Origin of the sequence: Fictibacillus sp. 23RED33 (assembly GCF_015903925.1) — a bacterium.
GTDB lineage: Bacteria > Bacillota > Bacilli > Bacillales > Fictibacillaceae > Fictibacillus > Fictibacillus phosphorivorans.
The window spans coordinates 1-115343 of the sequence record NZ_JACZDX010000008.1 but is presented as its reverse complement, the minus strand read 5'-3'; the positions used below and the strand labels follow the sequence as shown (position 1 = coordinate 115343).

The following is a 115343-nucleotide window of genomic DNA, read 5'->3' as shown; positions in this document are numbered from 1 at the left end:
TCAATGCATCGAGTTGTAACGATAATGACTGATCTTGTGTACTGACACGTGCATATCCAAATTTCAACAAGAATCCCCCCTTTTTTAATATCCTAACTTACCAAAAAGGGGTTTGTAATAGATATATTGGTATTTAGATTTTGGTTATATTTTTGGTTATGTATTTTAAGTAGTTTTTGAGGTTTTAGAGAAGTTCTCTGTTTTTAACCAAAAACGGTGGTTTTTGAAAGGGGATAGTAAATTCGCATTTTTTATTTGGTAATTTATGGAGTGAAACGATGTTCATGAAAAAAGAAGACTTATAAAAAGTCTCCTTTTCTAAATTACGTATTTGCCTGCATTCTTTTTTCCTCGAGTCCAATCCAAAACTTCCATCCGTTATTAGATTGACCGGAGCATAAGCCTGCTGGTTTACTAGGACTCGTAAACTCAATATCATGTAATAATTGGGCTGAACTAGCACTAATCATTTTAGCTTGTTCGGAATCAATAAAATTTTGGAAGTGTCGCATATAGCGATCATAAAAACGCCCTCCATCACTCCAAGTTTTTGAAGTGGAAATAGGTTGTTTTATTACCGAACCTTTTCGTAAGATGAACTTACCATCCTGTAAATAGATACTAGCTTTATAAGGATGAGGAGCATTAAAGTATTCAACATTTTCAGTTGCTCCTATTTCATTTGGTTGAAAAGATATCCCGAGTGCTTCTAATAAAAATTCGATTTGCAGAGCAAAAGCTCTCAATGTGGACCGATTAAATACATTCAGATTTGGTTCAATTTGCCGAAGATCACGATTTTCTAGGTTGTATTGTGTTTTTGCGAATTCTTGTATGAAGTGATACTCCAGAAAATCAATGCTTAGTTTATCAAAACTATTGTTGTCGGTGACGAATAGAATTCCAAACTTCCAAAACTCTTTTTCGCGTAAGTGTGATTTGATCCGTGTAACACCGTTAACTGACTGTCCAATATATACGCTAGGTTCCTCCAGGTCCGAAAATAAAAAGTAAACAGCATAGTTATTAGCGTAATCTAAATTCTCTACCTTCTGGAGCTGACTTTTCGTGAAGTAAAACCCTCGAATCTGACTAGTTGGATCTTGAATAATTTTTAAAGATGATGCGTGTACTGATACAGGAAAATACAACATAACAGTACTGTCATTTTTCATAAAATATTCCCCTTAAAATGAAACTCAGTTACTCTGTAATTTATGTCCACTACTTGGTGTCTTAACCATACCAGACATGCTTCTAAATCTTTTTTGCAATTCACATTGCTTTAATTCTTTTTTCAATATGATTGATTTCTTCATCAGATAATCCATATTTTTTATACAATTGTTGATCAACTTCTTGACTTGAAACAAGCCAATTAATATCCGAATTATTAGAGAAATCCTGTAAAGGAACAAATTTGAATGTTTTAGAAGTTGCATCTTGACTCCCTTTTGCTAAACCATGAAGATATCTAGTAAATTTAGTAGTAAAGTACTTTGAAAGATTATTACACGAAGCCTCGTCTAATTCTAAATCTGCTCCTACTACAAGATATGATTCTGTGCAAATTGTTTTTGGTGTTCCAGTAAATGTGTTCAAATTATCGTCATTTAATTCAGTGCCAATGTTATTCGCTCGAGGAGTAAAAACTTTCCAACTATCAATCCATTCAGGGCGAACTGTAACTTCCTCTCTTTCAAGATAACCGATTGTTTTCCCTTTTCCATAACAGATGATTGGATTAGATAACCCTAAATTTGTACGTCGGAAGTTCTTGTCTTTTACAAAATATCCTCTAAAGCCAAATGGTCTAAGTGGTGAAATATAGTTAAGCATGATATCTGTATTTTGAGCAAATACTTTAGAAAGAATAGGAACTGCTTTTCCATTTCGAACAAAAATGTCAGTGCCTTCAATTTTCATTGGTCTAATGATATCATCAATGACCACATTTTTTTCGTGGGTAACAACTCGTGTGAGATTTTGGCTATTATCATAATTTTTATCCCACAAGAAGTAACATACCCCGCCACGAATATTAGTATTAGGGAATATATCCTCAGGAGTTAACCAGTCGTGAAGCTCTCGTAGATGAATATCATTTAGCATTTCATCGCGAAAATCATCTAACCCTTTCCCTCCTGCATACCAACGGGTTGGCATAATGAATGATACTAATTCTGGATTAAGTTCTTTTGCTAAGCGTACAAAATGATGATAAATTGGGCTAGCACTTGCTTGCGCTCCGCCGTCCATTTCTTGATATGGGGGATTACCAATAATTACATCAAACTTCAAATTCTCATCTCCAAAAACTTCTTGTAATTTCTTTTTAGAATTATTATTTTTGGCATATTCGGTTAGATCACATTCAACAATATTATCACTAGAAATATTGTTGAAATCGCCAAAAATATAATTCTTTACAATATTATAAATGATGTTACTTGGCGCACATGCATATACCTGATTTTCGAGGATCCATTTAATACGTTCATTGTAACTTGGAATTTGTTCTTTCAAACCTTCATTTAAGCGTTTAACAATTTCCGTGATATAAAGCCCACTTTTCGTATATAAATCAACAAACTTAACATTATAGTTACTAAAGATATTTGGATTGTTTTCTTCAACTAAATCAAGCATCAAATTCACTACTCTTCGAGGAGTGAAAATTTGGTTTGTTTGCTGTGGTGGAATGTAATCGTAAATATCTTCAGTAAGCGTTTCGTCAAAATAGTTTGATAATCTTTTCTTTGTATTGAAGAATTCTTTGATACTAGCGTCGAACACTACTTCATTGAATAGACCTGAAACTTTACGGTTATTTCCTTCTTCGTCTACATAGTCAAACCCGTCACGTAATTTCCTGAACTCATCAATTGTAATACTGGTTAATTCTTCAAATGTTGCTTCATCGATGTTCTCTTCAAAACTAGCCAAATTCGTACTATCATCACCATAAGCCATAAGAAAAGCAGGTATAGTTCTAGCAAATCCTCGCAAATGATCTCGAACATCATCTTCCGTGGTCTTCTTCTTCTTCTCTTCCACTTTGACAATTTCTTTTTCGACTGCAGTTTCAACCGTTTCACTTACTTCTGTATTAAGTTTTTCAGTAAACGTTTGATTTACTTCTACCTTTTTCTGTTCAAATTTTGTGTTTAGTTCTTCTACTTTAACTTCGTCATGAGCGATTTGGGCGTTTTGAATTTGTTTGGTAAAATCCTGTTCGATTTCTTGAATTTGATTATGATATGTTTCCACATTTTTCTGAACCACGTTTTTGATTGCTGAAGACACTTCATTTTTTGCCTTATCCGTTTGAGTATTATTCAGGTTGAATGTTTCTTTCAACTTGCTAAACCCTTTGTCTAGGGTGTCTTTGATCTCATTTGTAATCGTGGTAACTTCAGGTGTTTTAGGGATGTCAGGAGTTTCTATAACCTTATAAATAGCGTCTCCAAAAATATCTTTCGTATGGTTAATAACAATATCTGTAGGGACATCAACGTTTCCATTTTCATCAAGCATTGGTTTTGTTACGTTTACTTCTCTACGATCTGCTAGACGCTTATTTTTTTCAGGCTTAATCTTGTCTAGGATTTCCTTGAATGGTGAATTTCCACCAAATATACCTGAGATATTCGCAAATAAAAGGTTACTCATAAACCCACGTTTTACAACCTCTGTTGAGGTGATATTTGTTGGAATAGTTAATACCTCTGTTGCATCCAACTCGTGCATGTTACCTTCCTCATCTTCCCCGATAACCGGAAAGAAGTTCAATAGCTTTTTAATCTTCTTTTTACGTTCCCCACTTGTCTTTGAGCTGCCACTTGATAAGTTATTAGCAAATTCGTCAAAAAGTAATAATGTGCGTTCTGGCGCAAAATCGAAGATATAGGCGTTTTCTTTCCTGTACAGCTTACCGTCCCTAACCTCCTCATATGGATTTTGGGCACGGAACGAGGCTTGGAAGTATAAACTAGGCGACTTTATGTTGTTAAGCATAAGCACTGCAGACCATTCAGGAATAGTAACACCTGTAGTTAGTTGTCCAACAGATAAAGTTATGGTTTTTTTATATTCAGATATTGTCTTTCTAACCTTATCAAAACTCTTCTCATTTTTTTTGTAGTTTTGTCCTTCTTCTTCAATGTTCGGGATATTATCAACGCTTATTCCGTCACCAGCCGCAAGTACAATCTGATATTCTCCAAAAATAGGGTGAGATTTCAACAACATTTCAAGGGCTTTAGCGGAGTTAACCCTTGGTAATAGCCAAAAAGTATGGTTTAATTCATCTCTGAGTTCGTCTGTTGCGAAAGGAAATTTACCTGAAGACAAATTATCAAGGAATTTTTTTACGCTTGCTTCATATTCAAACTTTCCGTCTTCACGCACCCTGAAGAATTCATTTAAGTCGAAAGCAAAGTCAACATTACTTTCATCGTCTAAAGTTAAACCTTTAGACACTCGGTCTTCTATCATCTTGCTCATTTGATAAGTAAATAAACTAAGTGTTGGTAGGTTTTCGTAAGGATTGCTTCCAGTTGTGTAGTCCCAATTTATTTTTTCTTCTTGTTCATTGACATATGACCAATTGAAAATCTGATTTTCATTAAACTTGTTGTTTGCCAAAGCTTTAAAAGGAGTACCTGATAAGTGCAGAGTGAAGTTCCGTTTGATTCTATCAAACGCCACGTCCGTTTTTATGGTATCCACTCCTTCGTGTGCTTCATCAATGACTAGTAGATCCCAATTCAATCCACCAACCCAATCAAGTTTTTCATAGTTACCCCCTGCAAATTTCGCACCTTTCAAGTCTTGGAGTGAAATGAAGGTGATTTGGGAAGGGTTTTTATGTTCAGTAGAGTTTAGAAAATCAATGTAATCTTTACGAGATAACGCCTTATTTTTTAATGAATCCGTTTCAGAAACAAATTTCATTCCAGTTTCTTGCCAAGAAATGAACTTCTTGAAATCATCAAACCATGAGTTCGCTATGGCTGGCCTGTTGGTTACAATTAGTATATTAGCTGCGTTAATTTTTCTAACAAAGTCATATGTAGTCAACGTTTTGCCAAATCGAGGTTTTGCATTCCAAAGAAATTCTTTTGGTTCCTGTTTACTATTGTAATAATCAAGAGTGAGCTGAACTGCTTTATTTTGTTCATTACGTAGTGTGTATGTCAAATTATTATTATCAATTTGAATCTCATCATAATCACGATTTATATACTTGTCAGTTAGAATTTCTGCCAATTCAGGTGTTCCATTAAAAAAGAACCATTCATCTGCATGCCTATTAAAATCTTTTTTCTGAATCCCATTCTGTTGGAGGAAACGGTGAAGTGACTTATCATGAAACCATGTGCCATCAGACTTCTTTGCTATCTTTTCAAAAAGAATATTTGGATTAAGGCCTGCTGTTCCAATCTGTTCAAAAATCCTTTTTCTGACTTGTCTATTGGTATCACCTATTTTTATGTAACCTTCTCGTGAAGGAATTTCCGGCAAAGTGTAAGCATAAATTTTCAAGTCTAATTCTTCATAAGGTCTAATAACTGTTTTATCCATTTATTTCCTCCATAACTTCCTTGTAGACATCCGTTATCTTTACAGGAATGTATCTCATTCTTTTTGCTTCTATTACAGGAATTTCTTCATTGTTAAATAGGTCAAAAAAATCTAGTTGTTTCACTTTTTCTGAATGGATAGAGGGCTCTCCATCTGCTTTTTTTACACCCTCAATAATATCCTCGAGCGTATACTCAGTACGTTGGACTTTAATGGTCTTAGTGTTGGTACGAAGGTTTACAGGTTGCCATTCACTAAACACGATAGGATTACCACTAGCAGATGATTTAGTTAGAAAGTTCCCTTGTGCAATATTTTTAGAAATAATTAATTTTGCACTGTCTAAAACCTTATTCTTCATTTTTGCACCGTGTACTATGGCTTGTTGTTGATATGCTTCATAATAGACCTGATGCATATTCATAACGCATTTTTGAGCGTTATCTTCAAGCAATTCGACGCCATATAACGTTGACAACGCTAAAAGTGAATAGTTCTCATACTGAGTTAAATCATTACCGTAATTCTTTAATACCATCTTCATTTTTTTATTCAAAACCTCGACTAGAAACGCTCCTTCTCCTGCACCAGGCTCTAGAAATGTAGAGGTTAAGTTTTGGCATGCTTGACGTATATGAGGCAAGTCAAGCATCTTTTTTACGATCCTTTTTGGGGTGAACACCTCTCCATGATTTTGAACACGCTTTTTACTTTTAATTATTTTTTCATTTACTGATTCGAAAGTACCACTCATTTTATCTTCCCACCCATAAAAATTTTAACGCAAAATAACAATTTATCCATTTTAATGTAAACCTAGAATCTATTATACAGGCTTGCTATATCTTTGAGTTGATTTATTATAAAGTATTTATGCACCTGAATGTCAATTGGGTTTGTTTATTTCTTGTATCAGAATTTGGTTCGTATGTACTACCTTATTCTGAATTGTCGGGGTATCTGTTTGTTACATTAATAACAGTAATAATCGGCTTGCTTCAGAGATCGACCCTTCGCAAGCCGATTGCATTCTGACTGCGTCTTTCATGCAATACGGCATTTATCTGTTGCTTCCTGCAGGTCAGCAACTCATAAAATGCCTTTTTTATAACGGCTTCGGGCATCGAATCCTTGCCGTTAGGCGGCGGCATTCCTTTCGGTCTGCTTTTCGCCGCCAGTGGGTGCGGTTCTTCTCCTTCCTTCGTTCTCTTTAGTGTAACAACTTCGCTTATGACAGCCGGAAGGGCGGGCGTTCGGGGAAAGAAATCGGCAAAGCCAAGTTGGCTAAACCAGCGTAACCTTGCAAAGTACGCAAGCTAACGCTGGCTAAGTCATTGGGCTTCACTCGTTTTCTAACGAAAAAGTCCGTAAATCATGGCCTTTTCCTACCCCTCTCTGGCAAGTTCGCTTCTTCGTGAGCGAACCCTTCCCCCTGTTTGCGCGAATTGTTCAGGTTTCCTCAAACGCGGAAGGGAGAGAGTTAAATGGAAACAATCTATGAAGTAGTGAGGATCAAACAGGTAATCAAGGAAGTGGAGGCAAGCGAAAAGTTCGTTATTCGTTCGCCACAGGATGCTGCGGATGTTGCAGCTCAATTTATTGGAGATGATGATCGTGAGGTGTTCTTCGTGATGTGTCTTAACACGAAGAATCAAGTGGTTGCGGTGCATCGCTGCCATGTGGGAGGATTAAACGCCAGCATCGTTATGCCAAGAGAGGTATTCAAGTCCGCAATCCTAAATAACAGTGCATCGATCATTGTGAGCCATCAGCATCCAAGTCAAGATGTCACTCCATCTCGAGAGGACATCGAGGTGACATCAAGGCTTGTAGAATGCGGAAAGATCCTAGGGATTGATGTGCTAGATCATCTCATCATCAACACGAAAGCTAAATACTACAGTTTGAAAGAGAATGCTAGATTGTAAGAGAGAGGGAGGAAACCCTCCCTTTTTTTGCTCGTTTCTGCCATTTATATTGAAATTTCTTTGTATACAATGTATACAAAATTCTGTATACTTTGTATACAAAGTATACAGGAGGGTGAAACATGAAAAATGCAACTCGTCGAATTGTTGAGAAGTTTCCTAAGCTTGAGGGTAAACTACATGCCTATAAGAACATACTGCTGGTCGATGAAGCGCTGAAGGAAGTAGATTATGTTCAGGCAACGTTTTTACAGTTAGCGTGGTTTTTTGAAGACCCGGAAAAGGAGTCGTTTGATCTTGGTTTGCTGTATCGTCACCTTGATAATGACTGGCTAGAATTTGCCCTGGAGTTGATGACGGAATATTTCAGGAAGGATACGTATTTGATTCAGAAACCAACGTATTCTTTGATTCGTGATGGATCTCACTATAAAAGCATGAGTCAGTTTGCGGACTACTTAAGTGAACAAGGGCTGCGGTACGATCGACAGAAGTTGAATTTATATTTTGAACGCGGGAAAGTACCGCATCCCGATCTTGTTGTAGGCGGAATGAAGTATTGGTCCGATGGGACGGTTCAGACATATGCAGAACAAGAGATAAATCGAATGGGATCCATCCAACAGGAGGCAAGAAAATGACACTTGTTCAATACAATCAACGCTATGAGGAGATTATGCATACAGACTGGCCCCGAGATAAAAAGGACAAAAAATTGGCTGAGCTCATGACAGAAATGGAGCAGGTGTACCAGATTCCCATGTTAAGGAATGAAGATTGGGAAAAAGAGAACAAACGAGTGATCGCTCTGTATAGAAAGTCCTTTTAAAAAAATAAATCGATCTCCGGAGTGCTTAGAAGATCGAATGTTTATCAGCAGGCGGTATCACGCCTGTTTTTTCTTTTTGTTTTTGAGGGGGATGCCCCTCTTTATGCTTTGTTCAATCGCTTTTTTTGCTAGTACCTGCGCTTCTTCTTTCGACATTTTCATTTACTTTTCCCCTTTGCTAGTACTCTTATTAAAAGTATGGCCGGGTTTTTGAAAATCTAAACATATCTATCCCCCATCTCCCATATATATAAAACAAAGTCTAGGACACTCTGACACTGTCCTAAGTGAAAATGCGGAAAAGAGGGGTAGGAATGGAGAGAGAAGAGGCCGTTATGACGAAGAACAGGAAGAAAAGATCAGATGCAAAACGCGACATCAAGCCGACAATTTCTAGCAATCTTAAAGATTGTATATATAGCTTGTCTTATATTACACATACACCTGTAAAGGACGTAGCCGTTCTTTTATGTGAAAAGGGATTAAGGTCAAGAAAAGTCATTGAACACCTATCGCAGCACTTCAGAAGAGATTACCAATTCATGAGTACGGTGTTTATAGGGGAATGGGGAAGAGAATCCTTGCAGCGGAAATGCCAACCAGGAAAAAACGAACGGATCACTGCTCGCTTCTCCCAAACGTCTTATGAGGATATATACGTTTTATCTTCTGCTCTAGATGTCACGCCGTCCAAAGCAACAGCTTTGTTGTTGGATGCCAGTATACGCAATGTGAACTTGTTGAATGCTTTTGTGAAAGTATCCCTTCAGGAACATTTGGACGAGGCAAGAATGAAGGAGCTTAAACATGTGCTGAAATACATCAATAAAAATAATCCTTACAGCGAGGAGATATCTTGGTTTACCTTGATGGATATGATTTTTCAAGATATGAAAGAAAAAGCAGGTGATGTGAAAGGGATGGTTTCCGACTGGTTAGAGAAATACAAGTGATTGCAAACGTTCAACGATTCGTAGGAGCTGCATTGAAGGATCGTTTAGATTAATTCAGATATCTGAGGACTTATAAACTGGTGATTAGAGAGAAGGATGAATCCTTCTCTTTTTTTTGCTTTAAGCAAAAAGATTTGTTGTCATGACTGTATTCGCCTTTAGGCGGAAATTTGTCTTGAGAAAAGGATTTTGAACGATTTAAAACCTTTTTCTTGAGCGGCTGCACGACAACCTGTAAAAAAGCAAAGAACGCTTTTTAACAGGCTGTAACGTGTCGCTGACGGCACTAAATGGCTCGATAACCACAGCTTGTACGTCTCATACTTCGCCTACAATCTGTAGGTTCCTGATCCATTTGCCATTCTGGCCGTACCGCACGAGCCGATAATCTTTAACGAATAAAATCAAAAGCGGAAAGCAGCCCTACGGCTGCTATTGAATAAGATTTTGCCCTTTGCCTTCCGAATCGTACAATTACACAATCCGAGCTAACCTTCCCGCAAGTCGAGCCTCCTAGGCTTTGCCCTCAATCTGCGGGAAGCTAAGTCGGATAGAAACAAGTCAAGGGGCACAAAACTTTTTTATTAAATGCGCTTCGCAACATAAAAAACTTTTCCGCTAAAAGCTCCCTTGACTCCTTCTCTATGCTCATTGTTCGTTTCTCCTGTCAAAGGGGCAAAATCCTTCCCTTTGGGGAAAGCTTCCGCTTCGGAAGTCAAACATCAAAAGGAGGAAAAGCGAAATGAAAAAAAGCGTGTATGAAATCGTTACAGAGAAGGTCATGGAAGAGCTAGAAAAGGGAGTTGTACCTTGGCGCAAGCCTTGGATTAACGGGGGTGCGGTCAATTGGAAAACGCAAAAGGCGTATAGAGGAATCAATGTTTTTCTTCTAGAATCCGGAGAATATGCGACATATAAGCAAATTCAAGAAGCTGGTGGAAAGGTAAGAAAAGGCGAGAAGTCACATATCGTGGTCTTTTGGAAGTGGTTAGAGAAAGAAGATGAGGAAAGTGGGAAAGTCGAAAGAATACCTTACCTTCGGTACTACCGAGTATTTGAGATCAATTCCCAGGTGGACGGGTTGGAAAGTAAACGAAAAGAAACGTCATTCGATCATGATCCAATTGGTAAAGCTGAAGAAATTTATAAAGACTATATCAACGCTCCCGATTATACATTCTACTCAGGTAAAGCCGTTTACTATCCAACGCTAGATAAAATTAATTGCCCGCCATTAAAGGATTTTCCAAAAGTCGAAGAATACTACAGTACCTTGTTTCATGAAATGGTCCACAGCACAGGGCATAAAAATCGGCTAGCTCGTTCAGGAGTGACTACTCAAGACGTAGCATTCGGGGATGACGTTTATTCCAAGGAAGAATTAGTGGCGGAAATGGGGGCCGCAATGCTTTGCGGTGTTGCGGGTATTGACAACAACACCATTAGTAATAGCGCCAGCTATATCCATTCATGGCTAAGGTCATTGAAAGAAGACAGTCGTCTCGTGGTTCAAGCAGCTGCACAAGCCCAAAAAGCAGCTGATTACATTCTAGGAGAAGAAGAAACTGAAGGCGAGTAAAAAGCAGTAACTTATACCATCACAAGCACAAAGGATCGGTCATCTTCCTGTCGATCAAGGAAGATGACCTTTTTTAAAAAAATCAAGCTTCTGTTATTTAATTCCTAGTAATTCCTAGAATGGCCAACTGGGAATTAAAACGGAAAAAGGAGGAAAGACGATGATCGTAAGAAAAGAAGGACATTTTTTAATTCGTAAGGATGGAAGTAGTTAAATATCGTGTATACCGAAAAAGAACAAGGGTAGGATTGTTTCTTCATTTAAGTCGAGCAACTAACTATCTTGAAATGAGATTACGAAGAGAACGTGAGGAGTATCCTAATAAATTGTTAAAATAGTGCCTAAATGGTGTAATTTAGTTAGAACGTTCAGGAACAGGCATATTTCAATGGCATAAGTCATAAATGGATGCTTATACATTCAAAACATTGAAGGGGGTAAAGCTGATATGAAAAATCAAAGTGTTATTACTTGTCCTTATTGTGGTAGCGAACTGGTGCAGCAGCAACGGGAATACTATTGTGATTTTTGTGTAATGAACGTTCCAGAGACGCTTGTGCAACGCAATCATGAAAGGATTTCAGTTCGTGTCAGAGATTTTGCGCTAGAAGTCCATCTTGAGAGGACAACGCCTGAATTAATGATGCTATCGACCTTCGAGTTGCTTAGGTTATTGAAATATGCACGAGCTGAAAGAACATCTTTTTATCGTTATCTAAACACCTTTTATAAGGCTCGCAAGCACGGTAATACGGATGAGTTTAAAGAGTCTGAAGAATACAGTGGAACGGAATATGAAAAAATTACGCGTAAAATGTTTGTTCTAGAAAACATTATTCGTCAGCGGTTGGGGTATGTTCCGCATCGAATCACGGAAGGGTATTTGGCAAAATACGTAGACTACATGAAAAAGGATAAGCATAAACCAATGGTAATCCGCCAGCAGAGAAATGAAGAAAAGAAAGCGTGATGTTTTTTCTTCAAAACCTGGGGGGAATTAGGTAAAGTACTCATAAATACTCTTTGTGCTTGAGTATTGTATGTTACTGAATAGCTCCGGTTGATCCCCGGAGTTATTTGATTGCATTAATTGTGTTTAAATGGTCAAAATCAGGTGTCAAACATGCAGTTTATTAGAATAAGAAACAAATTAATTTGATCAGTAACGGGTGAATGACAATAAAAAAACGACCAGATTCTTCTGTTCGTTTACTTTGAGCTTTCTTTAGCAAATGCCCCCAATCGTGCAATAACTTACTTTAAAAATCGTCCATATTCCAGTTCCATTTTGCATTGATAATTTCTAAAAATTCTTCGATTTGTTCTTTTGATAAATCTTTTTCCCCAGTTAACTTATTAGCGTAAGATTGTAAAATCCAAGTTTCACCATAAGGTTTATCAGGTGCTTTCCACCTCACACCAAACCTATAATCATTTCCATCAATTTTTACTTCAACTGATAATATATCTATATGAAGAATAAAATCTCTCATTTCCATTACTCTCAAGCCTCCTTGTTAATTATCGTGCTTGTTTATTTAATAAATTCCTTAAAAAGTACGTTAATCCTTCATGGATTAACGTCCCTATAATCGAACAGTGTGATGCATTATAGTTCTGTTAAATAAGGGCTTGTTTCAATACAAAAATTATCAAGCCACAAACTACCGTTACTCCTACGAATGTCCCGAAAATAAATACGGGTGAGACTGATCTTCTGAACTCCACTTCTTTGGGAAGATTATTTACACTCTCCCACGCACTATCTATATCTGGGACATATCTTTTGGTCTTTATGTATCCAACTACCAACGTAATTAGAAAATAAATCAAATGAACAATAACAGAGCCTATAATTGCTTGAATTATTGTACTCAATCCTTCACACCACCAATATAGAATTATATTTAGTAAAAGCTGTATTTCTATAAAAATTTATTCCATTAAACTTCCGATTGCTGAATAACTGATATTTCCATTTTAACATAGTTGTCCCATCTACCATTTTTAGCTCTTTTGCCAAAAATGGATATTGAAAGTATTGATTCACACACCATTCAACGCGCTTCTTCTTTCGTCATTTTCATACTCGCCTCCCCTTCCGGTAACCCGAGTATGGACAACGGTAAAACATATCTTTTCCCCATCCAAAATATAATACATAGAAATAAATCTAGGACACTGTCCTAAACAAAAGTAGAACCCAATAGGTAAAAATTAAGGGGAAAGAGGCATTGGAAACCAAAACGAGAAAGATTCGCTCTGACAAAAAACGAGACGGTCAAACCGACACTATCAAGTCATCTCAAAGATTGTATTTTTCGCGTATCCTACATACGCCGGTAAAAGATGTGGACGAAACATTATGTGAAAAAGGACTGCAATTGAGAAACGTGCTGGAATATTTATCTCAATTCTTTCAAAGAGACTTGCAGTTTGTTAAGACCGTTTTATATGGGCGATTGGGAATCATTATAAAAGAAAGTACAATCAGGGAAAATGAGAGGATCACTATTCGATTTACAAAAGCATCCTATTCACTGTCTCGTGCATTGGACGCGACTCCCTCGAAAGCGACAGCTTTATTAGATGGATAAATATAAATAATGATTTTTAGTTAGAAAAGGATAACCTTTTCATTAGAAAATTTTGACGTGAAACCCACTCTATTAAATGTTTTCTATATTTCTAAGTCCCTGATAATTTATAAGTAACGGCTTTTTTCTTTTAAATAACCAACAGAGACATGAATTTAAAATGAACCTACTATTTTACTAAAATAGTAGGTTCATTGAGCAAAAGTGTAAAACCTTCAAGCTATACTTACATATAAGTAGCGACATTGGCTGCTCGTTTTTTGTTTTAAATGTTTTTTTTTGTTTTATGAGTTTACCGACATCATCAAAGAAAATTCTTAAATTTTACAGCCTTAATTCAACGTCCTTACATCATTGGAATACTCCTGGTGAAGTGTTTACATCATCCTCGTAGTTACAATCCTTTTCCATCGAATCTAGATAATGCTTCCATGTATCAGTTAATACTGTTTTATAATTGATAATAAAATTTTCTATAAATTGAATTTGCAATAAGGTGTTTTGTGAGTAGAATTGCGGGGAGTTTTTAAGCATGTATTTCAATATATGCCAATTACCCGTAGTCAACCGTTTAGGATTATCAGTTTCCAAAATAGTTATTTCATATAAATAATCTCTAACTTCTTCTTTAATAGTATTTAAACTACATACCTTATTCAGCATTGGACCAACATTCAGTTCAATTCCTTTATTAATGTACTGAAGGGGAACATCTGAATGAATGTCATATCGTTTAAGTTCAAACTGATTGAGATTAAGATGGTTACGCAACTCAGAAGGTCTCGTAACGTATTTTTTTAAAGTATTAAGCATTCGATATTTTACCACCCAAGGTGTTCTTAATTGTGTGAATAGCTCTCTCGAAGAAGAGAGTAATTGGGTCTTTTCGTCATAAAGCATTAAATTACAGATTTGACATTGGTTTTCATTTTCATAATAGAATGCTTGATAAGGTAAGTATCCATCAATTAAATTGTACCCGTCACCATTTTGTTTTGGTGATACTGTAAGCCTTGAATTGAGAAAATCATTTGCTTTATAATATTTTAAATTTTTCTTTAAAGTAAACTCTGAAGGTTTGTAATAATAAAACAAGTCAATATCTTTTAAAGGGAGTAATATCCTAATCATAGATGTCATCGCCTCCTAACTCTCTTTAACGTATGTGTTAGGTTAAATGTCCTATGACTATTTAGAAAGTGTGAATTTCCGACAAGTGTTCTATAAACTAACTTTCGCTTATAACATGCTAATTTCATGCAATTGAAATGCTTTGAAGTGTTTGAAAGATGGAAAGAGTGCCTCATTTGGTCACGAACGGATGCCGAACGATTTAAATTTATATCTGAGATAAAGAGTGTCCGGAAGCATAATTCAGGAGTTGTTCAAGAGAATAGAATGTTAAGATGAAAGAAAATAAGCCCCCCTGGGGAAGAGGCTGAAGCTACCTACTAAATAAATGTTAAAGGCTGCAAATTTTTCTTATCAGGTCTTTTCTAATGTAACGTTAACTCTAGCCATACACTTTGATAACGATTTAAATAGGCAACCTATAATTGGTAGAGTATACTAATTAAAGCAGAAGAAAATAGGGGGATATTATGAAGAAAGAAATAGAGCTTCTTGGAGAAATTATTTTAAATCGTAAACATGAGATAGCAGAGCAGGTGCATTCGGACAGGATGGCTGAGGTAGTTTTGACAGAACAAGAGAGGAGAGAGTTTGAGTTGATAGAGCCCAAAATCATGGAACTTCGGGCTTCGTTCATCACTCTATTTGGAGAAGCGTTAGTTGATTTTCATAGGGAAGAATCAATTGAGAAAATCGCCCGATGGGGAAGAGAGACTGGGGAATACCTGTTCCAATTAGGTGCACCTCTTGATGAAGCGTTAAAAGATACTAGCTTTTACAGAGAATACATATGGAGAGCGATTAAAGAAGAAGTGATTAAGAAAAATATGTCTACTTCAACGATCTTTGTAGTTATTGATACGCTCGATCCTCTTCTAGACCATGCCGTTTATTGTTTTAGTTTAAACTATGTCCAGTCTTATCAAAAAGTCCTTGAACAGGCAAAGTCTGCGTTCTTAGAACTATCCATTCCTGTAGTGCCATTAACGCAAGGGACGGGAGTGTTACCACTGATTGGGAACATCGATACTGAGCGAGCTAAGCTGTTGATGGAAGAGACGATGAACCAAGCTATCAAATTAAATCTACAGAATCTAATCATTGACGTATCCGGAGTGATGTTTGTTGATTCGATGGTGGCTGATCAGCTGTTTAAAGTCGTAGAAGGGCTATCTTTACTAGGGGTAAAGACGGTAATGACTGGTATTCGTCCAGAGGTCGCACAAACCATGGTTGCATTGGGTCTGAACATGCATAAATTGAATATAAAAGGTAATCTCCACCAAGCATTCAATGAAATACAAATGCATAGATAAAAGCATCTGACCTGAATTAATAATCCGAAGCTCATAAGAACACCTCTTCAGACTTACGAAGAGGTGTTTATTTGATCTATTCGTTAATTGCTGCCATTCTTCCGAAGTTACTCATCTTTAGTATTTCTTTTCGCTCTACAAAAAGCTTAATATAAGTTTGTTCAATAAGTTCCATAATAAAAGCGTTAATCCTTCTTTGGATCAACGCACCCGATTGTTTAATAGTAATACTTAGTTGGCAAAGTATGATCTTATCTAGAGTTCTCGAAAAAGTTTCCTTTGTTTCATATAATCAACAGCCTTTGTTTTATTCTTTTGCTTCAAAATATGTTCTTCTTCGTTTTTTTCTCTATAATAAACATTGAATTTATCTTTAGAATGGATATCTTCCGATATAGCAATTTTAACTGCACAATGTGGCTCTTTGGTATGAGTGCAATTAGTAAACTTACAGCTTCTAGATAAATCTATTATGTCTTCAAATACAAAATCAAATTTATTTTCATTCATTTTACAAACCTCACTCGATCTAATTAAGTTATGTCTTCTGTTATTCCACAATCCTGCACGTTTGTTCAATAAGTTCCATAATAAAAGCGTTAATCCTTCTTTGGATCAACGCACCCGATAGTTGAAGAAAAAACTTATAAATTGAATAAGTATAATTTATGGTGCTTATGATATAAGAAAGAACAAAATAAGGAGGTGACTACACTGTCCAAGATTTTCAAATCGTTTACCCTATTGTTAAGTCTATTTCTTTTATCATCTTGTAACTTGATTGATTTAATGAATGTTAAAGGTGAAAAAATTTGGGTTACGGGACATCAAAATGAAAATAAAACGCTTAAGATAAACTCAGTAACAAAAAATGATAAGCAGCTAGAAATATACTCAATTATAGATGTATATAATAAACAGGGCATTTTTGAGTACACCTATATATTCCAAATGCAAGGAGAAAAAGAAAAAGGGATTACTATAAATAGTGACAAACCACTTACTATTCTTACTAAAAGAATCGGCTTAAATGACAACACTAAACTAAAATTGAATCAGAATGAAAGAAAACAAGTGAAGAAGTATGTCTTTTCAAAAATGAAATTACTGCAATGATTTATTTTCCCATAAATTACTCCTTATTCCAAAATCCTGCACGTTTGTTGAATATGTCCAATAAAAAAAGGATGCTTTTCCTTCCTAAAGAACAAGCCCGAAAGTATACAGTTACTTGAATAAAGATTTTAGTCCTTCAGAAACAATTACTACATCCTGAATTTCATATTTATCGTTAGGAGTTAAGTTAAGTAGAACCATTTTTCCATTATCAAACTCTAACAGCTGATATGTTTTATAAGTTGTACCCGCACTCATTAAGTCATTGATCTTTTTAAAATCTTCATCCTTCATTTGTTTCTTTCGGCCTTCGGCCAAAAGAGTTCTAACAAGATCGTAATTTTTAACACTAACTGCTTGTTTGAATGCTAATCCTACATCAACAGCCTCTTTTTTAGTTACTTCATTATAAATATTAATCCCTAACACGAGATTTAGACACACAGATAAAACAATTACAATGCTTTTGAGATTCATATTTCCACCCCTTTAATTAAAGGTATTTAAACCCTAAACTTATAATTACTATTCGTGTTCGAATCCTTTTTTACTGTAATTGCCCCGTTACAAGACAACAATAATCGAAACTAATACTGCTTTGTTTTTTGGGGACAATACCTTTGAGGTGGTTGAGGTGATTAAAAAGGCATTAGTATCTATTCTTTTCTTCCAACTAATTTCAACAAACGCTATTGCTCAAACGAATCAAAATCAGCAAATACAAATATTCGATTTAAATAAAGGCAAGGTTATAAAAGTTGTACCGATGAAAACGGATTTACAACAAGAAGCAGAAAAGTTTATTGAAGGCATAACAGGCGTATATGTTAAATATAATCCTATTCCCAAGAAAGGATACGTGATTAGGATGCCACTTGAACCTACTATTAGGGTTGAAAATCAATGGCTTGAAGACCTTGTTGATGAGGTATCAATTCTATATTCGGATCAAGAAAAGCCGTACATTATGGTATTTGACGAAGAAAATAAAACGTATTTCTTTACGTTCGAAGGGAATACAGATCATTTATTGCGTTTATTGAAATTTAATCCTCAGGTCAAACATGAATATTTTAAATAGGTTTGTGTTAAGTCAACCTTAAGATATTTTAAGCATACCAGTTTTTTTTAACTAATACCTAGCGTCTTATAAAAGCCTTCATTTCCAGTGGTGGAGATCTCAATACATGAGAAATATCTACATCGTAACCGCCTGCGTTAAAAATTCATCGGTTCGGAATAAAAAGAAGCATGTTGACATCTTCTAGTAATAGAGGTGATCAACGTTTTTTTTATGAACTAGAAAGAAGCTCAACCTGTTTATTTCATTCCTTTGAGCGAACACCCACAGCATAAGTGAAATACTGCTCATTACAAGTAATGCTATTGGCAACAAGAAAAACCAGTCAGGATGATAATGATGGACGATGGTGTAGTGGCCAACACTAAATCTTTCCGTTACATAAAAAAGCTCAGTGATGAGGTTTCTTTTTTGTGTTACCCACTCATCTTCTTTAAAGAAGTAAAAGGATTCTGAAGTGTGAAATTTCTCGTTCATCGCACTTACCATTCCTTTAATTTCAGCCAAGTCTCCGTCAGAAGGTTTACTCACTTCAAGGCGTTCCAGAAAATGATTCCTATCTAATTGGTATTTATCACTCATTGAATCAGCAACACGCAAGCTTATTATGCTTGTAACTAATAAGAATAAGGAGCACCAAAACAATTTTGTTTTCAATTTGCATCTCCCCTTTCATCGTTTTTTCTATTTGTACTTCTCTTTGTACTCGATCATTTCCTTCTGTTACCTATACACAATCATTATGTAAGGATAGGACTAGTTCTCTTTTTTTTCATATAGTAGAGTAAAAAAACTAGTTGTTAGGAGGGTTTTATATGAATCATCGGTTAAATCGAATCATTCTCTTAATGACCGTCATGTTTCTTTTCTCAGTGTACCTGTGGAGTTATGCACCCTCCGAATCTGCTCCTATTTATCTGTTGACTGAAGAAAAGTAAGAATTCATAGAAAAGCATGAGTTACGTAGTGCGATAATTGTTATTAAAGATATCTACCTTACAGATAGTATTAGCAATCATAGACCTAGAAGTTATGTATAATCGACTATTCCTAACTTATTAAAGTGAGTGATAAAAATTGGTGGATGACTAGCGTTAAGAGCGTGAATATGTATAGTATAGTGTATTGATATTGATATTGATATTTATATTTATATTTATATTTATATTGATATTGATATTCTTTTATTATATAGCACTGTTAACATATATGTTGAATTATGTTCATTTAAATATTAAGTCCTTTTATTGAATTGACATTCTAAGAGATCGGAAAAAAAAAGAAATGAGAAAAGGGGAAACTTAAGGCGAAGAGGAAAAAGAAATGAAGGTCCTTTACGGGTTCTGATATGTAAATGTGTTTGACGTATCAAATACGGATGGTGAAGAGCTTACCTCCCCCCGATGTAACAACATTGACGGGGATTGCTGCAGGAATGGAAATGTTTTGTTCTTGAAAATATCATCATTCGTGAACGTATGGGATATTATCCTAAAAAGTTAACGGAATCCTATTTTCAAACCATGGTAGAACGAACAGAAGAATCTACTAAGAAAAATATGATAATTCAGCAACCTAAACCATCAGAATTCAATTCAGAATAGTAATAAATTATAAATTATTTAATGACATATGCTTATATGTTGTTGATGTTGAATTCTCATTCTGTTGGGTACTTGCTATTCTTTAGTAGAGTGTTTTGATTTTATCAATGCGTAATAAAATCGTATAGAAGTAGCAAAGGATTTTTTGCGTTCTTCTGTAAAAATCATTTAGCCTTTATTAAAAAGGAGACACAGTTTTGCGCCATTAGAAAGTACACTTATTTGAGCGATGTGTTTTAACAACATTTTATTTTTTCTATACTAAATGATCGCCTGTGGTTGATATATACTCTTTTATCTTCTTTTGATCATACTATATCCTCCTAGGAGACTAAATACTAAAAACAGCGTCACCCGTTGTCGGAATAAAGTGACTTCTGTCTATTAATTTATAAGAATCAACTTTTGAGAAACCGTCTGGTGAAAGTGTCGTCTAATAATGTATAGAAAAGGAGGGACGACGATTTTGATTAATAAAAAGAAACATCCAGCTGAAGAAAATCAGACCACATCAGAATTTGCAGATCAAGATGAACTTTCTCTTCTGATGAGAGAATACGGACAAAGAGTATTATGGCTTTCTTACTCCTATGTTAAAGACAAAAATTTGGCGGAGGATATTACCCAAGATGTGTTTCTAAACTGTTATGAAAAACTAGGAACGTTTCGTGAAGAATCATCAATCAAAACATGGATCTATCGAATCACGACGAACCGGTGTAAAGATGTGATGAAATCAAGAGTATATAAATATAAGAAAGTAACCCAGTCCTTATTCGATCAATTTGTTTCGAAAGATGATACACCAGAAGTCGTTCTAATGAGAAAGGCGGAAGAAAAAGAGCTTTCATTAGCCGTTCTTGCATTACCTCTAAAATACAGAGAGGTCATCTTTCTATATTATTTTGAGAACTTAAAAGTTGATGAAATTAGCAAGTTATTATCAATAAATGCCAACACGGTAAAAACAAGACTGTTCCGAGGCAGAGAGCTTATCAAGCAGATGTATGAAAGAGGTGAGGAGAATGGAAGATAAATTGAAAAAGCTGAGAGGAAGTATGAAAGCTTCTATTCTTAATGACATCACATTTGATGAGACTTTAGAGCAAAAGATACACGACCGTTTAAAAAAGCGAACCATTAAAAAGAAAAACCAATTCCTCTATACAATGAGTGCAGCTGTTTTACTTTTTGCTTTATTTATCGGTTCAGCCTTCGTTTCACCTGCAATGGCAAAAGTGGCATCTAAACTTCCTTACTTAGGACAGTTCTTTGAAACAAAAGACATCGTTATGGTCATGCATGAAGACTTCGTAGATAAAGGGTATAAGGTCGCGAGTGTAGGTGTTTCATATCAAGGAAAGAAAGAAGTATTGATCGTGATAGATGGGTCTTCTTCCTATTTTGACAAGGTAAAAGGTGGTGTGGAATCAACAGCATCAGAGCTTTTGAAGAGTAGAGATTATGATGCTTATTCGGTTGTGGTATCAAAATATGAAAATGATAAGGATGAAACAACTCCAGAACAGGAAGAGAGATTCAAGAAAGAAAGTGAGCTGTTTACAGCTCTTGATGGTGTATATAAAAAATACCAACTGACGGGGCTTAGTCTTAACTCTGTTAAAAAAGTGGTAGAAGTCGAGATACCTGATACAAATACAAAAATGTCTGAAATTGAGCAACAAGTTCAAAGTGTGATAAGAACAAAGACAAATAAGATATACACTGTAAAATTCAAAAAAGTAAATATGAAAAAAAGAGACCAAGATAGAAGATGGGCAGAAATTCTAGGCTTGGTCGGAGATGAGTTGATGGGGAAAAAAGTGTATAAGGTTACCGGATTAGGGTACTCCGTATATCCATCGCCAGAGATTATCTTCAAGACTTCTTTAAAAGAATCTGTTCCTGAAGCGGAAAATCATGCAAAAGAACTGGAGAAAGTTATTGAAGAGTTTCTGAAAACAGAAAAAATGCAAGCAAAAGTAAAAGGAGATTCATACAAGATAACCATTCGAAGTGAAGACTATAAGAAAATTAATTAGTTTTGAAATGGAGTTTAATTGTTACACAATATTATTCAATTGAGATTTTAATTTAGCAGCATCATTCTTTTGGAAAGATGTTAATAAAGCCATCAAAGACATCATTAACATATATGTTAATGATGTCTTTGATGTATAATTTATTGTTTTATAAAAACATAAAATTACCATGTGACCGAGTTCAGAGGGAACTTATTAAAAAGAGCTTTGATTTAAAACAGAGTCTCTAAAATAGTAAGATTCATTCAGTTACAGTAAATTAAATACCCCCTACTTATTTAATGGGAATTCAGCAACTTCTTTAAGACCATCGAAAATAATAACCGTACTGTCCGTAGCATATTCTCTTACTTTTTTTAAGTCAGTATTTTTTTTAATTTCGTATTCTACACTAAATAACACCTTTTTTTGCGTCCTTAGATCACCATTAGAAGATCCTCCAACTGGATTCAACTTAAATGTTGAAGATCTCGGGAATCTGCTCATTACTGAAGATAGTTTTTTTCCCGGAATAACTGCAATCTCCATGGAAGGCTGAGGATAGTAATGTCCACGGAATTCTGGATGTTTTAAACCTTTGGATGGAGTGTTATTAGTGATTAGAAAATCATACCTTAACACGTTGGGGATACTTAAAACATTGATTTCAGACTTTAAGATCTTATACTTATTTTCAGATGCATCTACTTTTATCCAAGTAGTATGAACAACAATAGTAATTATACATATAAAAAAAATCAGTTTTTTCATAGGTCCTCCTAAAATGAATAATCGTTATAGAATAACCTAGTTAAGTTTCTCTTATGCATCTTATGGAAGTTTATTTCTAATGGTTTTCATTGTGAAATCATTGTATCCGGCTCTTTCCACCAAACATAGCTGCCATAAAAAAATAACCACCCTGCTGGCCGCTGGTGATAGGTTACTGTTTCGTATCTTCTATTTATTTAAACCACCGCATTATTTACACAAGAGTCGTAATAAGGGTATCGGTAGGTGGCCTATGCTCTCTTTTATACTGTTCTATCTAATTCAATTATAAACCATTTTTCTATTTAAAGAATGTTTATTTTGGATAGAATCTGGTTGAAAAAATCCTTTCTTCTAATGTTATTATATCTTCTCTTTCCTTCATGATATTTTCAGTCTTTTTCTTAAGCCATATGACTTTTTCTATACCTAATTCTGACAAGTTTATGCTTACACTTCTCCGATCAAGCGGGTTGTACTTTCTTTGTATTAATTCTTTCTTTATTAGTTTAACACTGAGAGCAGATATAGATGGTTGCCTGACATTCATTTTTAGTGCTATTTCAGTAACAGTCATGTTTTTATAAGTTAACACCGGTTTACCTAATACATCTTCTTCTACAAAGTTAGAATAGTTCAACCCACTTTATTGATTCCTTTGTGGTTCAATTTAAAGATATAAGTAATGCGTTTACATATATCGAATAACAAATTGATACGCCTATAATGCCTATGTTAAAAAGATGTCTTATATTCACGACAACCAGCACTATCAGTCAAATAAGTTAATTAGGAATTTTTCAGGAAGGTCATTGTTCTCTTCGTTTCTAACAAGAAATCGAATCATTTAACCCAAGGGCACAAAACATCTCAACAGATTGGAACAAAATATCCTTCGTCAACAAAATTACAGGAGCCCTCTCTCAATACTCTTCAGCACTTACAGAAATCACTTATTTTTTTTGTAATACATTCCATAAAACTTGGAATACTTGAACTATATGAGTATGGCTTAACCGAGTTTAATTTCACCCTTTATAAAAATGATTATGATGCACAAACTCGTTAAAAGTCGTACCAAATAGATATCTTTGTGTGTGAAGGCTTGAACAAATTCATATAAACTTCTAAGGAGACCAAACATCATGAAAAAGTCAATATATTATAGTTTAACCATAATCGTGGCATTGTTGTTAAATGGATGTGGTTTACAAAACAATCCTAATCAGGAGGGTAAACATCCTTTAAAACAAACAAATAGTTCTGAACCTCTTCATGTAAAACAAGAAAGTAGAACTGACCCTATAAAAGAACAAATAAAACACATGACGTTAGAAGAAAAAATAGGTCAAATGATTGTTAGTGGTATTGAAGGAACTTCAATGACAACCAATACAAAAGAACTTGTTAACAAGTACAAAGTTGGTGGTGTAATTCTATTTCGTCCTAATGTTAGTAGTGCAAACCAATTGGTTACATTTACAAATGATCTTAAGAGGCAAAATAAATCAAACAAAGTGCCGTTGTTTGTTTCTGTGGATCAAGAGGGAGGCAGAGTGAATCGGATGCCCCTATCTGTAATCAATACTCCTAAAGGAAGAGAAATAGGAAGAATAAACAGAGAAAAGTATAGCTATGGTATTGGCAATGTTATTGCCAAAGAGCTTAGATTGTTCGGATTCAATGTGGATTTTGCACCGGTTTTGGATATTCAAAGTAACAAATACAATACAGTAATAGGCGACCGTTCATTTGGTTCCGATTCTTCTATTGTTTCACGCCTAGGAATTAGTATGATGAAGGGTATTCACGACGGAAATGTAATACCTGTTGTAAAACATTTTCCAGGACATGGCGACACTTCAACGGATTCTCATTTAGATTTACCTGTAGTCAAACATGATATGTCAAGACTCAAGAAAGTCGAGTTAGTGCCTTTCAATAAGGCGATTCAAAACAATGCTGATATGATTATGGTTGCACATATACTTGTCAAGAATCTCGATAAGAACTATCCTGCTTCAATGTCCAAAGCAGTTATGAGTGATCTACTAAGAAAACAAATGGGGTACAAAGGAATCGTTATAAGTGATGATATGACAATGGGTGCGATTATGAAGCATTACTCGTTAAAAAAGGCTGTGGTCCGGTCTGTTCAGTCAGGTAACGATATTATCTTAATCGGTCATGGGAAACAAAACACAATAACAGCAATTAACGCACTAAAACAAGCTGTAGGAAATCACCAACTTTCAGAAAATACAATTGATCAAAGTGTTTACCGGATACTATCTTTAAAAAATAAATATAAGTTACAAGATAAAAGTACCCCTTTTGTTGATGTCCCAAGACTAAACGCAAATATAAGAGCTGCCATAAAATAAATTTGCACCGTAAAAAGAGGAAACCCTTTAACTTTAGTTTACCCACAATAGTTATACTTGCTGTCTAATAATAAATTAGATGGCATTTTTCATTTATAACCTCGTCTCTTCATGAGGTATCGTAAACCGTAAAAAATACGCATTAAGTTCATTCCCCCTGCTACCCCTAACATCAACCCATTTTTTGCAAATCAATGAAGGATCATTTACCACTGTAGAAAAAACACATACATTTTGAATATAAATATGTGTTATTGGAAACAATTGAAACCATTAGATTAGTTATATGAGGGATGAGTGTGACTCAAAAGTTAAATGAAATAAAAAACTCTTTTATAAATACGGACGATTTTTTTGAAATCAAACTGGAAATTGAAGGTGTTCAGTTAATTTTTCTAGGGCTTCGAAGCTTAATTGATGTTGGGAAAACGACCATCGATTTTAAGAGCCAATTTCTAACACAAGGACTATGCAGAGACGATTTTATTAAGAGCTTAAAAGACAGTGCTACTTTGGAAAATTCAGAAAGTAACTATGCTTCAAAGGTTTTGGGTGGTAAGCTCATTGTTTGGTTTATGTTAGACAAAGAATACGTAATCGTTACAGAGTCATCACCAAAAACATTAACCAGAAATATTGAACAGCCCACGAATGAAAATGTTCTTCAAGGAACACTATCCTCTTTCATTGAGGATATCAATATAAATATAGGATTGATCCGTAAACAGATTGTTACGGAAGATTTACATGTTCGGAGCTTTACTGTAGGGAAGAAGCAGAGCAGAATGATCTCACTGCTATATGTTAATGGACAGGTATCAAACGATTTGCTTCACAGAGCAATAGACCAAATAAATAAAAATAAAGAACGTATAGTTCAAAACATGCAAGATGTAAACAGGATAATAAGTATCTCACCATGGAGTCTAGTGACACAATATAAAACCACAGAAGTAACACATGAAGCAGCAAAAGCGATATCGCAAGGAAAGCTTGTTTTATTTGTGGATCAAATACCTTTTGCATTTATTCTACCTAGTGTGTTATGGGATATGTTTGCAAATGAAAATGATAATAACTATACATATCCCTTGATGATCGCCATCAGATCGCTTCGTGTCATTGGCTTTTTGTTAACTCTGATCGTACCTGGCTTGTATGTAGCCCTTGTTTCTGTTAATCCCGAGGTGCTCAGAATAGAACTCGCATTATCAATAGCTCAAAGCAGAGAAGGAGTACCTTACCCCGCAATAGTAGAATTAATTATTATGCTTGTTATTTTAGAGTTAATCATTGAAGCAAGTGTAAGATTGCCAAAAAGTGTTGGGCCAACCATAACAATGGTTGGGGGTATTATTCTGGGACAAGCTGCCGTAGAAGCACAATTGGTGAGTAATTTACTGATTATCATTCTAGCTGCTACGACTATTGCAAACTCTACAATCATCGGATTTCAAAATTCTCTTTCTATTCGGCTATTTAAATATATGATCATCATACTCGCTTCAATATTCGGGGTGTTAGGGATAATGGCTGGGCTTTTTCTCGTATGTCTATACTTTTCCAGCATTTCCACGCTGGGTATTCCATTTGTTAACACAAACTTATCGAAAGAGAGATATGTTGAAAATGAATAAAAGTTTAAATATTGTTTTAACATTCATTTTAACTCATTTAGGTCTCATCTACTTCTTATACCCAGGGAACATTATTGCGAGTACGAGTGAAGCTCATTGGATTCCAATTGCAATTGGGCTAGTAGTACATTTGACACTTATGATCATATTCTTTAAAGGACTCAGTTTTTTCCCCCAAAAAAACTTGATTGACATCTTACGTTTAGCTGGAAAAAGAGTTGCTTTTATCATATTAAGCACTGTCATCATATCAATTATCTGTGCAATCATTGTTGCTTTGGTTTCAGGAACCGAGGTCGTAACGATTGTTCTTCTTTCCAATACTCCCCAATGGACGGTAGCACTATTACTACTTTCTTTATCGAGCTATTTATCATTCTTTTCATATGAAGCTATCTTTCGCACAGGGTTTTTGGTTGCTCTTCTTTTCTTACCGCTCATCCTGATTATTACTTTTGTTTCGTTTCAAAACGCAGATTGGTATTATCTGTTTCCACTTGTTAATAAGGATTTTACTTTTTTTTCAAAAAACACTTATTTAAGTAGTTTTTATCCTGTTTTTGGTGGTTTCTTATACTTAGGCTTTATACAATCCCATATTTATTATGATAAGAGAAAAATTATCTATGCAACACTCATTATTGCACCGTTTTTCTTTATTGCAGTTTATGGACCATTGTTAACATTTGGGCAAGCGACTGCGTCTCGGTATCTATATCCCTTCATTGCAACTACAGATACAGTAAATTTGAACTGGCTCGTATTTGACAGGGTTACTATTTTTTTCCTAGCCTGTCTTTTTGTTTTTCTCATGCTTTTTATTTCAATAGGGATTCGAATGATTATCCAAGTCACAAGCCATTATTTACCTAGATTTCCCACATTGTATACCATTTTTATTATTAATGTCGTAATCCATCTATCGTGTACTTTTTTTAGAGATTGGAATAACGTGATTCATTTTTATAATTGGGCTTCTTACTTAGGTCTTTTAGTGGTTGTTACAGTCACTACCTTTATTTACTTTATAGGAATAAATAATAGGAGATACAGCCATGACGAAGTTTAAGAAAAAGTTAATTATTCTTTTATTGTTACTACCATGTCTGAGTGGTTGCTGGGATAATAAGGATATCAACCATAGAATTATGCCATTGGTTTTGGGAGTTTCGAGAGAGGGGCAGGAGCTTAAAGTCATCTTACAAATTCCTAAACCCGCTAAAGACGTTACTGAGACTTCTTTGGTGATTGGAAGAGGTGAAACTGTTAACCAAGCAGTTGAAAACATTAGTCAAAACATGGAGAGCGAGATAGACTTACTGCATGTGAAAGTTATACTCGTTGAAAAGCAATTGGCAGAAGAGGGGTTAAAGGATTTAATCGGAGGGTTTATTAGGTCACGAGATATCTCTCCTAAATCCATTATTGCTATAACTGAAACAAAAATAGAAGATATCTTTGAAAAAGTAAAAGATGATAATACGACAGAAGGGTCACTCTTACTTGATCATTTTGAAAAAAATTCAGGTTGGAATCCTCAGATAGCTTTAACAAGAATATGGGAAGTATATAGAAGTATCCATTCCTACACGAGAGATGTAGCTATTCCCCTTATTAAAGTTGGAAAGTCAACGTTTATTGAACAAATAGGGTCTGCAGTTATAAAAAATGGAAAGATGGTAGGGAAGATAAGTCCAGAGCAAACATTAATATTTAATGTGATTAAAGGGGAGAGCGCACGAGGGAAAATAGAAGTTTTTAATGAGGGAAGCGTCCTTATATTGCAAAGCCATACAAAACACAAGAGTCAATTTTCAAACGGAGTTCCTTCTTTGCGCTATACGATAAACCTGGATGTGATGATATTAGAAACTAAAAATAATCCAACAACAAAAGATATCGAAAAAGGAGTAGAGATCCTTGTTACCAACGGCTTTGATACCATGTTCAAAAAGTTAAAAAATGAAAGAGCAGACATAATAGGATTTGGTCAATATTTTCGTTACCATATCCCTAGAGAAGAACTCAAGCAGTGGCGATCAAAGTACTTTACTGATTTACAAGTAAGCTTTAATGTAAAAGTAAATATATCAAATAAAGGATATCTGAAATTCCCTTCTAATTAATTTAATTGAAAGAAGTTTACTCTGTATGGGAGGACTATTAAAGGACTTTTAAGGTCCTTTTTAATTTGTATATCATTGAATAATTTTAGCTCATTTCAATAATATGTTAATTGATTTAAAAATTACTGGCATTTACATCGCTTAATATCCAGCATTCAATTATGATTCCAGGTACCCAAAAGTATCCATTAGACATAACAGTTTTTGTAAATTATGATAAAAACGTAATTTACTTTACTATGTTAAGTAAATTCGCATACCATATAAAGGGGTCATAATTATGAAAGGAAAACGTTTATATTTTTTATTAGCTTTCTCCTTACTCATTAATTGTATTTTTGTTCCTTCAGTAGTTAATGCCACAGATTCAGAACATGTTAGTAAGAATCGACTAATTTTAATTAATACTTCTACAAATGACTTATTCTTTCTAAATGGGAGTGTGGTAAAACACTTTAAAGTAGCGACTGGTTCTTATAAAACTCCTACTCCTGTAGGTTCGTTTAGAATAGTAAATAAATTTAAAAACAGGCCATATTACAAATTAAACATTCCTGGAGGTTCTCCAAACAATCCATTAGGTAACCGTTGGTTAGGTCTTGATGTTGGGGGTACCAATGGAACAACTTATGCCATTCACGGGAACAACAATGAAAGTCAAATCGGAAAAAGTGTATCTCATGGCTGTATCCGAATGCATAATCAAGATATTCAGTGGCTTTATGATCATGTTGAAGAAGATATGAACGTAGTCATAAACCGTTCAACTTCTAAAATTAAACTATTAGCTAAAGAAAACGGTTATCAGCTGGATACTGAAAAGCATCATTCAATTAAAGCAATACCAACTCCTCTTCCAAATCTAGAAATGTATACGGGACACTTAATTGTTATTAATAAATACACACATTCTATAGCCTATTTTAATGAGTCACGACTATCACATATTGATTACGGATTAGAGGCCAATCAAATACCCGATGGTAGATATATTACTCACTTAAAAAATCATAGAGAATATGAGCTTACAGGATTTGTTCACAGTAACCTGGAAATTTACCACTCAACCGTAGGGTCTATCAATACCCCACTTTTAAATGGAAATTACGAAGGTTCACCCGTAATCGTAGTTAACAGAAATGATCCATACAAATTAATTACGAAAAATTATCACTATAATATGTTGATTTTTTGAGATTTTAGCTGTTGCAGATCCCTGCAGCAGCTTCTTTAAATTCCCAAAAAAAAAATGAAAAAAAGTAGCTAGATCCTATACGTTTTACTTGTATTATTTAATATGTACAAGCACTTTCACATTCATCGCATAAAATATGAAAGTCGAAGGTTTACCTTCGATATCTTAAGGGGGGCTATTTATGCGTTGGAATGAAGAAAATTCTTCTAAAAACCATTGTTGCGGTTGCCATATTAAAGATAATCGTAAGCATGATGATTGTGGCTGTAACAAAAAAGACGATACTAAACATCACAAAAGCGACTGCTATGAAAAAAGAAATAAGTGTGACAAGTGTAGTTGGAAGAAGCATCGAAATGATAATGAATGGCGAAGACGTTGCAGAAATAGGTTAGAAAGAGTTCAAGTAATTTCAAAAGTTAACAATTGTGATTCAAAACATAAAAATGGCTCTGGTCATGAACAAGAAGACTGTAACCACAAAAAGAGAAAGAAAAGATGAGCTGCTGGTATAAATGAAGAATTTTCAGAAAATATAAAGCCATGAAGGTACCTATTTAGGTACCTTCATGGCTTTATTTAATAGAAAACTGTGCTCTGACGCACTTGACCTTATTCCTTTCAACAATAAAAGTTATTAGTCTTTAAATGAAAGGTGTAAGTACGCGATACTCGTAAACATGTTTGTCATTGCAAGAACCGTTCTGCAAAGGATGTAACTTGAGGTTTTAAAATTAAAAATAACCGCCACAAGTTAGGCTCCTAACCAGATTTCTCTCATAAATAGCCGCTGTTATTTATTTAAGACCCTCTGCAATTTAACTACATAAATCATCAGTATACATAGAGGCATGTTTTCATCTAACTTACAAATAAAGAGGAGATTATAGACAGCTCCTTGGTTATTTAAGTATAAAAGACTGGTTTGTCTGTTTCTAATGCTGTAGTTTGAAAAGTATATTTGTCTTCAACGAATATTTGGTGCCAGATCATGAAGGTCAGTATGGTCCATAGCTTCCGGCTGTTATCACGCCAGCCTTCCTGATGTTCTCGTAATAGATTAAGTACTATACTCTTATTAAATAAATAATCAGTTTCGCTTTTCTCAATTAATTCAGATGCCCAAACTAACCACTCATTACGTAGCCAATGACGTATGGGTACCGGAAAGCCTAGCTTTCTATTGTAGAGCACAGAGTTTGGTACGATACCTTCCATCGCCTTACGCAGCGCATACTTAGTTGTTTTTGCCGTAACAGTCTGTGAAGGATGTAAACGAGAAGCCACATTAAATACTTCTTTGTCTAGAAAAGGTACGCGGAGCTCTAGAGAGTGGGCCATCGTCATTTTATCTGCCTTGACTAGGATATCTCCCCGCAACCATGTGTGCATGTCGATGTATTGCATTTTATGAACATCATCATAATGCTGTGAATTTTCATAAATAGACTTCGTCACATTCTGAAACGACCACTCCTGGTTATAATCATTGAGAATTTTTTCCTTTTCATTTTCAAGAAAAATCTTTGCATTCCCTATATATCGCTCTTCAATATCCATCGCTCCTCTCTCGAGAAAACTTTTACCTTTCATTGCATGAGGAAGAACGCTCGCAATTCTTGGAAGTACTTTTCTGAAAGTAGGAGGAAGAGAACGAAAATACCTTAATGAGCGAGGTTCATTATATATTGTATAGCCACCAAACAGCTCGTCCGCTCCTTCCCCCGATAGAACAACAGTCACATGCTTTCTTGCTTCTCTTGCCAAAAAATAGAGAGGAACAGCTGCAGGATCAGCGACAGGTTCATCCAAATGCCATATAATCTTTGGAAGTTCCTGAAGAAATTCCTCCGGTTGAATGACGTAGTGTATATTTTCTACATTTAATTCTGCTGCGGTAGTTTTGGCAACATTGATCTCACTAAATCCTTCTCTTTCAAATCCAACAGTAAAGGTTTTGAGTGCATCGTGATGCTCTTTTGCAAGAGCAACGATGCTTGAGGAATCGATACCGCCTGACAAAAATGCTCCGACTGGAACATCACTTCTCATATGGAAACCCACCGACTCTCTCAAGACGTTACGTATTTCTTCAATAGAGGTGTTTAGATCTTGAAGTCTTGGTTTAAAATGCGGCTTCCAATACGAATTGATCTCTAGTTTCTGACCAATTTTTTTCTTAAAATAATGTCCCGGTTCTAAGCGCTTGATCTTTTCAGAGAGCGTATGGGGTTCCGGTACAAACTGAAACGTAAGGTAATGGTGCACACTTTCATGGTCGAGCTTTCCGCCATCAGATGCCAATAGAATGCTCTTTTTTTCAGAGGCACAGTAGAAATGGTCGTGATCATCTAGGTAGAAAAAGGGTTTAATACCAAAATGGTCCCTTGCTCCGAAGAGTTCTTGTTCCTTTTTATCCCAGATAACAAAACTATACATTCCTCTTAGGTCATCCAAAGCCTGTTCACGTTTATAACTGTAAAGAGCGATGAGCACTTCAGTATCTGACTCTGTTTGGAAGGTATAGCCTAAGGCTTGCAATTGTTTTCTGATTTCAAAGAAGTTGTATATTTCTCCATTAAAAACTATCCAATACCGGTCATCTTCATAACCAAAGGGTTGTTTTCCACTTTCAATATCAATGATGCTCAGTCTTCTGAAACCTAATAGCACATGATTATCGATATAGTAGCCTGTATCATCGGGACCTCGATGCGAGATAATATTTGTCATCTCCTTGAATACTTCAATATTTTGTTCAAAAGTGTTCAGTGGAGAATGACTGAAGACACTAATAAATCCGCACATTTTATCACACTTTCCTTATGATTAAGATAATTCTGCTATATTGCATATAACATAATACCTATATACACCAATTTTTATTGTATTTAGGAGTCTAAATCCCTAATAAGTATAAAAATTTCGAAAATTTTAGTCAACTGGAAATGTTGTCCTTATACTAATGGCTATTATTCTGTTAAGAGGCAAGGCATTTTAGAGGGGAGAAGATATCTATTTGAATTTTCAATTAACATTTTTTTCATGAACATAACTATGGTTGAATCGTAATTTTAAGTTATTTTGTAATTCTTATAAGTATCTCTTAAGTTAGTAATATTCAAAGTACTTAGGAATGAAATTAAAAACATCGAATTAGTTATTGTTTTTATTTTGATATTTTTCCGCAAGTAGTAGGAGCTTATCCTCAAATTTGAGCAGAAAGAGGGCATATGCAAACATAAAAAGCATTTTACTCCACATTTGAATACCAGTTTCATATAAATGGAGTAGGGGATTCATTAATTTTAATCCATTAATAATACCAATTATTATCGAGCAAATTATATTAAATTTTATTGTTAATTTAAGTAATTGAATAATGGTTATCTTCTCCTTGTAGCATAGGACAAAATTTTTCTTATTTTGTATGCATGTTTTTATCATTAATTTCCATTTCGGAAGAATTATATTCGTTCATAGTAGTGAGGATAGTTGTATTAAATGCTAAAGTGTCATTTTGTTTGGCTAGTTCTATTTCTCAAATCTTTAGGGAGCGTTGTTATATGCCGCTCATCGACTTAAACAACGGTCCGCCACTACAAGAGTTTATAGTACTGGATTTACATCACAATGATTTATGAGATGGTGCACTCTACCTGGCTGAATGTTAGTGTAACGAAAAACGATTGTCACTAAACACTTCGCTTTCGTTGATGAAAACTATTCAAAAGAGGAGATTGTTGTTGAGATTGGAGCGGCAATATGCGTAGTACATGGTTTTTATAGCACGATTTTAATCTCAGAGATTTATTTTGAGAGTTGGCTAAGACAACCACTTTGCCGTCCATACTGCATCACAAGCACAGTAAAGGGTCATTATAATATTGGAACGGAGATAGAGAAAGTGAATAAAGCTTTTACAGATTTTTTTACGCATAGGTAAAAATGTTGTTTGTTCTTCGAGCCTGCAAAAGGAGATAAATAGAGATGCTCTTTAAAAATTAGGTGAAGGCAATAGTTTAGTTAAAGATTATTCATGTTATACTTTTGTATAAGAAATTGTTTATTGAAATTGACTTATGCTGTATTATGGTTTCCTTGGAGGTGTTGATTGTGGAACGGAAAATAGAGCAACAAGTTATTACTTTTTTAAGGGAAAAGCTAGATCCTTATCTAATTGTTGTATTCGGTTCCACGGCTAAAGGTACGGAGCGAGTAGACAGTGATCTTGATCTTGCGTATTTAAGCAATCATAAATTAGAGAAGTACGATCGGTTCATGGTAAGCCAAGAACTCGCAGCTTTGGTTAATAAAGATGTTGACTTAGTGGATTTGAATCAAGTCTCTACGGTTTTCGCAGCTCAAATTATACAATCAGGTAAAACCATACTATGCATAGATGATAAACGTAGGATGGAATACGAGATGAAGACGTTAAAAATGTATGCGAAACTAAACGAAGAACGAGAAATCGTGATGAAAAGAATTGAAGAGAGTGGATCTATCTATGAAAAATGATGTGATTTTGAATAAGATTAGCATCATCGAACGATGTTTAAAACGAATCAATGAAGAGTATGATAACAATCCATTGAATTTAGAGAATTTTACGAAACAAGATTCAATCATCTTAAATATCCAACGAGCTTGTGAAGCGGCGATTGATTTGGGCATGCATGTGGTCGCAGAGAAGAAACTAGGTATTCCACAAACAAGTCGCGAGACGTTTGATCTTCTTCAAAAGAATAACATCATTACAATGGATTTATGTAAAGGACTAAAGGCTATGGTTGGTTTTCGCAATATCGCTGTTCATGACTATCAGGAAGTGAATCTTGAAATTGTCCAGAAAATCATTGAGAAGCATTTGATTGACTTTATGCTGTATACAGAACAAATTCTTTCCTACAAGCATGTTTAGTGTGTGACTAACTTGAAAATGACTTAAATAAATTATATAATAATTATGATAGAACTTGCATTTGCACATACTATAAAAAGAACCCTGATGCGACAACATCAGAGTTCAGCAGTTACACCGCAAGAAGAGCGGTGGCTCATATCGACTATATATTAAAAAAGTAACCTACCCTTCTAATTTTCGTCTGGCCAGACGCAGGGTGGTTACTTTTTTGTGTTGGTGATGATTATTACAACTAATGTTGCGAATGCGATCATTAAAGTTAATGTCTCGTAAGTTGTCATCATCGGCTACACCCCCTTTCTATCGGGGATGCCACCGCCACCCTGCTTATGTAACTGTATGATTATTATAACACAATATGTTCTTTTAGTTAGGGATTGGTTCAGTTCGAGGTTGAACCCAAAAGCCCATTCTGTGTTTTATTTTGTATAGAGCGAAACGCAAGGTGAAGACTTGAATACGTTGAAATATTCCTGAAGTTTATTCCTAACTGAACGATAGTTTGAGCTATTTCTGCCCGTATACCTGATAAACATACCGTTATTCCTACCAGGTTCAATGCTTCAATTACTTTAAAGATTTGATCTGCCACCATCGTATCAATGATAGGAACACCGGATAAATCAATGATTACGTGCTCAAGTCCATATTTAATACTTTGCTGCAAAGATTTTTCCATTAACTCATGAGCTCTTTTCGTATCTAAGTCACCAACGAGTGGGATGACACCAATCGTTTCAGTAATCTTAATTACAGGTATGGATAGTTCTAAGGAAGTTGCTTCAGCAGCTCCTATTCGTATAGCATACATCTCAGCATACGACATACTTAACCAATGAACAGCTCGGTCCACTACTGAATCAAATCTAGTTATGACTTCGTAAAAAAATTCAATTGAAAAATCTTGTGCTATAGCCTCATTTTTAATCATTTCCCCAATAGTATTTCTATAAAAACGCACCTCTTCGATTGCGATGTCGAGAGGAATAGAAAGCTCAACTAGTAAGTTTACAGTATCGTTTCCCCACTCTTTTAAGTTTTCGTAAGAAACGTCCAAATCATCTGAAATAGCTTCAGCATAGATTTTTATGAGTTTGATGCGCCACGAGAGAAGTTTTTCATTATTTGTATCAGTATAAACATTTGCATCAGCAGAAAATCGCTGATCCGCTAGTTGTTCTATTTGATGAAGAACGCCTTCACTAATTTGCTTTGTTAGTTTATTCTGTAAAGATGTGTTCAAGTTTTTTATATCCCCCTCGGTTAGATTATACGCCTATTTATTTTATCACAGATTAGTAATTAAACTGTTCATTAATCAAGAGATGAATATGTTTTAGTTATATATTTGAGGTTAGGCTTCTTCTAAGGCATTATCTGTATACATATCCTTATAGGGGAGGGATTATAGAGATGAGGGAGTATAGAGAAGAACTGAAATATCCAGAAGACATGCTTTTAATCATTAGAAACGGTCTAATAAATCAGGCAAACAACCCTAAGACAATATTAATCGTTGGTTCGGGAATGACGGGTTTAGTTGCAGGTTCCCTATTAAAACATGCGGGTCATAATGTGATTATTCTTGAAGCCGATCAAAGGATAGGTGGAAGAATATATACGGTTAGACAGCCGTTTACCTCAGGCAATTATATGGATTTCGGAGCGATGAGAATTCCTAACAACCATTTGTTGGTTATGGAGTATATACGATTATTTAATCTCACTTATAACTCTTTTTTAAACTCGACACCTGATGATCTTATCTTTGTAAATAACATCCTGACGAGTAGAAAAGCTTACGATGATGATCCGAGAATTTTGCGTTTTCCAGTAGAAGATAGCGAAAAAGATAAAACAGCAACTGAGCTTTTTATTGAAGCAACAAAACCATTTATTGATTTGTATAAAAGTAGTTCCCCCGAAGAGAAAAAGTTGCTGGAAAGAAAATACGAAACGTATAGCATTGATGAATTTTTGCAGAACAATCCTTTTGGTAGGCCACTATCTCAAAATGCGATCAGAAGCATAGCTGTCATGTTAGGGATTGAAGGTTTCCCTCAATTTTCTGCAGTCGATATACTCACGGATATTGCATATCCTATCTTTAGCAACGAGGTAGAATTTAATGAAATACAAGGTGGGAACGATAGACTTCCCTATGCATTTCTCCCATATCTTAATCAAGAGATCAGATTAAACCAAAGGGTAGAGACCATCCATCAATCAGAGTATGGAGTTACGATACAAACTAGAGATCCGAACACCAATCGTTCTTTTCAATATTATGGAGATTACGCACTTGTTACAGTTCCGTTTTCGGTACTACAGACCATTGATCTTAAACCTTATGATTCTATCTCTTTTAAAAAATGGCAAGTTATTCGAGAACTGGTTAATGTACCTGCTGTTAAAATTGGCATAGAGTTCCGAACGAAATTTTGGGAAGTAAACAAAGTAGGGAATAATGTATCTGACCTAACAAGTAGATTTACATATGTTCCGAGTCATGATGTGGGTAAAGCAGGTCCTGGCGTACTGGTGGCTAGTTATTCATGGGGGCAAGACGCACTTCTTTGGAGTTCTATGCCGCCAAAAGAAAAGACGCGAATCCTACTAAAGGATCTTGCAAAAATCTATGGTGATGTTGTGTATACTGAGTATATTCAGGACGTTTCGTTTGATTGGAGTTTAAATCCCTACTCTGCTGGATGTTTTACACTTTTCACGCCGGGTCAAGATCAAAAATTTGCGGAGATCATGCGTCAACCCGAAGGGAGAATTCATTTTGGAGGTGAACACACCTCTTCTTTTCACGGTTGGATTGAGGGTGCTGTGGAATCGGGTATTCGTACAGCTTATGAAATTAATAATCGATGACGATAATGTGATCATTGAAAGAGGCAGGGATTTATCCCTGCCTCTTACTATTTGCTAACCACAGGGTTACGGTCACATATTATTGAATTCGGTACTAAGAAGTGGACGGTGCAAATTTAGGTTATCACTCACCATGGTACACAAATTAAAACCTGTATATTTTTAACTTTTGTGTTGAAACTAAATGCAGAGGTGAGGTTGTGTTTAAAAAGAGAAGGACCACGAAAGTTGACCCTAACGATTCCATCCGTTCAGTTGAAAATGAATCGTGCGATGATATTCCAGTTGAAGCTGCGCAATTATTATCATTAGTGCAAAAGAAACTACACCACACATCAGATCTCAAAGTGATAACACTATTAAATATAACGTTGTTCTACATAGAGAACCAAGTAGATGATCATGAATTTAATCGAAACATAATAGGTAGGTTAAAAAGAGAAGAGTATTCCACATCAAAACAAATCATTCATGACATAGCCGTTCATGATGTAGAAAAATCACCCGACTTTGAACATGCTATTATCATGGTGCTTAAAGGGAGTGTTGGAATCCATGTGCAGGGTGCTAAAGAAATAATTCTTGCAAAAATACCTCTGAATAACCACCGTTCCCTTAGTAAACCTGAAAACGAATCTCAAGTTATAGGTCCTCAAGTAGGTTTTAATGAAAGCCTTTCAACAAACGTTTCTATGATTAGAAGGACACTGGTAACTCCCGATTTAAAAAATGAGTTATTCATTATTGGCAAAAGAACGCATACTGCCGTTTCAGTTCTATATATAGAAGGACTTGCTTCAAAAGATCATGTATCAAGATTAAATGAAAAAATATCATCCATTCAACTCGATGGCTTACTTGATAGTGCAGTTTTAAATCAGTTAATAAACGATAACGCTCTTTCAATTTTCCCTCAAATGCTATTAACTGAAAGACCAGATCGTATATGTGATGGCCTTCTAAATGGTAAAATCGCCGTCTTAGTAGATGGGAGTACAATGGCAATTCTTTGTCCACTGTCTTTTATTGAGTTTTTTGAGAGTCGTGAAGATTATAACGTTCGTTGGCCGATCGCAACGTTCATACGGTTGTTACGTTTTATCGCTATGCTTCTATCCGTATTTTTTACGGCACTATATGTCGCAGCTCTCACTTTTCATTATGAAGTCATTCCACAAGCTTTATTAGTTCCTCTAGGAGAATCAAGGTCTAGGGTTCCTTTCCCACCATTATTTGAAGCTTTGTTGCTTGAATTTATAATCGAACTTCTTAGAGAAGCAGGTGCTAGATTACCTACCAAAGTGGGACAGACCATGGGTATCGTTGGCGGTATTGTAATTGGTACAGCAGCTGTTCAAGCCGGTTTTACGAGTAATATCCTGATAATTATCGTTGCATTAGGTGCTCTAGCATCATTTACAACTCCAAGTTATACGATGGGTAGTCTTATCCGAATCATACGCTTTCCAATTCTATTCTTAGCAGGATTTTGGGGTTTTTATGGTATCATGTTTAGTTTTTGCATCATTTTAATTCATTTGTTAAGACTATCAACTCTTGGAAGTCCGTATATGGCGCCTTTCTATCCTCCCCGATTTAGAGATTGGGCTGACAGTATCGTGCGGCTACCATTTACAAACACGTTTAAGAGACCAACTTTATCAAGACCACAGGACAAAACAAAATACAAACCGGATGAAGTAAATTAAAGGTGGGTTGAGTTATGGAAGTACTTCAAAGAATAAAACCAAACAATATGGTCAATGCGTTTATGGTGTTCTTTGTTGTCCATGCTACCCAGATTGGAGTAGGCCTTCAAGGTTTTCAGCGTATCATCTACCAAGATGCACAACAAGATGCATGGATTTCCGTATTAATATCTGGTTTTGGTACCAATATTCTTGTTTATGTGATAATCAAAACCTTAGAGCTGTATGATTCTTCAGATATTTATGGTATACATCATGATGTATACGGAGTACTACTAGGTAAGCTGTTTAACGTTGTTTATATCTTTTACTCACTTCTTAGTTTTTTTGTGGTGCTACGAAACTACATAGAGGTCATCCAGGCCTGGATCTTTCCTGAGTTGCCGCTATGGTTTCTATCTTTTTCCATGCTCTTGCTTGTGATCTATGGAATCACTTCTGGTGTACGAAGTATTATCGGTATCTCCTTCTTTAGTGTAACTCTTTCGCTTTGGCTACTCCTCTTCTTAATGTATCCCTTGCAGTATGCAAGATGGGATCAAATGCTGCCTTTATTAGAGGCAGATATCGCATCCCTATTAAAAGGGGCTTTTAATATGACATTCACGGTGTTGGGGTTTGAAATTCTATACACCATCTATCCTTTCTTAAAAGAAAAGGAAAAAGTACAAAGGTTTGCTCAATATGGGTTACTATTTACTACATTAATTTATACAACCCTTATGATTGTAGCAATTGTTTATTTTAGCGGGACACAACTAGAGAGAACTGTCTGGGCAACATTATCCTTGTTTAAAGTTGTACACCTGCCTTTTATTGAGCGTTTTGAGTACGTGGCGATCACATTTTGGATGTTAATCATTCTACCTAATCTCATCTTCTATATGTGGTCTGCATGCCAAGGAATCAAACGGATGTTTCAAATAAAAGAGGAAAAAAGCATTTGGTTATTATCTGTAATTGTTATGATTGGAGTGCAACTTATCGTTACGCGAAATCAAGTGAACATGCTTAACGATTACTTTGCAAAATGCGCTTTTTATGTTGTATTTTGTTATCCGTTTTTATTATATGGTATTGCTTGGGTTAAGAAAAAAATTAGTTCAAGGAGCAAGTCATGAAATTGAAACGTTCTATACCTCTAATCATTACATTAATTTGTACTTTATTACTTACTAGTTGTTCAGATAAGAAGATACTTGAAGACATAGGATTAATTACTACTGTGGGATATGACTTAGTTGGTAAGAAAAAAATAAGTTCTACCATGGTGATCTTACAGATTGATCCTGAAGCAGCTAGAAATATTGACGTCATATCAAGTGAAGCTCTTACTAGTAAAGGCGGAAGGATAAACGGAAATTTAGAAACCTCAAAAGTTTTAGAATCTGGACAGCTTCGTGTCGCTTTGTATAACGATAAAATTGCAAAAAGGGGAATTAGACCATATGCAGATACACTTGCTAGAGATCCTTCTATTAGTGATCTTACTTATCTTGCAATAGTGGAAGGTTCCACGAAATCTCTTTTGGAACACCAATATGAAAATATGCCTGATGTTGGACAGCATTTATATAATCAAATTCAGCAATTAACAGATAAGGAGCAAATTTCTAACGCCACACTTCAAGAAGTACAACAAAGTTATTACTCGGATGGTATTGATCCTATTTTACCTCTGGTTAAACGTGAGGGCGAGCATATTCGTATTTCTGGCAATGCTATCATGAGAAACGATAAGATGGTTGGTAAATTAACAGCAGAAGAGAGTTTTTTTGTGAAGTTAATACGAGACGAGTATCGTGCTGGCAGTATTGAATTAACTTTTGAAATGAAAGATGAAAAACAAAAAAAACATAAAATAACAACTGTTATTGATACGATCAAAAGTTCACGAAAACTTAATCTTGTTGAGAAGAATGATCCTAGGTTCTATCTTGACCTTAAAATACAAGGCCGGTTATTGGAATTACAGGGTGAAATAGATCTGATTAATCCACAAAATGTAGAAGCTTTAGAGAAAGCGATTAGTCAAAAGATGAAGAAAGAAGCTCAATATGTTATTTCCTATTGTCAAGAACGAAACTCAGATGTTTTTGGTTTTGGTGAAGTGTACAGAAGCTCTGTTAGACATTCAAATTTGTCAAAAAGAGAATGGCATCAAAAATATAGAAAGATTACCTATGATATGGAGGTGGATTTTTCACTTATAAGAACGGGTATTACAGAATAACTTCTATGCAATCTACCTGCAGAAAGCTTATTTAAGTTATGTCTTCTGTATTTATAATTGCACATTTGATTAATAAAAGTATGATTTTTATCCCGGAAAATCGTTAAGTAATATCAGGAAATTAACTACTTTAGAGGTTGCGTCAGGAAAATACGAGATTACAACGCCATGGAAATTGAAAAACCCGATGACCTTAATGGATCAAAGAGAACTGGGCTTTGGTTTAATTACAAAGCATTCTAAAACTATATATAGCGTATATTAAAATAATTTACAAAAAATTCAGTTTTTATACGTCTGCTTAAAATTTGAAGAATCATCTTAAAAAGAGATTACGCGTAATTTTATTCGCCATGTGTTAAATTTTCGGTTACATGATGGAATTATCTGAGGAAATGAATATATTCGAGTTTAAAGATTTTTGCTGAGGAATCATTGTTTTAAAGAAGATTCAACAAAGCCGATAATGCTCGACAGATTGCATCCTCCTGTATAAACAATATGTGTTCAGGTATGTCACGGAATACCCCTTCAATTCTCCCTTTTTAATAAAATTTCGATATTGCACTTCACGCTTGCGCAGCGTGATGATATAAATTGGAGTGTTGTCCTTTTAATTCATCTAAAACAAGTCAGAAATATATGCTGTAAGTAATACGGACTTCACCTTGCTCAGTTATTACAATCTAAGATTGGAATTTGTCTTTGCTTATGAGATTTATAAGATTCAAGTTTTTAACATTAGTGAAGGGGAGGAGCGAATATTCAAAATTAGTTTTCATTTTACTTGGACAATCAATGTAAAGTTTATTAAAGATCTAGAGACGAGTAGGGATTTTTATTAGTACTAATTATCTATTGCTTTTGTATACTTTCATTAGGATTAATAAAATAGACCTATTAGCGGATTACTCTTTTCGCTGTAAGCATTATGTATCATAACCTTTCAAAGCAGCTGTATCTAGACCTATCTGGAGTAACGTTTATTTCGTGTAGCTTAGGGGAAAACATGGTGCTACAAACCAATTATTGGTATGATGTAACTATAATTTGGTACTAATTACTTACTAACATGTGATATGGAGGCTAATATGAGTGAACAAAAACAGATTGAATTAAAGAATGTGTTAAAAAAAATGATACGGTCTTATGCAGCAGAACATGGAGAAATGATCTTTAAAGTAGTAAAAGTAAAGGATCAATACTTATTTAGTGCTGCTAACACCAAACTCCTACAAGCAATAAATCTTAACGAGAAGGATGTAGTGGGAAGTTCAATCTATAACGGCAGACTTCCTGCAGAAGATATGAAATACGCATATGATATAGCATTTAATGGGCAAGAAATTTTTTATTATTTCTTTCCACCGTTAGCATCTGATATTTTTTTAGTGGTTTATTGTGAACCTATTTTTTTAAATGGAAGTGTTGTAGAAATTAAAGGACATTGCGCTTCATTAAAGAATGAAAGTGACGGTATAATTGGAGAATTGCTGCATTATTATAAACCCTTTAAACTTATAAATCCCTTACCTAAAGAAGACAAAGGAGAAATTAAAGATAATTAGGTGAAACTTGAAAAACGATAAGCTTCTTAAAGATTGAGTTTCAAAATATTGTTCAACAAAATTAATTATTTATCTTTAGTGAGGGTTAAATTCCTATTTAGGCTGGATAAAAGAAACTGTAAGGAACAAGGAGTGGAACTGGAAAACTAATCTGTGCGAATTAGTATACATTACTAAAAATACTGAATGAATCCTTCTGAACTCATATTACTCTGTAAACTCTACGATATCTCCAGGGTTACAATTAAACGTTTGACAAAGCATGGCTATAACTTTTAGGCTAATAAATTCGTTCTTGTTAATTTTTAGTAGTGCGTTTGAACTTACATAAACTCTGAGATCTGTTAGATTCATAGAATGATGTTCTAACAAATTCCATAGTCCATTATAATTTGGCTTTAACTTTAGATTCTGAGACACAATAACACACCTCTAGTAATTTATTTGATGGATAACAGTATATATTAGTGAGTAAAAGGGTTATACACATTCTCATTATTCCGGTTAAAAATATTTAATTTTTCAATTCTACATTTTAATTAAGACAACTTATATGGATATTTCGAATTATATGTTTTTGTTAATATATATGTTATGTATGATGTATAATATCATAACTTTAAGATGAGTAGAGTTTTAACGTAATTCAGGCTAACTTTATACCAGCTTATTATTCTTGAAGTGAATAAATTTATTAGTATAAAAAGATGGATTTTTCTAACCTTTAAAAGGCTTTAGTAATAGGTTATTCAAGTAGAAAATCTCACTATGATTTATTTTTTGAAAGGACTCTTATTTAAAAAAACAACAAATTCAGACACTACTGATATTTGTTTTTTTAATAAATGTACTACACTGATTCGACCTGTAACATACTGTAACATATTTAAATTTTCTCTTGGCTAATACTTGTTTACTGATTGAGGCTATAAACATATTAATTGCGTTAATATCAAGCTTAGGTTCTTTACTCATGCTCACCTCCCCTTAATATACTTGAATATACTACTAGTACATCATAATAATAGTTCTTTAACAACAAGCCTGATTAATATGCTTACTTTGATGTAAGTAGAATATTTATCATACTTCTTATATGAAAATTCTAAGAAAGAAAGTAACCCATTTAATGAAAATAAGGTGAATTTTGTTCGTAAGGTTATAGAAATTACAACAATCATATTAATAATCACAAAATGTAAAATATTGAAAATATTAAGTCCGAAAATTGTGATGTATAATATAAGTATGAACATATTCTCGAATAATTAGGTGATTTAATGGAAAGAAAAGTAGAGTTAAATTCAATTATAAAAAAATTAATCATCAAGTACGAACAAAACCATATTAAATCGACAGTGGTTTTTTATAAGGTTGGGGAAAGTTATATTTTTAAAGATATAAACCAAGAACTTCTTGAAGAACTCGGGCTTAAGAAGGGTGAGATTATTGGTGAAAAATTAAATTTCTTTGATGTCAATCAAAAATTTGTGGAGAAACTAAAAAAACTATATGACACAGCTTGGGGAGGGAAAGAAGTAATTTATTTCTGCGACTCTCTCGTACATTACGATTCTATTTTGGTTATTTTTCTAGAACCACATCAAGAGGGCGGACAAGTTAACGAAGTTATTGGACATGGTGTTTCTATTAAGAAAAAGGATTTACAGCACATATTAAAAATGCCATCAGCTATTGAAATTTTTGAAGGAATTACAATTTTTCCTAAGTGGAAGTTGTAAAATGAATTTAAAATGTTAAGACTTCATAACCCTTCAAGGATGTGAAGTCTTTTTTCAATACTATTATATTTTTAAAGTTCTTCCATATCCCAAAATTTCTAGTGCTTGTTTTAATGAGGCCATTGTTTGAATTCCTGACATTTCTGATTCAAATGATAAAGCTGTAAGAGCGATATCAGGACGAACTCCAGTTAAAATAGTTTTTACACCCAGTAGCCTTAATGAATCAATGAGCATAAACAGGTGTCTTAAAACTTCTGGGGTTAGAGAGGTTACTCCGGATATATCAATTATCAAAAAGGATAGCTTTTCCTTTATACACTTTTTCAGTGTTATCTCTCTTAAAATATCGGCTCGATCATCATCAATTTCACCAATTAATGGTAGCACGCCTAAGTTATGAAAAAGAGGTACTACAGGGACAGACAAATCAGTGATTCTTTTCTTTTGTTGTTGGTTTATTTCGTTATAGTTTTTTACGTAAGTCTCATTAAATGTATGAGTAGCAAGGTCTATATTTATATCCATTTTTTTTATAACCGCTAACAAGGCATTTATAGAGAGCTCTTCACTATTAACATCTTTAGAGATTAAATCTAACATCGCTCTTCGTATAAATGGAAGTGGCTGCATTGCAATATCAAGAGATTGACCGTACTCGACTGCGAAAAGAGCTGTCTTTTTTGCCCATTCCATTAATACTAACTCTGCCTTCTCATCTTTCATACTTAGTGATTCGCCAAGTAGTTTTATGAAACTCACTATATAAGAATAAGATTTTTGTTTATCATATGGTTGGTGAAAGACTGTAGGATATCTTGAGGATCGTTCTTCTAAAACACGATGTGAGATTGTTTCCGCTTGCATAATAAGAGCTTGTCCGATTTTAGTAAAAGAATTAGAGCTATTCAACATCTTTTATTTCCTCCAATGTAAAAGATTTAGTAACAACTTGTGAAATTATTGATTTTGATGCAATTAGCTCTTGAATTATAAAAACGAGTGTATTAAGTCTTGATTAATTATAATGCTTTTATATTGAAAATTCTATAAAAGACAGGTTTTAAACTTTTTGGTAATTCTTATCATTTAAATGAAATCGGAATATTTATTCTGCTTCAGCCATAAAATTAAGCTTCATATTATAATTTCACGTACCGTTAATCTGAATTAACACTATTCAAATACAAGCGAATAGAACAATCATTCCTGTTACCGCTTATTATTTATAATCAAGATAAGTAAAGATTATCTTGATTATAAAAATAAATTTACATTATATATGTAAAAAGTAGTTTATTAAGTTAGTTGTAGTGTTAAAATAAGTTGAAGACTTAATGAATAATACTAAATAAAGATAAGCTGATTCTATTTTCATTTTGAGAGGAGAGTCACATGAATAATCTTGAAATAACAAAAGAAAAAAGTAGAAGTGAAGAATTAACAGAGTTGATACAAAATCTGGAGAATAAAAAATTTTTAGATGAAGATCGAAATCTCAATTTGAGAGAAGCAAGCGAACGGGATTTTATCGAGATGTTCTTTTTTGCACGTGTTTTTCTAAAGGGGAAGGAGTTCTCCCATCATACGAAGCGAGCGTATCGAGCCGATGCAAAAACGCTGCTTGATTATTTAGCTGAAAATGAACTCTCTTTTTCAGACATCGGATATCCAGAAGTAAAAGCGTACAACGAATACATCTCAGAGAAGTACGCTGCTAAGACAGCCATCCGTAAATTAGAGTTTTTTCGCAGACTGCTGGATTTTGGATACGACACCAAGTATTACTCAGCACTTCTCTCTCGTTGGATTCATAAACCATCAATAAAACGTGGCCATTATTTAAATGAAGATAATAAGAACCGTGTGCAGTTACGTGAATTAAACCAGGTAGATGCGGAAAGGTTGATAGAGTACTTTCCGCGAGTCGTGAGAACCAAACATAAAAAGAAACATCTGCAACAACGAAACTTACTTCTAGGTTATCTGCTTTACACGACGGGACTTCGTGCGAGTGAAATCGTTAATTTGAACAAAGGAAGTTTTTGTTACCGGAAAGATGAACTATGGGTGAATGTGATTGGTAAGGGTGGTAAACATCGTGAGGTTCCCATACGTGAAGAAACGGAAAAAGAACTTATTCGTTATCTTAATATGTGGGAAGGAAACACAGATATAAATATGAATGATGAAACACCTTTATTTTATTCTCTATATAATAAGGAAGAAACTCGTCAGAGAATTACTTATAATCACCTTTATAAGATTGTAAAAGAGGCCGTACGGATAGCTGGTGTGAACACAAAAATTAGTCCACATTGGTTTCGTCATACGTTTGTTACAACGATGCTTGAAAATGAAGTACCTCTTATTGATGTAAAAGAGTGGGTCGGTCACTCTGATATATCTACCACAAACCTATATTTAGAGCGAGTGAATAAAGGAAAGAGTTATCAGCGCTTAAAGAAAGTTAACTTGTTCGAAAATAGAGTATGAGAATCATAGTGCCGTTATCATGTTAACTTTTAAGATGATTTGTAGATGCTTGCTCATTCTTGCCTTGAAAGGACCATCCTGATTTGAAGATTAACTCTTCATACTGTTATTAACTTGTTATAGAAGTGGTGATCTTTGAAAAATATGTAAAATAGTGCACCTTTTAAAGGTGCACTTCTTATTTTTTCTACACATAATTCTTGCCACTACTACGGGATAGATCATATAGTATGCCTTAGGATTCACAAGAAGTAATATTAAGTGTCCAACCACCGTCGATTATTCCTACATCACCACCGACAAAATCTTGAACATATAGACTCCAAGCACCATTGGGATTCGCTCCATTGAAGGCGAGTAATTGTGATCCGAATGGTGGCGTAGGTGCGGAAAGATTGTAATTTCGGTTACAGAAGGCGCTAGGTTGGAACGTTCCGGAAACTATAGGTCCTACAATTTGACTAGGTGCATTATCATCAAAGGTTAGTGTGGCGTTTACAGCATTCGTTCCACCACCTGCGCAATCCAATAGATCTACATTTTGGCCACCAGGCCCAACTAGTAGGATGCCTACGTCATCTGGAAAGGTGTGACTAAAATTATTGATGACAACGGTTACTTTAAGGATATTACCATTTAATCCCGTGACGGTAATTGGAGAAGGATAAGGAACACCTTGAGATAAATCTGGAATTGTAATTGAGGTAGGATTGGTGAAGCTTGATGTTGTTTCAACACAAGAAGGTGTAATACCAATAGAACATATACAAGCGCAGTCGATTATAATTGGTGAATCATCCCTAATGCCAATTATACAATTATCAATAAACTTATCAAATGTAATTCGAAAAGGTGCTGATGCACCTTTTAATAAGAGTAAAAGGGGAGTACCTTTATATAAACCTTTAAATGTTTGACATACACAACTATTATATATTTTAATTACCTCCATAATTTTAGGTAAAATATATTATGTATTAAAACACATTTTTGGTTAGACTCATATATTAGTAAGTTGTATAATAAATTCGCAAGTATATTATATACATAAATATATGTTGTTGTATATATCAATTTTAATAACAATAATTGTGTATAAATTAAAGTTGTTGTTAATAATAACAGAAAATACAGTATTTTTTCATCATAATAATAATTTCACTACAAACATATATGGACGATTTGTAGATGATAGTCGAAATTACAGAATATGAGGTATGTAAAAAGCACTGCATTGCAGCGCTTTTTTATCCGATATTTTCCATGTTTTACAATCTATAATGGATCCATTGTATGAAATGTAAGGGAAGCGTAATTTTATTGATAAACTATTATCTTTCTGTATTTACCATTACATCAATAAAATCTTCAATAAATAATGAATAATTTAGTTTTGTCGCGATTCGAGTTTTACCGTTCTGACCTGTTGGCCTTAGATCTATATAAGAAAGTCCCTTAGCTTCCCCAGTACCATTGATTACTTTTGCATCATAAAATATATAGTTAACTATCGAGGGGTTATTAATAAGCATTATGGCAAGTAGATCATGAATAGGTGCACCATGAATGCCGGGAATTAACTTTTGATACGCCTTGTAATAGTATAAAAATATGGGTTTCAGTAAATCTCTAAATGGTGAGGTTGTTTGTTGTATAACATGTTGTATAATTTGCTCGGTTAAGATAGCATCCTGTGTGGCATTTAAAGGGACGATTGTTAAATTGTGTGCATACTTTAGCACATAATTACTTGAGGTTGGATCTCCATAGAAATTTGCTTCAGCTAAAGGGGTGACATTACCTGGCACAAAAAAGGCACCCCCCATAATATAAAACGCTCCAACATTCGTAATTTCTTGGTTGTACAAGATAAAAGCTATAGCCAAGCTCGTAGATCTCCCGGTATCCACTACAATTAATTCTTTTCCGTATTTATTGAATAGGTATCTTATTGTATCAAAAGGATAAATTTGATATTTCATATCGCTTTGAGGCTGAATCGGTCCTATTCCTCCAGCTCCATGAATTTCGGGATAATAGGTGACAGGATCCTGTTGAACAGGATTAGCTGCACCTGGAATAATGGGAATATGTTCTTGGTTGGCTAGTTTGAGTAAATAGTAGGCGTTTGCTGTAGCTTGTTCCTTAGTAACGTTTCCGTAGCTAGTAACAATACCAACTAGTTCAAGGTTAGGGTGTAAGAGTGTATAAATTATAGCCAAGGAATCATCAATACCTGGATCGCAAAAGAATAGTATCTTCTTCTTCAAAAGTAACCTCCTTCAACAAATTATTTGAATTAATGACCATTATTCATGTTCTAAACATTTATTTAATAAACCCATCATGTTATCGAGAGATAAATCTATTTCTTGTTTCTGTAGTTCCTCCAACTGTTTGATAAAATCGGTAACATTTAGCCCTTTTCTTTCAATCTGTTGAAGCCCTTTTAAATATTCTACACGTATATACCGGTTATTTGATTGAGGCATTAGTTTCATCACCTTTAATTTAATCTGTGAGTTTGATTCAGATACAAAATTTATATAGTATATGTTCTATGTTGGCGTTTGAAACCAATAAAACATAAAAAACGCAAAAAATACCAATTGATTAGATTGGCTTGTACAAAAAATCATAATTTAATAATAAGTTGATAAATGAGGTTAATCTTTTTCTCTAATTGTCTCCCTTAATTTTCTAAGAATTGTAATAATAAAATCAGCTTCCTTTACTGTAATATGCATTCCATCTAAAGTGAAATTATACTTTTCTGCAAGTTTTTCGCTACTGAGTTCAAGATCTTCTATTAGTTTTTCTTCTTCATTGGAATAGGTTTTCTCATCAAGAAAATATGAGATATTAACATCATATACATCAGCAATTCTGGATAAGAGCTTAATACTTGGATTTAAGAGACCGCGTTCTATTTTTGATAAATTGCTAAAATCATATTTAATTTTACTTGCAAGTGTTTTTATTGTGTCACCTCTTTGTTTCCGTAATTGCCTAATTTGGTACATCAGGTAAGCACCTCCTTAAAGATTGGAGAGAGTTTTTAGAGTTGTAGGCTTTCTAAATGACTATTTAGAAAAAGAGCTGCTATCATTATTAGCTCTTGTTTAGGACTAAAGTTAAAATTAATCACAAATATAGTGATGCGGATAAAAAGATGTAAAAGCCTCATATAATGTAGAAATTAACATTCGTAATCTTATTTTTATTCTGTTGTACTGTAAACTATGCTTGTAACAAGTGATTTGAGGGAAGGAGGACACTTTACAAATAAGTAAACAGAGTGTCAATTTTTTCTCTTTATAAAGAACTGAACATATTTTTGAGTTTCAGATTAAGGGAAGGATTTCAAATGAATTGAGTTATTATTTATTAAAGACTTATGGAGAATAATAAAGGATAATTCTGAATGGGGAAAATTAACAGTATATCTCATGTATATGTGGTAGGCGTATAACTACTTTATTGATGAGATTACGGATGATTATTGTTTGAAGGAGCATTTCACCTTTTCATCAAAGTTGTAAAGGTAGACGGAGAGCTCTTTAGTACAATTTTGACTCAAAGACAATTGCAAGGTACTAGGATGATTGTCGATGTATTTGTTAGATTTTCGGTTAGAAATCGAAAGATAATAACTTAATAATTCAATTCAAACTGAAAAAACCACTTATAGTGTGGCTTAACAGTCATTGTAAAAAATGCATACTATTATTAGCTATTCTATTGGCTCATGTTCACTAAAGTGATCGAGTAATCCAACTTTTACTTCATGAAGCTCCCTTTTGTCTATTGCCACACAATGGGCATCAACTTGGTATATATTATTATCTTTATCCGACTGAGGTTCTAATGTTATGATTAGGAATATATCTGTATTCGTTGTAGGTGTTAGGTAATAGAACACGGATCGTCCACTCCAGGCCTTCTCATAATTGTTGTATACCTGGTTGTATGTGTCACCGATAATCTGTTGTTTATTATTTATGGTTTGATTAATAACATCCTCTTTTTGTAGTCGGCAAACCTCAAGTAATTTATCAGTGATTTCTGTATAGATGTAAGCACCATTTCTCTTTATAAATGAAAAAATTAATGCATCATGTTTTGTCTCGTATTCTTTAATCAGTTTACGTATTAAACTAATTAGTTCAATAGTTTTTTTATCCATATGAGATCTCTCCATTTTTATTTTTCACTAATATGAATTCTTTCGAACCATAATATTTATATTATAAATAAAAGCATTTAACATGTATATGCATATTTAGAAGTGAAAACAATGAAAGAACTCCTGCAATAAAACAGGAGTATCAAAGGAGTGATATCGAGCTAATTAAAAATTCACTATATGCTATATAATTTATTTGGTGTCAGAAACCAATAAATATTTTATTTGCTTTATACACCAACTAATACAATTAAATTTACTAATACAAGTACTACGATTTAATATATACATAAGGCGCTAAATTAGGAAGTGAATGTATTGAAGCTGAAAATAAAAGAATTGCGTAAGTTAAATGGAGATACTTTAAAACAACTTGCTTCAAAGATTAATTATGATTACAGCAATTTATCAAAAATTGAGCGAGGGATTTATTCGCCCTCTTTATCATTATTAGAGAAAATAGCTAATACTTATTCTGTTGAAGTACATACTTTGTTTGAAGCTCAAGAAAACTATACTCAGGAAGAAGAAAGCTTAATAAAGGACCTAGATATTTCATCTAGTGAAATTTCTAAGAAATACAACATAGAGATTGATGGAGAAAGAATTACTGAAGAAGAACTAAAGTTTATCATTGGTACCATTAGAATATTAAGAGATACAATACAGAATGGGAAATAAATGATACTTGCATCGATTGTGTTTTTCCTTTAAAAAAATATATATCTTTCAGGTATATTTTGCTTCGTTTCTCGCCCATCGCATCTTTTGTTCATTATTATTTACTCCATATCTTAAGTAACCTCATTACAACATGGGGTTACCACCTACTTTTAATTGCTGCAAGTTTTTTCGCCACTTACCGTTATTTCTGCATTTAAATATCCTTCATTTATAGTTTGTAGAATCCTATTTTACAAGATTTGTGTTTGCACCTTGATATTTATGGGAAAAGAAATATACTTTATAATCTCAATACTTCTTTTTGAATAAATATCAGCATACAGGGAGTAATAGTGTAAGTCCTAAAGACCATTTCAAATTTATGTTAGTATGTTATTAATAGTCACAAAAAAATACCAATAATTGATAATTTTAGGTATGATATCATAATTATGATATTCTCGTAAGGAGTTAAGAAATTATATGAACAAGGATGATAAACTGCTTCATTATATGTGTGAAAAAACAAAAGAATTGACAGAGAGTTGGTATAATTCTCTAGATAAAAGTGATCCAAATGGTATATATTCATCTAATGATCCAGCTGTAATTAAGTCGATTAAGCAACAAAACTATGAGTTTCATAAGCGATTCTGTACACTATTTGATCAATCAATTACAGAGAAAGACTTCTTAGAAAGTTTTGAACCATGGGTTGTTAGTATTGCTAGAGATAAAAATCATTTAGAAACGCCAATTCATCTTGTACTAAAAGAACTATTTAGAACACAAGATCAATACTTAAAACTGTTAAATGAATTCGTTGAGAAAAAGCCAGCTGAATACGATCGCGAAACAGAAAATCAATGGAGAAACAGTATTATACAAACATTCGCAAAAGTTTTAGTTTGGTTTACACAAGAAATTAACAATTATGCCGCGTCTCAATTGGAAGCCCAAAAGGAGATGATACTGGAACTAAGCTCTCCTATCATTTTACTTAATAAAACTACTGGACTCCTCCCTTTAATTGGTGAGATAGATACTGTTAGAGCGAAGCATATACTTCAACACACTCTAAACAGTTGTTCTGAAAAGGGGCTAGATCATCTTTTTATAGATCTTTCTGGTGTATTAATCATAGATACTATGGTTGCTCAGCAAATTTTTCAATTAATTAATACTTTAGATTTGTTAGGTGTAAAAAGCACGCTTTCCGGTATTAGACCAGAAATAGCACATACAGCTGTTCAATTGGGATTAGACTTTAACGACATTTCTATTACTTCAACCTTAGAACGTGCTATTACTTTAAAAGCACCTTTAAAATGAGGGAATACATAATAAAATATGCCACCATGTGTAATTAATTTTAAACAATTCAAACTTGTTGTTTCTCTTAACGAATAAAAGCCGCTAAGTTAGCGGCTTTTATTCATGACACCATATTGTTCTAACAAACTTCTAATGGCTTTGTTAATTAGTTTTGACTTATCCCCCTTTTCGCCACGTGAAGCGATGTTATCTACCTCAGTAGCAAGATCAGGATCCATGTAGAAAGAAGTGAATACTTTTTTCCGTTTTTGCTTTTTAACTTTGTTACCAGATGCAAGCATTCGAAGATAATCGTCATCTTCATCCGCATCAATGTTATTATTATCATTAACATCGTTGTCATTGTTGTTGTCGTTAATATCATATATTTTACTAGCTATTTCATCATCGTTGACGATGACATCTTCAACAACTTTTTCAATGATATTATCATTTTGTTCTACATTTTTATCATCAACATTGTCATATGAATTAAAGAAGGCCTGTGTGGCATTGGGTTTTTTTATCTTATCCTTGAGGTTGCTCTTTTTTGACACGTTTCTTCAGCTCCTTCACAAATGGAATATAGTACTCAAGCGCATTTTTTAGTTCGGGATTCTCATCAAACCCAGTAATTGCCAAACGTCTAGTTGCTGCTTTTCTTTTAATAATCGTCTTAAAGCGAACACCAGGGTAATCTTCATCGACGGATTCTTCCATAATTTCGTTTTCTTTTGCTCGTGCATCAATAAGGGAAAATAAAATGCCAGCTGTTTCAAGATTTGGGTTGTACCGTTCTTTTGCACCTTCAATGATTTCCAGAAACTTAGGAATGGCATAATAAGCAAACATAGAACCATCGAACATGACAACCGCGTAACTTCCTCCTTTTGAGTATGTACTTAAAGGCATTACAGTATGTTCCGAAAGTGCAGGTGGAGTATCTATTATGATCCAATCGTAGTCTTCCATTACAGGTTCTAAAGCTTTTTGCAATGCATCCAATCCAAGGCCATTTTCATACATCATACGCGGTAAAGTAGCGAGAAAGTCATTAGACGGTATGAGATCCAAGTTTTCCGAAATTTTAATAATATATTTCCTTGCATCACCATCAATGATAGCTTCAAGCACAGTTTTCTTTTCAAAGACATTGCAGATATCATATTCACTTGTTAAGAAACTTGTTAAGTTACCTTGTCCATCCATATCAACTGTAAGCACTCTGTCTTTCTTGCTGAGCAGGTATGATGTGATGCCACTACTAATCGACTTTGAGCAACCACCTTTGCTGATTCCAAACGTAATGATTTTTGCAGTCAAAATTAACACCTCACAATTGTTCTTCAATTTGTTACTTTTCATTTTATCATCAAAATAGTCAAAAACCTTTAGAAAGTTATCGACAATAATACACAGTATAATGCGGCAACATTGTGTATTTTGTCGACATATTCAATCATAAAAACAATAACAATTATAACATATTGATGTATTTATATGTTGTTAAAAATAATAATAACATGTACAAATATATCATATGTATCATTGTTGACATATGTTCAAGTGTTCGTAGATTGCTTTTTTTAGTACTAATAGGATCAAAATCAAACTATTTTTTTTATGTATGTTAATACAATTATTTAGATCTGGAAAAACGTATTAAAAAATTGAGTTTAATTGTTTAAATAGTACTTCCTCATTCAAAAAAACCTTTCTCTGTTTGTTCATATTAAATGGCAAAAGGGGTCAGAGATTCCATTGCTCACAATATTGAATAGTATAATGTTGACTTTGATAATAATGAATACAATACATTCAAAAAATATCATGATACTATTGATAATAATAGATTTATTGTACTATCACATGTTAAATTCAATTATGTTGTTTATTATATTAATACCGTTAATAACAGTATTAAAGTTAAAGATAATATCTACATTAACAATGTTCACACGATTAATTTAAAAGATAGCATTGTTGCATTATTATTTGTATAATATAATATATATGTTGTAAATAACATATATATTATATGTGTATATGATTGTTGTTAATGTAATCATATATGCATCGTTTGACCTTGTTTAATATTTCCTAAATACGTCTTAACTTAACAATGACAACAACATAAATGTTGTTGTCATTGTTAATAGTTACATAATACTTTTTTCTTTTAACCAGTTGAGCATCTTTTCGTCATTATTTTTGTTTTGACGTTTATTTTCTCCACGTAAGTAGCGCGAGAGGGTAGTGTGAGCGATTCCTATCTCACTTGCTGTCTGGCGGATACTGACATTAAGTGAATCAATCATGTTCTTCATGGTTTCAGGTGATAAGATGATTTCTTGAGTCTTTGTGAACGAAACATTACCTTTTACTAAATTTGAATAATCCACTGTAACGGCTGTCTCTTTCTGAACGGTTTTCCATGGAGAATTATATGGTATGCTTAAAGAATATCCGTCATTCATCGTCGTGGCTTGCGCAATAATCTTCTCATCGTAACTAACTGCGGAAGAGGAGAGTAAATTCTTTTGATTCTCTTTCACTACAGAATCGTTTGGAAGAATTAATACGTTAATCTTAGACCAATAACTAGTGACCCACCCTTTCTTTCCAATGATTTCTTCATCAATTTCCTCTGTATACTTCCAACTTTTAATCACATCGTCTTTTTGGAGCTCATCGAGTACATTCTCAAACTTGTCTCGTACCTGAACGCCATTATAACGAGAAGAAATGTCCATAACTTTTAGAAGGGTAGCCACTTTAAATGGCTGCTGAAGAGACCGACGCATTGTACGAATCTTCCATTGAAGGTTCAAATACCGACCTAAACGTTTCTGCTCTCTTTGTGTATAGTGACTATACTGAAAAATCTTTAAGTCGAGAATGCCGATTGATCGATTAGGTCCTTCTAAATACGGTGTAAGGATGGAAGTGGGTTTCACCTGAACCGCGTAGATTCCTTTGGCTTCATTTGATTTCTTGTCATATGCTACACGAATCTTTCCGATTTCAAACATACGTTGAAAGTCTATGAATTTATAAAGTTCATTATCTTCCATTTCTTCCGCATTTATAACTTTGATCTTCTGTTCCCCAAGAGATACCCAAATGGAAGAGAGAGCTGCTACACGCTTCATGATATTAAATCGGTCTTCTTCACGAAAATCAAGCTCTCGACCTTTAGATGTGCGCTTCTTTAGGTTTCTTAGACGTAAGGCATCATTACTATGGAATTCTATGTACCCTTCATTATCTCTCGGAGATACCATCCAAAGATATGTAATAAGATCAAAAAGATCAGCTGTCATCTCATCTAATGAACTAAGTGTAGATTCAATGAGTTCTAACCACATTTCTTGTTGATCAGCTGCTAACTGGGGAATGTTAGCATCGTTTGGCCTGAGCTCGGCCATTCCTCTAACTTTTCCTTTGTTATCAATAATCTCAGTAGTAAGATATCCTGTATCACTAGGTTTATACTCTTTTTTCTTTGTAACAATATCACGCATCAAGTGAAAGTCCATATCCATACTAGAATAGATGTAATCCCTATCTATAACTTCCTTAATTTTCTCTTCATTTAAACTGCGTTTAATCTCAACATTAGGAAATTCTTGTTGAAAATGACCGGTTAATAATATTTTTATCGTATCTTTGTAGCGTTCCACAGCTTCGCGTATCATGAGCTTCGTAATATGTTCTCCAAAAAATAGAGACTGAGTAAATAGAGAGAATAGAGCGCGAAAACTAGAACACATCGCTTCACAGGGTACTTGACTTGTAGTCTCCTCATTTGTCATATCGTATGCATCTTTGTGCCATTGTTCTATCACGTATGGACGATCTTCAAATAAATGCTTTGTTTCTTCAAACATTACAATTTTTAGATACCTATAGTTTAATATTAACCGATCAGGCATTTCTTCATAATTCAATTTAGAACACCCTCTCTGTGTTTTCTTAGATAATTACTATCCGCGTATTAAGGCACCATCTATTTTTTATTATAACAACATTTGCACCACTTATAGATGAAAAATGCACCAAATACCATAGTTCAAGCAATAAAATGCACCATTATTGTATTTTTGAGCGAAACCTGTTTACTATTAATGCACCAATACAAGCTTCAATGTCACAACGACAAAAAATCGATTTCTTTGAACTAGTCACTTAGTAGTAAATAATTTTTATTCAACATAAGGGCTAGATTGTGGAATAGTAACTATTTAATTATTGTTAATCATAGACTTAATTAAACTTTAAATAAATTGTCATATTTTACGTTGTTAATTGAAGGGTTTTTTGTAAAAAAAGAGAAACTCCTTCTTTAGAGGTGGAGTAAAATGTTAGAAGAAGATTTGGAAGTTCTAGACCAGATTGAAAATGAAGTGTTAGATGATGAAGAGGTTGAAGTTTCTGAAGAGAACGAAAAAGAAGCCGAGAGAAAAAAGAAAGCAGATGCCTTATGGAAAGCTGTTCAAATGGGAGATGTTAAACATTTAACCACTAGGGTAGCTAGTATATTAAACAGGTACCCCGAAACGAGAAACTCGGATATTACCCTCCAAATAAAATACTGGCAAATTTATAATAATTTAACTTCAAATTTTGTAGATTTAACAAGATTATATACTCTGGAACGCTTAACATCTATCTCAAGAGCTCGTGCAAAAATACAAAACGAATATAAATTATTCTTAGCAGACACCGAGGTAAGACGTCGAAGAAGAACTTTAGAAGAAGATGAAAAGGAAGCGCAATTATTAGATAAGCCTTCTTATGGAACAATTAATGTTTTTGCAGATGAAACAGGTAAAACTGAAACATTTGTTATCGTTGCAGGAGTTTGGTTGTTGAATGAACAATTATCCGCAAGAGTTCAGAGAGATTTTCTTCAATGGTCCAGCAGAAAAGAAGCTCAAGGTGTGAAATTACCTGAAGAGTTTCATTTTAAGAATTTAAATAACAGGAATAATAAAGAATTAGAACTTTATAAAGAATTCTTTAATCTTATACTTCGCAATGGTGAAATGATTAGTTTCAAGGCTGTAGCTGTTAATAAGAGTAAAATTAATAGGATCCCTATATCTGATTTGATAACAAAACTTTTTTATCAGTTTATTAGATTAGGCGTTAACCATGAGATTAGTTCCAATAGAATTCAACTACCAAAAAAGATTAATTTAACAAAAGACGAAGAAGAAGGGGAAAGCGCCTTAATTCTTGAGACAGTAAAACAAAGTTTAGAAGACAATTTTAAAATTCATTATGAAGATGATTTGAAAATGGATCAACTAATCTCTATGCCATCACATGAACATATATTTTTACAGTTTGCCGATCTATTTGTTGCAGCACTTAATAGAAAGTATAATAATCCAGGGAACAACAATAAAGATAAACTGGCTGATTATATACTTGAATCAATACGAATCAAAGAAGTAAGATTTTCGGCAAGTCAAGTCGAGATTGATGAAGAAAAAGAATTGGAAGAAATTGATCATTCAATACTATTTATATTCGATTAAAAGGGAAGATACTTTTGAAAGATAAAAATCCGTGATAAAACCTAAAATGAAAACGCTTTGTCACCAAGCGTTTTTTTTTCTGATTTTAAAGTTAAAGTATTTAGTCTAGTTAAGAATTTAAAAAAAGTTTGTTATTTCCTTTTTTTCTAGAATTAAGGATGAGAGAATGAACCTAAATAAAACAAATGAGGTGGTTATTTGGAGAAAATCTTTTATCATCCAACTAAATTTAAAGGAAAAAATATACCTGTTTTTTCAAGTTATTATCAATACCAGACAATATCCTATTTTCTAGAACTTTCAGAGAAAATTGAACCCTCTCTAATAATAGATTTAGAAAAAATGACTGCATTATATGCAACAGTTGAGAAAATCATCGATGGGAGTATTCTGGATGAATGGTTAAAATTTGAACAAGCCAATCTAATAAATAAGGATGCAATCGAACTAAGAGAGACCTTAACTAATTGGGCAAAGAAGTATAACTTATACAATGATGACAATTAAACCTTCTTAGAAATTGCATTATGGGCGTTACCAAACATAATTGACCACCCTAAGGATATTGAAGAACGTAAAAATTTTTTAAAAAAGTTATTATCCGAAATTACCTAACCAAAGATCTCGCTCAGCGGGAAGATATGTATCTATTCCAAAAGCAGGGCAAAGAATACAAGGTAGTCGACAAGCAGTGGGAAGAAGTATGTGATCAATTTGTGAGTATGCGAGTAAACGGAGGCTTTCCGTTTATCACAGTAAATGACGCCGATTACATGAAGAACGGAGAACTCTACCTCGTCCACAGCTATGAAGACATGGAGCTTGATGTGAAGTATCTAGAAAAAGTATTGCCGCATCTACATCACCTCTGGGGACGTCCTGTTCATATGGAGACGAGGATTGAGCAGAAGCCTGTGCTGTTCACGTTTTATGGAAAGACGGTTCATCGGTTCATCGAAAGTACCTTTAAAATTAAATAATTGTTTTAGAGCACTCCATCTGGGGTGCTTCTTAATTATTATTTTTTTTGAATTAATCTTGAGGATACATACATTTACAAAATCTACAAATTCTAATCTTGAGGTGATTTTAATGAAAAAAGCGGTAATGATTTTAGCTATGGTGCTAATCTCTGCTTCTTTAAATAGTCCTAAATCTAATGCAGAAGTAAGGAAAGTCAATAAAGAAGAAATGATTCTCTTCACTACATCTGAACAATTGCTATTAAGTTTTATTGAACCCAAAGTAGAAGAAATAGTTCAGAAAGAGTATGGTATGAGAAAGCCGTGGAGATTTGTTAAGGTGTACGAGGTCAAACATGTTGCTAAGATTAAAGAACCTAAATCATGGTTTGAGTTGAAAGCAATAATCGCAGTAGGAGAAAAATCACAAAAGAAATACGATAATCTGACCTTAAAGTTTTCTAACCATTATAATAATGATAAAAATTTTCAGAAAAATTTAAGAGACGTTTCCTTTGAATTATTAGATTATAAGCACGATGTTAATATTGGTCTTTCTGTACCATGGAGCAAATATCCTGATAACTCAGAGATCAAATTTGCGGATGTTAATACATTTTATGAATCGCTTGATAAAAAGCAATATGCTGAATTTAAAAACGCAAAACTTAACATCCGTGAGAAAACGTATTATAAAGATATCAATAATGTAATGTCAAGAGCTGATAAATACGGAAAAACAAGATCACATGGAGACGGCTATTCCCCAACTAGGCAGGTATATGTATTTATAACAGTTTCTGAAGATGGTACTAAAATGAAAACAGCCGTTTATGATGCTGAAATTGAAAAACTAATCTCATCTAGTTCTCATTAAAAAATAAGCATAATGGTTATAAAAAGCACGCCAGTAGCGTGCTTTTTGATGTATTTACTGTTCTTTCCGTCAAACGTGATTTGTACAGGTTGTGCTCAATTTTTGTTTCCCAACGGTTGTCCCGCATCAACTTTTTATTAGAATCAATGAATTTACAGATCGCAAATGGAGATAACATCAAGATTCTAAAAGGAGCAGAATACATTAATGAGAAGAATTTTAATTTTATTTTTACCTCTATTCATTGCAATAAACATAAATATGTACACACTTGCAGAAGCTGTTCCCAAGCCTCCTGAAGGTTCTAGAGAGGAACTTTATCAAGATCTATTTATTACGCTGCTTTCACCATACATCGATCAACCAATCAATAAATATTACTCAAAAATCATCAATATAACTCCTATGGTATATCCGTATGATGTAGATATAATTAGTGCAAAAAGGATGTTTGAAGGAAGATCATTTCTATTTTTAGTAACTCTTGAGGTTACACCAGTTGTAGGTCCGCACATTTCTGTTGGAAAAGATAGACTTACGTTTAAAATTGGGTCAGGTGAAGGAGTTGGTCAACAAACAAAACTAATTCAATTCAATCATTTGGAGACATATGAATTACCACCAAATTGGAAACACATTCTTAGAAAAAGTAATATTTAATAACAATGCTGATTTTAATATCTGCAATCGCTCCTAATAAAGTGAAGGCATAAGCAGAATTTAGAGGTGATTAAAAAATGGCTAATGTAAAGTTATTTAGAGCTATTTATATTCCAGAGACACCGTTTGTAAATGGAGTATTAAAGCCTAAAAAGGCAAAGAAATATAAATTTGAATTATTGAAAAGTGAAAAAGTAGTAAATAATCTATATCAACTTATTTATAAAAGGGATGATAAACTACTCCATAATTATTATTTTGAGAATATAGAAGATGAGTTGGAAAGATACTTGTTTGTGGAGAATAATGAATTATATGATGACTTTATTTCACAGTTTTGGGGCGGCGGACAAAGGTACTGGGAAAGTGGAATGGACGTTTATTTAGATTTAGATCGTCCTGAAGAGGTATTTGGACAGTTAACTCATGTATATAACAATAGTTTTTATGAGGAGGATGAGCCTACGCCATTAAGCCATATTTTCGGTCAACAAATGTGGCATAGCAACGCCTATATTATTGCCAATCGAACAGCTTTATTGGAACTTAAAGAAGCGATTGATGTTGCATTAAAGTATGAAGAAACACGATTAGGCTTAATGCCTTCTGATGGTGAAGGATATGATTTATTTATAAAATGCGTTGAAGATGATTTTAAATGGGAAGAGTTAGAAATGCCATATCATGATAGAGAATGTTATGTACCTGAAGAAAAAGTAGTGCTTCAACCGCATAAGATTTTTAAAAATTATCTGATAAAGTAATGATTTTTCTTATTCAACAAACGAGCAGGATTGTTGAATAAGGATGACCATAGACTATTAAAGAACAAACCTTGTATAAATAATCTGAATTGGGGGCGAATTTGATTAAACTAAAGTTACTAAGCATACTAATTGTACTTTTCGGTATTTTATCTGGATGTAGTGAAAGAGAAGAATCAGTCACTTGGAATGTCTCTGAAAGTTTTACGCAAGAAAATCTTACACTGTATGGAACCAAAGGCAAATTTGGAATAATTAAGGTTAACGGAGAAGCAAATGAGCCAGAGTTTCCAGTTGGTCAAGGTAGACACTACGCTGTCTACTTCTTTGATAAATCAAAAGAAATTAATGGGAAGAAATATAAGTTATCAGCCATTCATAAAGATTCTAAAGAAGCTATTCAGCTTTATGAATGGGACATTGAGAATAATAAAAGTGGTGCTAAATTTTTCTTGGATAAAGAAGGATTATGGAAACTTAACGTTTCTATTGATGACGAGCCCTATACAAGTTTTATTATTGAGGCTGTTAAAAAATAAATCTTCCGCAATCGGGTGCGATTGCGGATTAAGGACAATCGCTTTTTTCTAACTGAGCAGGAGTTCAATAGCATTTTCTAAATGTTACCCAGCTAGGAGGGTGAGTATGGAAGGCTCTTGGGAAGGCTTATTAGATATAATCGGTTTAAATTAAGATATAAGAAAAAAAGCTGAATTAAAGGCATTGATTGAATTCCCATTAGCAGAACCAAAAACAGACTTGTTAATAAACTTATTTGACTACATAACAAGTATTTATGGTTCCGAGAGATACACTATTCTTTGGTGGTATGAACCAAGCTGCATCATTGTTCAAAACATAAGCAATCCATATACTAAATTCATCAGCAAAGATGATTTAAAGTATTTACAGATTTTTTGGGGAAAAATTGCTGGGGATATTATTGAACTAAGAGATTAGTGTAAGTTTGTTAACAACAAAAAATGGATCTAATTATTAATAAAATAATAAAATCCGTGTCCACGAGTATGGAAAGTAGAATTTGCAGAGTATTAAAATTACTCAACAAACGGGTGCTTTCATTTGGATAAATAAAAACAATCGTTTAATAACGAATCTTTTATATTTACCCTTAGACAACTTCAATGACAAAATCAATGTTATTTCCCTTAGTAATTCTAAAATTGCGCCTCAAAATGTATTCGTTTAGGCGTGTCTTCTACTTACACTTTTGCTACATAGCGTTTAACTTCCTCCCAATAATCCGCCTCCGTTTCAGGAACTTTTGCCCAATCCTTATCTGGATAATGTTCTTGTACATCCGAAAAACAATGATTATCAATAAAGTGTGGATCTACTGTGCAACCTTTTAACACGCTTATTGGGGAAAAGAAAAGGTATCCATCAAAAAGATCTTTTAAACAAAAATTGGTATAACCCGATGAATAATAGCTAGCATCTTTTAGATATCCAATACAGGTACCCAATAGATCGAATCCCATTGGTATATGATTAAATTCAGCCATCAATTCTTCAATCTGCCCATTTGCTGGAGATTGGTTTTCAGCTAGACTTTCTTTATTTGAGAAATGCTGATGTAATAGAATAGAAAAAACATGATTCGGATAACTTTGATAGATTAAGTTACCTAAGAAGCCGTCATTGAAACGAATAAAGTTAGACGCTGTTTCATCATATTGAGGGTAGTGATACCTTGTAAATGCATGAACGGTTCCAGTTAGAATTACGATACGCTCGTTCTTATTAATGATTTCATCTTCAATAATCTGAAAACGATATTTTTCTGTATTACCCTTGTAAAAAACCTTCGAACAACTTTCTGGTGTGCGAACTCCGGAGAAATCTTTCCAATTGTACTTATAACTTAGATTAATGATTCGAAACTTCCGATCACCTTTTTTAAGCTTAGAGTTAAGTCCCCAGGCAGCATGATACAAATCCCAATATTCTTTATATGGCCATTTCACGTTATAATTAAAAATCAGCCGTCTAGCTAATTCTTCATCAAATCTTTCACCCGTTATTAGTTCATCTAAAGCATCTTGGTCTTCACTTGCACCAAATTCCATTCCTAAATGATAAACGCCACAATGGTACAATTCAGAAATCATTTTATTAACAAAATCTAGATTCTGTTTCACCGCATGCCTTTCTGCTAATAGAACAATAGGGTATTCCTTACATTTACTAATTAAGTACTTTTCTGGTGTTAACATATTTTCTTTTAAATGATGAATCCATTCCAATTTCATTTGGACACCTCTAACTTTGTTCCTTTTTTCGTATACTAATCTCATTCACATTCTCATTATATCTTGACCTGTTGCTGGATACATCTAAACGTTGGCTAATCTACCTTCAAGAAGGTGAAATGCTATTTTTATGGAATTTGTACAGGTGGAAAAAGTGAGGTGCCTTGTACCTATATTTTCATTACACAAACTATCTCTACGAGCTTAATATGAATTCTTTGTCTTTCTTCAGAAGGAGTAAAGAGGTATTTAGTTATTTTGTAGTAAACTAATGGACTATCCGGATGTTTAGTGTATACAAACAATAATCCTGTTCATTTAGTATTGAAATCGATTGTTAAGAATTATAGTGTACCGATAGGATCGATACCTTTATTTTCTATCATTAGAACTACTGCCTTGCCCTTGGGCACAATGGGTCTATGCATGGTGCCTTTTGGTACACAAACACCTTCATATTGCCCTAGCTCAAAGTTCCCTTTTTCGGTTTCCAAAACTATAGCACCTTCTAATACAAAGAAAACCTCATCGTCATTCTCATGTTTGTGCATATGGTATTCCCCCTCAAAAATCCCAAGACGTAAGACAGATGAATTTACTTCGCATAGTGATTGATTAAACCACTTGTCTGTATTATTACGAACAATGTCCTTTATAGTGATTTTTTCAAGAGAGTCAAACTTAATGTTCATTTGTTGATTGTAATTAAAATTCTTTTGATTATTTTCCATGCATTTACACCTCTTCTTAATTTAAATTAACGTATTTTTTATGAATCAAGAATACTGTCCTATGAATATTTTTCGATGTTTCTCATTATCATACAAAAGCTCAAAAGTAATGCATTAAGCCAATCTAAATTGATAAAACATTTTATCTACGGATAACACAGGGAAGTTAAAAGGAAGTTGGTCCATGTCTATTTTTATAAAGCCATTTTTTTCATAAAATCTATGGGCAGCCAGAAATTGTGGTGTTGTTCCAAGCGAAATAGTTTTCACGGATTTTTCCTTAGCCCATTCTATAGCATGATTTAGAAGCGTATTTGCTACTTTATACTCTGATCCTCTGAACTCGCTCTTCACAAACATCTTCCTCAATGCTACTTGTTGATTTCCTATATCTAATAAACTAACGGTTCCAATTACCTTGTTATTATATAGGGCAACCCAAAAGTTACCGTTCCCTGTTTGATAAAAATTCTTAACATTGAATAAATCAGGTTGATCTTCTTGCGTAATCGCAACGTTATATTCCTTTGTTTGGATATGTGATATCATTTCAATGACTTCATTTTGATATTCTTCGGTATACTCCAGTATGACGTGCGCACGTGGATCTTTCTTTTTGTTATCTTGTTTGATACTCATCCTATATCAACTCCAATAAACCATTTTACGGTAATATTCATTGGCACCTTAGTAAGAATTTAGCTCCTTTATTATTAGAATCTCACTAAATTAATCATGCGTTACCAACTTTTGTTTACTATAATGTTTAGAATCTATTATAATGTACAAAGTTTAGTATATGTTATCCATACAAACGTTGGAAAGAGAAAACTATCTATGTTTAGTATGTCAGCACAAAGAGGTCTAAACAAATAATATCGTAAAGAGGAAGTTAAACAATGAACAATATTCGATTGGGGCAAACTATATTAAATTATCGTAAGATTAATGGAATGACCATACGTGAATTTTCTGATTATGCTGGGGTTAGCACTTCACTAATTAGTCAAATAGAGAGAGGTAAAGGAAACCCTTCATTGAGTGTACTAGAATTAATTGCAAATGCATTAAATGTCCCCTTATTCACCCTCTTCATAAACGAGATCAATACGGATTCCCTTATTTCTAGAAAACAAGATCGAAAGAAGATTTATCGTGAAGACTCTGTACATAGTGTCTATGATGTTTTAACACCAGATTTTATGAAGGCGCACATTAAAATTTTATTGATGGATCTAAACGCAAACTCGAGTACTACTGAAAGTCATTATTCTCATGAAGACAAAGAAGAGATCGCAGTGGTTATGAAAGGGCAAGTGTTTGTAGAGCTTGAAGGAAAAGAGTATTTTTTAGATGAAGGTGACGTGGTGCGAATCCCACCTAATATCAAACATCGGTTTTTGAACAAGAGTAATGCAATCTGTCATGTCTTATTCGTACTTACTCCAGCTTTGGTTTGAACAGCTCTTAGATATTCGTTACTTCTTCTTAAATAGCAAATGTTTATCAAAAATTGGTTCCTGATGGAATCGATTTTTTTTGGTAACTACTTAATATCCGTTCACAGAAAAATAGGATTCTCTGTATTTTTAAGAAAAGGTAAGCAATATATCTTTAATTTAGAAATTCATAAACAGTTCATAATTCTCAAGTAGTGTTATCTCATCACACAAATGGAGGGATATGGACGTGAGTAAAAATAAAAAGAACAAGAAAACAAAATGGGTGTTCGGACTGATCGTTGGGGTTGTTGTGCTAGGAGTAGTAGCGGCTCCATTGTTAATGCCCCGAGACCAAGCTGGTTACCAAGAAATTTCTGCTGAGAGAGGGAGTTTGTCAGCTTACTACACATTTTCAGGAACCGTAGAAGCTAAGGTGCGTGAGACTGTTAGAAGTAGTAAAGCTATAGAAATAGATGAACTGAAAGTAGAAGAGGGGGATGTTGTAAAGAAAGAGGATATTCTTCTAGTAACTACACAAGGTGAAGAAATTAAAGCTCCTTTAGATGGAGAAGTGTCGAACATAATGGCAGAAGAAGATCGACAGGTAATGGAAGGTGCAGAGCTACTTGAGATTGTAGATTATTCAGATCTGCAGACGAGCATGAAAGTGGACGAGTATGATCTGAAAAGTGTATCAGAAGGCAAAGAGGTAAATATCACGATATCAGCTCTGAGTGCTGAAGTAAAAGGTATCGTTGCATCGATATCAGAGGAAGCCGTCAACGAGAATGGAGTAGCTTATTTCACGGCAGAAATTGATCTTGATGAGAATAAGGATCTTCGTGCTGGGATGAGTGCAGAAGCCAAAATGCTTAACGAAAGTGCAGCAGATGCAATATCACTGCCAATGGACGCTGTCAGGTTTGACGGCAATGATAATCCATATGTTCTTAAACTCACTAACAAAGGTGAAACTAAGCGAAAATACATTAAAACGGGCATCAACGACGGTGTAAGGGTAGAGGTAAAAGAAGGATTAACCAATGGAGAAAAAGTCTTGATCGATTCTAAAGAGAAGGGATCAGCACCGGGCGGATTTATGCCACCAAGACCTGCAGGAATGTCTCCTTCTGGTGAGGGGGGACAATAATGAATGAAACGATCCTTAGACTGGAAGCGGTTTATAAGTCCTATCAGATGGCAGAAGAAGAACAGACCGTACTGAAATCGATTAATCTCGAGATCGAAAAAGGAGAATTTCTATCGGTGCTCGGTCCATCAGGTTCAGGGAAGTCAACTCTTATGAACATTATTGGTCTGCTCGATGAGCCGACGTCAGGCCACTATCACTTAGCAGGAAAACAGGTAGAACATCTCATTGAAAAAGAACTTGCAGTCTTACGTAACAAGGAAATCGGATTTATCTTTCAGCAATTTCAGCTTCTTCAGAAGTTGAATGCGCTTCAAAATACAGAGCTTCCGCTCATCTACTCAGGTATACCGGCAAAAGAAAGGAAAATGCGAGCTGCACAAATGCTTGAGCGAGTCGGTCTTGCAGATAAAATGCAGAACCGGCCCAATCAGCTATCCGGCGGACAGCAACAAAGGGTAGCGATCGCAAGAGCATTAGTGACAGAACCTTCTATTCTGCTTGCGGATGAACCAACTGGTGCACTGGATCAAAAAACGGGTCAGCAGATCATGAAACTTTTCCAGGAGCTACATGGGGAAGGAAAGACCATTATCATGATCACACACGATTTAGAGGTAGCTAAAAACGGGAGCAGAATTATACGTATTTTGGACGGAGAGCTTGACGAGGTGAACCAGCATGATTCTTGAAAATATAAAGATGTCTTGGACAAATATTGTTCATAATAAAATGCGTTCGTTTCTTACTATTTTAGGTATTGTTATCGGTGTAGCATCCATTATTGCGCTCATTACCATTGTAAAAGGCGCAACAGGGGAAGTGACGGAGCAGATGTCCTCCCTTGGGGCAGACAAAATTACGGTTCAGGTACAGGAGACACCACTAAAAAAGGGTCTTCTTGATGGTGATATAAAAGAACTAGAAGACATTGAGTATGTCTCGGGGGTTTCACCTACACTCACCAGTAAAACATCGATCGTGCAAGCAAATCATGTCATGCAAGACATTACCGTTCAAGGGAAAAATCAAATACACTTCCGTAAAAATGTTGATCTAGTTGAAGAAGGACGGGCGATTAATAAGTTCGACATTGAAAGTAAAAATAAAGTGGTTTTAATCGGTACAAAAATAGCAAAAGAGCTATTTGAAGGCAGAGATCCAATCGGCAAAAATGTTCAGATTTCAGGTGTGAACTTTAAAGTTATAGGATTACTAGAAAAATCGGACAGTTACTCTAATGATTCAACGAATGAAACCCTAATCATGCCTTATACCACGGCTATGAGTTTCCTTCAAGCTGGATCTGTTTCAAATGCCGATATCTATATGGAGGATGCAAAGTACTCAGAAGAGGTAACAAGCGGTGTAGAAAAAGCTATGAATCAGGCGTTCAACTATAAAAATGAAGGTTACTCTATCATGAATATGGGAGATATGATCTCATCCATTAATGAAATTACAACCATGATGTCACTTATGCTTGGGGGAATTGCATCGATATCCCTTGTCGTTGGTGGTATTGGGATAATGAATATGATGCTCGTTTCTGTTACCGAAAGAACAGCAGAAATTGGACTTAGAAAAGCACTCGGTGCGGAGCCGAAAAGAATTCAGGAGCAGTTCTTACTAGAATCGGTTTTTCTTTCTCTTATAGGAGGAGTCATTGGTCTCTTGTTGGGAATCGTTATCGCCTTTGTCGTTTGCAGCATCATGGGTACAAGTTTCACGCTGAGCGTAACTACCATTATTCTTGGAGTTGGTTTTTCCGTAGCCATAGGTGTCATTTTCGGTTACGAACCGGCTAGAAAGGCTTCCAAGCTACATCCGATCGATGCACTTAGAAGTCATTAAAGGAGGAAAAAAAGATGGGTAAATCAAAATGGTTGTATATTTGTTTAATCGGACTGTCAATTATAGTTATAATCTTGTCGGTTCCACCCCTATTCATGAAACCACCTTTTGATGAAAGTACTTCCAAACCGCAAAAGTTTCCTCCGTTCGGGGAGATGCCAGCAGGAGGTATGCCAGGTGCAGAGTTGCCCAACAACCTGGATAGGTTTGAAGTGCAAAAGTTTATGAAGGAAGTAGAACAACAGGGTGGTCTTACTCCTGAACTTGCACAGAAAGCGAAAGAAATGGGATTACCTGATCAAATGCTTAAGATGTTAGGAACGGCAGAGCCGACAGAGGTGAAAGAGCCAGCTGAGGAGTTGAACATTGTATCTCTTAGCGCTATGATAATGGGAACAATTGTCATAGGATTCAGTTCCTACCGGCTTTTAAAGCTGAAACGACATAACAGGAAAAGCGTACTATAGGTGGTGAAGCATGGTAACAATATTGGTTACTGAGGATGATGCCCATATAAGAAGGCTCTTAAGAGAACATCTTGTAATGGAAGGATATCATGTACTTGAATCGAAAGACGGTGATGACGCGCTTCAAGTCATGGAACGACATCATATTGATCTATTGATTACAGATGTAATGATGCCATCGATGGACGGGCTTGAGTTAACACGTGATCTACGTGAAGCAGGATATGAATTTCCGATATTAATGATTACCGCACTTGAAACCCTTGATGACAAAAAAAGGGGTTTTTCCTCAGGTGGGGATGATTATATGGTCAAGCCAGTCGATATGGAAGAGATGTTATTGAGGGTGGCGGCTCTTTTGCGGAGAGCAAAAATAGCCTCTTCCAACGTTCTAGAAATAGGAAACTCGGTATTAAATCAGGAGCAGTTGACGATTTCGACTGGTGATACAGTTGTTGAATTACCGACTAAAGAATTTAGGCTTCTTCATAAGCTATTGTCTCATCCACGAAAAATCTTTACTAGGCAACAGCTAATGGATGAAATCTGGGGTTACGATGTTCAAAGCATTGACCGGACTGTAGATGTGCATATTAAACGCCTCCGTGAAAAACTCTCAGAAATCAAAGACTTCGAGATTATCACGGTGCGGGGACTTGGTTATAAAGCAGAGAAACGAGGACTTTCGTGAAGAAGTTGTTATATTCCATTTATGTGAGGTTTATCTTTCTTTTCATTGGAATCCTAATCATATCGGCAGTACTCTCCCTAGGGATAGTGACTGTGTTTCAGCTGGAAGATGTCAAAGGAATGGTTCAGAAACAGCTTGAAGATAAAGTCAGTGCAATAGATGCCCTCTCTCAGGAAAGAGATATTCCCTTAAAGGAAGCTGTTCAATATCTAGAGGGGAAAGAGCTTACGATACGAGTATACGAGGATCGAGATGAACTTGTAAAAGCAAAGCGTTTTTCCGTGCTTCAGGAAGATCTGAAACAATTGGAACAGGGAGGGGTAATCACAAAAGAACTAAACAGCACACCTCCTTTACCTGTTTCTGTGGGTCACATCAAAGGGTATTATGTTATGGTCCATCCTGACATAGATAATAATCAAATCGTACGTTTTCAAAAAACCGTTCAAACCGTACTTCTGACAGCTATTGTTTTAGGCTCTCTCCTCATCCTGCTCGCTGTATCTATGGTAGTAAAACCTATAAAAAAAATTTCTAAGGCTTCTGTCGAAGTTGCAAATGGGACATTCGACGTTCACATTCAACATAGAGGAAAAGATGAGATCGGTGAACTGGTGAAAAACTTCAATATCATGGTCCAAGAACTCAAAGCGAATGAATATCTTCATAAAGAATTCGTGTCTTCTGTATCTCATGAATTTAAAACGCCACTTTCTTCCATCAACGGATTTGCAAGCCTTTTGAAAACAAAAGATTTATCAAAAAAGGAGAAGGAAGAGTATATAGAAATTATTATTAAAGAGAGCAATCGTCTTTCCAACCTATCATCCAACCTTCTTAGGCTATCAAAACTTGATCACCAAGCCATACAACATAGGAGAGAGGTATTTCAATTGGATGAGCAGATTCGCCGTGTCATTTTGTTGCTGCAGGACAGTTGGGAAAACAACCACATTCAACTACAAGTTGATTTGGATCAGGTATCTTTTAAAGGAGACGAAGAACTTCTTCAACAAGTGTGGATCAATCTATTGGTGAACGCTATCAAGTTTACACCTGAATATGGAATCATTAGTATTGTTTTGAAAAAGGCGCATAACCGGGTTCTTTTCTCTATAAGTGATAACGGAATCGGGGTCAGCGAAAGTGATGTAAAGCGTATTTTTGAACGATTCTATAAAGCCGACAAATCCCGGTCCAATCATGGAACGGGCCTGGGATTAGCCATTGTTAAGAAGATTGTAGAAATCCATGATGGAAAGGTTACGGTAGAAAGTGATCTTGGCAAGGGAAGTCTCTTTAAAGTGGAGCTTCCTGATTACGAAATTAAAAAAATCGATTCCTAAGCATTGTTGGGAATCGATTTTTTCTATATTGATTAATTTATTAATCCTGCAGTGGCGAATTGTATAATCCACTTCATTACTCTCTCGTTCTTCTCTTTCATTTCTAATGTTTCTAGTTCTTTTAACGGCAAAAGCTCACTAACATTATTGATGATTAAGCCAATCATGTTTTTGTAACGCCATTCAAGTTCATCTGCTTCTAAATGGGGAAGCAAAACTTGAAAAGTTGTCTGATATTGTTCATCTACCTCAATAGTTTTAAGAGAAAAAACCTCTCTCATTTCAGGACTCTTATCTAATAATAAAATCCCTAATAACTTTGAACGAGATTCAAACTCATCTTCTTCTTCTTCAAATCGAAAAAAGGGTTGAACAAAAGCAGCAACAAGCTCTTGGATAGTAAATGTTTCTTTTCTCCTTAGTTGTTCAAGATTTTCCATTTGATTTTGAATTAATTTTCCAATGATTCTTTCTGCCATAATTTCAAGTAGATTAGTCTTTGATTGAAAGTAATAATTAACCGCTGCCACATTTACTTTCGCAAGTTTTGTAACGGTTCTAAGGGAAAAATTCGATCCTTCTTCAGCGTAAGCAAGTTCAGCAGCTTTTAAGATCTTCGTTTTTTTATCTTCTCTAGACATTATTTCCTCCTGCTTATTTCAAACACTTGTTTTAAATATTATAGTATTTAACCCACAATCTTCTCAACCCTTATACTTTATGTACATTTTGTGAAGGTGATTGACTTAAGAGTATAGTGCCAATAAAATTAAAACAGTTGTTTTAAATTAGTGTTTAACTTTTGCGAGAGGTGAAATAGATGAAGGGAAATATTGATCAGACTTTTGTAATTTCCATGCAAATGAAAGCTACAGGCAAATGGGTAGTACTTGGGTTGAAACAGAATAGAATTGATGCAGAGCAAGAAGGACAACGAATGTTATCCAAAATGCCTATCTTTAGATCATATAAGGTGGAACAGGCGGAATACAGCTCGCAAAACAGCCACGTCATAACAAGTGAGGCTATTGGTATCACTCCTAAAGAAGTAAGAAATAAACTAAAGCTTCAAACAAATATTCAATTTATAGATGTAAGGGAAGCGAATGAAATTAAAAAAGATCAGATCCCAGGTTCATTATTAATTGAAGTCAAGGATATCCCTCATAAACTGGATGAACTAGAACGTGATAAAGAATATATCGTTTATTGTACCGCAGGGTATCGAAGTCCCTATGTTTGTAAGTTTCTAATGGAAAAAGGGTATAAAGCGTTTGACCTTAAAGGGGGATTACTTGCATGGAAAGGTGCTGGTTTTGTTACGCCCGTTATTGAAGGTGCGTTACATGTATGGAACAAATTGAAAAAATAACGAGGTGATTTTGGTGATTTATTTAGACAACAGCGCTACGACATTTCCTGATCAGAAAATTCTAGACCTATATATAAACACGGCAATTCATATAAACGGTAATCCTTCATCACAACATGCACTTGGGTATATGGCTTCTTTTCAATTAGAGGAAGCACGAAAAAAAGCAGCCAATAGTCTCCATGTAGAACCAAATGAGATTATATTTACTTCAAGTGGTTCAGAAAGCAACAACGCAGCTATTAAAGGGATTGCACTTCAACATAAAGACAAAGGCAAGCATATTATTACTTCATCCATTGAACACGCTTCAGTATTTGAAACATGTAAACAACTTGAGACGCTTGGTTTCTCTGTAACGTATCTACCAGTAGATCAAAATGGAAGAGTGTCTATAGAAGATGTTGAAAAAGCGATCTGTGAAGAAACGATATTAGTTTCGCTAATGTATGTAAATAGTGAAATCGGAAGTGTACAACCAATTGAAGAGATTGGAGAGTTGCTGCAGCTTTACCCACGTATAATGTTCCATGTTGACGCGGTACAAGCCTTTGGAAAACTACCAATATATTTAAAAGATTGGTCCATTGATTTACTTTCTTTATCTTCTCATAAATTTCACAGTCCTCGAGGAGCAGGTCTACTTTTCGTGAGAGAAGGGGTAAGACTACTTCCACTCATTGCAGGTGGTGGGCAAGAGAATGGCTTACGTTCTGGCACGGAAAATGTAGCGAGCATTGTTGCGATGGGTGCAGCTATGGAATGGCAAGCGAAACAGCAAACTGAACACGAAACTTATTTACGCCAGCTAAAGGATTATCTTTTAACAGAACTTGATCATATTCCAGGTTGTATTATTAATAGTTCGTCCCGCGAGAATAATGCTCCACATATCTTGAATTTTTCGTTAGTAGGGATTGAATCTAATCAGATGATTGAAAAATTAGAGTCAAAAGGAATCATTGTTTCCAAAAGTTCTGCTTGTTCATCAACAAAAAAGAAGCCATCCAGAGTTTTAAGAGAAGCGGGCATCCCGTATCATGTGGCACGTTCTGCCATCAGAGTTAGTTTATCAACCCACAACACCCTAGAAGAGATCGATCAATTTCTCACTGCATTGCTTCAAATAATAGTTGAAAATGAGTTAGGTGCGTGCTAAACAATGAAAAAAGTAGGAACCGTTATATTATTCATAATTGCGATTGCTTGGTTCGGTCACACATTTTCTAAAAATTTTATTGTGGACCCCCAATTCACAAAATTTTTAGCACATAAAGATTATTTGAAACTAGGAGAAAACTGGGTATGGGTACTCACTTTACGAATCCATATACTTTTAGCACTTATCGCGTTAGTAAGCGGACCCATTGCATTTCTTAAAAAGACTCGAAACGGACGAAAAACTATTCACCGAATTGTAGGAAAGGTATATGTACTGTCCGTTTTTATCAACATCTTTCCAGCTTTATATGTTTCATTTTTTGCAACAGGTGGCTGGATTAGTACGACGGGATTTATAACACTCGATCTCGCATGGTTCTTAACAACATACATGGCTTTTAAATCGATACGTAACAAAAATATAGGAAAACATAAAAGGTGGATGGTACGCAGTTATGCAGTCACACTTGCAAACACGAGTATCTACATCATTACTTTATTATTAAATAGCGGAATAGGTATTGAATACGTGACCTCTTATCAATTTGCAGTATGGTTAGGTTGGATCTTAAACCTACTCATTGCTCAACTTATTATTAAAAATTGGAATAAACAAAACCAGTGAACTTCAGCTACATGCTGAGGTTTTTTCTATGCAGATTTAATTGATAAACCTTTACATAAATCCGTCTAGACGGTATAGTATAAATAACCGTCTGGACGGTATACTTCAAGAAAGAGGTTTTGATTAATATGACCAATGTCCGTTATGATCGTCTTTTTCCATTTGAATGGTATAGCTTCATGCAAGAAAACCATCCAGTATTCTTTCACCCAAAACAAAAAAAGTGGCATGTCTTCAAATATCATGATGTTAAACGTGTTTTAAGTGATCACACCAATTTTGTACAAGCGGTGCGATCTGAAGAAAAGGCAACAAGTCCCATTGAGACAAGCTTAATCGGTTTAAACCCACCAAATCACCGTCAGATGCGACAACTTGTTAGTAAAGTCTTTACACCAAAGTCCATTGAGGATTTAAAGCCTCGCATTCGTGCAATTGCAAAAGAACTCCTAGACAATGTTATTGAAAAAGGAGAGATGGATATCGTTAAAGATTTTGCTTATCCTCTTCCCGTTATCGTCATTGCAGAAATGCTCGGTATACCGAAAGAAGACCGAGATATGTTCAAAAAATGGTCAGACGATATTGTAGCGAGTGCAGAACTAGGTGCATTTGACTTTAACAATGAGAAGACTAGTTTAAGACAAAAGGCTAAGAATATTACGAATCAACTTCATATTATTCAAAAGTTTAGAAAGGCTGAGAAAGAACTAGGGAACTATTTCAAACAAATTTTTAACGAAAGAAGAGAAAATCCATCAGATGATCTCATCAGTATGTTGATTCAGGCTGAGGTAGATGGAAGGAAGTTAACAGAATTTGAATTACTAGGATTTTGCAGTTTATTATTAGTAGCTGGAAACGAGACGACTACAAATCTTATAGGAAACGCCTTGTTTAGTTTTCATTACTTCCCAGAGGTTCCAACACATTTAAGGAAACATCCGGAAGATATAAAAAAAGCTATTGAAGAAGTGCTTCGATATCGCTCTATGGTTAGAAGTTTAGAACGAATAGCTGCCAATGATGTCGAAATAAACGGTCATCTTATAAGAAAAGGCCAATTAGTACATGTTTGGTTGGGATCAGCAAACCAAGATCCAGATGTATTTCATAAGCCTGATAAGTTGAACATTCATCGAAATAACCTGCAACATGTAGCGTTTGGCCACGGCATTCATTTTTGTTTAGGCGCACCTTTAGCTCGTCTGGAAGTAGAAATTGCTCTAGAAGAAATGTTTACGCATTTTAGTGATATTCAATTAATACCTAATGTTGAGTATCAATTGAATGCTTTAGACGGTATTGAAAATTTACCAATTTCATTTTCAAAGGCTTAGTTTTTTGTTTTGTCTCCTTAATCCCAGGTAGACGTAATGAACCTGGGATTAAATCTGAATCTAAGTGTTTCATTAAATAGAAAGGATGAAGTTTAATGACAACTTCAAATTTATTTCGTAATCGCCCTTTTTTATTCGTATGGCTAGCGACAGCTTTTTCGACTATTGGGTTTTCAATGTACACCATAACCGTTTCCTGGCATTTGTCTAAAAATCTAGGTTTGGCAGCAGCTGTAGGTATCGTACTGACTGTGGCAGCTCTGCCTAGAGTTGTTGTCATGATAGTCGGTGGAGTATTAGCTGATAAATATCAAAAATCACAAGTTATGTTTGTTACTCATGTACTTCAATCTTTTACGATTGCAGGGCTATGTTTCTTCTTTTACGGTGATTTGTTAACTTTTCCATTATTATTGTTGTTTTCTTTCTTTATGGGATTGTTCGATGCGTTTTATTGGCCAGCTAGTTCGTCCATAATCCCAACAATCGTTGAGGAGTCCGATTTACAGAGAGCAAACTCGATTCAGCAAGGTTCTCATACGTTATTTTATGTCGTTGGTCCAATTATAGCCGGTGCTTTAATATCAGGGTTCTCAGTGGGGATAAGTTTTTTAGTTAGTGCTCTTATGGTTGTTCTTTCGGCAGTATTTGTATTTCCAAAATGGATAAAAGACGTAATACCACCTAAACAGACAGATCAAGTCTCAATGACGAAAGAGTTAAAAGAAGGAATTTATTATGTTAAACAGTCTCCAATTCTTTTGTATGGGGTACTCATTATTGTTATCATTCATTTCTTTGTGCTTGGTCCATTAGGCAACAGCTTTCCAATATTGGTAACAAGTTTAAAGGGAAGTGCACTTGATCTTAGTTATATGGAAGCTGCCCTTGGAGTGGGGACATTTATGGCTGCATTGTTAATGGTTATTATTTCAAAGAGAAAAATAAAAACACTTTTTATATTCTCATTTTTATTTGTAACAGCCATATTACTTTTGATATTCAGTAAATTAGGTAGTATCTTGTGGTTAACAGTGTTAGCGGCTGGCATCGGTTTTGCTGCTATTGCCGCCTACCTACCTATCATTACACTTATCCAACAAAGAACAGAACAAAAGAAGCTTGGAAGGGTAATGAGTATCGTAACACTGTCTTCTAACGGTGTAGAACCACTAGCTTTTGCCTTTATTTCAGGGATGATGACAGCAGGGTTTTCCATTCACGCTCTTTTAACGATGTTAGGAGCAGGTTGTCTTTTATCTGGAGTAATCCTTTTTGTTAAAGGAAAAGACTTCAGGAATATAGAACAGTTATCATAATTAAAGTAGTAAAAGCAAACTTGCATGATGTTTGACATAGAAAAAGTTGTTACTATCGTTGAAATGGAGCATGATAAAAAAGTATTTTTAAGGAGAGATAATATGACCCAAGAAACACTTACCAAAAAAAAGTTAATTTTAAAATCTGCATACCAAATCGTTAAAGAACAAGGGTTTACTTCTCTGACTCTTGAGGCGGTAGCTAAACATGCAGGAGTCAGTAAAGGAGGGCTTCTTTATCATTTTCCATCCAAAAATGCTTTAATTGGTGGAATGGTTTCCTATATTAGTGAGTTGGCAAATCATCAGATTGAAAGTAATTACGAAAGCGGAAGGAAAGAAAATGGAGATTTTTTAAGAGCTTACTTGTCTCTAGATAAAGTAGAACAATACGAAAGAGAAATGGGGCCAAGTATCATGGCCGCGCTTGCTTCAAATCCAGATTTGTTGAATCCTTTACGAGAGGAGTCTAAACGTACGCAAGAACGTATAGAGAATGATGGAATAGATCCTGTATTAGCAACCATTATTCGTTTAGCTTTTGACTCAATCATTTCAAGTGAGTATTTACAGATTGGCGAATTAGAACCTCAAATGAGGAAAAAGGTTATTGCGAGATTAATTGAAATGACTCAGATTTGAGAAATACAATACTTTTTGTTCGATAAAATATTTAGAGTAAACAGGACATTTACAGAATAATCTTAGAAGTGAATTGATACGAGTTGACCGAAAGGTGAGATCTTTTTTCTTTTACAAAAGACAATTATGTACAGAAAAACAAATAAAACCTTTTTTATGTTGCCATAAATAGAATGATTAAAATCAAGCTTCAAAGTCATTTGTAAGGGTATTTATCTTTAATGAAAAGTATATAAAGAGAATACAAAGATAGGAGAGTGTCATTTTGATTAAAGCTGTATTGTTTGATTTGGACAGAGACACGTCGGTTAAGAAATTTGTAGAGGACCAGCAAACCCGTCTGTTGCTGTGCTGTCCCATATCCCTAAAAGAAATTTGCAGAGAGCTTTATCGAGCTTGAACAGCACGGTCATGTGTGGAAGGACAAGGTGTACCAGAAGCTAGCCGAGGAGCTGACTGTCAGGAGAATGCCTCCAGGAGAACTGCTTAATGACTATTTAACACAGTTCAAACACCATTGCACACTTTCCAAACCTTACAAGCATGTTAAATGAACTGAAGAAAAAAGGCTTACGAATCGGTTTGGTCACAAATGGATACGGTGTGTTTCAGTATGACACCATAAAGGCACTTGAAAGGATTACTTTGACACGATCCTTATATCTGAGATGGAGGGGGTGAGGAAACCCGATCCTCAACTGTTCCGGAGGGCAGCAGAGCGATTGAACGTTAATACAGAAGAGTGCATGTTCGTGGGTGACCACCAAAAAATGACGTAGAGGCCGCGAAGAACACCGGAATGTTAGCCGTCTGGAAAACAAGCGTTCATTGGAATGAAGCAAAAGCTGCCGATTAAATAATAATTTGTCAGAGCTGAATCTGATTTTAGAAAAACTTCTAAATAAATCACTCCCGGTGGAGGAACATCTATAGCCAATCTACTTTTAAATAGCTTTTGAATTGGTTAAAGCTATTTAAGTAAAAGCTGTATATTAGGGAACCATCACTACTTTTTGGTTGCTCATAGATTTTATTAGAAGAGTGACTTTAAAAGTATGAAAATGAAAGATTGTTGATTATAATAGATTTCTTCATGCAAGTCTAAAAAAGTAGGCATTATGTGTGGATACTAAATGTAATATGTATGATTTTTTATTTCTTATATAAAATAGGAGAAAAAATTGGGTGTAGATAATAATCTTATGCGTATTTTTTTACAAGTTCAATTATAGAGTCGGCTAATTTATTTGTGTCTCCGTCAAACAAATGATAGTTTAATGAGTTTTGAAGATGTTCGGTCTGGATGGATATCTTGTCTACTTCTTCAAATTCAGCAGACCAATGAATGGTAGGGATGGCCACGATGAAGCGTCTGTCTGACGTTCTGTGTAAAAACACTTCTGCGTTCTTATTACCCGACAAGTTTATCTCCTCTAAAGAAAGTATCATAAAATCCATCCTTTCATAAAGCTTCTATTTTGTTCATTATACCAATTTATCCTTGAAATTACTTAAGTTAATTAAATCCCCTCCCGTGAAAACTTTTTTGATGTAGCCTTAATAGTGGTTTAGCGAAAAGATATGAAAGCTACTATCGGAACAAAAAAGGGTAGAAAACATTTAAGATAATACTTCTTGGTATGGAAAAATGGTAATTAAAACAATAAAATAGGCATTTGTATAAACAGAATTGGTTGCACTTACATATATTACAACATCTCCATGAAGGGAGGGTTAAAATGAACAGCTTATTTACAAATGATTCTGATTCTCAACATAAGTGTGTACGCAGAGCAGAATCATGTATTTGTGAGTTATTAGACAACTGGGCTAATAATTTCCACAATCTTTGTTCAATGGGTAGACAGCAGAGAGTATCTATCGTGTTAAATGGTGCTTCTGAACCGTTGTCTATCTTTGGAAAAGAACCGACAGAGTTTACTCTTATAAGATTCGACCGTAGAACGGGTTGTGCAGTGTTTAGTTTTGAGGAGTGTAGAGGTCAAACTAGGACATTGATTCTTAATTGTGACTGTATTTGCGGTGTACTTTGTGTAGGCGACAAAGGTCCGTATAAAGTATAATCCAATAGATCATATTAATTGCCACTTACGATTAGATACATGGATGAAAACGATCTCTCTCCTTAGGGATCGTTTTTATTAATTACACTGCTGTTTTTTTCCTTAGCTTAATAGGAGATTAATTAAAATTTAGATATGCATAATGTTCAACCGGTCTGTACATACTAAATATAACGTCAGATGTGTGGCGCTGGTGCCAGAAACCTGTAAAGACCGATTCTCAGTAGAGGGAGAATTGGTCTTTTCCATTTAAATAGGATACCAACTGCTTAGAAATTTGTAAATTATACACACACTACAGGTTGTATACATATAATAAATTATAACCGATAGAGTGCATCCCTGAAATCGCCAGCACTGTATTGGTTTTTTGTCAGCTGCCATTAAGGGGGAGAATCATGAAAAAAAGAAAGTGTCCATGTCTGAAAAAGACTCCTTTGATCAGACCACTACATTCACCACCACCTATTGTTTGTAAAAAACAATGTTGCGACTCTAATTAAAAACGTATCCTGACCTAGTTCTACAAACAGAACTTGGTCTTTTTATATCATCCTGACAAACAAAAAGAGAAGTCTCTTTATAGACTCCTCCCTTGTAAAACGGATCGAACTTAGTGATGGTTACGATGACAGCTGCATCTTTTCTTTTCGTATCGTCTACATTTGTAGTAAACGGTACAAGAAGGTTCGCATTTTCTTTCGTGTCTTCTACGACAACAACAGTTTCTATAGCCCATGATTATTCCCCCCCTAGAAATAATCCGACCCTATTGTACGGATCCGGTTAACGTATTATATTCAGGGAGTGGACAAGTTGTATAGACGGTTAACCTCGTTGATCGACGTTAGAGACATACAATTTGTTATTCTATTAATTTTGCGCTTATTATAGAACAATCTAGTAGTGTTACCGATATTTTCAATGTGTGTATTGTCAAATACTTTCATCCTTCACAAAAATACCGTCAGATGCTCACTAAAGTGGTGAATTCATTATAATAAGAATGGAGCTATCAACGTGTTAACCCTAATAAAGGCTTGGACAACAAAAATTAAAAAACAAATTTTTATTCTTTATTTAGCTTATAAAGATGATCGGGTTTCCTGGTATGCAAAAATATTTTCTGCTTGTGTAGTAGCTTATGCTTTTAGTCCAATTGATCTTATCCCGGATTTCATCCCTATTTTAGGCTATATAGACGATTTTATTTTGGTACCTTTAGGTATAGTGCTTGCTTTAAAGATGCTGCCTCAAAATGTTATAGACAGTTGCTCAGAAAAGGCGGAAGAACTTATGGAGGGAGGAAGACCGGAGAACTGGATAGTAGGCATGCTCATAATAACTATATGGGGCACAGTCTTCATGTGGATCTCTGTTAACCTTTATAACTTCTACACCTAAACACGAGCCTCAATATTTAAAACCATTATTGGTATAATTCCTATCACTATGCTAAAAGGATATCCTAAACTTTCAAAGGTAAGGATAGGAAGGGTCCAATTAGGAAAAGGTCTTTATATCTTATCAAATTAAAAGCTGCTTACCCTTTAAACAAAAACGAATCCTAACTGATAGGAATCGTTTTTTTGTTTGCAAAATTTCTATAAGGAAGGAGGAACTTCAATTGTTTTAGGCTTAGAGAATACTCAAAGGGAAAAGAAATATTAAATTTTGGCTTAACTAAACGAAAAAATGGAAACTGAAGGAAAACTTCTTGGCAATATCGCAAAGTATACGATAATCACTCTAGCATTCTTTATGGCTCTTGATCAGCTTGGAGTAGCGAAAACAATCGTAAATGCTGCATTCATCCTCATTTTAGGTGGCTTTACGATTGCGTTTGGACTAGCATTCGGATTGGGTGGTCGTGAGGCGGCTGGACGGACGCTGAATAAATGGAGCCGTAAGATGGAAGAGACGACGATTCAAAGTCCAGACCCAGCAGAATGGAAAGACAAGACGAGTTTAAAAGATTTCCGTACAGATTCTTCTAAACCGGAAAGCAATCTTATAGACGTAGATATTAATAAACCGCATACAATTGCAAAAGATCGCCAGTTCGATCATTTAAACACACCAAGTGATGAATTTGGTATAAACAATAAACCAAAACGAAATGACTAAATAAGATAAATAAAAACGACGGCTCATGAAGGTGAAACAAAACCTTTATGAGTCGTTTTAATTCGAGGTAACATTTTTGAGCGACTTATCGTAAAAAAATACTAATCAAGAATTAGTAAATTAAAAAAGTATCCCATATATCATAGGGTAGGTAAATAATCTATTAGATTTTTACTGGTCTATACTGTGAAATAAAATGTGAGATAGTCTTGTCAGTGAGTGTTCTTAGTTATCCCTATTCCAATAATCTTCAATATAAGTCTTCATCTTGGTTGGTTTTTTTTGCGTTATTTCTTCATAATCGTGAGTAATTCCTTTAGCAAGTCCTAATTTCGTTGGAAAGTGTATTCCTACTATTACATTTATATAGTCATTACTCTCCCCACGTTGCAACATGAATTCCTTGAATTCTTTAACAGAAGGATTCGTATAAATGATTTTTGTATGTAAAATATGGCTCATTTGTTCAGCCACCTCAAAGAAATCAAGAGCTTTGTCACCTGTGATAACATATTTTTTATTTACATGATTGTCAGGATTTTTAAAAACAGTTAATGCGACATCCGCAAGATCTCTCGTATCAACGAAGTTCGTTTTCCCTTTACCAGCAGGTATAAAAATTCTTTTTCGATCTTTAATCTCAATACTTAAAAAGTCATTTAGGTTTTGCATAAAATAACCAGCACGTATAAAGGTATAGGATATACCATTTTTGCGAATTAACTTTTCATTTTTATAATGATGAATGAAAGGGAGGAATTGTACATCTTTAACTGATAGGTAGACAATATGTCTTATTCCTTTTTTTCTAGCACAATTTAAGAATTCTTCAAATTCAATTTTATCACCGGGTGGATATATTAAAAATATTTGCTTTATCCCACTTAGGGCGTCTGAAAAGGTCATTGGTTGTGACAAGTCTAAATGGACATAATGATATGCGTCTCCATATGTATCTTTTTCCTTGCTTACATTACGCACACCGCAAATCATTGGCAGATCGGCTGCTTTTAATTTTTTTGCTACCTCAAAGCCAACTTTTCCCGTGAAACCTGTAACTAAAATCATGAAGAAGCCCACTTTCGCTTTCAGATTATCTTTCTCATTAGCTAGGTATGTATACTATTAATTAGCAAGAGCCACACGAAGAGCATGTTGCTCTCATGACCAAGAGTACAGAACCAGAAAATTCTCAATCAACACTTTAATGAGAGTTGAATGCTAATGCATATATAAACTATGTATAAGTCTAATTACCAAATGGAAATTAGACTTTGTTTAAGATTTAGCCTATTCTTTTTTTATTCTTTTTACTTTTACGTGCTTTCTTATCAGCTAATAAACCATTTAAAAGACTTAAAAAACTTCTCATAAAAACACCCCTAATGTTTATTCACTCAAGAGATTATTTACATCTCTATTTAATATTCTATGTAGGGCTTGTTTAATATGATTGGACATATAGAAATATGTTTCTTACTCATGCAAGTTCTCGCCATGCATATTGTTAATCCACGCTCTTAATTTCCCTATCAGAATTACTCCTACTTTTTATAAGATTTCGTTACCGTTTGTATTTAAAGATCTTAGGACTTTCTAAATAACAACAATGTAATAATTGAACTAATTATTTTTGTTTCCTTAATCCATCCATAAGTAATTCCCTTCTCACAAGCTTATTTACAAATACTTTTAAGAGAATCAGCTTAGAATAAGTGAGCCGGTTCCGTATTTTTTTGTTTAGTAATTAATTGAATTTGCTTGTAACAGAATATTTTTTCATTCCTTTGATGACACTCTAATAAAGAATAAAATCTAAATCTTGAAGGAATGGATAATAATGAAAGCTGTAACATACCAAGGTAAGAATACGATCAGTGTTAAAGAAGTTGAATTTCCGAAAATCCTACACCCAGAAGATGTTATTGTGAAAATTACGTCGACTGCAATCTGTGGCTCCGATCTTCATTTATATCAAGGGAACTTACCACTGCCTATTGGATATGTAATTGGACATGAACCAATGGGTATCGTAGAAGAAGTAGGGTCGCTCGTCACAAAAGTAAAAAAAGGAGATCGTGTAATTATTCCTTTCACCGTGGCTTGCGGTACATGTCAATATTGTAACCAACATCTTGAAAGTCAATGTGATAATTCTAATCCACATTATGATTCGGGCGGATTGTTCGGATATTCCGAAAAATTCGGAGATCATCCAGGAGGACAAGCAGAATACTTGAGAGTCCCTTTTGGCAACTATACTCCGTTTTTAGTGCCCGAGAGCTGTGAGTTGGAAGATGAGAAACTATTGTTTCTCTCCGATGTGCTTCCTACAGCATATTGGAGTGTTGAACACGCAGGTGTCAAAAAAGGAGACACTGTTATCGTTTTAGGCTGTGGCCCAGTCGGTCTGATGGCCCAAAAATTCGCATGGCAAAAAGGAGCAAAAAGAGTTATAGCTGTAGATTATTTTGATTATCGATTGAATCATTCGAAAAAGATGAATCAATCGGAAATATTCGATTTTACCAAATATGATGACATGGGAGAAACGCTCAAAGAGCTGACAAAAGGCGGAGCAGATGTAGTAATCGACTGCGTGGGCATGGATGGCAAGAAATCTCCGCTTGAGTTTGTGGAGCAAAAATTAAAACTTCAAGGTGGAACTCTTGGTCCCATTCAAATAGCTACAAAGGCTGTTCGAAAATGTGGAACAGTGCAGCTTACGGGTGTTTATGGTGGCCTTTATAACATGTTTCCACTAGGTCCTTTCTTTTCAAGAAACATTACATTAAAAATGGGACAAGCTCCTGCTCGCGGTTATATGGAAACGCTATATGATCAAATAGTAACAGGAAAGATTGATCCCACAGAGATCATTACACATAAGATGTCATTAGAAGACGCTGCTCACGGATATGACATTTTTAACAAAAAACAAGATGATTGTATAAAAGTCATATTAAAGCCTTAAAGGGGTTTATTAAAGTACTTGTTAATATCTAATAGTACAATTGTTTATACTAACAATCGTAACTATTTACCATACTATTACAAATCATTTAGTTGCTAACTATGGATTAAATTTTAAAAAGAGCATTAAAAATGCTCTTTTTAATCGCATATTGATGATTTTATGCGTTCTACATTTTGAAGGAGGTGTTTGGAATGGTTTACGATTCAGATAAACAATCAGAATTTAATTATTTTCCGATGTCAAGCATAGCTGATGGCATCGGAGAACAAATCACACCTGATGTATATGGATTAACAACCCAAATTGCGAATGTCTATTTTGTTAGATGTCAAAATAAGCCTGATCAGTATGTACTTATTGATACAGGAATGCCAAAGTCCGATAAAGTTATTTTACAGTTCGCAAATAAATGGTTCGACGGTCCTCCTTTTGCCATAATCTTAACGCACGGACATTTCGATCATGTTGGGGCAATTTCAACTTTACTAGAGAAGTGGCATATTCCTGTATATGCTCATACACTTGAAATGCCTTATCTAAACGGTAGTGAGGATTATGATAAGCCTGATCCTTCCGTTGGAGGAGGCCTCGTATCAAAACTATCACCTTCCTTTCCCAACCATGGAATTGATATTAAGAATTCACTACATGCACTTCCAACAGACGGTACAATTCCAGGCCTACAAGGGTGGAGATGGATTCATACACCAGGTCACACCAAAGGACATATTTCTTTATTTAGAGATTCGGATAAGACTTTATTAGCAGGTGATGCATTTGTAACTGTCAAACAAGAATCATTATTTGATGTTCTAATACAAAAACAAGAAATTAGTAGCCCACCCAAATACTTCACTACAGATTGGAAAGTAGCAAAAGATTCAGTAATAAAGCTCGCTTCTCTAAAACCATCTGTTGCTGCAACAGGCCATGGAAACCCTATGAGTGGGGATAATTTAGAAGAAGGACTAATGAAGCTGGTAAAATATTTTAATGAAATTGCACTACCAAAACAAGGAAGATATCTACAATAATAAACCAATATTGTTGTTATTATAGTATTTTTCATGTAGAAAAACCATTGGATTAGGAACTTGAACAAAGCGATAACATTTCATGAATATCTTTATACATATTTACTCCTTATTAATATTAGTTTTTTCTCTCCTTTAATTTGGAGTTAGTTATACATACAATTTTTAAACAAATATTTAACATTTTTATTAGTAGTAAAAACATCATTTTTTACAATAAACGGTTTCTTCTTACTTTAATAAATGATTTCTAGATAGCGAATAAGTATTTTAATTTGAAACTTTGACTAGAATAAGCGATGTATATAATTTCTGATTGAGAAGGGGGATTTTAAATGTATTTCTATAAAGAAGACTTAATTAACATTATTGTGCCAGATAAACCAGATCCGGCTGCAGCGAAAGTTTTACAAGAGACGTTAGGTGGTCAATTCGGTGAGATGCGTACCATGATGCAATACTTTTTCCAGTCTTCTAACTTCAGAGGAAAGGACAAAAAGTATAAAGACTTAATTCGCGGCGTTTTTCTAGAAGAAATCAGCCATGTTGAACTAGTTCAAACTACTATCAACCATTTGTTGAATGGTTCTGGTGAGGTGAATGAAGCAGGAGCTTCTGGTCCAAGTCAGGCCCCACTACAAGAACCAATTATGCATGCTAACCCACACCATTATATTATGGGTGCTCAAGGCTCACTGCCTGTGGATGCCGGTGGAAACCCATGGAATGGATCTTGGGTTTATGCACATGGCAATCTTGTAGCTGACTTACTTAACAATGTCGTATTAGAGTCTACTGGTGTTCTCCAAAAATCAAGAATTTACGAGATGAGCTCTAACAAGACTTTTAGAGAGACTCTGGCATTCTTAATTGTAAGAGATAACGCACATCAAAACGCATTCGCAAAAGCGTTAGAGACCTTAGGTGTAGATTGGGCAAAGGTATTCCCAGTTCCCAATTATGACATTAATAAGTATCCTGAGTGCAAAAAATATGTGGACATGGGCTTTCATAATGCACAATTTAATTATCGATTGGATAGTACCTTAATTAACCAAGTTTTCAATGGGGAATCACCAAGCAGGAATGGAGGAACGTTAACCGTTACAGATCCTCCAACAGGATACCCAGTTCCAGAAATGCCCGAAATGCCAAATGAACACAGTCCAGGACTTAATGATCTAAATAATTGAGCATAAACCCCTTCCAGGAGGGGTTTATATTTTTAAAAGTTAAATCCTTAATTATCATTCGAAAATCTCAATAAATAATTTCAATACATACTCTAAACATATATGTGCATTATACAGAAAAAGGGAGGATAAAAACTTGCAAAATGAATTGAACGCTTCAAATATTCAACCATCCCAGGGTTTGATGCTAAATATGAATCATGGTGGACACGAAATTTTCGATACTCATGAGATTTTAGCAGGCCTGATCAATGTATTAGATTTATATCAAGTGTTGGATCAGCATATTAAAGATCCAGCATTAAAAGCTAATCTTCATCATCAATATACGTATATTTTAGATGTGTATAACATATCTGTAGAAGCTTTTACTACAGGTAAGGACCCTTCACACTCATCTCCACCTTACAAAATGAATCAGAGTAATGAAGTTATATATGGCCTTACACCTTCACAACCCAAAAAACCAAATCAATCGGTAAATGATATGAATGAACAAGGGGTTTCAGGGCATATGTTGGGTTTAATCAAATCTACAGGATCACTGCTTGCTATGTCTGCAGCCGAAATTACTAATCCAGTGTTACGCAGAGTTGTTGCGGATAGTGTTCCGAACTTTATCGAAATGGCCTATGAGATCTTTTTGTATCAAAATAAAAACCGATTCTATCAAGTACCACAACTTACTCAAAAAGATATGACACAGATGATTCAAAGTTATGCGCCATCTCTCAACAGTCATATGAATTAGATGTAATTGGAGGTCAGCTCCCTGAGGAGTTGGCTTTTTTGCACAAAATAAAGGGATTAATGTTAAAAGATATTGATTGGCACATATTTGTTCATTAAAGGTATTCATAAAATTTAATGCCTTTTAAAAAACTATTTCATTTTTTCACATATAGTATAATGTTCAGTGCACTTTAAATAAAGAAAATCCGATTTTTACGTCTTATGGAATCGTATTTATTAGCTATTGGCTATTGATCGAATATCACCAAAAATCTCATTATGATTTTGAAAACGTTTAAAATTTGTAACATAATAATTTCTTTGGAATATAATACAAGTGCCAACTCATTTGGCAAGTTCTTAAATCAAGAAAAGGTACTGAATTCAATTCAGTACCTTCTTTATGCTTCAACCAATTAATTACACTTTATTTAATCTTATTAACAGAAACGGTAGTGCGAACAATCCTAAGGAATATAATTAGCAACAAACCTTAAAAGTGTTTTTTTAGTTGCGACTAGGTAAAAGTAATGTATTATTTTGCACCATGATATGCCTTCCTTGAGGATTAGAGCGAAACATGTGTACTATTTTTCTTTATTAAATGCACCATTTTTAAAATGCAACTCATTTTTGAGCGAAACTTGTCTATCAAAAATATCCCCTAAAATAGGGGGTTCTAAGGCGTATTAACCTCTGCTAATGATACGTAATATTAGAAAGTATAGAAAAACAGCGAAACCTGTCTATTAAATATGCACCGAAATCTATTTTAAATAAGCGGAGTCTGTATAGTACAATTAAAGCTATTTAGACTCAAAACCTTGATAAAATAGGATTTGTACCAGAATAAGTACTGATTTTATCTGTACTCCAAGTGTTCCATTTCTGTTCAATTGGTGCAAAAAGTGAGCGGAACCTGCATCAGGAAAAAATAATAAACTTTTTTCAAACCCTTGAGGCGCATGGCTTTAGGGGTCTTTATTTTTTGGTGCATTTTCTCTTAGAGAAGCCCCTTTTTCAAAATTTGTATTCGTTATACTTTACACAGAAAAATCTTCCAAGAAGATCAGATAGGTGAATTCTGTTTTTTTAATCCATCAATAAGCAGAGTTCCTACGGTGTAAGTATACGAAAAATACAGTTGAAAGGGTGCTTAAAGATGGGAGAACATACAGAACTTTATCATCGAAACCTCGTTTCGATCGGCGATATTCTGACATTCATGACACATGATAGTCTAACACCATACAAGAAGAAGGGCACACGAGCCAGTTTGAGCAACGTGGTGCGTTTTGAAAAGAGTGAAGAAAATAATCCATACCGCAAGGGTGTAGTCTTTGTTTCTCATTCAAAAGAGGACCTGACAAAGGGGAGAGGATTTGTGGTCACTTCTTATGAAACGCTGCTGGAGAAGTATCAAACTCTGTCTCACTGGACACCAAACACATATCGCGGTGGTACATATTATGATTTTAAGAATCGTGTAATTAAAGGGCATGAACGAAAGAACCTGAAACAAATCAATGTAATTGGAATGGATATCGATACAAAGGAAACTGATCTCTACAATCTTTACATGGGTTGTGAAGAGTTAGGGCTTCCTCGTCCAAACCTTTTACTCTCTACACCGAGAGGATATCAAGTGTTCTTTGTTTTGGATAAACCTTTCTATATACATAAGAAAGAAGATTACAAGTCTTTAAGAGTCGCAGAACGCTTATCAAACAACATCAGAAAAGCACTTAAACAATATGCACCAGTAGATACAAACTGTGTGCCCTTTGGATTCTACCGAATACCTAAAGAAGATAATGTACTCGATTTTTATACAGAGTCTGCCAGAACTAGTGAGTTGTTGTCGTGGTCTATTCAGTATGAGAAAAGAAACATGTTCCGTGTCATCTATAACTCCTGCAATGAAACGTCTAATAATCAGATTGATACAGATTGGTATCAGTCTCTTATCCATGCGGTTAATATCAACCAGGGTTATTACGGGGCTAGCCGTAATAACGCTCTTTTAACACTCGCGTTAGCAAACTACCAGAGTGGAATAGCATTTGATGTAGCCTACGATGAACTTGATCAGTTTAACAGTAACATGAATCATCCTTTACCTAAAAACGAATTCGAGCGTACATTAAAGAGTGCTTATTCTAGTAAATACAAGGGTGTAAAGCGTTCATACGTAGAGAGTCTACTTGAACTCTGGACGGATGGACGAGCCTCTTTTATCGGACGAGAGGGATGGTATAAGTTCAAAAAACCACGAGAAGAGAGAATTCGATCTCATTATGATGAGCGGGAAGAAGATATATTAAACTATTTGGAACAAAACACAAGCCCGGAACACCCTTTTGTTGAGGGTTCTTTGAGTTGGCTAGCTGAAACGTTTGGTATGGCACAATCAACTTTTAAAGAAGTGCTCAAACGGTCTCGCAAAATTGTAAAGAAGACCAAAGGCCGCGGCAGGGGTGCCGTGACATATCTGGCGTCTAAATCAGTAATATTTAAAAGTCTACTAGTGTCTCGAAAGAGACAGGGACAAAAAGCGCAGCTTACTTTTGTAAACATGTTTAACAAAGAAGAAAAGCAGATCATAAACATTCTTCCTTTTGGAGATGAACAATACATATCTGATATGACGACACTATTTAGCTCAAAAACCTCTCCTCCAAGGATCAGGTCGAGTTAAAAATAAATAAGCCAGTCTGCCAATACATATCTATATTCTCCTGTTTTGACTCTCTGTTTGTTATTCGTTCTCTACTCTCGATCTAAAACTTTCATGCTTTTATAATTTGAGGGGGGATAAGCTTCTGTGGCTGGTATGTTTGTTCTAGGCTTGAGGATTTGTTTCAAAGAGTTTCAATCTTTTATATTTCTATTTATCTTTAGTATATTTATCGTTTACTAGTAACAGATCTTATTATGGATTATAAAGTGTAATGAGTAGTTGAATTTATTTGTAGGAGAATAAGTTAGCTACAGGAATAAAGAAAAATGAGATTGAGTTAGATGGCAAAAAAATCTTATACTGAAATAATATGTAGGCATATGGTACGATTTACCTTTAAATCTATTGCCAAACAAATGTACGTATACTATACTTGCACTAATTTCAGAATATTAAAAATAATACCGATGTTAATACGTAAATCAAAGGTTAATCAATTTATATTTTATTTGCGGTTTGTAGAGAGACTCATCCCACGTATTTAAAGGATAATGGGCTCCTGTTCATATTCGTACCCACCAGAAGACCTCGCCTATACTACGTAAACATAGCCGAGGTCTTCTGCTACTACATGAAGTCGGAGCCAGTTTAAAAGGTTGAGTGGGATGAGTAGTATTGGTTTTATAGGGGATTGAGTAAAAAGTAAGTTCAAAATAATAAGTTCCAGGGATTAGGTTCAAGAAAGAAAAGTTCAAGGTCAAAAGCAAATTTCAAGACCGAAAGAGGAAAAGAAGGGTAGTTTTAATATCTTGTGTTGTTGTTTGTATTTTAAGTAGATTACGATTTTTATGTGTATAAAAATGTTTGTTAGTTGTTATTTATGCAAGGGGGTGTTTTATGTTCAAAGGACTTAAACATTGGATAAAGGCGTATTTAGGTATCTTGATGATGTTGTATGGAATTTTGTTCTGGATGGGAATAAAAGCGTTACAGTTAGTTGTATTTTTAGTTGCGGTTTTATTTTCCTTTTTGTTGTATGCAGTAGGTTTCTGTTATGGTCAACTGCTAAAAGGGAGAGTGGTTCCTATTTTGATAAAAAGAGGATGATGTTATCCATGTTGAAGTACACGTCGTTAAAAGAAAAGGATATAGAGTATCTTAGGTTTATTCTAAGAAATGGTATGGTGACGGCCAAACAAATCATGCTTAAGTTTCGAGAACCAAATGTTCATCGAGTCTATAGAAGGTTACGAAAATTAGAGGAAAAGAAGTATGTGAGACATGAGAGAATCGCTCACAAGGTTGGTGTTTACTTGGGAACTCTTGAAGCTCGAAGATTAACAAATGTGAGTGTGACGGTTCCGACTAAAGCTTCTGTTTATACGATGCAGCACGATCTTCTTTTAACGGACCTAGTTCTTTACTACGAGTTCCAAGCGGAAAAGCAAGGGGTTGAATTTAAATATCGTACGGAAAGGGAAATTCGTCACTCTATGATTGGAGAAGGGGATAATCAAACAAAATTAAAAGTTTATAACGCAAAAAGAGATCGAATACCAGACGCTGTTTTTTTCTTTAAATCTCGTGACGGTAAAGTCACCACTACATGGGTGGAGCTTGAACTAAATAAGAAGGAACGAAAGAGGTATGATCAAAAATTTTTACTGTTTGAGGCATTGCTTTCAGGTGAAGGTACTGAGGAGCAACCTTATTCGTACGATCAAATCATCTACTTTGCTAACGAAGTCAAAATACACAATGTTATCAACGATGCGAAGCAGCGACTGATTAATGCGAACAAGATATCTATACGAAAAATACCATCAGTCATAATCAACGAACGTTGGGAAGAGGTGATGCCAAGTGGACCCAATGGCGAAACACCGAGATCAGACACAACAGACTGAAACGGATCGAATGATCGGTGATCTGGTCATCTATGGTTTGATTGGAATTATAGGGATTCTCTTTTTCCTTCCGGTCCTACTAGGAATGCTGATTTTTGCTATTTTGCACGTGTTGAGACGGGACTGGCTTTCATATGCTGCACTTGGAGCCGGGACTTTGATTCTTTTATGGCAATATCAAACCGGCAGAATCCTCACCTATTTTGGTTTAATCTCAGAAATGAATGTACCGTATCTTTCTACGGGTGCTGAACGGGTGTTAAATGACGGGAATGCGATCACTGTCTCCTATTCTTCTTATGTTGTATTAGGAGGATTAACATTAATCTTTTCATTTGCATTCTTCATCTTTGCTAAGTTTTTTTGGAAAAGGCGTGTAACGACTATATCTGGACAGGTACAGAAGCAGAAGGCGGAACAACGGTATATATCCTTCCGGAAAAATCGAGTGAAGTTTCTGGCCAACAAACAACAGCTTTATCGGAAAAAAACTTCCAAAGAAGTGTTTGTCGGGTATACCGATTTTAAGGAACGTGTATCGCTCGAATCAAAAGAACTCAACTACCACATGCTTGCAACAGGTGGTACGGGTACAGGAAAAACCACGTTAATCGCATCTTTAATGGAAGCTGCACTTCAGCAAGATAAACCCATCATTTTCGTAGATGGAAAAGGTGAACGAAAATCCATGCTAGAGTTTAAAGCATTGTGTGAAGCCTATGGGAGAAACGTATTTCTCTTTTCTGAAATGGATGATCTCACATATAACCCCATCAAGAATGGAACCCCTACTGAGACAAGAGACAAGCTCATGTCCCTTTTTCAATTTTCGAGTGAAGGAGACGGAGCGTATTATACAGACATCGCTTCTCGGTATCTTCAACTCATTATCAAACTAATAGATGAAGCTCACGTGCCCCGAGACATTCAAACTATTGCTAAGTTAACCAACCCAAAGTATATGAATCAGTTTTTTAAAGAACATAGCAGCATAGAAGAAATTGAGGAAGAGTTCGAAGTGGATATTGTAGAAGAAGTCTTATCAGAGAACCATGAACAACCTCATATAAACGATGATCTTAGTGGTTTCATTGCATCTCCCGAACCACAAACAGAGACTGTGAAAAAAACCGTAAAAAAGAAACGTACGCGATCCGTTACAACCCTTCAAGAGGGTATGAAAAGCATCAAGAACATACTAGATGAAGAATTCCCTGAAGAAATTGTGATGGGGTGTCTCACTCGGCTGAAGATGCAACTAGGAGAACTTTTAGAATCAGATTTAGGGCATTTGTTTGTTGAAAGTAAAAATGGAATTGATCTTCAAAAGATAACCGATCACAACGATGTCGTAATCTTCAGTATTTCGGGGAGTCGTTATGCCGATTATATTCGGAAAATTGGAAAAATGATTATATTAGACGTTAACAGTTTGGTTGCTTACCGTCAGGCAATGGGACGTAAATCTATCTTTGGTGTCTATGATGAATTTTCAGCATATGGCGATCGTCGCATCGTCGATATCGTTAATAAGTCACGTTCGGCTGGATTTGAATGTATCATTTCTACTCAAACGCTGTCAGATATAGACGCTGTTGACCCAATCATGACGGAACAAATTATCTCAAACTGCAACGTTATCGCAACCGGCCGTGTCAATTCTTCCAAAGATGCAGAGCGCATCGCGCAAGTTTTTGGTACTTTTTCAGATCAAGAAATCACGCAACAGATTGAAAAAAAATATCCTCATCTTCGCTATGAAGCTGAGATGGGCACCGTACGAGATGTCGAACGGTTTAAAGCGAACCCAAGTGAGATTAAAAATCTGCAGATCGGTGAGATCTTTATCAATCGAAAAATGGTAGAGGAGGATGATAGTGATACTTATTTTCGTCGTGTGTATGTCCGAAACGCCTTAGATCTGGGAGGGATTAGATGAGTTTATACAGCAAACTGAAAGGCGGTATAAAAAGAAGTGCTGATCAAAGTCGAAAAAAAGTGTTAAAAGATGAAAGACGATTGAAGTCTTCACGGTTTAATGCAAGGATGGCGTTCTCATTCGTGTTTTGGATGGTTTTAGTTGGTGTTATCTTTATCAGCTTTCAGTCATGGGCACGGACGGGTTTTTTGAATGAAAAAGTAAACGGTTATCAGGATAAATCAAATGAACAAATTGCCAGTCTAAACGAGGTAGGTTTTGCTAATTCTCCGGCAGGTGAAATCTACGCAAGTAAGTTTATCGATACGTACATCAATATCTCTGATGGTGAAAAAGAACGTGAAGAACGTGTGAAAACACTTCAAGGATTTTTGGCTGAGGGATTACAGGTTGGAGGATTAGAAAACCTTACAGCTTTCCGAGGAAAACGCGTTTTGAAGAGTGCTAGTTTGTATGATGTTAAGGATGTCGGGGAAGATGCAGCCAGCTATGTTTATAAAATCGAATATGAGCTCTTTAACGTCGCAGATAAAAAAGAGCAAGTGGATATAAAGAAGAAAAATAATGAAGGCAAGGAAGAGGCTTTAACAAAGGAAAAAGAGGCGACGCAAGATGAATCGCTCGGAACAAAAGAACAAATGATTGTTGTTCGCCTTGGAACGGATGGGAACTCATTCAATGTCATCGAACAGCCTTATTACCAAGCTCTTCCGGGTGAGCCTAGAATCACAGCAGTACAGGACAAAACCGACACATCGAAAAAGAACGTGAAGGTTGAAGATGAAATAAAGCAGTTTGCGACACAGTTTTTCACTTCTTACACCACGAATTCTACTCAGGAAATGTCTTACTTGATGGAGAATCCTGAATCTCTTAAAGATCTTTACCAATACAAAGGACTTGAAAACTTTGTTGTTTATGATGGAGAAAAGGAAGGTCAATATATTGTGAAAACCCTTGTTCTCTTACAAGAGGCGGATACAGGACTTCAAACGAAACATCCGTTTACCCTTGTTGTGAAGAAAGAGAACAATAGATATTATGTTCAAACACTCAAACACACATTAGGAGGATGATTCAAATGCCGGATATTACAGGTCTTACCGATTACGTGTCAGGACAGGTTGCAGCTGTCTTATTTATCGTCATGGTCGTCATGATCGTTAGAGCGTTCATCTCACAACGTTGGGGACAGTTCTTTTCCAGTTTTATTTTTGCGGTTGTCTGCTATGTGATTGTTGCGAATCCAGGAGAATTTGAAAGTATGGCCAATGCAATATGGGACCAAGTCAAAAATGGTGGTTTAAATTGAGGACCGATGCCTACAGTTATCGGAAGTTTTTTAAATATCCCTTAAAAATCTGGAAGCTTGGAAAGGGCGAGAAATCTCTTGTTTTTTCCAAGGGGATTGAGATTAGGCAAATCATTATGGCCGTCCTGATCTTCGGCTTTCTCTTTCTCTTAAAAGACAGTATTAATCACATTTTGCCGACCACGTTGCAGCTTGCGTTCTACGCGGTGTTGCCTTGGTTGATTGCGGGGGGCATTTGTAAAAGCCGATTGGATGGAAAGCGATTGGATCGTTTTTTCATCGGTTACTTCCGTTATCTATTCACTAAACGTTATTCTTACAGTAGCCAAAAGAGTGTGTACCAGCCACAAATGAAGAAAGCGCAGTCTTACGAGCGATTCCAATAAGGTGGTGATTGTATGATACAGTTTCCGATTCAATCTTTTAAAGACAACGTGATCTATACACATGATATGGAAGCCTGGTCCTATTATCGCTTGCATGAAAACACTGTAGGCGTGAATGAACAAGAAGCAGAAAATCATCTTGTGAACCGTCTGCAGCGACTGGCCTGGCAGTTCTCAGCATTTGAAGAAGTGGATTATAAAATTGTACCAATCCCTGTTGATATCGATAAACGCATGGATAGCCTGCAAGCTCAATATGAAGGACAGTACGCGGATACTGGTATGTATTACGCAGAACGAGCTAAAGAGATTTTAAGAGAAGAAGCGAAACATGTGGTCGATTATAAGTTTTTTGTTGGTGTGAAGTTAAAGAGACAGGAACTTGATGAGAATCTCATGCATTCCTTTTCCTCTTCTTTTAAAAGCATGAACCGGTACCTTCAGAAACTTGCCGGTTTTGGCGGTCAGAGCATTGATGATTTAACCGTTCGGTTATTTGAGGAATCCGAGGAGGATGCTTTCACAACGCTTAATCATTATTTAGGAGCCAATCGAGTGAAGGAAAAAGAGCTTCGCTACATCATTCGTCATCAGTTTATCAGAGGTCAAGTGCAGCCTGACAGTGAGGGCAGTGTGTACAGTCTTACAGAAGGCATCCTAGATCCCGGAAAGGCCGGCTATGTGCGTATTCAACAACTAGAAGATGAATCTTGGTCCGCGTTTCTTCCAGTTTCCGAATTCCCCATTCAGCTAGGCTATAAAGAATGGGCGTATTTCTTTCAGTCGTATCCTTTTCCGGTTGAAGTCAACATGCGGACCATTTATAAGAACAAAAAGGAGGATGAAGGTCGTACCAATACCATCAAAAAGCGATTTCGTGATCAGGATGCCCAACTCATTGAAGCGAATGAGGATGATGACAGCTTAATTAATACAGGCCGTGAACTTCTGCACGATTTAGAAAATCAAATTAAGAATCAAGGCAAACCACTCCTCAGAACTCACATCAATTTCGTGGTCTACGGCCCAACAAAAGAAGAAGTTCGAAAACGAGCCAGAAGGCTCAAAATCGATTTTAAGGATCAGCAGATCGAACTTGTCCAGCCGTTAGCCGACCAACTCCCATTATTTCATCAATCCCTGCCAGGAGCTAAAATCGTTGCGGACGATTGGGAGCAAATCCTTACTCCTGAATCTTTTGGGGAATCTCTATTCTCCCTTACGCGGAAGGTTGGCAATACCGTCGGCTTTTATCTCGGGAAAAATATCTCTCACGCGGGCGAAAGCGTGGAAAACTCTCAATCTCTTGTTTTCTTTCATCCGTTTCTCGCTCATTTGGGTTTAAAAGGTTCGAAGTATTCTTCTCCTCATGTGACGATCTCAGGACCAACGGGAATGGGAAAATCGTATTTGTTAAAAGATATCTTGTTGAATGGCGTCTTTTTCGGTGCCAAGGTGCTTATGACGGATCCCAAGGATGAAGTAGAAAAGAAATTTAAACAAGCGATCACACCTGAAATGGAGCGAACAGCGCCTTTCTTTCGGGATTTAATTGAAAGTTTTAACTATATTACTCTATCAAGTGAAAAGAAAGATGCCGGAAAGCTAGACCCTCTTACATTTCTGGAAGGAGAAGAGGCGCAAGATGCAGCGGTGGGTGTTCTTGAATACCTTTCTGAGCTTCAATCCAATGAACGGAATGTGAAAACGGCGATCTATAAAGGGGTCCGTCACGTGCTGCAGCAAGAGAAGAAGCCAGGACTCTTAAATGTCGTTCGTCATTTACAAGAATCAGAAGATCAGGACGTCCGAAACGTCGGAGATCTTCTTTATGAGATCGGGACAAAAGGCATCGCCAAGCTCATGTTTTCGGATGGGAATGTAGAAGGTATTAGTTTGCATGAGCAAGTGAATATCTTGCAGATTCAAAACTTGAATCTCCCAGATGAAGGCGAAAAAGCTTCGACGCGTGATGAACACATAGCTGTTGCGTTAATGCAGCCGTTGGCAAAGTTCGCCACCCGGTTTGCCCGTGATGATTCCGTGGTTAAGATGACGATCTTTGAAGAAGCCTGGATGCTCATGAACACAGGGGCCGGTGATCGGCTGATCAATGAGCTATTGCGAACTGGCCGGTCCTTGCGGTCCGCGGTTTATATCATTACGCAGTCCACGTATGAATACAACAAGCCTCAAATCAAAGAGAATATCGGTACAAAATTTGCGTTTAAAGCGAAAACCACTGAAGAAGCAGCGAACATCATTGAATTTCTCGGCCTGGAGGACAACAAAGCTAACCGGGATATGTTGAAAAATCTGACCGAGGGTCAGTGTATCGTTGAAGACATGTACGGACGCACCGCCAAGATTCAAACCGATGTCCTGTTTGATGAATGGGTCAGCGCCTTCAATACGAAAGAAAATGATCGAGGCAGAGCGGAAACCGAGGAGGCATTCATTTGAAGAAAACACTAGTTATCTCCCTTTTAGCGTTGATTGCACTTTTAACCGGGTGCAATCAGGGTACTTCTTCTAAAGACATTGCAAAGGTTGCTTATGAATGGGAAAAAGCAAAATTTAATAACGAATATGATAAGCAGCAAGAGCTTGTGTTTAAGAAAGGCTCTTATGAAGTTGATAAAGGAGCTAAGAAGATTAATTCCGGCTTGAAATATAAAGATATTCGTTTTGAAGTTTACTACGACAAAGAGTCTGAATACTATTATGTTTTTACAGATTTCAAAAATCCTAATGGTGATAATGCCGTTAAAGATAACATTCTGCTCCGTCAAAAATCTGATGTGTGGAAGGTAGATACAAGTAAGAGCTTGGATATTAACCGGGAGGATATAAAAGACAAGATTGACCGACAAGCTTGTATTCACTGCGAATAAGGAGGGATTGGATGAACTTCCTAAAACGGGGGATCGGTTTAGGCATAACGCTGCTATTTCTTCTCATGCCAGCGGCTACACTGGCCGAAGATTCTTCCCCGACTGTTCAGAAAAAAGAGGAGACCGTTGGTCGTGTGACTCTGGAAAGCAAAGAATATCCTCTCGATCATTACAAGATGGAAGCGAACATCGGGGACGGATTTAAAGATGCTGCGGATAATGCCTTGCACGCCATTAATCAAGGGATGTGGGGATTCAATAAAACCCTTGCCAGCTTTACTCTTTATTCGACCAATCAACTCATGTCATTTGATTTAATCAGCAGCATTGCAAGCGAAGCCGGAATTATGAGTGAACGGATTTATGAGATTATGTCCGGTACGTTCCTCTCGTTGTTTGTAATCTTTGTGGGTGGAGCTGCTGCGTGGCGTTATTTCGTCAATCAGCAGGTCGGTCATGCAATAAAAGCCATCCTTGGAGCATTGGCCATCACGGTTCTGACCTTTTGGTTTTACTCCGATGCGACAGGGAATATCAAATGGCTCAATGATCGAGGGGCTGAACTTGAAGGCATCGCCAGCTCAGCAAATGTTCTTATCAGTTCGGACGAGTTTGACAGTAATGCGGCTTATAACCCTAAAGAGGGCATCGCCTTGCTTGAAAATCAACTGTTTAACCTTATGGTCAAACGGCCGTATTTGCTTTTAAACTATGGTTCCACGAAAGAAGCTGACATCATCAAGGAAAATCCCAATCGAGTAGATAATTTATTGTCCATTAAACCCTACTCTGATGAAGGGAAAGAACAAAGAAAAAACATTGTTAATGCTGAAGTTTCAGAACTAGACAACAAGCAAATGTCGCCGGAATTCAGTGGAGAGCGGTTTGGCTATCTCATTATCACAATCATTTCCACCATTGCTTTGGCCATTCCGGTTTTGTTATTAGGTGTTTTTAAGTTTTTGCTTCAAGTCTGGTTTTTAGCTTTGGTCATTTTTACGGCCATTCCACTCATTCTTTCTCTCATCCCGGCTTACAGTGAAGGTGCATTGAATCATGGGAAAAAGATTGTGGGTGTTCTGCTTATGAAGGCAGGGCTCGTTCTCTTAATTGCGGTAATCACGGGACTGGTTACTCTCCTTTATGAATCGGTTAAAGTCACGAATGGTGTAGAAGGATATGCGTTTGTGGTCTTTCTGATTTGCATTACCATTTGGGGCTTGTTCAAATATCGTACGGAAATCTTTGAAGTCGCTTCTGCTGGTATGGTTCAAGGTCAGCAAGTGGTGGAAAGAACAACCACCAATACCCTGAATCGATTGGGGGATGCTGGCGAAAGAGGAATGAAGGGGGCTAAACGGATGGTAGGTAAAGCCCATCAAAACCATAAACAGAAAAAGCGTATGGACGAATTTCAATCTGGTTTAGAGGGAGCTGGCCGGAAAGTTTCCACCAATGCGGCCGGAGCTAGTGGTGAACGGTCAGAGCACCGTAAAGCAGTCGGAGAGAACAAACTAGGAACCGAAAAAAATTCAGAACAACAGACTAAAAAAGGGATGAAAAACGATTTAGCGGCTACAGGAACGGAAACCCCTCGTTCAGCTTCACGAAATGCAGGAGCTGCGATTGTGAATTTAAATGATTACAAAAAGCAAAAAAGTGAAGGACCCAACAAAAGTGAGGAGAAAGTGCAGGCTGCTCGAACACCTTCCTCCCAACGCTCCGTTTCAGAGGCTCGTAATCCTGGCTCAACAAAATCGGAGGGACGAACGAATAAGGAGGAATCTAAACCAATCCAGCAACAAAAAAACGGAAGTACGACTCAGCAACCTTCTCCTCACCGTAATCCGGCAGGACGAATGGAAAGTCAAAAAGAAGTGGCGGCATCGAGAGACCCAGACAAACACATCACTCAATGGGAAGCTGAGCAGCAGATCAAAAAAAGGAATGCAAATACTTCTGGTGAGACGGTCAAACGATCAGAAAGTAGGAAGTCCAAGAATGAGCAAACGAACCGACAAAAATGATGTCGGAGAGAAGCCTTCTGACGCAGTTAACTTTTGTTTTGTGGTTAACCCCCTGTCTTGTTGCGTCAGAATGGCTTTTAGAAAGGAGAGCCTATGCAAGGCGTTTTGAAGAAAGGTGCAAAAGTTGTTAAAACCGTGGCCATTCTGAAAAACCCTCTTACGTGGGTGATTGCAGGGATACTTCTCCTCCTCCTATCCATTTTCGGCATTGCTTTATTCATCTCGATTAGTCTGGGCGGAGAGAATCAATTTGACTCCGGGCTTTCAGGAGAAGGAGCAGGAGGAACAGCAGAGGTATCGGCTGAAGTCCTTCGATATGAACCCCTCATTCGGAAATATGCAGAGGAAAATGGGATTGGAGAATATGTCGGGCTGATTATGGCTCTGATCCAACAAGAAAGTGGTGGCCGACATTTAGATGTGATGCAGAGTTCTGAATCAATCGGATTACCACCTGGTGCTATTACCGATCCTGAATACTCCATTCAGATTGGGGTGAAGTATTTTGCGGATGTGATGAAACAAGCCAAAGGAGATATTAATCTATCTTTGCAGTCTTATAATTTTGGGAATGGATTTATTGGCTATGCTTTGGAGCGCGGTGGGTATTCCAAGGAAATCGCTATTGATTTTAGTGAGATGATGGCTGCGAAAAATGGATGGTCCCGGTATGGAGACGTTCACTATGTTGAACACGTCCTTCGCTATTATGAGGGCGGAAATGGTGGGAATGTGGTGGTGGGAGATGGAAGCCAGTCATTTGATGTAGAGGAAGTTCATCACATTATGAAAGAATTTCTTGGCCGGCCTTATGTATGGGGAGGTCGAACACCAGCAGCCGGCGGATTTGACTGTTCGGGATTACTCGAATATGCTTTTGCTCAGGTTGGCATAGATATGTATGGAACAGCACAATCTCAATACGATAAAACCATTCCTGTTCCTGAAGATCAAATAAAACCGGGAGATTTAGTCTTTTTCTCCACCTATAAACCAGGAGCTTCTCACGTCGGCATGTATGTAGGAGATGGCCAATTCATTAATGCGAACGGCAGCAACGGCACTTCTTATTCATCCGTTCAAGAGTGGAAAAACATTTATCCTTTCCTAGGGTTTAGAAGAATTCAGTAGTAGTGGAGGTGAAAATCATGGAACCCAGCCAAAAGAAAAATCACATGATGCTTATAGGTGCTTTTATTGCAGCAATGATCATCATCATGTACGTTTTTAGCTTACGCTCCCAGCTGCAGGAAGTCAGGTCGAATCAGCGTCATTATGAAGAAGAAATTAAATCCTTAACCTCTGTTCCACAAACCGAGGCACTTTCTAAAAATCGGTCGTTCCTTGAAGCGTTTTTCACTTATGAAACTACGGCTGAACGCTATCAAAAGATTCGTCCCTTAATGACTGATCGTGGATTTAAAGCGACTCATCCTTCAGGAACGAAACCACCGGAATCCAAAGAATCCGTCAAATCAACCATGGTTGGGCTGAAGCCGTTTGAATATCAGTCATCGAAGATGGAGGCAGAGTTCTTTAATGAATTCAAGCTTTCGACCGAGTATAATAATGTATCGAATACAGAAACGGTGATTGTCAAAACGTCTCTTATTTATGTGAAAGAGCAAGGCTGGAAGATCGATGATATAGAATTTGTCGGAGAATTAACCGGACGTCCCACGTCCTAAGAATGGAAGATATAAGCATGAAAAGTACAGGTGTTGTAAGGAAGGTAGACGAGCTGGGGAGAATTGTTATTCCCATTGAGTTAAGAAGAGTCCTAGAGATTGAAATTAAGGATGAAATAGAGATTTTTGTAGATGATGATAAAATCATTCTCCAAAAATATATTGCCCATAATGCGTGTGCGATTACCGGTGAGATAACCAACGAAAACAGGACGTATGGTCATGGGAAATTTGTGTTGAGTCCAAAAGGCGCGGAAATCCTGCTTAGGGAACTAGAAGAAGCTAAATGACAAAAGAAGTAACCGATCGTTCTTTCATAAAGAGCGATTTTTTTGTGGCCACAAAAGTCCTTAAAATAGGGATTATTGAATCTTAATACTCAATGAAGAGGTCCATTGCCCTTTCATCGTGTTTAATGAATTCTAACGTCTACCAGGTTTTCGAGTTTTAAACGGAATGTCTCCTCATGAAAGTCCACTATTCTCAATTCTTTTCGATATGTATCTATGTAATGCACTTTACCAATATACAGGTGAAAATCATCACTTTGAAAATATGTAAAACATAGCTCCAAGTTTTCACCCATCGCTTTACTGATTGTCTCTTCCATAAGGGAGAGGCGCTGTTCATCCAGTTCAGGTTTCACTTTCTTTGTTTGAGCCAAATCAAAGGCTCTTAGTTCCTTCATATGTTCTGGCAGCATCATTGCTGTCCACTTGATGTTTCCTCGATCACGTATCATAGTAAATCCCTCCACGCATTTAATCCTTTCTGTCATTATATGCGAATATACGTTCGGTTAACAACAGGCTTTTAATACTACTATTGTTGTGATAGAAGGGTTGATTCAGAGAATCAGAGAAAATTCCTCCTGCTTGTCGAAATATAAATTTAGACTTTTTGACTTTTGTTTGAAGATTAAGAGCCTTTAGGCTGCTTTTTATATTCTTTAGAATGGGGATATATAAGACATAACTTTTTTGTGATATTTCGAAATTCAATGTAAAATAATAGAAAATAATATTTGTGGGGGAAAAGTAAAACATGACATTACCTAAATTGTCTATTTTCTTTGGAGCAGGAGCAGAAATAGGATATGGACTGCCTTCAGGCGGTAAATTTGCGTTAGAAATTTTCAGAGTTTCAAATGAAGAGGATAAAGAAACATTCCGAGAACAGATTCAAAACATTGACTCACGTTCTCAAATTGCATCTCAGTGGTTACCAGATAATTACGCAAGCAAGAGGCTAAATGTTTTTGGAAAAGGTGAATTTGAGGGACTAATTGCATCAAGTTTAGAAAACAGAAGAAGTAACATATTAGACTATCTTGATAAATTTGATAGCAATATCACTAATTTGCTTAGAAGCTGGAAAGTAAGCGAAGACGTTGTTAGAGAGAAGTTTACTGTTGAAACAAATGAACAAATTGGGGATATGAGATACAACCAAGCTATAAGGTTAAATGAAAAGTTAGCAACTCGTGTACCATTGTTTGAATCTGATTATTTTTCTGCATTCTTACGTTTATTAGAAAAGCATCCTACTGATCGTTATTTAAAACGTATTGTAAGGGCTTATTTGGAGTTGCTAGTTGGCGCTATTGGACAGAGCTTAGTTTCGCAATTGAATGAAGAATTGTTTACGGCGGCACCAGATGAGATAAGTGTATTTGACGACTTATCAGGAATATTCTCTTTGAATTACCAAGGTGTTGGACAAACAGGTATGGAGATCGTGATCGAAGAAGCTCCTATTGAAGTTCATGCAGATACAGAAGGACTCACCATTTTTAGGGAACTAGGACGAACTATATTAGAAGAAATATATTGTCAAGCGATGGATTATCAGGCGTTAATTGATAGCCATTTTCGTTATTTATATAATCCAAAAGCACAATGGGCAAAGTTTAGCAGAATTGCAATTTTCCTTCACACGGTACAACGGTATATTACAAATCATGTACGTGTAGACGAAATGAAAATTTCAGAAGGTCCAGGTTATTATCATGACCTTTTAAATATGGGAAATTATTTTGAATTAAAGGCAATCGGTTCAACAAATTACAATAATTTTGTACAGAGAGTAATTGCTGAAACAGAAATTGAGGCAGTTCCAGTATTTCATTTAAACGGTAGTGTTAACGAATATTATGATCCCTATAAAAATGCCATTTTGACTGAGCCGACAGCAGAAGATAGACAAGGTAGAATCCTTGTTCCGTTTATGTTCACGCAAAGTGGTGTTAAACCACTAACGTCGGTTGATATGTCGCGAAAATATGTAGATCTCTATGATTACTTCGTTAGTTCAGATGCTGTTTGTGTAATTGGATATGGCTTTAATGGAGATGATGGTCATATCAACGGTATGTTTAGAAGTCTAGTTGAACAAGAAAATAAGCGTCTGTTTATTTTTCACTATAAAAGTGATAATCGGACGGAACAGCAGCTTTCTAGATATTACCAGCAAAAGCTACGATTGAACTCATCTGCAAACCTCCGAGTATATTTAGTAGATCATAATCGTATGGCAAACGAAAATATCTGGTTTGAAAATATACTTAATGAACTAGTTACTCCATTGTAAATACATTGATCCATTCACTAAAAATAGCATTCTATTTGAGAAGCAAAAATCATAGCTAATCTTTTAGTTAAGATTATGTCTCGCACTAATCCGAATCTAACAAAATAGATATTTTGTTTCATTCTCAAAACTTTAGATTAACTATTAGAATCCTTGTTGTTTAAGGGTTCTTTTGTTTTTATTAAGGACTATAAAAAAATGAATGTATCGTTTTGTTCTAATAAGGTTTAATTAATAAAACGTAATGATTAATGCAATGCATCAGCTTAAATAGCTTTTAATTTATTCAGTAATCGGGAAAACGCTTAAAAATTTGTCAGAATGAAAGTGATAATGAATTGAAATATTCTTAATAAGAGGTAAATTTATCCTATTGTCGAATAAAGGAGTTATTAATTATTAGGAGGATTTAATATGTCATATACATTTGAAGATTTTAAAACTGAAATATCGAACAGAGAATTTGATGAAAAATCCAAGCAGTACCAATATTTATTAAGCACATTAGAGAAATACTTCAATCCAGAAGAAATCTTATCTTTTTATCCCAGGAACGTATTTAATGGCAAACAAGAAAAGGAACTTTTCTTTTTCACTGAAAAAACTCTGATCATCGTAAAATTCGACAAAGGTAATAAAAATGAGTATTGTATTCGCAGCATTCCTAGAAAATTAACTGAACTGAGCTTAGAAATTCCGGAATATAGACAAACAGGTGTTAAGCTCTCACTGAAGAACGGAAACGAAGATATTAAACTTAATTCGATTGATGATTCCAACAGTAATTGGAACGATACATTCATTGAAAATATTCAACAAATATCAAAAATTTACACAAATTATGGAAGTATTAACCAAGAGGGATAAACTTCCTTTGATAAAGTGCCAACCTTTTTCAATTTAAAATTCCATCATCATTCATATCAGTATGGCTTGTTTTAATATGTAAAAAGGAGTGGGTAAAATGAGTGAGAAAATAGAAACTATATATGACGAATATATTGCTGAAGAAAAATTGAAACAGGGTACAAAATACGAAAAACTTGCGGCAGTAGTGTTTAAAACATTAAACACAAATGATGTTGTTATTCATGATTTGACTCTTCGTGGAGACGGAAAAAAAACAGCTCATCAAATAGATGTCACAATTGAAAGTTCAAATGTATCAAGGAGAGTTTTAATTGAATGTAAAGACTATGACTCAAAAGTTGGTATAAGTGTAGTAAGAGATTTCTTTGGTGCCGTATCACAGATTAAACCTGATGAAGCTTTTGTGGTTACTATAGAAGGATATACAAGAGGTGCTAGAACTTTTGCAGATGACGAGGGAATTAAATTAGCTATATTAAGAGGATTTAAAGACCAGGATTTGGAGGGTACAATACAAAAGATACATATAAAAGGGGCCGTGACCTTTATTAATCAACCTAGCTTAACTTGGGTAGCAGCTAATGAACAGGAATTAGTAGATTTTTATGCTAAGGCTAATATTGAAGTAGTTTCTTCAACTCGAAAAATAGAAACTGCAACAACATTTTTTTATGATAAAGAAGGAAATCCTCTAGAAAATTTACAAACGGTTTTGCAACCAATATTTAATAAGCTTCCAAGAGATCCTGTCTCTCCAACAACTGGTCGGCATGAATTTGGTTCAATTAAATATGTAGAAATGGCAGGTGTATTGTTGGGAATCAAAGGGTTTGACTATGAATTCACAAGCGGACAAAATGTAGTTGAAACTATTGTTGACCAAGGAGAGAAAATAGCAATTTTAGTATTTAAAATCATTGATGGTACTTTTGATAGAGTTATCTTTGATCAAGACTTAGATAAATGGACTTTTAATGATACGGGTGAAGTTACCTTAAAGTGAACTGGTTTTAATATAGGGACTAATTTTTCAGGTAAACTTTATAATCATAGAAAATCACTGTGTTTCTCTCCGTGTGATTAAGAACCAGGGTAATAGTTAAATACCTAAATTCATGTCACCTTTAGGTGGTTTTTATATCTTTGGAAGCGATTTGCTCAATCGCCCGGTTTTGCTCAGCCTGTTTTTTTGCTCGTATCAATGTGCTTTTACTGATACCAGTAATCTCCTCTACTTGCTTATAAGAATGGTCCTTCAACAGTTGCAGAGCATGATCGATTTGCTTTTTTCCGTACTTCTTTGGTCTACCCTCTCGGAAATCATCTCTTTGTTTCGCAATGGCTTTGCCTTCCTGAGTACGCTCGACAATCATGTTTCTTTCCAGTTCAGCAACAGCCAGTAAAGTGTGAAGAAAAAAACGTCCCATAGATGTATCTTCAAGTAGCCCAACATTTAATACGTGTACTCTGATTCCGCGTTTGAACAAGTCTTTAATGACAGATATACCTTCTTCTATGTTTCTTGCTAGACGATCTAGTTTGGTAACAACAAGGGTATCTCCATCGTTTAATCTAGTTAACACTTCTTGAAATTGAGGACGGTCTGCTTTGGTTCCTGTAAATTTCTCCGAATAGATTACTTCACAGCCTTCTGCTTTAAGAATCTGTAATTGAGAACCTAAGTCCTGATTCACAGTGCTTACCCGTGCGTACCCATATTTCATTCAAAAACCCTCCGTTTTTAGTTTGCACATATGAATATAAGTTATGAATCCAGCTTATATATTGATTTTACTACACACTGTCAATTCGAGCGATAATTTGCACTTATTTTAAGTGTTATTTTGCACATTAACCTTAAAAACCCAGCTACCTTCTCATAGGAAGATTAGCTGGGTTTCTTTATAATTTTCATCCAATCATTTATAGAATTATTCTGATCTGTTTAGTATAAAAGCAACTGCTTCTTGTTCAACAATCGCCCCCGATTGTTGGATAAGAAAAATTAGGTAATTATTTCGGTATCAAAGAAACGTTCTTGAAATTCAATTAATGCTTTAATCTGTTCAGGCGAATAATGTTTATTTGAAACAATAAGTTTATCTTCAACATCGTTATTTCTCTTGGCAATTGCTATAACCTTGCCTTCAAACGCTATCAACGGTTCAAACTCTCCAACAATATATGCATCAATTTCTTCACCGTCGTCTGCCATTGTGTCCGGAATATATCCATAATTTAGAGGGTAAATAAAATTATACACGGGATGGATGGATCCTAATGGTCTATCAACTTTTATTCTTACTCTTTTATTGAGATAACTCGTTACCATAAAATAACTCCTTCCTTAACCAGACAGTTTACTAACACCTATTTAACAGAAATCATTCAATTGCCAAGTCCTCATTAATCAAAGAGTTATGCCACTCTGCTGCAACCTACCCCCGATAGCTTAATAAGGAGTGAAATGCTGCATTGTTTAAAGAAGTTGTCCGTGTAATATACGGGATAAGATAAAAACAATTCCTCCAACAATCAGTAACTTTATATGTATAGATTTACTTTTCTTTTCTTCACTTTTTTTATTTTCCCTATCTATAATCCACATATTTATGACGCTAATAAACATCAGGAAAACACCTCCGAATGCCAGTAAATAAAATAAAAACACCTGCATCAAATCACCTCTACTTCTATATTACCCAAACCCACCTATTCAACTAAAATACCCAGTTATTTGGAACAAAAAAGCAGCCTAAGTAACTTATTTTCTTGGACTAACGCACTTGAAAGAAAACCGAATCCTCCACAATCCTGCCCGATTGCTTAATACCAATTATTTCAAAATTAGGTGATTAACTCAATCTTTTATTCCATTAAAAAGGACACTTACCTTATAACAGATAAGCGCCCGATTGCTGAACAACTAATAAAGGATTAATAAACGCGTCTTCTTATTAAAATCACTCAGTGCACATATAATTCTGTTTTAAAAGGATCTATAATTGATCTTATTTTTTCTCTACATAAATACTAAAGACACCTAAGACAAATAATAAAATAACACCGAGTAAAGTCGTTGTAGACCAAGATAATCTTGGATCGAAAAGTTGAAAGAAATATGTAAACACAGGTATGAAACAGAGCGACATCATCACTAAGAACGTCTCACAATATTGAATACCTTTCTGTAATAAATACATTGGGATTAAGACACCTGCAATTGTTACAAGCAAAATCCACTGTACGTTAGTAAAAATATAGTCAATCAAAATATCGTAGGTGAAAATAAAAGATAAAAGTACGATACCATAAAAACGGTGTGTTAAAATCATAGAACTTGTCCACCCGGCCGAACTTAATAGCTTTGAATAGTTCGTACAGAGTACAGCTCCTAGACCACAAAAAACACTAGCTATTACACCTAAAATAGTATTTATATTTTGATTCATTTGAACACCAGAATTACCATTAGGGGTACCGCCAACATTTTGACATAAAACCCACGATAAGACATTTTTTTCCATAAAAAAACCGATAACCCTCACGTTAAGGATATCGGTTTTAGATATTTTTGATATATTTTGTATTGTCTGGAAGTACCCTTTTCTTCTTGGAAGGAAGATTATATTAACTTAAAATAGTTCTAGTTCCCTTGTATCTAGCACTTATTGTATCACGACAAGAGAATTAAACGGGAGCATACTGTGTTTGTCGTACCTTTAAAACTATGAAAATAAACATTATTTTAATTCAGTACTTTTTTCACCGAATGTTAATAAAAAGACTTGTGTTAAAAATGATGGTACTCCTTGAGCATCTTGAATTAACTTCCTCTCATTCCAATATTCCCTTAAAATTTTGGAGTATTTCTCAAATTCAAGCTCAGTCAATCCACCAATTACTAACTTTTCGCATTCAGCATTATATTCTGGTGTACCTTTAGTATACATCTGAATTCTTTTATCTAAATAGCCAATATCTTCTGGTTTATATGGTGGTAAAGGTTCAGGTGCAATATAGGGATAAACTTTAATATTTTCTAATTTATGCTCCCAAAACATTTGGAATAATTGGGGAGCAATAATCAAATTTCTTTTTTTTGATTCATCTGGATTAGAAAAACCATAATTTATAAATGCTTCATGGACTTTATAAAAAGCATTTCTTAATGTGGGTTCTGATGTTCCAAACATCATAGCTGAATAATCTAGTTGAAATGAACCTATTAAACCACCTGGTTTAGTTGCTTTAATTAATTGTTTAAGAGCTTCTTGTTCTGTTTTTTTATTAGGAAAATAAGATAGGACCCCATCATCAAATACAAAGTCAAATTCTTCTTCAGGAATCAACTTATCTAGATCTAAAATATTCCCCTCAATAAATGTAATATTTTCTATACCCAAGTGTTCGTTAATCTCTTTTCCTGCATCAATAGACGCTCTACTTATTTCTAATGCTGTTATCTTAACCATTGGAAAATATTTAGAAATGAAACGACCTATTGCTCCTACCCCACACCCTGCAATCAATATACTCGATTCATTAGTTATTTTAGCTCTTGGAATTAATATTTTTTCAATAAATTCAGAGTCCCAAAATGTTCTCTCATAATGTAATAAATCTTCAGTCTTTACTAAGGGAGTGCATGTAGAAACTCGTTGTGTTGTTTCGGATTTTGTATCTGTGCTCATTATCTTATCCCTCCTAATAAATAGCAGTATTTGTTAATGGCTTATTTATAGCTTTTCTTAACAGATTAATAGAAATATTTTTCACACACCTTATTCCCATCTCGTTATGTCTGCAAAAAAGGGCATCTCGACCTCGATAGGAGGGATATAGTAATCCAGGTAATGATGAGAATGATCCTCCTTTTAATACGCCATCATCGTGATGACTATGTAAGAGGTTTTTCCCAACAGCTGGACTAATATGGCGACGAGTAGACCAATCACTGCATGTCCATTCCCAATGATTTCCTACCATACCAACTACTCCATAAGGACTGGCATATTCCTCGTAATTTGACGCTTCTCTTATCAACGTACTTGGATAGATAGAAGTAACTTTTAGTAAATCTTTTCGCCATTCTTGAAGGCTGGCATGTTTTCTTCCAAAAAGTTGATATGACCAGTTACAAGCTTTTTCATTAAATTCATTTCCCCATGGCCATATTTGTCCCACTTCTCCTCGTGCAGCCTTCTCCCATTGGAATTCGGAAGGTAAATCCTTACCTTTCCATCTAGCAAAGGCATATGCATCATACCAATCAATTCCTGCAACTGGATGTTCTGATTTAAATCGTTCATCCCAATATGTATTTCTTGTGTGATCTTTTTCTTCTGGTTCACTTAAATGGCAAAAGATATGTCCCTGTGTTTTAATATCTTTTACAAAATCATCATATTCTTCATTCGTTACAGGATATTTATCAATAAAAAACGGAGGTAACCAAACTTTTTTTTCTGTAACTGAATCGGTCCAACCGAATGATTTTTCAGGAACATCCTCCTGCTTAATCCCATAGGTAAAATAACCACCAGGTATTAAAATCATTCCACTTTCTTGTTGACGATGGAATTCTTCAATTAATTCTGCAGGAATATTCTCTTCGAAATCAAATCTGTCAGGAAGTTTACCCATTTTTGAATAAAAGTCCTCAATCGTCTTGAGTTCATCAGGATCATTTGTTCCTAAAATATCCGTCATCGCTTTGAGAGCCTTTGCTGCTCCAAAACCTACTGGTTTTTCGCCGAAGTTTATCCGCTACCCATGGGATCATAGACAGCTCGACTAAAAATTAACCTTTCTTCATTATCCTCGATCTGCTGACTATTCCATAAAGATAAGTAACCTTTTCTGGTATTCATATCAAAAATAAAGTATCCTTTGTCTTTTAGTGCTTTATAACAAGATATAAAACAACCTTCTAAGTTTTTTAAATGATTTATGGCGTTGTAGGTGGAAACTACTAAGCCAACTTCTTCTTGTTCAATGTTAAAACCTTCTGCATCTCCATAAAGAAAAGTAGCTGACTTCTCATTAATGTATTTGGAAGTTCGTTGCTTGGCTAGCTCTAACATTTCTTCGGATTGATCAATTCCTAATACTCTATATTGGTTATCAAGAAAATGGTGTGCTAGATGGCCATTCCCACATGCTAAATCAATAATTGATCTCTCATGTTTACCAATTAAAGTTTGCTCGTAAAATTCCCTAATTAATGGGGCAATATTCTTAGAAAAATGAGAAGACCTTAAATCGTAGTATTGAGAATACAAAGTACCGTAAGTCATTTTAGTTCACTCTCCTTATAGTCAGATTGATTACTCATTCGATAAAATATAAATAATTCCCTTTAATTTCTAAATATTCAATAAAAAGTAGGGTTATTTTTTAAACATTACTGTACAATAAGTATAAAAAGTATGGAGAGGTGATGTAATTGGGTAAGTATCTCGAGATATTAAAAAATAAGCATTTTCGATATTTTGTACTAGCATATACTCTTTTGGATTTAGGAAAGAAATTATCTTGGGTAGCTTTAAGTTGGTTTGTTTATGAAATTACCGGTTCTACATATTCGACAGGTATCATAATTACAGTGACCACATTAGCTCCTATTTTAGCCAGTATATTTGTAGGTAATATATTGGATAGATATAATCGAAGAACCATAATGATATGGGCAAATAGTTTAAGAGGATTAAGCCTTTTATTTATTCCTGTAATGTACTGGTTTGATTTACTTACGGTTAGTTTTATTGCATTTATTATGTTTATTAATGGTATACTCTCTGTTTTTACAAGTGTAGGTGCTTTCACCATATTACCTTCATTTGTAAAAAAGGATGATTTAGAAGTAGCAAATGCCGTTTCTCAAATGTCTGTCCAAACTGGTTATTTAATTGGACCAGCTATCGGTGGCTTTCTTACTGCACTATTCGGAGCACCCATAACCATTTTAATAAATGTAATATGCTTTTTATTTGCTTCATTTCTTTATTATCTAATATCTGATGAAGCTTTTAACAAGGGTAGAAAGATAAACAATTCAGAAGATAGTACCATTATGGACAATGTAAAGAGCTTTTGGATGGAAACTAAGGAGGGCTTTAAATTCTTATGGTCATATCCAGTTTTAATATCTATCCCATTTATAACTTTTTTCTTTAACCTAACTTACGCCCCATTAGAACCAGTCTTGTCTGGTTACGTTAGTACTACATTAAATTCCGGTCCAGAAGCTCTAGGAACCTTATGGACAATTTTCGCAGTTGGTTCATTCTTTGGAGCATTTCTTTACGTGAAATTAGATAAAAAGTTTACCTATTCGATTGCTTTAGGAAGTACGATCTTTCTATGGGGAGCTGCAGCAACAGTATTAGGATTTTCTCCAACAATCTATATATCGTTCATAATAATGTTTTTTGGAGGCATAGTGTATGCGCCTTATAATATAATCGCCCCGACTTTAGAACAAAAATTAGTTCCTAATGAAATAAGAGGAAGGGTAATTGGTGTGATTTATTTTATATCTGGATTAAGTTTTCCATTAGGAACATATCTAGGTGGTATATTAGGAGATTGGGTAGGAATTAGAGAAACTATAATTATCTCAGGGATAGCAACAATAACTTTAGGTATTACTGTTATGTTACTTAAACCTCTTCGTTTTAAAGAAATATCTGTTCTCCCTACTAAGAAGAGCGAAAAAACAGGTTAATAATGAAAAAACAATACCTGCTCCCTAAAACGAACGTTTTAGGGATTTTTTTGTGTATTTAAAATTTATATGTTTTTAAGCCATTTAGTGTTCCCTAAACTATTCCCTTTAATTATTTCCCTAAAATTGACGCAGAAACCGTATTAGGGAATAATTAATTCAGGAGGGGTAAAGAATGGGGAAAATATTTGGATACGCCCGAGTTTCTACTCAAGATCAAAATTTAGAATTACAAATAGATGCATTACGAAAAGCTGGTGCAGCTGTTATCTATAAAGAAAAAATGAGTGGAACAAAAAAAGAGCGTTTAGAATTAGACCAACTCTTAAAAGCAATTAGTGAAGGAGATACAGTGGTTGTCTATAAACTAGATCGTATCTC

General features: G+C 35.2%; 110 protein-coding genes and 2 pseudogenes (1 of these 112 running past the window's edge). 75 read left to right on the top strand and 37 right to left on the bottom strand.

The features are described 5' to 3' along the window. The 4 genes from IHV09_RS19485 to IHV09_RS19470 form a co-directional block, all read right to left on the bottom strand. Positions 1 to 67, bottom strand: partial view of a recombinase family protein gene (locus IHV09_RS19485; RefSeq protein ID WP_197265288.1) — the 5' portion only. Its footprint begins 503 nt before the window's first position; the window shows 67 of its 570 coding nt (coding positions 1–67); its start codon is at positions 65 to 67; its stop codon lies off the left edge, out of view. 256 nt (positions 68 to 323) lie between these two features. Continuing rightward, the gene (locus tag IHV09_RS19480; RefSeq protein ID WP_197265287.1) at positions 324 to 1175 is read right to left on the bottom strand and encodes a GIY-YIG nuclease family protein; all 852 of its coding nucleotides are present in this window, start codon (positions 1173 to 1175) and stop codon (positions 324 to 326) included. Positions 1176 to 1275: 100 nt separating this feature from the next. Next, positions 1276 to 5586, bottom strand: a complete 4311-nt coding sequence (locus IHV09_RS19475) for an Eco57I restriction-modification methylase domain-containing protein (RefSeq protein ID WP_197265286.1) — start codon at positions 5584 to 5586, stop codon at positions 1276 to 1278. Next, entirely contained in the window at positions 5579 to 6340 is a 762-nt protein-coding gene (locus tag IHV09_RS19470; RefSeq protein ID WP_197265285.1) for an N-6 DNA methylase, read from the bottom strand. Before IHV09_RS19470 ends, IHV09_RS19475 begins: the two co-directional genes overlap by 8 nt. A gap of 730 nt (positions 6341 to 7070) precedes the next feature. Here IHV09_RS19470 and IHV09_RS19465 point away from each other — a divergent pair. The 6 genes from IHV09_RS19465 to IHV09_RS19440 all read left to right on the top strand — a co-directional run bounded on the left by IHV09_RS19465 (position 7071) and on the right by IHV09_RS19440 (position 11845). Then, positions 7071 to 7514, top strand: a complete 444-nt coding sequence (locus tag IHV09_RS19465; RefSeq protein ID WP_197265284.1) for a JAB domain-containing protein — start codon at positions 7071 to 7073, stop codon at positions 7512 to 7514. A gap of 122 nt (positions 7515 to 7636) precedes the next feature. Continuing rightward, positions 7637 to 8155 carry a hypothetical protein gene (locus tag IHV09_RS19460; protein ID WP_197265283.1) on the top strand — a complete coding sequence of 173 codons (519 nt, stop codon included), beginning with the start codon at positions 7637 to 7639 and terminating at the stop codon, positions 8153 to 8155. Further along, positions 8152 to 8343: a hypothetical protein gene (locus tag IHV09_RS19455; protein WP_197265282.1), complete on the top strand. Its 192-nt coding sequence runs from the start codon at positions 8152 to 8154 to the stop codon at positions 8341 to 8343. Before IHV09_RS19460 ends, IHV09_RS19455 begins: the two co-directional genes overlap by 4 nt. Before the next feature lie 314 nt (positions 8344 to 8657). After that, the gene (locus IHV09_RS19450) at positions 8658 to 9296 is read left to right on the top strand and encodes a hypothetical protein (protein ID WP_197265281.1); all 639 of its coding nucleotides are present in this window, start codon (positions 8658 to 8660) and stop codon (positions 9294 to 9296) included. Between the two features lie 742 nt (positions 9297 to 10038). Further along, positions 10039 to 10875, top strand: coding sequence for an ArdC family protein (locus tag IHV09_RS19445; protein ID WP_197265280.1), 837 nt, complete (start codon positions 10039 to 10041; stop codon positions 10873 to 10875). Positions 10876 to 11323: 448 nt separating this feature from the next. After that, positions 11324 to 11845 (top strand): hypothetical protein, encoded by a 522-nt coding sequence (locus IHV09_RS19440; RefSeq protein WP_197265279.1) that lies wholly within the window; start codon positions 11324 to 11326, stop codon positions 11843 to 11845. A 289-nt stretch (positions 11846 to 12134) separates the two neighbouring features. Here IHV09_RS19440 and IHV09_RS19435 read toward each other — a convergent pair whose 3' ends face one another. Continuing rightward, complete coding sequence (locus IHV09_RS19435) at positions 12135 to 12374, bottom strand: hypothetical protein (protein ID WP_197265278.1); 240 nt, start codon at positions 12372 to 12374, stop codon at positions 12135 to 12137. A gap of 735 nt (positions 12375 to 13109) precedes the next feature. Between IHV09_RS19435 and IHV09_RS19430 the strand changes: the two genes are divergently transcribed. Next, entirely contained in the window at positions 13110 to 13472 is a 363-nt protein-coding gene (locus tag IHV09_RS19430; RefSeq protein ID WP_197265277.1) for a hypothetical protein, read from the top strand. 351 nt (positions 13473 to 13823) lie between these two features. Here IHV09_RS19430 and IHV09_RS19425 read toward each other — a convergent pair whose 3' ends face one another. Beyond that, the gene (locus tag IHV09_RS19425; RefSeq protein WP_197265276.1) at positions 13824 to 14603 is read right to left on the bottom strand and encodes a hypothetical protein; all 780 of its coding nucleotides are present in this window, start codon (positions 14601 to 14603) and stop codon (positions 13824 to 13826) included. Positions 14604 to 15073: 470 nt separating this feature from the next. Between IHV09_RS19425 and IHV09_RS19420 the strand changes: the two genes are divergently transcribed. Next, positions 15074 to 15919 carry an STAS domain-containing protein gene (locus IHV09_RS19420; RefSeq protein ID WP_197265275.1) on the top strand — a complete coding sequence of 282 codons (846 nt, stop codon included), beginning with the start codon at positions 15074 to 15076 and terminating at the stop codon, positions 15917 to 15919. Positions 15920 to 16174: 255 nt separating this feature from the next. Here IHV09_RS19420 and IHV09_RS19415 read toward each other — a convergent pair whose 3' ends face one another. Then, on the bottom strand, positions 16175 to 16429 hold the full coding sequence (locus IHV09_RS19415) for a hypothetical protein (protein WP_197133501.1): 255 nt from the start codon (positions 16427 to 16429) through the stop codon (positions 16175 to 16177). 279 nt (positions 16430 to 16708) lie between these two features. Between IHV09_RS19415 and IHV09_RS19410 the strand changes: the two genes are divergently transcribed. Beyond that, positions 16709 to 17035 (top strand): hypothetical protein, encoded by a 327-nt coding sequence (locus IHV09_RS19410; protein ID WP_197133504.1) that lies wholly within the window; start codon positions 16709 to 16711, stop codon positions 17033 to 17035. 111 nt (positions 17036 to 17146) lie between these two features. Here IHV09_RS19410 and IHV09_RS19405 read toward each other — a convergent pair whose 3' ends face one another. Next, positions 17147 to 17512 carry a hypothetical protein gene (locus tag IHV09_RS19405; RefSeq protein ID WP_197133506.1) on the bottom strand — a complete coding sequence of 122 codons (366 nt, stop codon included), beginning with the start codon at positions 17510 to 17512 and terminating at the stop codon, positions 17147 to 17149. Between the two features lie 157 nt (positions 17513 to 17669). Here IHV09_RS19405 and IHV09_RS19400 point away from each other — a divergent pair, with 157 nt between their 5' ends. Continuing rightward, the gene (locus IHV09_RS19400) at positions 17670 to 18116 is read left to right on the top strand and encodes a hypothetical protein (RefSeq protein ID WP_197133509.1); all 447 of its coding nucleotides are present in this window, start codon (positions 17670 to 17672) and stop codon (positions 18114 to 18116) included. A gap of 183 nt (positions 18117 to 18299) precedes the next feature. On the opposite strand, the gene IHV09_RS19395 is transcribed toward IHV09_RS19400, so the two are convergent. Continuing rightward, complete coding sequence (locus tag IHV09_RS19395; protein ID WP_197133512.1) at positions 18300 to 18773, bottom strand: hypothetical protein; 474 nt, start codon at positions 18771 to 18773, stop codon at positions 18300 to 18302. 158 nt (positions 18774 to 18931) lie between these two features. Between IHV09_RS19395 and IHV09_RS22695 the strand changes: the two genes are divergently transcribed. The 3 genes from IHV09_RS22695 (at position 18932) to IHV09_RS19385 (ending at position 21762) form a co-directional block, all read left to right on the top strand. After that, positions 18932 to 19054, top strand: coding sequence for a hypothetical protein (locus IHV09_RS22695; protein WP_255520112.1), 123 nt, complete (start codon positions 18932 to 18934; stop codon positions 19052 to 19054). Between the two features lie 1132 nt (positions 19055 to 20186). Continuing rightward, positions 20187 to 20756 carry a sigma-70 family RNA polymerase sigma factor gene (locus IHV09_RS19390; protein WP_231618419.1) on the top strand — a complete coding sequence of 190 codons (570 nt, stop codon included), beginning with the start codon at positions 20187 to 20189 and terminating at the stop codon, positions 20754 to 20756. After that, on the top strand, positions 20746 to 21762 hold the full coding sequence (locus tag IHV09_RS19385; protein WP_197133518.1) for a DUF4030 domain-containing protein: 1017 nt from the start codon (positions 20746 to 20748) through the stop codon (positions 21760 to 21762). The genes IHV09_RS19390 and IHV09_RS19385 overlap by 11 nt, the downstream gene beginning before the upstream one ends. Positions 21763 to 22032: 270 nt before the next feature. On the opposite strand, the gene IHV09_RS19380 is transcribed toward IHV09_RS19385, so the two are convergent. Both IHV09_RS19380 and IHV09_RS19375 read right to left on the bottom strand, forming a co-directional pair. After that, entirely contained in the window at positions 22033 to 22512 is a 480-nt protein-coding gene (locus IHV09_RS19380; RefSeq protein WP_197265274.1) for a hypothetical protein, read from the bottom strand. A 316-nt stretch (positions 22513 to 22828) separates the two neighbouring features. After that, positions 22829 to 23152: a MarR family transcriptional regulator gene (locus IHV09_RS19375; RefSeq protein WP_197265273.1), complete on the bottom strand. Its 324-nt coding sequence runs from the start codon at positions 23150 to 23152 to the stop codon at positions 22829 to 22831. A gap of 505 nt (positions 23153 to 23657) precedes the next feature. Between IHV09_RS19375 and nagZ the strand changes: the two genes are divergently transcribed. The 6 genes from nagZ (at position 23658) to IHV09_RS19345 (ending at position 30249) form a co-directional block, all read left to right on the top strand. Beyond that, a complete protein-coding gene (nagZ, locus tag IHV09_RS19370; RefSeq protein WP_197265272.1) occupies positions 23658 to 24896 on the top strand; it encodes a beta-N-acetylhexosaminidase in 1239 nt (412 codons plus the stop codon). Between the two features lie 299 nt (positions 24897 to 25195). Then, positions 25196 to 26533 (top strand): spore germination protein, encoded by a 1338-nt coding sequence (locus IHV09_RS19365; protein ID WP_197265271.1) that lies wholly within the window; start codon positions 25196 to 25198, stop codon positions 26531 to 26533. Then, complete coding sequence (locus IHV09_RS19360) at positions 26526 to 27602, top strand: GerAB/ArcD/ProY family transporter (protein ID WP_197265270.1); 1077 nt, start codon at positions 26526 to 26528, stop codon at positions 27600 to 27602. Before IHV09_RS19365 ends, IHV09_RS19360 begins: the two co-directional genes overlap by 8 nt. Continuing rightward, entirely contained in the window at positions 27589 to 28659 is a 1071-nt protein-coding gene (locus IHV09_RS19355; RefSeq protein WP_197265269.1) for a Ger(x)C family spore germination protein, read from the top strand. Before IHV09_RS19360 ends, IHV09_RS19355 begins: the two co-directional genes overlap by 14 nt. A 280-nt stretch (positions 28660 to 28939) precedes the next feature. Beyond that, positions 28940 to 29854 carry a L,D-transpeptidase gene (locus tag IHV09_RS19350; RefSeq protein ID WP_197265268.1) on the top strand — a complete coding sequence of 305 codons (915 nt, stop codon included), beginning with the start codon at positions 28940 to 28942 and terminating at the stop codon, positions 29852 to 29854. 191 nt (positions 29855 to 30045) lie between these two features. Then, positions 30046 to 30249 (top strand): hypothetical protein, encoded by a 204-nt coding sequence (locus IHV09_RS19345; protein WP_197265267.1) that lies wholly within the window; start codon positions 30046 to 30048, stop codon positions 30247 to 30249. A 511-nt stretch (positions 30250 to 30760) separates the two neighbouring features. Here the strand turns inward: IHV09_RS19345 and asnB are convergent. Next, complete coding sequence (gene asnB, locus IHV09_RS19340) at positions 30761 to 32662, bottom strand: asparagine synthase (glutamine-hydrolyzing) (RefSeq protein WP_197265266.1); 1902 nt, start codon at positions 32660 to 32662, stop codon at positions 30761 to 30763. A gap of 1305 nt (positions 32663 to 33967) precedes the next feature. Between asnB and mntA the strand changes: the two genes are divergently transcribed. Together mntA and hepT are read left to right on the top strand one after the other, a co-directional pair. Then, a complete protein-coding gene (gene mntA, locus IHV09_RS19335) occupies positions 33968 to 34375 on the top strand; it encodes a type VII toxin-antitoxin system MntA family adenylyltransferase antitoxin (RefSeq protein WP_197133706.1) in 408 nt (135 codons plus the stop codon). Next, positions 34365 to 34778 carry a type VII toxin-antitoxin system HepT family RNase toxin gene (gene hepT, locus IHV09_RS19330; RefSeq protein WP_197133561.1) on the top strand — a complete coding sequence of 138 codons (414 nt, stop codon included), beginning with the start codon at positions 34365 to 34367 and terminating at the stop codon, positions 34776 to 34778. The genes mntA and hepT overlap by 11 nt, the downstream gene beginning before the upstream one ends. A 203-nt stretch (positions 34779 to 34981) precedes the next feature. Here the strand turns inward: hepT and IHV09_RS22855 are convergent, their stop codons facing one another. Together IHV09_RS22855 and IHV09_RS19325 are read right to left on the bottom strand one after the other, a co-directional pair. Continuing rightward, positions 34982 to 35062, bottom strand: a complete 81-nt coding sequence (locus IHV09_RS22855; RefSeq protein ID WP_370569004.1) for a putative holin-like toxin — start codon at positions 35060 to 35062, stop codon at positions 34982 to 34984. 101 nt (positions 35063 to 35163) lie between these two features. Beyond that, positions 35164 to 36024: an STAS domain-containing protein gene (locus IHV09_RS19325; RefSeq protein WP_197133563.1), complete on the bottom strand. Its 861-nt coding sequence runs from the start codon at positions 36022 to 36024 to the stop codon at positions 35164 to 35166. Between the two features lie 170 nt (positions 36025 to 36194). On the opposite strand from IHV09_RS19325, the gene IHV09_RS19320 reads away from it, so the two are divergent. The 5 genes from IHV09_RS19320 to IHV09_RS19300 all read left to right on the top strand — a co-directional run bounded on the left by IHV09_RS19320 (position 36195) and on the right by IHV09_RS19300 (position 43171). Further along, a complete protein-coding gene (locus IHV09_RS19320) occupies positions 36195 to 37661 on the top strand; it encodes a flavin monoamine oxidase family protein (protein WP_197265265.1) in 1467 nt (488 codons plus the stop codon). 200 nt (positions 37662 to 37861) lie between these two features. Beyond that, positions 37862 to 39370, top strand: coding sequence for a spore germination protein (locus tag IHV09_RS19315; protein WP_197265264.1), 1509 nt, complete (start codon positions 37862 to 37864; stop codon positions 39368 to 39370). A gap of 14 nt (positions 39371 to 39384) precedes the next feature. Further along, on the top strand, positions 39385 to 40491 hold the full coding sequence (locus IHV09_RS19310) for a GerAB/ArcD/ProY family transporter (RefSeq protein ID WP_197133569.1): 1107 nt from the start codon (positions 39385 to 39387) through the stop codon (positions 40489 to 40491). Then, complete coding sequence (locus tag IHV09_RS19305) at positions 40488 to 41603, top strand: Ger(x)C family spore germination protein (protein WP_197133571.1); 1116 nt, start codon at positions 40488 to 40490, stop codon at positions 41601 to 41603. Before IHV09_RS19310 ends, IHV09_RS19305 begins: the two co-directional genes overlap by 4 nt. Before the next feature lie 1091 nt (positions 41604 to 42694). Continuing rightward, a complete protein-coding gene (locus tag IHV09_RS19300; RefSeq protein WP_197265263.1) occupies positions 42695 to 43171 on the top strand; it encodes a hypothetical protein in 477 nt (158 codons plus the stop codon). A gap of 207 nt (positions 43172 to 43378) precedes the next feature. Here the strand turns inward: IHV09_RS19300 and IHV09_RS19295 are convergent, their stop codons facing one another. Beyond that, positions 43379 to 43591, bottom strand: coding sequence for a helix-turn-helix domain-containing protein (locus IHV09_RS19295; RefSeq protein WP_197133573.1), 213 nt, complete (start codon positions 43589 to 43591; stop codon positions 43379 to 43381). Between the two features lie 860 nt (positions 43592 to 44451). Between IHV09_RS19295 and IHV09_RS19290 the strand changes: the two genes are divergently transcribed. Next, entirely contained in the window at positions 44452 to 44913 is a 462-nt protein-coding gene (locus IHV09_RS19290; RefSeq protein WP_197265262.1) for a hypothetical protein, read from the top strand. Positions 44914 to 44976: 63 nt separating this feature from the next. Here IHV09_RS19290 and IHV09_RS19285 read toward each other — a convergent pair whose 3' ends face one another. Further along, positions 44977 to 45828, bottom strand: coding sequence for an STAS domain-containing protein (locus tag IHV09_RS19285; RefSeq protein ID WP_197265261.1), 852 nt, complete (start codon positions 45826 to 45828; stop codon positions 44977 to 44979). Positions 45829 to 46308: 480 nt separating this feature from the next. On the opposite strand from IHV09_RS19285, the gene IHV09_RS19280 reads away from it, so the two are divergent. After that, a complete protein-coding gene (locus IHV09_RS19280) occupies positions 46309 to 47409 on the top strand; it encodes a tyrosine-type recombinase/integrase (protein ID WP_197133576.1) in 1101 nt (366 codons plus the stop codon). A 235-nt stretch (positions 47410 to 47644) separates the two neighbouring features. Here IHV09_RS19280 and IHV09_RS19275 read toward each other — a convergent pair whose 3' ends face one another. The 5 genes from IHV09_RS19275 to IHV09_RS19255 form a co-directional block, all read right to left on the bottom strand. Continuing rightward, complete coding sequence (locus tag IHV09_RS19275; RefSeq protein WP_197265260.1) at positions 47645 to 48361, bottom strand: proprotein convertase P-domain-containing protein; 717 nt, start codon at positions 48359 to 48361, stop codon at positions 47645 to 47647. Positions 48362 to 48740: 379 nt separating this feature from the next. Then, positions 48741 to 49679, bottom strand: a complete 939-nt coding sequence (locus IHV09_RS19270) for a nucleoside hydrolase (RefSeq protein WP_197265259.1) — start codon at positions 49677 to 49679, stop codon at positions 48741 to 48743. A 39-nt stretch (positions 49680 to 49718) separates the two neighbouring features. Next, positions 49719 to 49901: a hypothetical protein gene (locus IHV09_RS19265; protein ID WP_197265258.1), complete on the bottom strand. Its 183-nt coding sequence runs from the start codon at positions 49899 to 49901 to the stop codon at positions 49719 to 49721. Positions 49902 to 50075: 174 nt separating this feature from the next. Continuing rightward, on the bottom strand, positions 50076 to 50432 hold the full coding sequence (locus tag IHV09_RS19260) for a helix-turn-helix domain-containing protein (protein ID WP_231618417.1): 357 nt from the start codon (positions 50430 to 50432) through the stop codon (positions 50076 to 50078). 710 nt (positions 50433 to 51142) lie between these two features. Further along, a complete protein-coding gene (locus tag IHV09_RS19255) occupies positions 51143 to 51595 on the bottom strand; it encodes a hypothetical protein (protein ID WP_197265257.1) in 453 nt (150 codons plus the stop codon). A 309-nt stretch (positions 51596 to 51904) separates the two neighbouring features. Between IHV09_RS19255 and IHV09_RS19250 the strand changes: the two genes are divergently transcribed. Continuing rightward, positions 51905 to 52276: a helix-turn-helix domain-containing protein gene (locus tag IHV09_RS19250; protein ID WP_370569002.1), complete on the top strand. Its 372-nt coding sequence runs from the start codon at positions 51905 to 51907 to the stop codon at positions 52274 to 52276. Between the two features lie 465 nt (positions 52277 to 52741). Further along, positions 52742 to 53590, top strand: a complete 849-nt coding sequence (locus IHV09_RS19245) for an STAS domain-containing protein (protein WP_197265255.1) — start codon at positions 52742 to 52744, stop codon at positions 53588 to 53590. An 89-nt stretch (positions 53591 to 53679) separates the two neighbouring features. Here the strand turns inward: IHV09_RS19245 and IHV09_RS19240 are convergent, their stop codons facing one another. The 3 genes from IHV09_RS19240 to IHV09_RS19230 all read right to left on the bottom strand — a co-directional run bounded on the left by IHV09_RS19240 (position 53680) and on the right by IHV09_RS19230 (position 57522). Next, the gene (locus IHV09_RS19240; RefSeq protein WP_197265254.1) at positions 53680 to 54129 is read right to left on the bottom strand and encodes a hypothetical protein; all 450 of its coding nucleotides are present in this window, start codon (positions 54127 to 54129) and stop codon (positions 53680 to 53682) included. Further along, positions 54101 to 54895 (bottom strand): ParA family protein, encoded by a 795-nt coding sequence (locus IHV09_RS19235; protein ID WP_197265253.1) that lies wholly within the window; start codon positions 54893 to 54895, stop codon positions 54101 to 54103. The genes IHV09_RS19240 and IHV09_RS19235 overlap by 29 nt, the downstream gene beginning before the upstream one ends. 836 nt (positions 54896 to 55731) lie before the next feature. Continuing rightward, positions 55732 to 57522: a hypothetical protein gene (locus IHV09_RS19230; protein ID WP_197265252.1), complete on the bottom strand. Its 1791-nt coding sequence runs from the start codon at positions 57520 to 57522 to the stop codon at positions 55732 to 55734. Positions 57523 to 57933: 411 nt separating this feature from the next. Between IHV09_RS19230 and IHV09_RS19225 the strand changes: the two genes are divergently transcribed. The 7 genes and pseudogenes from IHV09_RS19225 to IHV09_RS19195 all read left to right on the top strand — a co-directional run bounded on the left by IHV09_RS19225 (position 57934) and on the right by IHV09_RS19195 (position 62920). Further along, positions 57934 to 59118, top strand: a complete 1185-nt coding sequence (locus IHV09_RS19225) for a DUF3800 domain-containing protein (protein ID WP_197133594.1) — start codon at positions 57934 to 57936, stop codon at positions 59116 to 59118. A gap of 198 nt (positions 59119 to 59316) precedes the next feature. Further along, the gene (locus IHV09_RS19220; RefSeq protein WP_197133596.1) at positions 59317 to 59625 is read left to right on the top strand and encodes a hypothetical protein; all 309 of its coding nucleotides are present in this window, start codon (positions 59317 to 59319) and stop codon (positions 59623 to 59625) included. A gap of 92 nt (positions 59626 to 59717) precedes the next feature. After that, positions 59718 to 60098, top strand: a pseudogene (locus IHV09_RS19215) (stage V sporulation protein R); the annotation flags it as partial. 112 nt (positions 60099 to 60210) lie between these two features. Then, on the top strand, positions 60211 to 60957 hold the full coding sequence (locus IHV09_RS19210; protein WP_197133599.1) for a hypothetical protein: 747 nt from the start codon (positions 60211 to 60213) through the stop codon (positions 60955 to 60957). Between the two features lie 207 nt (positions 60958 to 61164). After that, positions 61165 to 61617, top strand: a complete 453-nt coding sequence (locus IHV09_RS19205) for a DUF3888 domain-containing protein (protein WP_197265250.1) — start codon at positions 61165 to 61167, stop codon at positions 61615 to 61617. Between the two features lie 77 nt (positions 61618 to 61694). Then, on the top strand, positions 61695 to 62381 hold the full coding sequence (locus tag IHV09_RS19200; protein WP_197265249.1) for a hypothetical protein: 687 nt from the start codon (positions 61695 to 61697) through the stop codon (positions 62379 to 62381). 101 nt (positions 62382 to 62482) lie between these two features. Next, the gene (locus IHV09_RS19195; RefSeq protein WP_197265248.1) at positions 62483 to 62920 is read left to right on the top strand and encodes a hypothetical protein; all 438 of its coding nucleotides are present in this window, start codon (positions 62483 to 62485) and stop codon (positions 62918 to 62920) included. A 684-nt stretch (positions 62921 to 63604) separates the two neighbouring features. On the opposite strand, the gene IHV09_RS19190 is transcribed toward IHV09_RS19195, so the two are convergent. The 3 genes from IHV09_RS19190 to IHV09_RS19180 all read right to left on the bottom strand — a co-directional run bounded on the left by IHV09_RS19190 (position 63605) and on the right by IHV09_RS19180 (position 66024). Next, the gene (locus tag IHV09_RS19190) at positions 63605 to 64654 is read right to left on the bottom strand and encodes a ChaN family lipoprotein (protein ID WP_197265247.1); all 1050 of its coding nucleotides are present in this window, start codon (positions 64652 to 64654) and stop codon (positions 63605 to 63607) included. Between the two features lie 344 nt (positions 64655 to 64998). Next, positions 64999 to 65385 (bottom strand): cupin domain-containing protein, encoded by a 387-nt coding sequence (locus IHV09_RS19185; RefSeq protein ID WP_197265246.1) that lies wholly within the window; start codon positions 65383 to 65385, stop codon positions 64999 to 65001. Positions 65386 to 65499: 114 nt separating this feature from the next. Continuing rightward, positions 65500 to 66024, bottom strand: a complete 525-nt coding sequence (locus IHV09_RS19180) for a GNAT family N-acetyltransferase (RefSeq protein ID WP_197265245.1) — start codon at positions 66022 to 66024, stop codon at positions 65500 to 65502. Between the two features lie 260 nt (positions 66025 to 66284). Here IHV09_RS19180 and IHV09_RS19175 point away from each other — a divergent pair, with 260 nt between their 5' ends. From IHV09_RS19175 to IHV09_RS19145, 7 genes are all read left to right on the top strand, one after another. Beyond that, positions 66285 to 66845: a helix-turn-helix domain-containing protein gene (locus IHV09_RS19175; protein WP_197265244.1), complete on the top strand. Its 561-nt coding sequence runs from the start codon at positions 66285 to 66287 to the stop codon at positions 66843 to 66845. 229 nt (positions 66846 to 67074) lie between these two features. Then, positions 67075 to 67977: an efflux RND transporter periplasmic adaptor subunit gene (locus tag IHV09_RS22515; protein ID WP_197265243.1), complete on the top strand. Its 903-nt coding sequence runs from the start codon at positions 67075 to 67077 to the stop codon at positions 67975 to 67977. Between the two features lie 11 nt (positions 67978 to 67988). Continuing rightward, positions 67989 to 68669 (top strand): ABC transporter ATP-binding protein, encoded by a 681-nt coding sequence (locus IHV09_RS19165; RefSeq protein WP_197265293.1) that lies wholly within the window; start codon positions 67989 to 67991, stop codon positions 68667 to 68669. Next, the gene (locus IHV09_RS19160) at positions 68659 to 69831 is read left to right on the top strand and encodes an ABC transporter permease (RefSeq protein WP_197265242.1); all 1173 of its coding nucleotides are present in this window, start codon (positions 68659 to 68661) and stop codon (positions 69829 to 69831) included. Before IHV09_RS19165 ends, IHV09_RS19160 begins: the two co-directional genes overlap by 11 nt. 14 nt (positions 69832 to 69845) lie before the next feature. Then, on the top strand, positions 69846 to 70298 hold the full coding sequence (locus IHV09_RS19155; RefSeq protein ID WP_197265241.1) for a hypothetical protein: 453 nt from the start codon (positions 69846 to 69848) through the stop codon (positions 70296 to 70298). Between the two features lie 10 nt (positions 70299 to 70308). Continuing rightward, positions 70309 to 70989, top strand: a complete 681-nt coding sequence (locus tag IHV09_RS19150) for a response regulator transcription factor (RefSeq protein ID WP_197265240.1) — start codon at positions 70309 to 70311, stop codon at positions 70987 to 70989. Beyond that, a complete protein-coding gene (locus IHV09_RS19145; protein ID WP_197265239.1) occupies positions 70986 to 72335 on the top strand; it encodes a HAMP domain-containing sensor histidine kinase in 1350 nt (449 codons plus the stop codon). Before IHV09_RS19150 ends, IHV09_RS19145 begins: the two co-directional genes overlap by 4 nt. Positions 72336 to 72367: 32 nt before the next feature. On the opposite strand, the gene IHV09_RS19140 is transcribed toward IHV09_RS19145, so the two are convergent. Next, positions 72368 to 72976, bottom strand: coding sequence for a TetR/AcrR family transcriptional regulator (locus IHV09_RS19140; protein WP_197265238.1), 609 nt, complete (start codon positions 72974 to 72976; stop codon positions 72368 to 72370). 179 nt (positions 72977 to 73155) lie between these two features. Between IHV09_RS19140 and IHV09_RS19135 the strand changes: the two genes are divergently transcribed. The 7 genes from IHV09_RS19135 (at position 73156) to IHV09_RS22510 (ending at position 79573) form a co-directional block, all read left to right on the top strand. Next, positions 73156 to 73707, top strand: a complete 552-nt coding sequence (locus IHV09_RS19135) for a rhodanese-like domain-containing protein (RefSeq protein WP_197265237.1) — start codon at positions 73156 to 73158, stop codon at positions 73705 to 73707. 13 nt (positions 73708 to 73720) lie between these two features. Next, positions 73721 to 74866 carry a cysteine desulfurase family protein gene (locus IHV09_RS19130; RefSeq protein WP_197265236.1) on the top strand — a complete coding sequence of 382 codons (1146 nt, stop codon included), beginning with the start codon at positions 73721 to 73723 and terminating at the stop codon, positions 74864 to 74866. A gap of 3 nt (positions 74867 to 74869) precedes the next feature. Next, entirely contained in the window at positions 74870 to 75493 is a 624-nt protein-coding gene (locus IHV09_RS19125) for a DUF2306 domain-containing protein (RefSeq protein ID WP_197265235.1), read from the top strand. 128 nt (positions 75494 to 75621) lie between these two features. Next, the gene (locus tag IHV09_RS19120) at positions 75622 to 76833 is read left to right on the top strand and encodes a cytochrome P450 (RefSeq protein WP_197265234.1); all 1212 of its coding nucleotides are present in this window, start codon (positions 75622 to 75624) and stop codon (positions 76831 to 76833) included. 95 nt (positions 76834 to 76928) lie between these two features. Next, on the top strand, positions 76929 to 78152 hold the full coding sequence (locus tag IHV09_RS19115; protein WP_197265233.1) for an MFS transporter: 1224 nt from the start codon (positions 76929 to 76931) through the stop codon (positions 78150 to 78152). Between the two features lie 24 nt (positions 78153 to 78176). Further along, a complete protein-coding gene (locus IHV09_RS19110; protein WP_197265232.1) occupies positions 78177 to 78794 on the top strand; it encodes a TetR/AcrR family transcriptional regulator in 618 nt (205 codons plus the stop codon). 668 nt (positions 78795 to 79462) lie between these two features. Next, positions 79463 to 79573 (top strand): HAD family hydrolase, encoded by a 111-nt coding sequence (locus IHV09_RS22510; RefSeq protein WP_231618414.1) that lies wholly within the window; start codon positions 79463 to 79465, stop codon positions 79571 to 79573. 421 nt (positions 79574 to 79994) lie between these two features. On the opposite strand, the gene IHV09_RS19100 is transcribed toward IHV09_RS22510, so the two are convergent. Next, positions 79995 to 80216 (bottom strand): YueH family protein, encoded by a 222-nt coding sequence (locus IHV09_RS19100; RefSeq protein ID WP_231618413.1) that lies wholly within the window; start codon positions 80214 to 80216, stop codon positions 79995 to 79997. A 1682-nt stretch (positions 80217 to 81898) separates the two neighbouring features. Between IHV09_RS19100 and IHV09_RS19095 the strand changes: the two genes are divergently transcribed. Both IHV09_RS19095 and IHV09_RS22505 read left to right on the top strand, forming a co-directional pair. Next, the gene (locus IHV09_RS19095; RefSeq protein ID WP_197265230.1) at positions 81899 to 82282 is read left to right on the top strand and encodes a YkvA family protein; all 384 of its coding nucleotides are present in this window, start codon (positions 81899 to 81901) and stop codon (positions 82280 to 82282) included. 300 nt (positions 82283 to 82582) lie between these two features. Next, a pseudogene (locus IHV09_RS22505) lies at positions 82583 to 83005 on the top strand (hypothetical protein); the annotation flags it as partial. A 225-nt stretch (positions 83006 to 83230) separates the two neighbouring features. Here IHV09_RS22505 and IHV09_RS19085 read toward each other — a convergent pair. Further along, complete coding sequence (locus IHV09_RS19085; protein ID WP_197265229.1) at positions 83231 to 84073, bottom strand: SDR family oxidoreductase; 843 nt, start codon at positions 84071 to 84073, stop codon at positions 83231 to 83233. A 772-nt stretch (positions 84074 to 84845) separates the two neighbouring features. On the opposite strand from IHV09_RS19085, the gene IHV09_RS19080 reads away from it, so the two are divergent. From IHV09_RS19080 to IHV09_RS19000, 17 genes are all read left to right on the top strand, one after another. Next, the gene (locus IHV09_RS19080) at positions 84846 to 85979 is read left to right on the top strand and encodes a zinc-dependent alcohol dehydrogenase (protein ID WP_197133616.1); all 1134 of its coding nucleotides are present in this window, start codon (positions 84846 to 84848) and stop codon (positions 85977 to 85979) included. 194 nt (positions 85980 to 86173) lie between these two features. Then, positions 86174 to 87016: an MBL fold metallo-hydrolase gene (locus IHV09_RS19075; protein ID WP_197265228.1), complete on the top strand. Its 843-nt coding sequence runs from the start codon at positions 86174 to 86176 to the stop codon at positions 87014 to 87016. Positions 87017 to 87351: 335 nt separating this feature from the next. After that, complete coding sequence (locus IHV09_RS19070; protein WP_197265227.1) at positions 87352 to 88209, top strand: manganese catalase family protein; 858 nt, start codon at positions 87352 to 87354, stop codon at positions 88207 to 88209. Between the two features lie 184 nt (positions 88210 to 88393). Further along, positions 88394 to 88960, top strand: a complete 567-nt coding sequence (locus tag IHV09_RS19065) for a spore coat protein (RefSeq protein ID WP_197265292.1) — start codon at positions 88394 to 88396, stop codon at positions 88958 to 88960. 1143 nt (positions 88961 to 90103) lie between these two features. Then, positions 90104 to 91639 (top strand): primase C-terminal domain-containing protein, encoded by a 1536-nt coding sequence (locus tag IHV09_RS19060; protein WP_197265226.1) that lies wholly within the window; start codon positions 90104 to 90106, stop codon positions 91637 to 91639. 879 nt (positions 91640 to 92518) lie between these two features. After that, a complete protein-coding gene (locus tag IHV09_RS19055) occupies positions 92519 to 92728 on the top strand; it encodes a hypothetical protein (RefSeq protein WP_197265225.1) in 210 nt (69 codons plus the stop codon). Between the two features lie 8 nt (positions 92729 to 92736). Continuing rightward, positions 92737 to 93528: a hypothetical protein gene (locus tag IHV09_RS19050; RefSeq protein WP_197133632.1), complete on the top strand. Its 792-nt coding sequence runs from the start codon at positions 92737 to 92739 to the stop codon at positions 93526 to 93528. Beyond that, entirely contained in the window at positions 93494 to 95467 is a 1974-nt protein-coding gene (locus IHV09_RS19045) for a type IV secretion system DNA-binding domain-containing protein (protein ID WP_197265224.1), read from the top strand. Before IHV09_RS19050 ends, IHV09_RS19045 begins: the two co-directional genes overlap by 35 nt. Then, complete coding sequence (locus IHV09_RS19040; RefSeq protein WP_197265223.1) at positions 95464 to 96543, top strand: conjugal transfer protein; 1080 nt, start codon at positions 95464 to 95466, stop codon at positions 96541 to 96543. Before IHV09_RS19045 ends, IHV09_RS19040 begins: the two co-directional genes overlap by 4 nt. Positions 96544 to 96548: 5 nt before the next feature. Further along, the gene (locus IHV09_RS19035) at positions 96549 to 96779 is read left to right on the top strand and encodes a TcpD family membrane protein (RefSeq protein WP_197265222.1); all 231 of its coding nucleotides are present in this window, start codon (positions 96549 to 96551) and stop codon (positions 96777 to 96779) included. Beyond that, positions 96776 to 97165, top strand: a complete 390-nt coding sequence (locus IHV09_RS19030) for a TcpE family conjugal transfer membrane protein (RefSeq protein ID WP_197265221.1) — start codon at positions 96776 to 96778, stop codon at positions 97163 to 97165. The genes IHV09_RS19035 and IHV09_RS19030 overlap by 4 nt, the downstream gene beginning before the upstream one ends. 12 nt (positions 97166 to 97177) lie before the next feature. Further along, entirely contained in the window at positions 97178 to 99628 is a 2451-nt protein-coding gene (locus IHV09_RS19025) for an ATP-binding protein (RefSeq protein WP_197265220.1), read from the top strand. Further along, positions 99625 to 100059, top strand: a complete 435-nt coding sequence (locus IHV09_RS19020) for a hypothetical protein (protein ID WP_197265219.1) — start codon at positions 99625 to 99627, stop codon at positions 100057 to 100059. Before IHV09_RS19025 ends, IHV09_RS19020 begins: the two co-directional genes overlap by 4 nt. Positions 100060 to 100070: 11 nt before the next feature. Then, a complete protein-coding gene (locus IHV09_RS19015; protein WP_197265218.1) occupies positions 100071 to 102086 on the top strand; it encodes a CD3337/EF1877 family mobilome membrane protein in 2016 nt (671 codons plus the stop codon). A gap of 93 nt (positions 102087 to 102179) precedes the next feature. Further along, positions 102180 to 103217 carry a bifunctional lytic transglycosylase/C40 family peptidase gene (locus tag IHV09_RS19010; protein WP_197265217.1) on the top strand — a complete coding sequence of 346 codons (1038 nt, stop codon included), beginning with the start codon at positions 102180 to 102182 and terminating at the stop codon, positions 103215 to 103217. Positions 103218 to 103234: 17 nt separating this feature from the next. Then, complete coding sequence (locus IHV09_RS19005; protein ID WP_197265216.1) at positions 103235 to 103774, top strand: hypothetical protein; 540 nt, start codon at positions 103235 to 103237, stop codon at positions 103772 to 103774. A 17-nt stretch (positions 103775 to 103791) separates the two neighbouring features. After that, on the top strand, positions 103792 to 104064 hold the full coding sequence (locus IHV09_RS19000) for an AbrB/MazE/SpoVT family DNA-binding domain-containing protein (RefSeq protein WP_197265215.1): 273 nt from the start codon (positions 103792 to 103794) through the stop codon (positions 104062 to 104064). Positions 104065 to 104186: 122 nt separating this feature from the next. On the opposite strand, the gene IHV09_RS18995 is transcribed toward IHV09_RS19000, so the two are convergent. Continuing rightward, positions 104187 to 104516 (bottom strand): YolD-like family protein, encoded by a 330-nt coding sequence (locus IHV09_RS18995; RefSeq protein ID WP_231618412.1) that lies wholly within the window; start codon positions 104514 to 104516, stop codon positions 104187 to 104189. A gap of 302 nt (positions 104517 to 104818) precedes the next feature. Between IHV09_RS18995 and IHV09_RS18990 the strand changes: the two genes are divergently transcribed. From IHV09_RS18990 to IHV09_RS18980, 3 genes are all read left to right on the top strand, one after another. Then, a complete protein-coding gene (locus tag IHV09_RS18990; RefSeq protein WP_197265213.1) occupies positions 104819 to 106363 on the top strand; it encodes an SIR2 family protein in 1545 nt (514 codons plus the stop codon). 414 nt (positions 106364 to 106777) lie between these two features. Then, entirely contained in the window at positions 106778 to 107230 is a 453-nt protein-coding gene (locus IHV09_RS18985; RefSeq protein WP_197265212.1) for a DUF3908 family protein, read from the top strand. Positions 107231 to 107327: 97 nt separating this feature from the next. Further along, positions 107328 to 108236: a restriction endonuclease gene (locus IHV09_RS18980; protein WP_197265211.1), complete on the top strand. Its 909-nt coding sequence runs from the start codon at positions 107328 to 107330 to the stop codon at positions 108234 to 108236. Between the two features lie 121 nt (positions 108237 to 108357). On the opposite strand, the gene IHV09_RS18975 is transcribed toward IHV09_RS18980, so the two are convergent. The 6 genes from IHV09_RS18975 to IHV09_RS18950 form a co-directional block, all read right to left on the bottom strand. Continuing rightward, positions 108358 to 108957 (bottom strand): recombinase family protein, encoded by a 600-nt coding sequence (locus IHV09_RS18975; RefSeq protein ID WP_197265210.1) that lies wholly within the window; start codon positions 108955 to 108957, stop codon positions 108358 to 108360. 281 nt (positions 108958 to 109238) lie between these two features. Further along, positions 109239 to 109565 (bottom strand): inorganic diphosphatase, encoded by a 327-nt coding sequence (locus IHV09_RS18970; protein WP_197192264.1) that lies wholly within the window; start codon positions 109563 to 109565, stop codon positions 109239 to 109241. Positions 109566 to 110244: 679 nt separating this feature from the next. Continuing rightward, complete coding sequence (locus tag IHV09_RS18965; protein ID WP_197265209.1) at positions 110245 to 110568, bottom strand: hypothetical protein; 324 nt, start codon at positions 110566 to 110568, stop codon at positions 110245 to 110247. Positions 110569 to 110976: 408 nt separating this feature from the next. Continuing rightward, positions 110977 to 111927 carry a class I SAM-dependent methyltransferase gene (locus tag IHV09_RS18960; RefSeq protein ID WP_197265208.1) on the bottom strand — a complete coding sequence of 317 codons (951 nt, stop codon included), beginning with the start codon at positions 111925 to 111927 and terminating at the stop codon, positions 110977 to 110979. Between the two features lie 13 nt (positions 111928 to 111940). Continuing rightward, a complete protein-coding gene (locus IHV09_RS18955) occupies positions 111941 to 112945 on the bottom strand; it encodes an SUMF1/EgtB/PvdO family nonheme iron enzyme (protein ID WP_197265207.1) in 1005 nt (334 codons plus the stop codon). Positions 112946 to 112995: 50 nt separating this feature from the next. Continuing rightward, positions 112996 to 113532 carry a class I SAM-dependent DNA methyltransferase gene (locus IHV09_RS18950; protein WP_197265206.1) on the bottom strand — a complete coding sequence of 179 codons (537 nt, stop codon included), beginning with the start codon at positions 113530 to 113532 and terminating at the stop codon, positions 112996 to 112998. A gap of 149 nt (positions 113533 to 113681) precedes the next feature. Between IHV09_RS18950 and IHV09_RS18945 the strand changes: the two genes are divergently transcribed. Then, positions 113682 to 114962, top strand: a complete 1281-nt coding sequence (locus tag IHV09_RS18945; protein WP_197265205.1) for an MFS transporter — start codon at positions 113682 to 113684, stop codon at positions 114960 to 114962. Between the two features lie 175 nt (positions 114963 to 115137). Then, positions 115138 to 115343 (top strand): recombinase family protein (locus tag IHV09_RS18940; protein ID WP_197265204.1); only part of this gene is annotated, 206 nt, incomplete at its 3' end.

Coding starts and splice junctions, on each gene's coding strand:
- IHV09_RS19450 (WP_197265281.1), top strand. CDS start 8,658: ATGGAGAGAGAAGAGGCCGTTATGACGAAGAACAGGAAGAAAAGATCA.
- IHV09_RS19385 (WP_197133518.1), top strand. CDS start 20,746: ATGGAAGATAAATTGAAAAAGCTGAGAGGAAGTATGAAAGCTTCTATT.
- IHV09_RS19060 (WP_197265226.1), top strand. CDS start 90,104: ATGGGAGAACATACAGAACTTTATCATCGAAACCTCGTTTCGATCGGC.
- IHV09_RS19155 (WP_197265241.1), top strand. CDS start 69,846: ATGGGTAAATCAAAATGGTTGTATATTTGTTTAATCGGACTGTCAATT.
- IHV09_RS18960 (WP_197265208.1), bottom strand. CDS start 111,927: ATGAGCACAGATACAAAATCCGAAACAACACAACGAGTTTCTACATGC.
- IHV09_RS19120 (WP_197265234.1), top strand. CDS start 75,622: ATGACCAATGTCCGTTATGATCGTCTTTTTCCATTTGAATGGTATAGC.
- IHV09_RS19125 (WP_197265235.1), top strand. CDS start 74,870: ATGAAAAAAGTAGGAACCGTTATATTATTCATAATTGCGATTGCTTGG.
- IHV09_RS18975 (WP_197265210.1), bottom strand. CDS start 108,957: ATGAAATATGGGTACGCACGGGTAAGCACTGTGAATCAGGACTTAGGT.
- IHV09_RS19205 (WP_197265250.1), top strand. CDS start 61,165: ATGAGAAGAATTTTAATTTTATTTTTACCTCTATTCATTGCAATAAAC.
- IHV09_RS19180 (WP_197265245.1), bottom strand. CDS start 66,024: ATGAGTATCAAACAAGATAACAAAAAGAAAGATCCACGTGCGCACGTC.
- IHV09_RS19075 (WP_197265228.1), top strand. CDS start 86,174: ATGGTTTACGATTCAGATAAACAATCAGAATTTAATTATTTTCCGATG.
- IHV09_RS19280 (WP_197133576.1), top strand. CDS start 46,309: ATGAATAATCTTGAAATAACAAAAGAAAAAAGTAGAAGTGAAGAATTA.
- IHV09_RS18990 (WP_197265213.1), top strand. CDS start 104,819: ATGACATTACCTAAATTGTCTATTTTCTTTGGAGCAGGAGCAGAAATA.
- IHV09_RS19410 (WP_197133504.1), top strand. CDS start 16,709: ATGAATGTTAAAGGTGAAAAAATTTGGGTTACGGGACATCAAAATGAA.
- IHV09_RS19035 (WP_197265222.1), top strand. CDS start 96,549: ATGCCGGATATTACAGGTCTTACCGATTACGTGTCAGGACAGGTTGCA.
- IHV09_RS19055 (WP_197265225.1), top strand. CDS start 92,519: ATGTTCAAAGGACTTAAACATTGGATAAAGGCGTATTTAGGTATCTTG.
- IHV09_RS19305 (WP_197133571.1), top strand. CDS start 40,488: ATGAAATTGAAACGTTCTATACCTCTAATCATTACATTAATTTGTACT.
- IHV09_RS19310 (WP_197133569.1), top strand. CDS start 39,385: ATGGAAGTACTTCAAAGAATAAAACCAAACAATATGGTCAATGCGTTT.
- IHV09_RS19050 (WP_197133632.1), top strand. CDS start 92,737: ATGTTGAAGTACACGTCGTTAAAAGAAAAGGATATAGAGTATCTTAGG.
- asnB (WP_197265266.1), bottom strand. CDS start 32,662: ATGTGCGGATTTATTAGTGTCTTCAGTCATTCTCCACTGAACACTTTT.
- IHV09_RS19025 (WP_197265220.1), top strand. CDS start 97,178: ATGATACAGTTTCCGATTCAATCTTTTAAAGACAACGTGATCTATACA.
- IHV09_RS19470 (WP_197265285.1), bottom strand. CDS start 6,340: ATGAGTGGTACTTTCGAATCAGTAAATGAAAAAATAATTAAAAGTAAA.
- IHV09_RS19425 (WP_197265276.1), bottom strand. CDS start 14,603: ATGATTAGGATATTACTCCCTTTAAAAGATATTGACTTGTTTTATTAT.
- IHV09_RS18980 (WP_197265211.1), top strand. CDS start 107,328: ATGAGTGAGAAAATAGAAACTATATATGACGAATATATTGCTGAAGAA.
- IHV09_RS19455 (WP_197265282.1), top strand. CDS start 8,152: ATGACACTTGTTCAATACAATCAACGCTATGAGGAGATTATGCATACA.
- IHV09_RS19420 (WP_197265275.1), top strand. CDS start 15,074: ATGAAGAAAGAAATAGAGCTTCTTGGAGAAATTATTTTAAATCGTAAA.
- IHV09_RS18965 (WP_197265209.1), bottom strand. CDS start 110,568: ATGATTTTAACACACCGTTTTTATGGTATCGTACTTTTATCTTTTATT.
- IHV09_RS22510 (WP_231618414.1), top strand. CDS start 79,463: ATGGAGGGGGTGAGGAAACCCGATCCTCAACTGTTCCGGAGGGCAGCA.
- IHV09_RS19415 (WP_197133501.1), bottom strand. CDS start 16,429: ATGAATGAAAATAAATTTGATTTTGTATTTGAAGACATAATAGATTTA.
- IHV09_RS19355 (WP_197265269.1), top strand. CDS start 27,589: ATGACGAAGTTTAAGAAAAAGTTAATTATTCTTTTATTGTTACTACCA.
- IHV09_RS18950 (WP_197265206.1), bottom strand. CDS start 113,532: ATGACTTACGGTACTTTGTATTCTCAATACTACGATTTAAGGTCTTCT.
- nagZ (WP_197265272.1), top strand. CDS start 23,658: ATGAAAAAGTCAATATATTATAGTTTAACCATAATCGTGGCATTGTTG.
- hepT (WP_197133561.1), top strand. CDS start 34,365: ATGAAAAATGATGTGATTTTGAATAAGATTAGCATCATCGAACGATGT.
- IHV09_RS19135 (WP_197265237.1), top strand. CDS start 73,156: ATGAAGGGAAATATTGATCAGACTTTTGTAATTTCCATGCAAATGAAA.
- IHV09_RS19285 (WP_197265261.1), bottom strand. CDS start 45,828: ATGTTGAATAGCTCTAATTCTTTTACTAAAATCGGACAAGCTCTTATT.
- IHV09_RS19345 (WP_197265267.1), top strand. CDS start 30,046: ATGAAGAAAATTCTTCTAAAAACCATTGTTGCGGTTGCCATATTAAAG.
- IHV09_RS19185 (WP_197265246.1), bottom strand. CDS start 65,385: ATGGAAAATAATCAAAAGAATTTTAATTACAATCAACAAATGAACATT.
- IHV09_RS19225 (WP_197133594.1), top strand. CDS start 57,934: ATGTTAGAAGAAGATTTGGAAGTTCTAGACCAGATTGAAAATGAAGTG.
- IHV09_RS19480 (WP_197265287.1), bottom strand. CDS start 1,175: ATGAAAAATGACAGTACTGTTATGTTGTATTTTCCTGTATCAGTACAC.
- IHV09_RS19000 (WP_197265215.1), top strand. CDS start 103,792: ATGAAAAGTACAGGTGTTGTAAGGAAGGTAGACGAGCTGGGGAGAATT.
- IHV09_RS19065 (WP_197265292.1), top strand. CDS start 88,394: ATGCTAAATATGAATCATGGTGGACACGAAATTTTCGATACTCATGAG.
- IHV09_RS19260 (WP_231618417.1), bottom strand. CDS start 50,432: ATGTACCAAATTAGGCAATTACGGAAACAAAGAGGTGACACAATAAAA.
- IHV09_RS19190 (WP_197265247.1), bottom strand. CDS start 64,654: ATGAAATTGGAATGGATTCATCATTTAAAAGAAAATATGTTAACACCA.
- IHV09_RS19200 (WP_197265249.1), top strand. CDS start 61,695: ATGGCTAATGTAAAGTTATTTAGAGCTATTTATATTCCAGAGACACCG.
- IHV09_RS19015 (WP_197265218.1), top strand. CDS start 100,071: ATGAACTTCCTAAAACGGGGGATCGGTTTAGGCATAACGCTGCTATTT.
- IHV09_RS19350 (WP_197265268.1), top strand. CDS start 28,940: ATGAAAGGAAAACGTTTATATTTTTTATTAGCTTTCTCCTTACTCATT.
- IHV09_RS19380 (WP_197265274.1), bottom strand. CDS start 22,512: ATGAAAAAACTGATTTTTTTTATATGTATAATTACTATTGTTGTTCAT.
- IHV09_RS19085 (WP_197265229.1), bottom strand. CDS start 84,073: ATGATTTTAGTTACAGGTTTCACGGGAAAAGTTGGCTTTGAGGTAGCA.
- IHV09_RS19440 (WP_197265279.1), top strand. CDS start 11,324: ATGAAAAATCAAAGTGTTATTACTTGTCCTTATTGTGGTAGCGAACTG.
- IHV09_RS19070 (WP_197265227.1), top strand. CDS start 87,352: ATGTATTTCTATAAAGAAGACTTAATTAACATTATTGTGCCAGATAAA.
- IHV09_RS19320 (WP_197265265.1), top strand. CDS start 36,195: ATGAGGGAGTATAGAGAAGAACTGAAATATCCAGAAGACATGCTTTTA.
- IHV09_RS19010 (WP_197265217.1), top strand. CDS start 102,180: ATGCAAGGCGTTTTGAAGAAAGGTGCAAAAGTTGTTAAAACCGTGGCC.
- IHV09_RS19445 (WP_197265280.1), top strand. CDS start 10,039: ATGAAAAAAAGCGTGTATGAAATCGTTACAGAGAAGGTCATGGAAGAG.
- IHV09_RS19005 (WP_197265216.1), top strand. CDS start 103,235: ATGGAACCCAGCCAAAAGAAAAATCACATGATGCTTATAGGTGCTTTT.
- IHV09_RS19110 (WP_197265232.1), top strand. CDS start 78,177: ATGATGTTTGACATAGAAAAAGTTGTTACTATCGTTGAAATGGAGCAT.
- IHV09_RS19300 (WP_197265263.1), top strand. CDS start 42,695: ATGAGTGAACAAAAACAGATTGAATTAAAGAATGTGTTAAAAAAAATG.
- IHV09_RS19255 (WP_197265257.1), bottom strand. CDS start 51,595: ATGGATAAAAAAACTATTGAACTAATTAGTTTAATACGTAAACTGATT.
- IHV09_RS19140 (WP_197265238.1), bottom strand. CDS start 72,976: ATGTCTAGAGAAGATAAAAAAACGAAGATCTTAAAAGCTGCTGAACTT.
- IHV09_RS19475 (WP_197265286.1), bottom strand. CDS start 5,586: ATGGATAAAACAGTTATTAGACCTTATGAAGAATTAGACTTGAAAATT.
- IHV09_RS19080 (WP_197133616.1), top strand. CDS start 84,846: ATGAAAGCTGTAACATACCAAGGTAAGAATACGATCAGTGTTAAAGAA.
- IHV09_RS19115 (WP_197265233.1), top strand. CDS start 76,929: ATGACAACTTCAAATTTATTTCGTAATCGCCCTTTTTTATTCGTATGG.
- IHV09_RS19460 (WP_197265283.1), top strand. CDS start 7,637: ATGAAAAATGCAACTCGTCGAATTGTTGAGAAGTTTCCTAAGCTTGAG.
- IHV09_RS19175 (WP_197265244.1), top strand. CDS start 66,285: ATGAACAATATTCGATTGGGGCAAACTATATTAAATTATCGTAAGATT.
- IHV09_RS19465 (WP_197265284.1), top strand. CDS start 7,071: ATGGAAACAATCTATGAAGTAGTGAGGATCAAACAGGTAATCAAGGAA.
- IHV09_RS19435 (WP_197265278.1), bottom strand. CDS start 12,374: ATGGAAATGAGAGATTTTATTCTTCATATAGATATATTATCAGTTGAA.
- IHV09_RS18970 (WP_197192264.1), bottom strand. CDS start 109,565: ATGGTAACGAGTTATCTCAATAAAAGAGTAAGAATAAAAGTTGATAGA.
- IHV09_RS22855 (WP_370569004.1), bottom strand. CDS start 35,062: ATGACAACTTACGAGACATTAACTTTAATGATCGCATTCGCAACATTA.
- IHV09_RS19265 (WP_197265258.1), bottom strand. CDS start 49,901: ATGCCTCAATCAAATAACCGGTATATACGTGTAGAATATTTAAAAGGG.
- IHV09_RS19210 (WP_197133599.1), top strand. CDS start 60,211: ATGAAAAAAGCGGTAATGATTTTAGCTATGGTGCTAATCTCTGCTTCT.
- IHV09_RS18955 (WP_197265207.1), bottom strand. CDS start 112,945: ATGACGGATATTTTAGGAACAAATGATCCTGATGAACTCAAGACGATT.
- IHV09_RS18995 (WP_231618412.1), bottom strand. CDS start 104,516: ATGATACGTGATCGAGGAAACATCAAGTGGACAGCAATGATGCTGCCA.
- IHV09_RS19405 (WP_197133506.1), bottom strand. CDS start 17,512: ATGAATCTCAAAAGCATTGTAATTGTTTTATCTGTGTGTCTAAATCTC.
- IHV09_RS19150 (WP_197265240.1), top strand. CDS start 70,309: ATGGTAACAATATTGGTTACTGAGGATGATGCCCATATAAGAAGGCTC.
- IHV09_RS18985 (WP_197265212.1), top strand. CDS start 106,778: ATGTCATATACATTTGAAGATTTTAAAACTGAAATATCGAACAGAGAA.
- IHV09_RS19275 (WP_197265260.1), bottom strand. CDS start 48,361: ATGGAGGTAATTAAAATATATAATAGTTGTGTATGTCAAACATTTAAA.
- IHV09_RS19160 (WP_197265242.1), top strand. CDS start 68,659: ATGATTCTTGAAAATATAAAGATGTCTTGGACAAATATTGTTCATAAT.
- IHV09_RS19045 (WP_197265224.1), top strand. CDS start 93,494: ATGGCGAAACACCGAGATCAGACACAACAGACTGAAACGGATCGAATG.
- IHV09_RS19290 (WP_197265262.1), top strand. CDS start 44,452: ATGGAAAGAAAAGTAGAGTTAAATTCAATTATAAAAAAATTAATCATC.
- IHV09_RS22695 (WP_255520112.1), top strand. CDS start 18,932: ATGAATCATCGGTTAAATCGAATCATTCTCTTAATGACCGTCATGTTT.
- IHV09_RS19360 (WP_197265270.1), top strand. CDS start 26,526: ATGAATAAAAGTTTAAATATTGTTTTAACATTCATTTTAACTCATTTA.
- IHV09_RS19040 (WP_197265223.1), top strand. CDS start 95,464: ATGAGTTTATACAGCAAACTGAAAGGCGGTATAAAAAGAAGTGCTGAT.
- IHV09_RS19245 (WP_197265255.1), top strand. CDS start 52,742: ATGAACAAGGATGATAAACTGCTTCATTATATGTGTGAAAAAACAAAA.